Genomic DNA, 81477 nt, shown 5'->3' with positions numbered 1-81477 from the left:
GGGAGTTCTTCGTTGAGGACCTTGATCAGGGCCAGGACGGAGAGCGGTGTCATTTTGGAGGGTTTGACGACGGCGGTGTTGCCCATCCGCAGGGCGGGGGCGATCTGCCAGATGGTGATCATCATGGGCCAGTTCCAGGGGCCGATCGCGCCGACGACGCCGATGGGCTTGTAGTGGAGTTCGGCGTACGTGTCGCCGTCGTCGACGATGACTTCGGGGGTGAGTTCGGTGGTGGCGGTGGCGCGGAGCCAGGCGGCGCAGGCGCCGACTTCGAAGCGGGCGTTGGGTCCGTTCAGGGGTTTGCCCTGTTCGCGGGAGAGGAGCCGGGCGAGTTCCTCGGCGGAGCGTTCGATGGCGTCGGCGGCTTTGAGGAGCGCGGCGGAGCGGGCGTCGTGGCCGGCGGCGGCCCAGGCCGGCTGGGCGGCGGCCGCGGCCGCTACCGCCGTTTCGAGGTCGTCCACGGTGTGGACCGGTGCCTGCCCGACGACGGCGCCGGTGGCGGGGTCCAGGATGGTCCGGCTCTCCTGGCCGGGACCGGCCGTGACGGACGCGAGGAGGGCATCATAGGTTTCCAACAGGTACTCCACTTCGAGTAGGAAAGTGCGCTCAGCCGGGCGGCGAGGCGGGCATACCCAAGTGTTGTCCGGCCGCGCCGCCCCTGGCTTGTGTTTGGGTGCAGAACCCTTGACTTGGGGCGAACTGACGTCGGGCTAGACGCGGGCATCCGCCTGGCTGGCGTCGGCCGGGGCGGGCCGCCGGTCGAAGATGGTGGCGCCGGCCTCCTGTTCGGCCTGGTTGTTGATGCCCAGGTCGATGCCCTTGCGTTCCCGGATCACCAGCACCGCGGCCGTCGAAACCAGTGCCACGATGAGCAGGTAGACGGACACGGACGCCGTTGTTCCGGTGGCCTGGACCAGGGCGGTGGCGATCATGGGAGCGAAGGCGCCGCCGATGATGGCGCCCAGAGCGTAGGAGATCGCGACGCCGGAGAACCTGATGGAGGCGGGGAACAGTTCGCTGTAGAGGGCCGCCTGCGGGCCGTAGGTCAGGCCGAGTCCGACCGTGAACAGTGCGAGGCCGAGGAACAGTGCCCAGATGTTCCCGGTGTTTACCAGCCAGAACAGCGGGAACACCGTGACGATGAGGCAGCCGTACCCGATGAGGTAGGTCTTCTTGCGGCCAATGCTGTCAGCCAGGTAGCCGGAGATCAGCGTAAAGACGAACCACAGGGCAGCGGAGCCGGTGACTGCCAGGAGCACTTCCGTGCGGTCCATGGCCAGGCCGGCGGGATTGGCGGCATAGCTGAGGATGTAGCCGCCCGTGGTCATGTAGCCCGCGGCGTTGTTGCCTGCGAAAACCAGGGCGGCGATGATGACCAGCAGCCAGTGCTTTTTGAACAGTTCGACAACCGGGACGCGGGTCTGCTGCTTCTTTTGGGCGATCTCCTCGAAGACCGGGCTTTCCTCCACGCTGCGGCGGACCATGAAGCCCACTACGATCAGAACGAAGCTGAGCAGGAAGGGAATGCGCCAGCCCCACTGCACAAAGGCTGCACCGGGTGAGACCACGCCGGACATCAGGGCCAGCACACCGGAGGCCAGCAGCATGCCCAGGGGAACCCCCAGCTGCGGGAAGGCGCCGAACAGGCCCCGCTTGCCGTGGGGCGCGTGTTCCACGGCCATGAGGACCGCTCCGCCCCATTCGCCGCCGGCAGAAACGCCCTGCAGGATGCGCAGGAGCAGCAGCAGGATGGGCGCCACGACACCCGCCGTTTCGAAGGTCGGCAGCACGCCGATGAGGGTGGTGGCCGCCCCCATCATGATCAGCGTGATGACCAGCATGGCGCGGCGGCCCAGCCGGTCCCCGAAGTGTCCGGCCAGGAACGCCCCCAATGGACGGAACAGGAAGCTGAGCCCCACCGAGGCGAAGGAGATCAGGATGCCGATGTTGTCGCCGGCGGGTTCGAAGAACAGCTTCGCGAAGACCAGGCCCGCAGCGTTGGCGTAGATGAAGAAGTCGTACCACTCGATGGTGGTCCCGATGATGGTGGCGAACGCTACGCGGCGGTCCGTTGCCGGGCTGCGCCGCCCCTGCTGGACAGTACTCAATGTTTTTCCTTGCTGTGGGGACACGTCACTGTGTGGATATGGAGCTGTGTCAGTTAGCGTGGGGGCTGGCGATGCCGATGTATTGGGTGGTGGTGTATTCGGCGATGCCTTCGGTGCCGCCTTCGCGGCCGAGGCCTGATTGTTTGACGCCGCCGAAGGGTGCTGCGGCGTTGGAGATGACGCCGGCGTTGAAGCCGACCATGCCGAATTCGATCTGTTCGGCGACGCGGAGGAGCCGGTTGAAGTCTCGGCTGTAGAGGTAGGAGGCGAGTCCGTATTCGCTGGAGTTGGCCAGCCGGATGGCGTCCTCCTCAGTGGTGAAGGTGGTGACCGGGGCGACGGGCCCGAAGATCTCCTGCCCCAGGATCTCTGCACCGTGGGGAACGTGGGCCAGGACGGTGGGCTGGTAGAAGAACCCGGCACCCTCAACCGGTGCGCCGCCGGTGACAGCCACTGCTCCGGCATCGACGGCGGCACGCACCAGGGCGTGCACGTCGTCGCGGGCGCCGGCGTCGATCAGCGGGCCAACGTTTGTGGCGGGGTCGGTGCCGCGGCCGGTGGTGAGGGCGCCCATGGCGGCGGCGAACTTCGCGGTGAACTCGGCCGCGACGGTTTCGTGGACGAGGAAGCGGTTGGCGGCGGTGCAGGCTTCGCCCATGTTCCGCATCTTGGCGGCCATGGCTCCTTCGACAGCCTTGTCGAGGTCGGCGTCCTCGAACACGATGAACGGGGCGTTCCCGCCCAGTTCCATCGAGGTGCGCAGGACATTCTGCGCGGCGTCGGCCATGAGGCGCTTGCCCACCGGGGTGGAACCGGTGAAGGAGACCTTCCGCAGCCGCGGGTCGGCCAGCAGCGGCCCGGAGATCCCGGACGCCGATGAGGACGCCACGACGTTGAGGACCCCGGCGGGCAGGCCGGCGTCGAGCATGGTCTGCGCGAAGTACTGGGCAGTCAAAGGCGTCAGCTTCGCAGGCTTCAACACCATGGTGCAGCCTGCGGCGACGGCGGGGGCGACCTTGCGGGTGGCCATCGCCAGCGGGAAGTTCCAGGGGGTGATGAGCAGGCAGGGCCCGACGGGTTTGTGCTGGACGAGGATCTTGTTCTTGCCCTCAGGCGAAGTGAGGTAGCGGCCGTAGTCGCGGACGGTTTCTTCGGAGAACCAGCGCAGGAACTCGGCCCCGTAGGTGACTTCGCCGCGGGCCTCGGCCAGTGGTTTGCCCATTTCCAGGGTCATCAGCAGGGCGAAGTCCTCGGCGCGTTCCGTGACCAGGAAGAAGGCACGGCGCAGGATCTCGGCCCGCACGCGGGGCGCGGTGTGTGTCCAGGAGGCCTGGGCGGCGTCGGCCGCGTCGAGCGCGGCGATCGCGTCGTCGCTGGTGGCGGAGGCGAGGCTGGCGAGCACCTCCCCGGTAGCGGGGTCGTGCACCTCGAACGTGCCGCCGTCGGACGCGTCCCGCCACTGGCCATTGATGAGCAGTCCGGTCGGCACGGACGCGAGCAACGCGGCTTCACGTGCCGGCGAGATGGCAGGGGGCAGCGCAGAAGTAACTGTCATGGAAAGTCCTTAGGAAGGGAATCGTCAGTAGCTGGCGGGGGTGTCGCCGCCGGAGGGCCGGACGTATTCGGCGGCGAGGGCTTCGGAGCCGCGGGCCAGGAGGGCGACGTCGGCGCCGACCAGGATGAAGGCGGCACCGGCGTCGAGGTAGGCCCGGGCGGTGGCGGGGGCGAAGGCGTTCACGCCGGCGGGTTTGCCGGCTGCTTTGGCGGCGGCGAGGCAGTGTTCGACGGCGGCCCGCACCTCGGGATGTTCCTGCTGTCCCAGCAGGCCCATCGACGCGGCCAGGTCCGATGGTCCGACGAAGATGGCGTCCACGCCGTCGACCTTCAGGATGTCCTCCACCGCCTCGACCGCCGCCGTGGATTCAATCTGGACGGTGACGCTCACTGTCTCCGACGCCCGTGCCAGGTAGTCCGGAACGCGGTTCCAGCGCGCCGCCCGGGCGAGTGCCGAACCGACGCCGCGGACGCCGTGGGGCGGGTAGCGGGTGGCGGCCACGGCGGCTTCGGCCTCGGCGACGCAGTTGACCATTGGGACCAGCAGGTTCTGCACGCCGAGGTCCAGGTACTGCTTGATCAGCACGGTGTCGTTGACCGGCGGCCGGACCAGGGTGTGGACGGGGTAGCCGTGGATGGCCTGGAGCTGGGCGAGGATGGATTCGAGCCCGTTGGGGCTGTGTTCGGCGTCCACCAGGAGCCAGTCCAGGCCGGATCCGGCGCAGAGTTCGGCGATGAGCGGGCTGCCGGAGCAGACCCACATGCCGGCCAGCGGCCGGCCTGCCCCGGCCTTTTGATGGGCCAGGGCGGACCGGAAGGTGTTCTCTATTCGAAACGGCACGTCACGCTCCCGAGGGGGCCGTAGTCGGCGTGGACGGTATCGCCCTTGTACACCCACAGCGGGCGGGTGAAGGAGCCGGCGAGGATGATGTCGCCGGCCTTCATGGAATCCCCGTGCGCGGCGATCTTGTTGGCCAGCCAGTGCACACCGTTGGCGGGGTGGTCCAGGACGCCGGCGGCCACGCCGGTTTCCTCCACGGTCTGGTTTTTGTAGAGGATCGCGGAGACCCAGCGGAGGTCGACGGAGTCCGGCTTCACGGGGCGGCCGCCCACCACCATGGCGCCCATGGCGGCGTTGTCGGAGATGGTGTCCACGATGGTCCGGCCCTCCATCTCAATCCTGGAATCGAGGATCTCGAGGGCCGGAACCACGTAGTCGGTGGCGTTGAGGACTTCGAAGATGGTGCAGCCGGGTCCTTTGAGCCCGTCCTTCAGCACGAACGCCAGCTCCACCTCCACCCGCGGATGGGTGTAGCGGTCCCACTGCACGGTGCAGCCGGTTTCCAGAACCATGTCATCGAAGATGGCGCCGTAGTCCGGTTCGGTGATGCCGGTGGCGTCCTGCATGGCCTTGGACGTCAGGCCGATCTTGCGCCCCACCAGGGTCCGGCCGGCCTCCTCATTCCGCTGCCGCCACAGCTGCTGCACCGCGTAGGAGTCCTCCACCGTCATGTCCGGATAGCGGGCAGTCAGCCGCGGGACCGGGGTGCGGGTCCGGTTGGCCTCCACCAGCTCATCCGCGATGGCCTCGATCGTCTTCGCGTCCAACATGGCTTAGACCTGGGCTCCGAGCTTGAAGCCCACTGCGTCCTTGCCTGCTGCCGCGTCCTCAGGCTTGCGCGTGTAGGAGAAGCCGTCCGCACCAACGGTCACGGCCATTTCGGAGGCGTCGGTGCGTTCGATGACCGGCTGCGGGTTGCCGTCGAGGTCCAGGACGAGGGAGGCCTCGGTGTACCAGGACGGGACGACGGGGTTGCCCCACCAGTCGCGGCGCTGGTTGTCGTGGACGTCCCAGGTGATGGTGGGGTTGTCCGGGTCGCCGGTGTAGTAGTCCTGGGTGTAGATCTCGATGCGGTGGCCGTCCGGGTCCAGGATGTAGAGGTAGAAGGCGTTGGAGACGCCGTGCCGGCCGGGGCCGCGTTCGATCCGGTCGCTGATGCGCAGGGCGCCCATCTTGTCGCAGATCTGGATGATGTTGTGCTTCTCGTGGGTGGCGAACGCGACGTGGTGCATGCGGGGTCCGTTGCCGCCGGTGAGGGCGGTGTCGTGGACGGTTTGCTTGCGGTGCATCCAGGCGGCGTAGGTGACGCCGTCGGAGTCCTTGATGTCCTCGGAGACGCGGAAGCCGAGGTCTTCGAGGTACTTGCGGCCGCGGGGGACGTCCGGGGTGACCTGGTTGAAGTGGTCCAGGCGGACCAGTTCCCCGGCGGAGTAGAGGTCGTAGCGCTGGGTGAGGCGCTCGACGTGCTCGGTCTCGTAGAAGAACTCGTAGGGGAAGCCCAGCGGGTCCTCGACGCGGACAGAGTCGCCGATGCCCTTGGTGAAGCCTTCCTTGCGGCGCTCAACCCGGCAGCCGAGTTCGCGGTAGTAGGCCTCGGCGGCGTCCACCTCGGCGGGGGACTTCACCCGGTACGCGAAGGCGGCCACCGCGGCGATCGGTCCCTTGCGGAGCACCAGGTTGTGGTGGATGAACTCCTCCAGGGAGCGCAGGTAGATGGTGGTCTCGTCCTCCTCGGTGACGTGCAGGCCGAGGACGTTGACGTAGAACTCGCGCGACCTGGCGAGGTCGGTGACCACGATCTCCATGTAGGCGCAGCGGACGATGTCCGGTGCCGGGACGGTGGGGGTGGGAACGAAGTTGGTCATGATGTTCTCTCTTCTTTGAAAGGGGGTTTGCTGGCCGTGTTTGCCGGGGTGTTAGGCGCCGAATTTGGGGGTGTGGACGCTGCCGAGGGTGATGTGGACGGCCTGCTGGTCGGTGTAGAAGTCGATGGAGCGGTAGCCGCCCTCGTGGCCCAGTCCGGAGGCCTTGACGCCGCCGAACGGGGTGCGCAGGTCGCGGACGTTGTGGCTGTTCAGCCACACCATGCCGGCCTCGACGTTCTGCGAAAAGTTGTGGGCCCGGGTGAGGTTCTGGGTCCAGATGTAGGCGGCCAGGCCGTACTTGGTGTTGTTCGCCAGGGCCAGCGCCTCGTCGTCGTTCTCAAAGGGGGTGATGGCGACGACGGGGCCGAAGATCTCCTCCTGGAAGATCCGCGCGTCCGGGGAGACATCGGCGAAGACGGTGGGGGCGATGTAGTTGCCCTCGGGCAGGTGCTCGGGGCGTCCGCCGCCGGCGAGCAGCCGTCCCTCGGACTTGCCGATCTCCACGTAGGAGGCCACCTTTTCGTAGTGCTCCGGGTGGACCAGGGCGCCGACCTGCGTTTTGGGGTCGTGCGGGTCGCCGACCACGATGTTCCTGGCGCGGGCGGCGTACTTTTCGCAGAACTCGTCGTAGATCGCCCGTTCCACCAGGATGCGGGAGCCGGCGGTGCAGCGTTCGCCGTTGAGGGAGAAGACGCCGAACAGGGCGGAGTCGATGGCGGCATCCAGATCGGCGTCGGCGAAGACGACGCAGGGGGACTTGCCGCCGAGCTCCATGGAGAGGCCCTTGAGGTTGGCGGCGGCGTTACGGAAGATCGTCTGGCCGGTGGTGGTCTCGCCGGTGAAGGAGATCAGCGGGACGTCCGGGTGCTTGACCAATGCGTCGCCCGCTTCCTCGCCGAGGCCGTTGACGAGGTTGAAGACGCCGTCAGGCAGGCCGGCTTCCTTGAAGATGGTGGCCCAGAGCGAGGCGGAGAGCGGGGTGAACTCGGCCGGCTTGAGGACCACGGTGTTGCCGGTGGCCAGGGCCGGGGCGAGTTTCCAGGACTCGAGCATGAACGGGGTGTTCCATGGGGTGATAAGTCCGGCGACGCCGATCGGCTTGCGGTTGACGTAGTTGATCTGCGAACCGGGGACCTTCATGGCGTCGTCGAACTGGGCGACGATCAGGTCCGCGAAGAAGCGGAAGTTTTCCGCCGCGCGCAGGGCCTGGCCTTTGGCCTGGGTGATGGGCAGGCCGGTGTCGAAGGTTTCGAGTTCGGCGAGGCGGGATTCCTGGGCCTCGACGGCGTCGGCGATCCGGTTCAGGACGCGGGCGCGTTCGCGGGGCTTCATCTTGGGCCACGGGCCGTTGGTGAAGGCTTCGCGGGCGGCTGCGACGGCGAGGTCGATGTCTTCCTTCTGGCCGGCTGCGGCGGTGGCGTAGTTCCGGTTGGAGACCGGGTCCAGGACGTCGAAGGTCTTCCCGCCGACGGAATCGACAAACTTGCCGTTGATGTAGTGCTGGATGTGGGTGGGCAGGTCCTCGGGAACGTAGTGCTTTGCTGCTGTTTCTACAGGAGTCGTCATCGTTGAAGTCCTAACTAGTGCTTGGTTTGGGAGAGGTAGGCGTCGAGGGTGGCGCTGCGGTGGAGCCGGGCCGCTTTTTCGATGGTGTCTGCGTCCGCGTTGTTTTCAATGAGCTGCAGGAGCGCCTCGTGTTCCTCCACGGATTCCCGGGCGCGGCCGGGAACGAAGCGGAACGTCGAGGACCGCAGGGATGCGAGCCGGTTCCAGCCGCGGTGGACGAGGTCCAGGATGTGCGGGTTGGGGCAGTGTTCGAACAATACGCTGTGGAAGTCCTGGTTCAGCTGGGTGAACCGGACGGGATCGAAGTGCTGCAGGCACTCGCGCATGTCCTCGTTTACCGCGCGGGCCCGGGCGATGTCCGCCGCACCGATCAGCGGTGCGGACAGCGCCGTGGCCGCACCTTCCACGATGCTGAGTGTCTGCATCGTATAGAGGTACTCGGTGGGATCGATCCCGGAAACGGTGGCACCGACGTTTCGTTCGAACTTCACCAGGCCCTCGGCTTCAAGCCGGCGGATGGCTTCGCGGACGGGGACCACGCTGAAGCCGAGGTCCTTGGCGATGGCGGCCAGCACCAGCCTGTAGCCGGGGGTGTAGCTGCCTTCGACGATCCGTGCCTTGATGGCCTGGTAGGCCTGCTCCGACTTGCTGCCGGGGGTGGCGGCGGAGTCAGCAGTTGCTGCGGTGGCGGTGGCCGTTTCAGCCATTGGCTTTGCCTGCTTCCCACTCCTCGTACTTGGCGCGCCACTCACTGTTGAGCGGGTATAGCCCGTCCACGCTGTGGCCCTGCTCCACCATTTCGGCGATGAACACCTCTTCGCGTTCCTGGGCGATCGAGTCGTCAGCGACTTCCTCGGCGATGGCCGGCGGGATCACCAGGATGCCGTCGGCGTCGGCCACGATGATGTCGCCGGGCTGCACGGTGGTGCCGCCGCAGGCGATGGTGATGTCCGTATCCCACGGGATGTGGCGGCGGCCCAGCACGGCGGGGTGCGGGTTGGAGTAGTAGGTGGGCAGCTCCATGGCGGCCACGGCGGAGAAGTCGCGGACGCCACCGTCGGTGATGATGGCGGCGGCGCCGCGGACTTGGGCGCGGAGGGCCAGGATGTCGCCGATGGTTCCGGTGCCCTTCTCGCCGCGGGCTTCCATGACCAGGATTTCGCCCTCGTTGACGGAGTCGATGGCCTTTTTCTGCGCGTTGAACCCGCCGCCGTGGGTCTTGAACAGGTCTTCACGGTTGGGCACGTAGCGCAGGGTCCGGGCCAGGCCCACCACCTTGCGGTCCGGCCGGGTAGCTTGCAGACCGTCGATGCTGACGTTGTTCAGGCCGCGCTTGCGCAGCTGCGAGGACAGGGTGGCGGTGCAGACGCTCTCCAGCTTCGCCTTCAGCTCCGGCGTGAGGACATGCCCGACGGCGGCACTTGCGTCGGCGGCCGGAAGGCCGGCGGCCTCCCGCGAGCCGTACGCCTCTTCCCGCTGCAGGTCATCGGCCTTGGGCTGCGCACCAAAGTCCGCGAACGCCGTCGTGCCTTCCTTAACAGTGGTGGTGAGGCGGCCAGTGGTGAGGCCGCCGTCGGCGGTGCTGACCTCCACCTCCAGCACGTCGCCGGGAACGGCGACGGAGGCGCCGGCAGGGGTGCCGGTGAGGATGATGTCCCCCTCCTCGAGGGTGAGCAGCTGGGAGAGGTCCGCCACGAGCCGGGCGAACGGGAAGAGCAGGTCCACAGTGGTGTCGTCCTGGACCAGTTCTCCGTTGTGCCAGGTGCGGATCCGCAGGTTGGCGGGGTCGACAGCGTCTGCCGGGATCAGTGCCGGGCCCACCGGAGTGAAGCCGTCGCCGCCCTTGGAGCGGAGGTTGGAGCCCTTGTCCGCGTAGCGGAGATCGTACACACCCAGGTCATTGCTGGCCGTGACCGCGGCGACGTGGCTCCACGCGTCCTCGATCCCAACACGCCGGGCGGCTTTGCCGATGACGAGAGCGATCTCGCCCTCGTACCCGAGCAGTTCGCATCCGGCCGGGCGTTCGACCGCGGTACCGCTCAGGGAGAGCGAGGACGAGGGCTTCAGGAAGTAGGAGGGCTGCGCCGGTGTCCGGCCGCGCTGGGCTGCGCGGCTGGGGTAGTTAATGTGCACCGCGATCACCTTGCGCGCTGCTGCCAGGGTGTCGCCGTTGACCTGCTCCAAAACGTTCTCCTCATCAGGTACGAAATCGTATACGAAACATACTGGACCGTCCTGCCCGCTTCGTCAACCCCTCGTTCCGGGGAAGCGGCGGCTTCTTGTGGCCGGGGTCATGTGTGACGTACAGTACTGAATCATAACCACAGTTTCTATTATCGAACCATCTGTTCTGATATAGAACACATGACTTGGCGCAAGCCAGCCACACAGTGAAGTGAGGAAAACCCGTGCAGTTCCACCACCACGGTTACGTTTCCGGTGACCCGCGCATCCAGCCGGCCGCCGGTGTCGGCATCAACCGCCCCGAAGAGCTTCCCGACGAGGTTGACGTGCTGATCGTGGGTTCCGGCCCCGCCGGCATGCTCGCCGCCGCCCAGCTGTCCCAGTTCCCGGACATCACCACCCGCATCGTGGAGCGCCGTCCCGGCCGCCTGGCGATCGGCCAGGCGGACGGCATCCAGGCCCGCAGCGTCGAGACCTTCCAGGCCTTCGGCTTTGCCGAGGAAATCACCGCGGAGGCCTACCGGATCACCGAGATGGCGTTTTGGAAGCCCAACCCGGAGAACCCGAAGCACATCTACCGCGCAGCCCGTGCGGTCGACGACGAGATGGGCATCAGCGAATTCCCGCACCTCATCGTCAACCAGGCCCGTGTGCTCGATTACTTCGCCCGGGTCATGGCCTACTCGCCGACGCGCATGACCCCCGACTACGGGTATGAGTTCCGCAGCCTCGAGGTCGCCGATGAGGGGGAGTACCCCGTGACGGTGACCCTGGTCCACACCGCAGGCGGGCAAGAGGGCCAGGAGCGCGTGGTGCGCGCCAAGTACGTGGTGGGTGCCGACGGTGCGCGCAGCAAGGTCCGGGAATCCATCGGCTGCACGCTCGCCGGAGACCAGGCGAACCACGCCTGGGGCGTCATGGACGTGCTTGCGTCCACAGATTTCCCGGACATCCGGACCAAGTGCGCCATCCAGTCCCACGACGGCGGCAGCATCCTGCTGATCCCGCGCGAGGGTGGCCACCTGTTCCGCATGTACGTCGACCTGGGCGTCGTGCCGGAGAACGACAACGGCGCCATCCGCAAGACCACCATTGAGCAGATCATCGCCCACGCCAACCAGATCCTGCAGCCGTACACCCTGGACGTCCGCAACGTCGCCTGGCACAGCGTCTACGAGGTGGGCCACCGCCTGACCGACAGGTTCGACGACGTCCTGCCCGCCGAACGCGAAACCCGCACCCCGCGCGTGTTCATCACCGGCGACGCCTGCCACACCCACAGCGCCAAGGCCGGCCAGGGCATGAACGTGTCCATGCAGGACGGCTTCAACATCGGCTGGAAGCTCGGCCATGTGCTGGAGGGCCGCAGCCCGGAATCCCTGCTCGCCACGTACTCCGCGGAGCGCCAGGTGGTCGCGAAGAACCTGATCGACTTCGACAAGGAATGGTCAACCCTCATGGCCAAAAAGCCCGAGGAGTTCAACGACCCCTCGGAGCTCGAGGACTTCTACGTCCGCACCGCCGAATTCCCGGCCGGCTTCATGACCGAGTACGCGCCGTCAATGATCGTGGCCGAGGCAAAGCACCAGGAGCTGGCCGCAGGCTTCCCGGTGGGCAAGCGCTTCAAGTCCGCGCCCGTGCTGCGCGTCTGCGACACCAACCCCCTGCAGCTGGGGCACCAGGCAAAGGCCGACGGACGCTGGCGCATCTACGTTTTCTCAGACCCGGCCGAAGCCGGTGCCGCGTCGCCGACCACTGAGCTCGCCCACTGGCTGGAGAACTCGCCGGAGTCTCCGCTGGCCGCAACGCCGCAGGGTGCCGACGCCGATGCCTGGTTCGATGTGAAGGTCATCTACCAGCAGGACCACCGGGGCATCGACATCAACGCCGTCCCGGCCGTGTTCAAGCCGGAGGTCGGCCCGTTCAGGCTCACCAATCTTGAGAAGGTCTACGGCGCGGACCCGAAGGCCGACATCTTCGACCTGCGCGGCCTTGACCGCAGCGGCGTCGTGGTGGTGGTGCGCCCGGACCAGTACGTGGCGAACGTCCTGCCACTGACCGCGACGGCGGAACTAGGTGCCTTCTTCGCCCGGTTCCTGCCGGCCCGCCGCGGGCTGGTCGGCCACTCCGCGTGACCGTTTGAACGGCTGGGAAAATGAAACTGCCGGGGAGCGCGTACGCCTCCCCGGCAGTTTCATTTTTTCCGCCGGTCATGGGCAGTGCGCTCAGGCACAACAACTGGGCGCTGCCAGACAAGTCCGCGGCAGCCCGGGACTGCCAATCTGGAACCAGCGGTGCGAGGCCATTGCCGGCACCCTTCTCCAACGCTCATGACCGTTAAGAAGGATCCAATGAGTATTTCAAATTCCGAACCACGGACGGCCGAAACGGGTCCGCGCAGCGAGCAGTCCACCGCACTCCGCGCGGGCAGCATCGGCGTCCTGGGCATTCTCTTTTTCGTTCTTTCAGCCCAGGCTCCGCTGACCGGCATCGTCGGCGCGGCACCGCTGGCGGCTGCACTCGGCAATGGCGCCGGGGCTCCCGGCGCGTACCTCGTTGTGGGCATTGTGATTGTCATCTTCGCCGTCGGGTTCGTGGCCATGAGCCGGAAGGTGCAGGCCAACGGAGCCTTTTATGCCTACATCACCGCCGCATTCGGCAGGAAAACGGGCGCGGGCGCGGCCTGGCTGGCACTGCTGGCCTACAGCACTGTACAGGCGGCCATGTACGGGCTTTACGGTGCGGCCTTTTCCGGCTTGCTGGCTTCGGCGGGCCTGGCTGTTCCCTGGTGGCTCCTCGCCGTTGCCACGATGGCAGGCGTGCAGGTACTGGGGTCGAAGAACATCGAACTCGGCGCCCGCGTCCTGGCGTTCCTGGTGGGCCTGGAAGTGGCGATCCTGCTGCTGTTCGGCTTCACCGTCCTGCTGAAGGGCGGCGGCCCCGAAGGCCTCAACATGGCAGCCTCCTTTTCCCCCGAGGCGATAGCCACCGGAGCGCCCGGCGTTGCCATCATGTTCGCCGTTGCCTCCATGTTCGGCTTCGAGTCAACGGCCATCTACTCTGCCGAGGCCAAGGATCCGCACCGGACCGTGGCGCGGGCAACGTACCTCTCCGTCGGCATCATCGCCGTGTTCTTTGCCTTCATCACGTGGATGCTCGTGAGCTTCTACGGACCCTCACATGTCATCGGGGCCGCCGGAGCAGCCCTGGAATCAGGAGATGCCACGTCATTCGTGATCGGGCCACTGGTTGAGCTGTTCGGCCCCTGGGCCGGCGTTACGGCCGGGATCCTGCTGGTGACGTCCCTCCTCGCAGGCATTATTGCCTTCCACAACGGCATCAACCGCTACCTGCACTCGCTGGCCCTGCGCGGTTCCCTGCCCGCCGTCCTGGCCCGGACCAACAGGCACCGCGCACCGGCATCGGCGGCGTGGGTCCAGACAACCCTCGCCGCGCTGCTCGTGGCTCCTTTTGCGGTGCTGGGGATGGACCCGGTACTGACGCTGTTCTCGTGGTTCAGCGGACTGGCCGTTGCCGCGCTGCTGGTGCTCTACATGCTCTGCTCCCTGGCCGTCGTCGCATTTTTCCGCCGTGAACGGGTGCCAGGCCAGCTCTGGCAGACCCTGGTCGCCCCGGCCGTTGCTTCGCTGTTGCTGGGGTGGGTCCTCAGCCTGGTGGTCAGCAATTTCACGGCCCTGATCGGCGGAAGCGCCGAAACGGCTGCCGCGCTGCTGGTTGCCGTGCCCGTGATGTTCCTGGCCGGAGTGCTGGCGGAAATCGGAGTCGAGAAGCGCGTTGGGTCCTCCGGGCTCCTGCCCATGCCCTGATGATGCCGCCGGTGGCTAACTGCCCGTCGTCGTCTCCAGCGGTTTGTTAGGGACGACGGCGGGCCCCAGGTCCCGCGGGCGGTCGTGCTGGCCCCTTCGCCAGCCGTTTCGCCGGGCGTTCCGGCGGGCAAGGCCGGCCGCGAGCAGCAGAAGCAGAACGAGGCACGCGGCGGCCACGGCGACCGTTGCCGGGTCGCCGGGCCATTGCCCTGTCATGCCGAGCAGCGCCGGCACTGTTGCCGTCGTCTGGCTGGCCAGAACCAGGGACCAGCCGATCAGCGGGGACAGCCTGGTCTGGCCCAGCGCCAGCGAGAAGAAGAACAGCGCCCACAGGTACGACCAGCACAGCCACAGCACCGCCAGCAGCGCGTCCGTGTTGAACCAGGCCCCGGCGAGCACCAGGCCGCAGCCTGCCACCATTGCGCTGAACCAGCCGAGGCCCCTGGATCCGAGTCCCAGCAGGAAATCCAGGCCGACGTAAACATAAGTCAGGCCGAAGAGGAACATTCCCGACGCTGAGAGCAGCAGCTGCCCGACGCCGTCGGCATCCGGAGCCGTGACGCCTGGATGCGTGACCCCCAGGTAGGTGATGCCCAGCAGCACCTGGACCGTACCGATGACCAGGCTCAGCACGGCTGCATCCCGGCGCGGGAGGGCGCCCAGCGTTGCGAGGCCGTTGACCAGCAGCGCCGCGCCGGACAGAAGGAGGCAGACGTAGGCCATCAGTAGACCTTTGCCGCACAACGTTTTTTGCTGATAGATTCCATAATGCGAAAGCTTACTGTCACGATATGGATGTTATGCCATGATAGGCACCGTCGCCTAACCGTTCACGATCCAAATCGGTTAGGTTGAAAGCTCAACTATAGGGTGGCCGTCGACGCATTCCCGGCCGCCGCTCGGCGAAGTAAGGAAAGACGCATGGACGCACGGCTGGAGGCTGTCAGGGACACGGTTTTGGCGCGCAACCCCGGCGAGGCTGAGTTTCACCAGGCCGTCGCGGAGGTTTTCGAAAGCCTTGGCCCTGTTCATGACCGGCATCCCGAGTTCCTCGAGGCCGCTATTTTGGAGCGGCTGTGCGAGCCTGAGCGGCAGATCCTCTTCCGGGTTCCGTGGACGGACGACCAGGGCCGGGTGCAGATCAACCGCGGCTTCCGCGTGGAATTCAACTCAGCCTTGGGCCCGTACAAGGGCGGCCTCCGGTTCCACCCGTCCGTCTACCTCGGCATTGTGAAGTTCCTCGGCTTCGAGCAGATCTTCAAGAACGCGCTCACGGGCATGCCCATCGGCGGCGGCAAGGGCGGCTCCGACTTCGATCCCCGCGGCCGCAGCGACGCCGAAGTCATGCGATTCTGCCAGTCGTTCATGACCGAGCTGTACCGGCACATCGGTGAATACACGGACGTCCCGGCCGGTGATATCGGTGTGGGCGGCCGCGAAATCGGCTATCTCTTCGGCCAGTACAAACGCATCACCAACCGCTACGAATCGGGGGTCCTCACGGGCAAGGGTGTCTCCTGGGGAGGCTCGCTGGTCCGCCCCGAGGCCACCGGGTTCGGCACGGTGATCTTCACCGAGGAGATGCTCAAAACCCGTGGCTCATCCTTTGCCGGGCAGCGCGTGGTGGTTTCCGGCTCCGGCAACGTCGCCATCAATGCCATCGCCAAGGCCCAGGCGCTCGGCGCCACCGTGGTGGCCTGTTCCGACTCCTCCGGCTACATCGTGGACGAGGCGGGCATCGATGTCGGGCTGCTCCGCGAGGTCAAGGAGGTGGACCGCGGACGGCTGAAGGACTATGCGGAACGCCGTGACGGCGTGTCCTACGTGGACGGCGGCTCGGTCTGGGATGTCGACGCAACCGTCGCGTTGCCGTGCGCCACGCAAAACGAGCTCGACGGCGGTGCTGCCGCCCGCTTGGTCCGCAACGGACTGCTCGCGGTCGGGGAAGGCGCCAACATGCCCTCGACCCGGGACGCAGTGGCGGTGTTCCAGGAGGCGGGCGTGCTGTTCGGGCCGGGCAAGGCCGCCAACGCAGGCGGGGTGGCCACATCGGCGCTGGAGATGCAGCAGAACGCTAGCCGCGACTCGTGGTCCTTCGAACACACCGAAGAGCGGCTGACCGACATCATGGTGGGAATCCACCACCGCTGCGCCGCCACCGCAGACGAGTACGGCGAACCCGGAAACTATGTGCTCGGCGCAAACATCGGCGGCTTCGTTAAAGTGGCCGACGCCATGCTCGCGCAGGGTCTGATCTAGCTCGAGCAGGGCCTTATCTGGCCGCAGGCATTCATGCGCCGCGCCGCCAGTCGCTCGGCGACTCGCCGAAGGCGTCGCGGAAGGTGCGGCTGAAGTGTGCTGCATCCAGGAATCCCCAGCGCGCCGCCACAGCGCCCACGGAGGTGCCGGCATGCAGCGGATCCCTGAGGTCGCGGCGGATCCGTTCCAGCCTGCGGCTGCGGATCCAGCTGGCAACGGTGCTGCCGGACTCGTGGAAGACGTTGTGCAGGTGGCGGGTGGAGATGAAATGCGCCGCGGCAATGCCGGCGGGTGAAAGCTGGGGGTCGGCGAGGTTCGCCTCGATGTATTCACGGACCGACGTCGCCAGCAGCGCCTGGGGCTTGAGGCTGTCCGCTGCCAGGTCCAGTTCCGAATGGAGCATGGTGGAGACGAGATCCAGGGTGTTGGCGACGAGGCGGGACCCCGTGGGTCCGCTGAGTGTCTCCAGGTTGCCGGCGAGCTGCCTGATGAACGGTCCCACGATTCCCGCCAGGCCGGACTCTCCTGCCAGGCGGACCGCTGCCAGCTGCCCCACATAATCCGGCGGAAGCGACAGGGAGTCGTGCGGGAACATCACCACCATCACGCGCGCCTGCTCTTCGAATGCCAGCGTGTACGGGCGGTTAGTGTCGTAGATGGCAAGGTCGCCGGGCCGGAGCGCGGCCTCGCGGTTGTCCTGGATGAGGAGCCCGGTGCCCTCCAGCTGCAGGTTCAGCTTGAAATAGCGCTGGTCGGATTGCGCCAGAAGCGCCGGGGTGCGGTGGACGCTGTGGCCTGAGGCAGACACTTCCACGATGCACGTGCGGTCCAGGACCCTGGAGCGCATGCGGCCGCGGAACTGTTCGGGCCGTTCCGTTTCGGCCGCGAGCGGCACGAAGGACTGCGCCACAAGGTGCCTCCAGTGGTCAAACGAGCTGGCCTCGCTGGAGGTGAGGGTCTGGTCCGCGGAGCGGGCTGCGGTTGCTGGCATGAACATTCCTGACGCCGGTGGGCCATCTGAAAGCGGGTCCCCAACACTGTGTGCTGCGACACAGTCATTTCAGGTTAGCGTCGCAGCCACCGCCTGTCATCTTTTTTCAACAAGTGGCGAAAAAAAGATTCCTACTTGTTCTTTCCCCGGGCCGCCACGCTCCAGCGGTCCACGAGCGCGCCGCCGCTGACCACGGCGACGTCATCCACCAGATTGACGGCAAGGCAGACGTGGTTGGGGATGACGCGCAGCCGCTCGCCGATGGCGGGGAGGGTGCCGGGCTCCGGCCACTCGACCGTTGCGTGGTGCTCCGAAAGTGCGCTGATCCGGGCATCAGGGTAGTCCAGCAGGCGCCCGAGGCCGCTGGCCCACGCCGGCCTATCACTGCCGAGGATCTTGCTGCCGGCGTCGATGATGAAGCGGCCCGGTCCGTCCGCCGGGGTTGCGTGATGGCTGACCACGGTCGCCGCGACCGTCAGCGCGATGTCCTCGGCCGCGCATCGCCCCAGCTCCAGCTGCTGGGCGTCGCCAAAGACGTAGACGCCCGGGCGGACTTCGGTGGCGGCCGAGCCGCCGGTCAGCATCGCCGTGGGGGTGGAGCCGCCGCTGCGGCGGCTGGACTCGAATCCGGCGGCCGCAAGAACTTCGGACGCCTGGTTCAGGGCCTGCTGCTCCTGCCTGGCCGCCTCGGCCGGCATGCCCGGAGCGTAGCTGTGCCCCGGGAAGGTGAAGATTCCCGCTACTCCCAGCCCGGACTGTGCCGCTGCCCGGGCAACAGGGGCGACCGCCTCCGGGTGAACGCCGCTGCGGTGGTGGCCGCTGTCCACTTCCACCAGGACACTGACGCTCCCGGCAGCGCTTCCCAGTGCCGTCCCCAGTCTCGTTGCTCCCTCCGTGGAGTCCACGCCGACGGCGATACGCGCCCTTTGTGACAGGCGCCGGAGCCGTTGGGCTTTCTGTGGCGAAAGCCAGAGCGGGTAGGCGATGAAAAGGTCATCGACGCCTGCAGCAGCGAACACTTCAGCCTCGCCGATGGTCGCCACGGTCAGTCCGGCGGCTCCCGCCGCCATCTGCCGGGCGGCGATTTCCGGGATCTTGTGGGTTTTGGCATGCGGGCGCAGGGTGAGGCCCCGTGTCCGGACCGCTGAGGCCATCCGTTCGATGTTCCGGTCGAGTATGTCGACGTCGATCATGATGTCCGGCGTATCGATTTCCTGCGGGATGGTCACTGCTGGCGTCTCCTGCTCGCGGTCGGTTACTCGCGGCCCCGGTCGGGCAGCGAGTCGTCAGGTTCCAACGCTAGCGGTCAGCGGGCTGGCTGGTCAGTAGAGCCAGGAAGCCTTCGAGCTGGCCGTTCAGGCCGAGCTCCGTCTGGCCCTCCGGCAGCAGCGCGGCAGCGATCTGTGCCCCCAGCAGCATGTTGAGCAGCTGCCCGGCGAGGCTCTCATCGTCGACGGCGGTGCTCACCTCCCCGCCGGCCCGGGCCTCCGCGAGGTGGCGCCGGACGGTATCCAGCCACTGCTGCATCGACTCCCGGTGGATCTGTGCCTTGCCGGGGTCGTTGATCGCCTTCTGCCAGAAGGGGATGACGATCCGGGCTTCATTAATCCGTTCCTCATCCAGCGGAAGCACTTCAATGCAGAACGCGCGCAGCGCAGCCAGCCCGGAAAGCCCCGCGGTGACTTCGGCGATGCGCTTATTGGTCCGGTTGAACACGTGGCCGAACGCGAAGGTCAGCAGTGTGTCCTTGGTGGGGAAGTACGGCTTGAGGGCGCCGTTCGCGAAGCCCGCCTCCGTGGCAATCTCCCGCATGGTGGCACTTTCGATGCCCATCCTGGCGATGATCCGCCAGGTCGCATCCACCAGTTCCAGGCGGCGCTCGTCGTGGTCAACAATCTTTGGCACGCAGCCGCTCCCCAATAAATATTTTCGCCCAGGCTCTTGTGAGCCATCTTACGTTCGCTTATTCTCTACAACTATAGAAAATAAAAGTCCGACCCGCCAGGGTCCCTGATAAAGGCCGCCATGACGCTCTCCATCACAGAAACCGCCAGCCCCTTCCGCCTCGCAACAGCCGCGGAGATCAGCGGGGTGCAAGGCATTCTTCGCTCTGCCGGCCTCCTTGGCCCGGAGAAGCGCATTGCATATTTGGGCCTGCTGGACCCTGCCCGCCGTACAGACCCTGCCCGCCGGACAGACACTGCCCGTGAAGCCGGCAGCGAAGCGGAAGACCGGCGGTTCCGCGTCTTCATCCATGACCTTTCGGGCGCCCGGCCCCATGACGTCACCGTGTCGGTCAGCAGCGGCAAGGTGAGCTCCGCCGTCGAACTTGACACCGCGGCGACGGGTGAGCTGCCGGTCCTGGAAGAGGAGTTCGAGGTGGTGGAGCAGCTGCTGGCGGCCGACGAGCGGTGGCTGAAGGCGCTCGCCGCGCGGAACCTGGACGTCAGCAAGGTCCGGGTGGCCCCGCTGTCCGCGGGCGTGTTCGAGTACCCCGAGGAAAAGGGCCGCCGCATCCTCCGCGGGCTGGCCTTCGTGCAGGAGTTCCCCGAGGACAGCGCCTGGGCGCATCCCGTGGACGGGCTCGTGGCCTACGTGGACGTGGTCAGCAAGGAAGTCACCCAGGTGATCGACACGGGCGTCTTCCCCGTGCCGGCAGAGCACGGCAACTACACGGATCCCGAGCTCACCGGCCCGCTCCGCACCACGCAGAAGCCCATCAGCATCACCCAGCCCGACGGCCCCAGCTTCACCGTCACCGGCGGCAACCACATCGAGTGGGAGAAATGGAGCCTTGACGTCGGCTTCGATGTCCGCGAGGGCGTGGTGCTGCACAACATCGGCTTCCGCGACGGCGGCCGGCTGCGGCCCATCATCAACCGCGCGTCGATCGCCGAAATGGTGGTGCCGTACGGCGACCCGTCCCCGATCCGGTCCTGGCAGAACTACTTCGACACGGGGGAGTACCTGGTGGGACAGTACGCCAACTCCCTCGAGCTGGGCTGCGACTGCCTCGGCGACATCACCTACCTCAGCCCCGTGATCAGCGACGCGTTCGGCAATCCCCGCGAGATCCGGAACGGCATCTGCATGCACGAGGAGGACTGGGGCATCCTGGCCAAGCACAGCGACCTCTGGTCCGGCATCAACTACACCCGCCGGAACCGCCGCATGGTGATCTCCTTCTTCACCACGATCGGCAACTACGACTACGGCTTCTACTGGTACCTGTACCTTGACGGGACCATCGAATTCGAAGCCAAGGCCACCGGCGTCGTCTTCACGTCCGCTTTCCCGGAAGGCGGCTCGGACAACATCTCCCAGCTCGCGCCGGGCTTGGGTGCACCCTTCCACCAGCACATCTTCAGCGCCCGCCTGGACATGGCCATTGACGGCTTCACCAACAGGGTGGAGGAGGAGGATGTGGTCCGCCAGGCCATGGGCGAGGGCAATCCGCGCGGCAACGCCTTCTCCCGGAAGCGCACCGTGCTCACCCGGGAATCCGAGGGGGTCCGCGAGGCCGATGCCCGGACCGGCCGGACCTGGATCATCTCCAACCCTGAATCCCGCAACCGCCTGGGCGAACCGGCAGGCTACAGGCTGCACGCCCACAACCAGCCCACGCTGATGGCAGACCCTGAGTCTTCCATTGCCCGGCGGGCGGCGTTTGCCACCAAGGACCTATGGGTTACCCGCTACGCCGAGGATGAGCGCTACCCCACCGGCGACTTTGTCAACCAGCACTCCGGCGGCGCCGGCCTGCCCGCCTATGTCGCGCAGGACCGCGACATCGACGGCCAGGACATCGTTGTGTGGCACACCTTCGGCCTGACGCACTTCCCGCGCGTCGAGGACTGGCCCATCATGCCGGTGGACACCGTCGGGTTCAAGCTCCGCCCGGAAGGCTTCTTCGACCGCAGCCCGGTCCTCGACGTTCCGGCCAACCCGAACATGCAGGCCGGCTCGCACTGCCATGGCTAGGCCGACGCCGTGAGTGCCGTCCTGGCTTCGGCTCGCGTCCTGCACTCCCGCGCCGTGTCAGCGGTAACCGCCGCGTCCTGCGCAGTGCATCTGGGGCTCGTTGCAGGAAACCATCATGGCCCCTGGCTGGGCGCCGTGATGCTCGCGATGGTCGGCGTCTGCCTCCCCTGCGCCGTGCACCTGTGGCGCGGCGCAGGGGAGCGGCCCCTGCGCCAGGTGATGGGCTGCGCCCTGGCCATGACGGCGCTGCACGCCGTCCTCCTGCTGTATGTCCCCGCCTCCGGGGGCGGCCTGTCCGGCCACGCCCATGCCGGAGCGGCGGTACCCGGCGCCGCGGCCGTGGCCGCTACCGCTTCGGAGCCCGCCGGCCTGATGGCCATCGTTGCAGTGGAAATCACGACGGCGTTCCTCGCCGCGACGCTGCTCGCCCGCCTGCGTTCCGTTCCCCGGACGGCTGCCTCGCGCTAACGGGCCAGCTGCCCTTACGGCTCAGGCTGCGCTACGGGGCCAGCCGGCGGAACTCGGAACCGAAATGCACCAGCGGGTCGGGCGCCTCCGACGGTTCTGCCCCGCTGCCCATCGCCAGCACCTCGCCCACAACCAGCAGGTGGGTGGCGGCGCGGTGGACCGAAACAGTCCGCAGTTCAAAATAGGCGAGGCAGCCGTCGATGACTGCAGATCCGGTGGCCGGTCCGCGGCGGAACGGCACCTGTGCAAGCAGCCCGTGCAGCGGCGTTCCCGGACTGGCCAGCCAGGTGGCCGTGCCCTGGTGCTTGCCGGACAGCACACTCAGTGCCCAGGTGCCCGCCTCCTCCACCGCCTCGCCGATGCGGGATTCCGCGTACAGGCTGACCAGCATGGTCGGCGGGTCGTAGGACACGGAAAGGAAGGCGCTGACCGTGGCCGCGTAGTCCCTGTTCCGCAGCCGGGTGGAAACCACCGCCACACCGGCCGTGATGTCTGAGCTCAGCCTGCGGTACAGGTCGACGCCGGTGTCCCCCGGTTCCTTGCTCAACAGATGGGCGTCCAGCGGCCCCGAAGTTTCCATGACGCCATCGTGCCATGTGGTGCTGCTGTTGAGTCTGTTAACAGTGTGGTGCGAGCACTACGGCTGTGGCGCGGCTAACGCAATGGCAACCCAGTATCTGTAAGCCAATGGCCCGCCGTCGTTAACCCTGCGTTCACCTTTGACCCCAAAACTTGTTACCTGCGGCCCATAACTTCATTGAAGGTACAAAAAGTACGCAGCTCACGTTCGGACGTCTCCGGTCCGCACAGCATCGAAAAACCCTGGAAGGGGTACACCCAGTGAAGGCACTCCGCTTCGGCCGCCACGCGGCAATCGCTGTTATCGCCGCTGGCGCACTCGCGCTCACCGCCTGTGGTTCAGACAACGCCACGGGCACCGCCCCCGCAGGCAGCGCCTCTGCCGTCGGCACCAAGGTCACCGGCACCCTGACCGGCATTGGCTCCTCCGCGCAGGGCGCGGCCATGGACGTCTGGAAGACCAACTTCGCCTCCGCCAACCAGGGCGCCACCGTGCAGTACTCCCCGGACGGCTCCGGTGCGGGCCGCAAGGCCATCATTGACGGCTCGGCACAGTTCGCCGGTTCCGACGCTTACCTGAAGGACGAGGAACTGGCCGCGGCCAAGAAGGTCTGCGGGCCCGAGGGTGCCATCGAGATCCCCGTCTACATCTCGCCGATCGCCATTGCCTTCAACCTGCCGGACATCAGTGAGCTGAAGCTGGATGCCATCACCGCGGCCAAGATTTTCCGTGGCGAAATCGCCAAGTGGAACGACCCCGCCATCGCCGCCCTGAACCCGGACGCCAAGCTTCCGGACCTCGCCGTCACCCCGGTGAGCCGTTCTGACGACTCCGGCACCACCAAGAACTTCACCGAGTACCTCTCGGCCGCCGCTCCGGATGTCTGGAAGGACAAGGCCGAGGGCATCTGGCCTGCATCGCTCAAGGGTGAGAACGCAAAGGGCACCTCCGGCGTCGTCAAGACCGTCGCCGACACCCCGGGCGCCGTGACCTACGCCGATGACTCCGCCGTAGGCGGCAAGCTGGGCATCGCCCAGATCAAGGTCGGTTCCGAGTTCGTCAAGATCTCCCCGGAAGCTGCCTCCAAGGCAGTCGACGCCGGCAAGCCCGTTGAAGGCCGCGCCGACACCGACGGTGCCATCAAGCTTGACCGCACCACCACCGCGGCCGGCGTCTACCCGGTGGTCCTGGTTTCCTACCACATCGTCTGCTCCACCTACGACAAGCAGGAAACTGTTGACCTGGTCAAGGCCTTCGAGAACTACGTAGTTTCCGAAGAAGGCCAGAAGGCTGCTGCCGAGTCTGCCAAGTCGGCTCCGATCTCCGCCGCCCTGGCAGAGAAGGCCACCAAGGCCATCGAAGCCATCAAGGTCAAGTCGTAACGGCTTACCTGTCCGCCGAGGTTCCCCGCCCAGCCGCCAGGCAGGGCGGGGAACCTAGCCGTGTAAAGCGCGGTTTCCGCACGATCACATCTGATACATCATCAACACCGAAGGGCCGGGTATGACCACCACCTCCCTGACCAGTTCCCGAGGCGCCGGCCGCGCCGGGGATAAAGTCTTCTCCGGAGCGGCCCTTGCGGCAGGCTGCCTGATCCTCGCCGTCCTGTTCGGCGTGGCGCTCTTCCTCGTCATCCAGGCAATTCCCGCCTTCACGGCCCCGGCTGCGGACATCCAGGGCGGCGAGGGCTTCTTCGCTTACATCTGGCCCATCGTCGTCGGCACGCTCATCGCGGCCATCATCGCCCTGGCCATTGCCACGCCGGTGTCCATCGGCGTCGCGCTCTTCATCTCGCACTTCGCCCCGCGCGGCCTCGCGTCCGGCCTTGGCTACGTGATCGACCTGCTCGCCGCGATCCCCTCCGTCATCTACGGCGCGTGGGGCGCCGCCTTCCTGGCCCCCCAGATTTCGCCCGCCTACGGGTGGCTGGCCGCCAACATGGGCTGGCTGCCCATTTTCCAGGGCCCGGCCTCCGCCACGGGCAAGACCATTCTGACCGCCGGCGTCGTGCTGTCCGTCATGGTGATTCCCATCATCACCTCGCTGTCCCGCGAGATCTTCCTCCAGACCCCCAAGCTGCACGAGGAAGCCGCCCTCGCGCTGGGCGCCACCCGCTGGGAAATGATCAAGATGTCGGTGCTGCCGTTCGCCCGGCCCGGCATCATCAGCGCCGTCATGCTGGGCCTCGGCCGCGCCCTGGGCGAAACCATGGCCGTTGCGCTCGTGCTGTCCTCCGGTGCCCTCACCGCCAGCCTGATCCAGTCCGGCAACCAGACCATCGCCGCCGAGATCGCCCTGAACTTCCCGGAGGCCAGCGGCCTCAAGGTGAGCACGCTGATCGCCGCAGGCCTGGTCCTGTTCGTGATCACCCTCGCCGTCAACATGATCGCCCGGTGGATCATCAGCCGGCACAAAGAATTCTCGGGAGCCAACTAAATGACCTCCACCCTGACCCCGGTCCGCAAACGGTCCGCCCTGACCAAGGGCCAGCTGCCCAAGCACGCGCCCTACGTGGTCCTGGGCGTCGCGCTGGTCCTCGGCGCCGCCATCCTTGCCCTGATCGGATTCAACGCCTTCGGCTGGGGAGTCGTCTCCGCCATCCTGTTCGCGGCCGGACTTGTCGGCTGGAGCGCCGCCGTTGAGGGGGCGCGCAAGGCCAAGGACAAGCTGGCCACCTGCCTGGTTGTGGGAGCCTTCCTGATTGCGCTGCTCCCGCTGATTTCCGTGATCTGGACCGTCATGGTCAACGGCATCCCGGGACTCCTGAACCCCGGCTTCCTGACCACCTCGATGAACGGCGTCACCGGCGTGTACGACAACCGGGCGGCAGAAGGCACCGGTCCGATCGTCGGGGGCATCTACCACGCACTCCTTGGCACCGTGCAGATCACCCTGCTGGCCACCGTGATCTCCGTCCCGGTGGGCCTGCTGACGGCCATCTACCTCGTCGAGTACGGCAACGACCGCCCGCTGGCCCGCGCCATCACGTTCTTCGTGGACGTCATGACCGGCATCCCGTCGATCGTCGCCGGTCTCTTCGCCGCGGCCTTCTTCTTCGCGGTTGTGGGTCCCGGCACCAAGACCGGCTCCGTCGCCGCCGTAGCACTGTCCGTGCTGATGATCCCGGTGGTGGTCCGCTCCAGCGAGGAAATGCTGAAGATCGTCCCCAACGAACTCCGCGAAGCCTCCTACGCCCTCGGCGTCCGCAAGTGGCGGACCATCCTCAAGGTGGTCATTCCGACGGCGATCTCCGGCATCGCGTCCGGCGTTACCCTGGCGATCGCCCGCGTGATCGGCGAAACCGCGCCCATCCTGGTGACCGCAGGGTTCGCGACCAGCATCAACAACAATGTGTTCGGCGGGTGGATGGCGTCCCTGCCGACGTTCATCTACACCCAGATCCTGAACCCGACCTCCCCGTCCAACCCCGATCCGTCGTCACAGCGGGCGTGGGGCGCGGCCCTGGTCCTCATCATCCTGGTGATGCTGCTCAACCTCGGTGCCCGCCTGATTGCCCGTGTGTTCGCCCCGAAGACAGGCCGCTAGGCCGGGCGGCACCTGCCGGACGGTATTTCGGTGGAACCGCATTCCGGCTTGAGAAGCCGGGATCTAGACTTCATTTCATACCCAGCAAGTTAAGGAACATCATGTCCAAGCGCATCGACGTCAAAGACCTGAACGTGTACTACGGCAATTTCCTGGCCGTGGAAGACGTCAGCATCAACATCGAGGCCAAGTCCGTCACGGCGTTCATTGGCCCCTCGGGCTGCGGCAAGTCCACCTTCCTGCGCACGCTGAACCGCATGCACGAGGTGCTGCCGGGCGCACGCGTTGAGGGTGAGGTGCTTCTCGACGGCGACAACCTGTACGGTCCCGGCGTGGACCCGGTGACGGTGCGCTCCCAGATCGGCATGGTGTTCCAGCGGCCCAACCCGTTCCCCACGATGTCCATCCGCGACAACGTCCTGGCCGGCGTGAAACTGAACAACCAGAAGATTTCCAAGGGCGAGGCCGATGCGCTGGTGGAGCGCTCGCTCCGCGGCGCCAACCTCTGGAACGAGGTTAAGGACCGCCTGGAAAAGCCGGGCTCCGGACTGTCCGGCGGCCAGCAGCAGCGCCTCTGCATCGCGCGTGCCATCGCCGTGGAGCCCCAGGTGATCCTCATGGACGAGCCCTGCTCGGCCCTGGACCCGATCTCCACCCTGGCCGTTGAGGACCTGATCAACGAGCTCAAGGACCAGTACACGGTGGTGATCGTGACCCACAACATGCAGCAGGCCGCCCGCGTCTCGGACAAGACGGCGTTCTTCAACATTGCCGGCACCGGCAAGCCGGGCAAGCTCATCGAGTTCGCCGAGACCAGCACCATCTTCAACAACCCGGGCCAGAAGGCCACCGAGGACTACGTCTCCGGCCGCTTCGGGTAGTCCCCACCGGCTCCCAGCCTTCGCAAGCTCGGCCCGGGGCCCTCGCCGGCGTGGGCCCGGTCCACACATCGATTGCTCCGTAGCTGCCCTAATGGACCTTCAAAAAGGCAGGTACGGAGCAATCGTTGTTTCAGATGCCGATCAGCGGGGACAGCGCCAGTTCGAGGACGAAGGCCCCGGCGGCAGTGGTTACGGGCGTCAGGACCCACAGCGTCAGGATCCGGGTCACCAGCTTGCGGTGGCTGGTGGCGAACTGCTGGTTTTCCCCGGCGCCGAGCACGGCGGAGGTGACCGTGTGGGTGGTGGACACGGGCCAGTGCAGCCCGATGGCGCCAATGAACAGCAGCAGCGCGCTGAAGCCCTGGGCCACCACACCGCGCAGCGGATCGATCCGGGTGAGGCGGTAACCGATCGTGTGCGAGATGCGCCAGCCGCCAAACATCGTGCCCACCGTGATCGTGGCTGCGGACAGCAGCGCCACCCACATCGGCAGCGAACCGCCGTCGGAATAGCCTGCGGCCAGCAACGCAAGGATGAGAACGGCGCTGACCCGCTGGCCGTCCTGCAGGCCGTGGCCAAAGGCCACGGCGCCGGCGGCGATCGACTGGGCGGCCCGGAAGCGCTTGTTGACCACGCTGGGCTGGGTGTAGCGCGCAGCCCAGGTGACGGGAAACACCAGCAGGTAGGCGGCGATGAAGGCGATAGCAGGGGAGAGCGCCAGGGGGAGGACCACCTGGAACAGGAGCGACTGGTCCACCCCGCCCACTGAATTTCCGCCCACCAGCACGCTGGCGGTGCCGGCGCCGGCCAGTCCGCCCACCAGGGCATGCGTGGAGGAGGAGGGAACGCCCCGCCACCACAGGAAGATCCCCCAGGCGCACGCACTGGCGAGGCCGGCGGCGATGATCGTGAGGCCGGTGTTTCCCGGCGGAAGGGAAACCCAGTTCTGGCTGATGGCCACGGCCAGGCCGGCACTGAGCAGGGCGCCGATGAGGTTGAAAAGGGCGGCCAGCAGGACGGCCACGGTGGGGGTCAGGGCGCGTGTGCGCACGGCCAGGGCCACGGACGTGGACACATCGCGGAAGCCATTGAGGAAGGAAAAAGCCGAGGTGAGGAGCACCACCAGGGCGAAAATGGCCAGCGTCACTCAGGATTCCTTGACGATGATGCTGCCCACCTGGGTGGCAATCCGGCGCATGTCCTTGGTGACGTCCACCAGCTGGTTGGCGATGTCCCGGTTGCGGGCGTATTGGGCGGACTTCATGTCCTTGAGCATGTCCGCGACCCACACCCGGTGGGTCCGTTCGGCGCGCTTGGCCAGCCGCAGGACCTCGATCCAGTAGTCCTCGAGGTCGTCCAGGTTGTTCAGCCGGCGCATGGCGTCAGCGGTCAGCTCAGCCTGGCGGCTGATGATCTCCAGCTGGTCTGCCGCGCGCTTCGGCAGCCGGTCCAGGTTGTAGAGCGCCACCAGCTCGGCAGCGGCGTCCAGCTTCTCAATGGCTTCGTTCAGGCTCTGCGAGAGGGCGTACATGTCCTCGCGCGGGAGCGGGTTCACGAAGCTGGTGCGCATGTGGGTCAGCAGGGCAAAGTGCAGCTCGGCGGACTTCGCCTCGTGGTTGTGCATGTCCTCCACCAGCCGGTGGTGTTCGGTGGCCGGCGCGCCCAGGATTTCCGCCATGGTGGCGCTGGCAAAAACAATCTGCCGGGCCAGCTGCGACAGAAGGTTCAGGCCTGCTGGCTCCTGGGGAAAAAGGCGCAGCTTCATGAGTACCGGTCTCCGGAGGATCGTCAGGGCGGGACGCCGCGGGAGGTTTTTGACTTGACGTCGGAGCCGCAGCTAGTCAGTACTTTACCGGCACCTGCAGAAGGGCATGAAAATGGTGCCGAACCGGATACGCCTCTCGGCGGTAGGCCGCTCTAGGCGGCTAAATGTTGAAGCCCGGGGGTTTCGCGGTTCGGCACCAGTTTCAGTGTTCTACTTTGGTTGAGCCAAGTCAACATTGACAGATTGGGCCTGATGGGTCAGTCAAGCTCACCCAGCCGCCAGGCGTTGGCGGCGTGTTCCAGGTCCTCTGCTGTCTTGACGAGCAGATGCGAGTTGCGCGTCAGCTTGCGTGCATGGCTCTCGTTTGAGTGCTCCGCGCCGTCTGCGAGCGTGGCCTGGCCGAGGGCCACCACGCGGCAGAACGCGGCGGACCGCTCCAGCGCGACGTCGAAGTCGCCGTCGAAGGCGCCGGAAAGGATCGCGTCCGCCATACTCTTCATTTCATCCGCGCCCGGCGGTTCAGCCGCGCCGGCCACCACATGGGAGACCTGCGCAGTGTCCTTGCCGGCCTTGAAGTAAACGGAGATCCGCTCGGGATCCTGCACCGTTGCCGCGCGGAGGGCATACAGCCGCCACAGCGCACCGGGCAGCGAGCGTGCCGGGCTTTCCGCCCACATCTCCGCAATCGCATCAAGGCCCTGCTCGTCGGCCAGCTTGACCAGCCGTTTGGTGATGACGGGATCATCGCTGTCCCGCCCGTGGCGTACCAGGGCCTGGGCGGCCAGGTGCGCAGCTTCCGAGACCCGCGCCGGATCGGCGCCGCCTGCGAAAGGTTCGAAATCAATGGGCGCAAAAGGCTTCGGTTTGTGGTGCCGCTCCGCCCCGCCCGGGCCGCTGGTTCCTGCTTTCTGGCTCATGGTCCCACGCTACTCCTGCCGGGAAGCGGAATCGAGCGTCCGTATGCGGCGCCTGCCCTATTGGATAGCAACGGCTCTCCGCGTGCCGGTAACCTTGCCACCTTCCCGTAAAAGACACGTTCGACGGCGCCGGCGGGGCGCCGTGCTGAAGTCGCCACCGTCTGGGGTACAGTATTAAACGTCCAGAAATGGACTGGAACTGTTTCGCGTTTACGGGCTGGTGAAGCCCGCATTCCAGCAGGCAGTTTGGGCCTTTAGCTCAGTTGGTAGAGCATCGGACTTTTAATCCGTGGGTCGTGGGTTCGATCCCCACAGGGCCCACTCTTTTAGCGAAGAGTGGAAAGTCCCCGGGTTCCTGGCAACAGGATCCCGGGGACTTTTTATATGTCCTGCGGCCTGCTGCACTGCGGCAGGCTGTTTGCGGCGAACTCTGGATTGTGGCGTGCTAACTCGCCGCGGGCAACGTCTCGTCAGGGGCCCCAACTGCCCGGCGCTCCGGCACCGGGCACGCGCCCGTGTGCGTTTCCGCGTCTGCGGCCAGGCCAACCTCCACCGGTGCGGCCGTTACGTCCAGCCCGAACAGCGTTTCAAGCGCCGCGGTGTACTCGTCCTGCCGGCCGGCTGCGGCGAGCTCGCGTGCCCGCGTGGTGGGTACATGCAGGAGTTGGCGCACGACCCTCCGCAACGCGAATTCCACCGCTTCCGACGTGGCAGTGCAGCCGTGCTGGTTCTTCACGCGCGCCACTTCACCGGCCAGCACCGACTGCATGTGTTCCCGCAATGCCACGATCGCCGGATCCAGCAGCCGCGCCTGCCTGTCCTCCTCGAACCTCGCGGCGGCCTCCCGGACCAGCCCGCCGGCCTGCCGTACGACGTCGGTCTGTTCACGCGGCGAAGCCCGCAGCACATGCTCCAAAGTGATGAGGTCCAGGCCTGGCAGGTCGCCGGCTTCGGGGCGGAAGTCCCGGCTGAGGGCGAGGTCGACGACGACGAGCGGACGGGAAGTGCCCCGCCGGAAGACCCGGAAGTCCTCGGCACCGAGCCGGGGTCCGCGGCCGCTGCAGCCGATCACCACGTCCGCGCGGCGGATGGCATCCGGCAAGTCAGCGGAGGCGAGACCGGTGGCGCCCCGGGCTGACGCAAAGGCCTCGGCCCGGCCGGACCAGGAATATACGGACACCGCCGGACACGCCCTGGCCGCCAGGAGCGCCAGGGTGGAACCGGCGTAGGCGCCGGTGCCGATGACCACCACCGACAGGCCCGACAGGTCCTGGCGTCCCAGCCTGGACAGGGCCAGGTCCAGCGCAACGGACACCACGGAGCGCCCGGCCTCGCCCAGGGCAGTCAGAGAACCCACTTCACGGGCGGCCCGGGAAGCTGCCTGGAACAGCCGGACCAGTGCACCGCTGGCACTTTTGGCCTCCTGCGCGGAGGCAAGCGAGCGGCGCAGCTGCCCGGCAATTTCCCGTTCGCCCACCACAGCCGAGTCCAGGCCCGCGCCCACGGAGAAGAGGTGCTCCGCCATGGCTGTGCCCGTCAGGCAGTCCATTGCCCGGCCGAGTTCGGCTTCGGAAACGCCCGAGCAGGTGCTGATGACGGCCAGCACTCGCCTTTTGGCAATGTCCGGTTCGGTGCCCGGGGCGACGTCGCAGTACACCTCGAACCGGTTGCAGGTGGAGAGCACGACCGCTCCGGCCACGCCGTCCGTACCCCCGACAACCTCTGAGGTAATGCGGAGAGGTCCCGAACCGAGCCGCGCCAGGAACTCCAGCCCGGATCCCCGGCCTTCCTCGTCGCCAGCCGGTCCGGGAACCCCGTCACCCCACCGGGGAACGGACCCCCGCTGAGGTGTGCGGGCATGATGGGAGACCACAAGAGCAAACTGCCGTTCTGTCGGGGGTAAGACCGCAATGGACCCCCCTGCACCCTGCACCAATTCGGCCCCCTTCCGCCGCAACCTTCCCCACCCTGTCCTGCCGCGCCACTTGGTGGCCGTCCCGGTGGTGGCGCCGCAAAGCCACCAATTCCGGACCGGTACCGCCGGTGTCCGCCGCTTATGAGGGCACCGCGGTTGCCGCCGGGACCAGGCGCCGTTGCCTGGTCCCGGAACCAAGAGACCTTGCAGAAAGGGTGGGGGACCCACCTTGGAAAATTCTTGACCGGCGGGGCCGCCTGCGGTCTGCAACGATGTACCGAGAGATGTTTGCGAGAACGATGTCAGCCGCGAAAGGTGCCCTGCATGGCCGTGACAATGAACGACGTTGCCCGCGCGGCCGGAGTATCACTGAAAACCGTGTCGAATGTGCTCAACAACTACGAGTTCATCAGGCCTGCCACCCGGCAGAAGGTGCTGGACGCCATATCAGAGCTCGGGTACGAGGCCAATCTGACGGCGCGGAGCCTGCGTTCCGGGAAGTCCCGCATGCTGGGCCTTGTGGTGTCCGATCTTTCCGTGCCCTACTACGCGGAGCTCGCTTCCAGGCTTATGACTGCGGCAGCAGCCCGGGGCTACCGCGTTGTGGTGGAGCAGTCCTCGGCCACCCGGGCCAACGAGCTTACGGCCCTGCAAGGATCCCTGAGCCAGCTGACGGACGGGCTCCTGTTCACCCCTCTGGTGCTCGATGCGGATGCTGTGGCCGCGGCCCGGCGCGGAACCAAGCCCCTCGTGATGCTTGGCGAGCATATCGACGACCAGCGCTTCGACCTCGTCACCATGAAGAATGTCGCAGCAGCCAAGGCCATGACAGCCCACCTGCTGGCGGGAGGCCGCCGTCGTATTGCTGTGATTGGTGCGGCGGCCGCTGACCGTTCCGGTTCGCCCGGCCTTCGGCTGGCCGGTTACCGGGAGGCGCTGGCCGATGCGGGGGTCGGCTTCGATCCTGCCCTGATTGTGCCTGCCGAGTGGCGCCGGGACGGCGGCGCCTCGGCGGTGGGGCGCCTGCTCGAGGGCGGCCACCCGTTCGACGCCGTCTTCGGGCTGAACGACGCACTGGCTCTGGGTGCGATGCATGAGCTGCTGGTGCGCGGAATCAAGGTTCCGGAGGACGCAGCCGTGGCCGGGTTCGATGACATTGATGAGGCGCGGTTCTCGTCGCCGTCGCTGACCACTGTTGCTCCGGGCATGGCGGAGATCGCCGAGCGGTCCGTGGAGCTGCTGATCGGCCGCATCGAGGCGACCGAGAAGGCCGCCGGGGGAGTACACGCGGAAGCACAATTTGAACTGCGGATCCGGGCCTCGGCACCGTAGGCTTCCGGGCGCCGTTCCCAGTGCGGGTTTCGCAGCCTCCGGGGGCGGGTACGTCACCAGGCAGCGGAAGGAAAGGTGAACTCATGATAGCCCTGCTCGTCATCGACATGCAGAATGCGTTCTTCGAAGCGCCGGAGCTGGCAGCCCAGCAGGAGCGGGTGGTCAGCTCCTGCAACCGGCTCCTCGAAGGATTCACGGCCGCAGGACACAAGGCGCTGCTGGTCGGCACTGAGCACGAACGGGACAAGTCCACCTGGACGCTGAGCATGCTGGACGATGACCAGGGCTTCATCTTCCGCGGCAGCAAGCAGGCGGAGGCTGTGCCCGGCCTCGCCACCGACGGTTTGCCCCAGCTGACCAAGACGCGGGACAGCGCCTTTGTGGGGACCAACCTGCTCTCCCGGCTGCGGAACTGGGGCGCCGACGAGGTGGTGCTGGCCGGCGTCTCCACCCACAACTGCATCGCCCAAACCGCAGCAGACGCCTTCGCCCACAACATCCGGGTTACGTATGCCAAGGACGCCATGGCATCGGAGGACAGCCAGGACGCCGCGGACATGCTTCGCATCCTGTCCACCACCTACCGGCAGCCCGTCCAGTCGAGCGAAGAGATCCTGGCCCGGCTCGGCGACGCAAACAGCGGCGGCCGCTGAGGATCAGGACCCGCCAGCGGTCCCGCGCCTCCACCGGTGGTTCTGCACATATAAATTTCGCCGCCTACACAGGCGTCCTGCTCAGTGCCACAATGGACCGCACCACGGTGCCCTGAACCTGAGGACGTACTGATGACTGCATTGGCGCAGTTGACCGCCATGTACCGCGGGCGTGAGCAGCTGCCGCTCCGGACGCGCCTGCTGGCCAGCTTCGGTGCGGTGGGCTTCCTCCACCTTGCCGCCGTCGTGCTCCTGGTGGCCGGCACCGCGGCGTCCGGGCAGCCGCTGGCGTTCGGGCTGGTGCTCACGGCCTACCTCGCCGGGATCAAGCACAGCTTCGACTGGGACCACATCGCCGCGATCGACAACTCCACCCGCAAATTCGTGGCCCAGCGGCAGGATCCCACCAGCGTCGGACTCGCGTTCAGCCTGGGGCACAGTTCTGTGGTGATCCTGGCCGGTGCCCTGGTGGTGTCCGGAGTGTCGCTGGTGGGAAGGTTCATGGCCGAAGGCAGCAGCGGAAACGTGGTCCTGGGGCTGATCGGGAGCGGTGTTTCCGGCCTGTTCCTGCTGGCCATCGGGATCTTCAACGGCTCGGCGTTCCTCGGCGCCGCCAGGTCCTACCGCAGGGTCCGCGGCGGCGGAACGGTGCTGCCGGGGGAACTTGAAGCTAAAGGGTGGGTGGCCCGCCTCATGGCCCGGCCCCTGTCCAGGGTGCGCCGGCCCCGGAACGTCTACGTGATCGGATTCCTGTTCGGGCTCGGTTTTGATACCGCCACCACCATCGGGCTCCTGGTGATGACGACGGCGGCGTCCCTGGCAGGCGTCTCGCCTGCCGCGCTGCTGGCCCTGCCGTTCGCCTTCACGGCCGCGATGACCCTCTGCGACACGGCAAACGGCGTTGCCATGATGCGGATGTACAGGTCTGCCATCCATGATCCCTTGCGCAGGCTCGGGTTCAATGCCGCCGTCACCGGGCTCTCGGCCCTGTCCGCGCTGGTCGTGGCAGCGATAACCCTCGGCGGCTTTGTCACTACGGCCTTCGGGCTGCAGGACGCCCTAACGGGCTGGCTGGGCGGCGTGGACCTGGGCGATGCCGGGCTGCTGCTGGTGGCTGCCTTCCTGCTGCTGTGGGGTGCCGCGTCGTGGCGGGGGCGCCGCAGCACAGCAGCCAAGCGATAACCGGGAACTCAATGCCGCAATCGAAGGGTCCTAGGAATGGATGGGTTCAAGCCGCCTGCGCAGGAGGCAGAATTCGTTGCCTTCAGGGTCGGCCAGGACGTGCCAGTTCTCGTCTCCGGTCTGCCCGACGTCGGCGGGACGGGCGCCGAGCGCGAACAGCCGCTGCAGCTCGGCGTCCTGGTCCCGGTCGACGGGGTTGACGTCGATGTGCAGGGGGAGCTTTCCAGTCCGCGGGTCAGTGCCGGGGCTCAGGATAATGGTGGGCTGCAGCCCGCCGAACCCGGTGCCGGGAGGACCGATCTCGATCGCACCGTCCTCCCGGTCAAGCTCGACGTACCCGAGCACATCGCACCAAAACCGGGCGAGCAGTTCGGGATCGGTGCAGTTGAGGACAAGTTCGCTGATACGGCATGCCATGGGACTCAGTGTACGGAGAGGCCCGGTACAGCGGAGGCGCGAGGCGCAGCGGCGGCAAGGACGGCCGCGTGGTCTCCATCAGATGGGTCCTCAGGTAGGTTCGCCAGGAGTTCGGCCACCGTGGGTGGATTGGCTCCGGGGCGGCGCACGGTGATCGCGGCGGCCTTCGACGCGGTGCGGCCCAGCGTTTCCAGCACCGCCGGGGCCAGGCCGTCCGATCCGCGCGCCAGCAGTCCGTAGATCAGCGCCGCCATGTACGAATCGCCGGCGCCGATGGTGTCGGCCACCGCGGACCGGATGGCCGGCACCACCAGCTGCACCTCCGGTGTGGCCAGCAGCGACCCGGCAGAACCGCGGGTGACCACGGCGAGCCCGGCCCCCAGTTCCAGGATCCGGGTGGCAGCGTCCGCAACAGGCAGGTTCGGGTACAGCCAGTGCGCATCCTCGTCGCTCAGCTTGACGACGTCCGTAAGCGGAACGAGGTCCTCGAAGATTGTCCGCGCCTCTGCCTGGCTGCCAAGGAGTGCCGGGCGGACGTTCGGATCGTAGGTCACGAGGCAGTTGCGGTGCGCCTGCTCAAGGAGGGTCCTGACCGCAGCCGCTCCCGGGGCCAGGAAGGTGGCAATCGAGCCGGTGTGGAGCACCTTGGGCAGGGACGCCGGGGCCACCGGCGGCAGTTCCCACCGGATGTCGAAGTCGTAGGAGGCCGAGCCGTCGGCAGCCAGTGTCGCCGTGGCTGTGGCCGTCCTGCCCGGCGTGCGGGAGCCGGGCAGGAGTGCGACTCCGGCGCGCTGCAGGTGCGCCTCGATGGCCCGGCCGCGGCCGTCGTCGCCGATGGAGGTGAGGAGCGCCGTCCGGATGCCGAGCAGGCCCAGCCCGTAGGCAACGTTCGACGGCGACCCGCCGGGGTGCTCGACGGTTCCGCCGGGGGATGCAACGACGTCCATCAGCGCTTCACCGACGACGATGACCTCCGGCGCTGCCGCCGGGATGCCGGTGGCGGGGGTGCCTGCGCTGGATGTTCCGGGGTTGGGGCTCGGGATCAAAGGGGGGCCTTTCATGGAGCCGTCCGCGGGCCGGCTTCGGTCCGCGGACAGCGTTTGGTGCGGGATGGTGGAGTGGCGCGGGACTGGCGCCCAGCGTGATGCGCGCTAAGTGTTGGGCGGTCAGCCGGTGGCGGCGCCCGTCATGATCGCCACGGCGTCTGTCATGCTGTGCGACTGCGGCGTGATGGTGGCCGCGCACTTTCCCAGCCGCTGGATGTGGATCCGGTCCGCCACGTCAAACACGTGGGGCATGTTGTGGCTGATCAGGATCACCGGCAGGCCCCTGTCGCGCAGGTCGCGGACCAGCTGCAGGACCTGGTTCGACTCCCGGACGCCCAGGGCCGCGGTGGGTTCATCCAGGACCACCACCTTGGAGCCGAATGCAGCGGCACGGGCCACGGCCACCGCCTGGCGCTGGCCGCCGGACAGGTTCTCCACCGGCACGGTCACGTCCTGGAGCGTCGAGATGCCGAGCCGGGTCAGTTCCTCCTTCGCCTTGCGGCGCATGCCCTTGGTGTCCAGGATGCGGAAGAGCTTGCCCAGCGGGCCAGGCAGCCGTTCTTCGCGGCCCAGGAACAGGTTGGAGGCGACGTCGAGGGCAGGGGAGACCGCCAGGTTCTGGTAGACGGTTTCGATGCCGTGGGCGCGGGCGTCCTGCGGCCGCCTGAAATGCACGGCCTGCCCGGACACCCTCAGCTCGCCCGAGTCGGGCACCTCGGCGCCGGTAAGGCACTTGATGAGGGTGGATTTCCCGGCGCCGTTGTCGCCAATGACCGCCAGGACTTCACCCGGGTAGAGGTCCAGGCTGACGCCGTCCAGGCCGACGACGCGTCCGAAGGTTTTGACGAGGTTCCGGGCCTGCAGGATCGGCTGCCGGACCGCCGTGCCGGAGGGCTGGATTTCAGTGGCGGTCATGATTTCACCTTTCGGATCCACTGGTCGATGGACACAGCGAGGATGATGAGGACGCCCACGGCGAGGGTCTGGTAGAGCACGTCGAGCCCGGCCAGGGACAGGCCGTTGCGGAAGACGCCGACGATCAGCGCGCCGAGGAGGGACCCCCAGACGGAGCCGCGGCCGCCGAAGAGGCTGGTTCCGCCGATCACGACGGCGGTAATGGAGTCGAGGTTGAGGTCCACGCCGGCGTTGGGGCTGGCTGCGTTGGTGCGGCCGATCTGGAGCCAGGCGCCCATGGCGAGTACGGCGCCGGCGGCGAGGTAGACGCTCATGAGGACGCGGTTGACGGGAATGCCAGCGAGGCGGGCTGCTTCCTTGTCATCGCCGACGGCGTAGACGTGCCTGCCCCACGCCGTCTTGCCCAGGATGAAGGCCACCGCGACGTAGAGCAGGAGCATGAGGATCACCCCGGTGGAGACGCGGACCGGTCCCAGGGGGAACGTGCTCCCGGTCCAGGTGAGCAGGCCGGGCATGCTGGAGCCGCGGACGGTGGAACCGCCGGAGTACAGCAGCGTGACGGCGATGAAGATGTTCAGGGTTCCGAGGGTGACGATGAACGGCGGCAGCTTGAACCGGGTGACGAGGAAGCCGTTGAGGGCGCCGGCCCCCAGGCCCACCACCAGGCCGGTCAGCAGGGCCAGCGGGCCGGGAATGCCGCTGCCCACTGCCAGCTGCGCCACCACCATCGAGGAAAGGATCATGACGGCGCCCACGGAGAGGTCGATTCCCGCGGTGAGGATGATGAGCGTCTGCGCGATCGCCAAGGTTCCCACCACGGAGACCTGCTGGGTAATCAGGGAGAGGTTTTCGAACCGCAGGAACCGGTCGTTGAGGAGGCCGAAGACCACCACCGCCACGAGCAGTACGATGGCGGGGCTGAGCGCCGGGTACCGGTGCAGGACGTTGCGGATCCGGCTGAGCGGGGTCTGGCGGTCGAGGAATTCCTCGGCCAGGTCGGCGTGCCCGGCGGGCGGGCCGGCTGTCTGTTGCTGGGTCATGTTTGCTCCCGTCATGGCCGCCTACTTGCCCCAGCAGATCTGGGAGGCGTCCGACGTCGTGATGCTCTTGACGCCGTCGGCGGGCTTGTCCGTCACAAGCTCCACGCCGGTGTTGAAGAAGTCCAGGCCTTCGGAGTTGGCTGGCTTCTGCCCGGTCTTGGCAAGGTCGACGATGGCCTTGACGCCGAGCTCGGCCATCTTGACCGGGTACTGCTGGGCGGTGGCGCCAATAATGCCGGACTTGACGTTGTCCACGCCGGTGCAGCCGCCGTCCACCGAGACAACCAGGACGTCCTTTTCCTTGCCGGCGGACTTCAGGGCTTCGAAAGCACCGGCGGCTGCCGGTTCGTTGATGGTGTAGACGACGTTGATGTTCGGGTTCTTGGCGAGCAGGGTCTCCATGGCGGTACGCCCGCCGTCCTCGGCACCCTGGGAGGCCTGGCTGCCGACGATCTCGTAGTCGCCGCCCTTGCCGCCTGTGTACTTGCCGGTTTTGGCCTCGTCGCCGTTCTTCTTCTTGTCCGCGGTGTCGATGCCGAGCCCGGTGAGGAAGCCCTGGTCGCGGTTGTAGTCAACCGAAACCACCTTGTCGTCAAACAGGTCGACCAGGGCGATGGTGGCCTTTTTGCCGTTCAGCTGCGCAGCCGTCCACTTGCCGATCAGTTCACCGGCGGCAAAGTTGTCCGTGGCGAAGGTGATGTCCGCGGCATCCGCGGGGTCCGGGGGAGTATCCAGGGCAATGACGAACAAACCGGCGTCCTTGGCCTTCTTCAGCGCATCGACGACGGACGGCCCGTTGGGCGTGATCAGGATGCCCTTGTCGCCCTTGGAGATGGCGTTTTCGATGGCCTGGATCTGGGTGTCCTCATCCCCGTCCGCCTTGCCGGCTGCGAGTTTGAGATCGACACTGCCGGCCTCGGCAGCCTTCTTGGCACCGTCCTGCATGGAGACGAAGAACGGGTTGGACGTGGTTTTCACGATCAGGGACACGCCGACCTTCTCGGACGAGGAGCCTCCGGCGGAGGAGTTGGCGGTGGAACTTCCGCCGCAGGCGGTGAGGCTGAGCGTGCCGAGGGTCAGTACTGCGCCGAGGGCGAGCAGGCGGTGGGTAAGCGGCCGCGGGGCTTTGGAACTCAACATTGAATCTCCTGTATTGGGGCTTTTAGTCCGGTGCTATTCGGCACTCATTGCAGACTGACAACGTTGTCAGAAGTCATGTAACCAACGTCACAAGGTAGAGTCAAGGCAAAAGCGCTGAAGAAGGATGGATTGATGACAACGATGTCGAATCGTTACCAGCCCGAGGGGGCGAAGAGCAGACCCACCATGCGCCACGTGGCTGCATTGGCCGGCGTAGGCATCAAGACGGTCTCCCGCGTGATGAACGACGAGCCCGGCGTTTCCGAAGCCACCCGGCAGCGCGTGCTCGGCGCCTCGCAGCAGCTGAACTACCAGCTGGACATGGCGGCGGGCAGCCTGCGCCGCGCCGGCCGGCAGACGCTTTCCGTTGGGCTCCTGCTGCCGAGCGTCGCCAACCCGTTCAGCAGCGAGATCCACCGCGCCATGGAGGACGCCCTGGCTGCCCGCGGCATTGCGGTCTTCGCAGCCAGCCTGGATGACGACGCCGAGCGCGAGAAGGCGCTGGTGACCGCCTTCCTCGGCCGCCGGGTGGACGGGCTGGTGCTCACTCCCATCGCCAAGAGCCAGGCTTACGTCATTCCCGAGCACTCCCGCGACCTGCCCATCGTCTTCATCGACCGCGAGCCTGTGGGCATTGAGGCGGATGCGGTGGTGACGGACAATGCCGCCGGCGCCGCCAGGGCCGCCGCCCACCTGATGTTGCACGGCCACCGCCGTATCGCCTACATCGGCGACCGCGCCGACATCCAGACCGCCCGCGAACGGCGCCGCGGCTTCACCGAGGAACTCGGCCGCGCGGGCATGCCCACCTCCGGGGTTCCGGTGCGCGAAGGGCTCCATGACGAGGAGTCTGCGCGTCTGGCCACCCTGGAGCTGCTCAAGGGCGAAGAGCCGCCGACGGCCATCTTCTCGAGCCAGAATCTCGTGACGTTTGGCGCCATGCGGGCCCTGAAAGAGCTCGGCCTGAACAGGCGCGTGGCCCTCGTGGGCTTCGATGACTTCACCCTGGCGGACATGATGGAACCGGGTGTGACCGTGATTGCCCAGCACCCCGACCGGATCGGAAAACTGGCCGCAGAGCGTCTGCTGGCCCGGATCGACGGCGACCACAGCGCGGCCCAGACCTACGTCGTCCCCTCCGAGCTCATTGTCCGCGGGTCCGGCGAACTGCGTCCGCCCGAATGACCCGTCCACCCGTATGAACCGTCCGCCCGGATGAATCCGGACAGACCCCTGCCTGCCGATACCCACCAACAGGAGAACCATGACCAAGACGCTCTACGCCGAATTCACTGTCAAGCCCGGCAGCGAGGCCCGCGTTGCCGAGATGATGCGCGAACTCACCGGGCAGGTTCGCAATGAGCCGGGTAACCAGCTCTTTTTGCCGTACACCCGGGAAAGCAACCCCCGGGAGTATTTCGTGTTCGAGGTGTACCAGGACGCCGCAGCGTTCCAGGAGCACATCACCGCGGACTACGGCGCCAGGTTCAATGCTGAGCTCGCGGAGCATATAGAGGAGGACGGCTCGGTGCTGACCTGGCTGCAGCCGGTCCACTAGGCCGGCTGCAGCCTGCCCCTACTTCCTGCCCTGGCTCTTCGTGTCCCGTGCCTGCGTGGCCTGGAACATGGACTGGCTGAGCGGCGTCACAGACAGGGACTTCAGCCGGGCGGTGCCGCCTTCGGCAAAGAGTGCCACCTGGTTGGCGTCCTGTTGGAGCGGGGCCTGTTCCGGGAAGACCTGGTCCGTGATGGTCCGCAGGCCGTTCTGGGCAAAGACCTCCACGGAGGACCTGTCGAGGTAGATCCGCAGGGTCACGTTGCCGCCGGCGTCCACAGCCACGGGGGCGGAATCAACCGAGGCGAAGAGCGGATGGAAGTCCGTGCTGCCGGAGTTGCTCCGGTCCACATACAGTTCTCCGGTTGTCTTGTCGTACCCGATGACGGTCGACTTGCCGGCGTTCCCCAGCACGGTGATCCCGGCCTTCGACGCTGAGCCAGGGGAGAAGGTCACGTCGATCCGCTGCACATCGCCTGATGCGGCGGCCGGCAGCGGGTGGGTGCCGGCAGGAATGTTCCGGGCGCGCTTTTCCGCGTAGCTTTCCGCTGTGCCCAGGCTGTCGACCTGCCGCGCGGCTTTTTGCGTCAGGCGCGGGCCACTGGCCGTCTGCGTCAGGGCCACTTCGCGGGGGAGGGACATGGCGCTGCGCCACGGCGAGGTGGGGATGCTGTTGGCGTAGTCCCAGTTGTTCATCCAGCCGAGCATGACGCGCTTGCCCTGCGGCATGTTGTTGAAGGACACAGACGCGTAGTAGTCCCGGCCGTAATCCAGCCAGTCGTAGGTCTGCACCCTCGGCGTGGCAGGCCGGGCAGAGGCAATGAACTCATCTGCCAGGATGTGGCCCCAGCCGAACCGGTTGTTGTCCACCACCCGGATGCTCGCCTGCCGCCCCCGGAACTCGGAAACGTTCCAGGACGCCCAGTCCAGCACCTCACTGTTGGCGCCGGTGGCTGTCCGGACCACCTTGCCGTCCACCACGAGGTTGACGGTGGTCTCATCGGAGCGGGGCACGGCGGCCTGGTCTGTCAGCATCACGTGGTCCAGCGTGAGGTGCCCCCAGCCGCCCGTGGCCTGGTCCACGATCCGCAGCTGTGCCTGCTGTCCTGCGAATTCGGACACGTCCCAGCCCTTCCAGTTCAGTGCGCCGGCGTCGTCCCCGGCGAGGCTGCGCACCACATTGCCGTCCACCAGCAGCTGGACTTCCAGCGTCTGCCCCGAGCCCGCCGTGCGGTGCCCGCCGCCCACCAACATGCTCATGAAGTTCCGGCTTACCGTAAACGACGGCGACGTCAGGGTTCCCTGCCTGTCGTCTCCGGGTGCGCCTCCCGTCTCAAACGTGTTGATGCGCTTGGCGCCGATATAGAAGTCACCGCCGGCGGTGGCCGGCTGGAGCCGGGGTTCAAGGTCCCCGGTTCCTGTCCACCCGGCGTCGGCCAGTGTGGAGCCGTCCGGGACCTCAAAGCCGCTGAACAGAAGGTCACCTGGCGGCGGAGTGTTATCCAGCTTGTCGGAAACCCGCGGGTGCTGGCCGCCGCCCACCAGGAAGTTGAGGTAATCGCTGTCCACCGTGAACCCGGGGGAATCCATGGAACCGACCGGCCAGTCGCCGTCGTTGAAAGAATTGATCAGGCCCCCACCGGCAAAGCCGGTGACGGCGTTCTGCCCGGCGAGGGTGCCGGCTGCGGGTGCCGCGGCGAACGGCCCGTCCTTCGGGTTGCCGGGTTCATTGGTCACCCTCCAGCCGTTGTACGTGCCGTAGTTGAAGCCTGCCAGGGGAGTGCCCGCGGGCAGCGCGCCACTGGGCTTCGTGGTTTCCGATATGAACGTGGTGCCGTCGAAATCACCGACAAAGTACTGCCCGGCCGAACCGCCGGCCACACCGCCCGGATTGATGTTCACCACCAACACCCATTTGACGTTTGCAGGGTCGCCATCCACGGCAAGCGGAAACAGGTCCGGGCATTCCCACAGGCCGCCCGTGGCATTCGCGGGGCCGAACTCGCTGAGCTGCGTCCAGTCCTTGAGATTGCCGGACTTGTACAGCACCACCTTGTGCTCCGTGGCCTCGACGGCGGCCATCACCCAGTAGCCGCCTCCGTTGGGGGAGTCGTACCAGAACACCTTCGGGTCGCGGAAGTTCGCCGAGTTGCGGTTGAGGACCGGATTGCCGCTGTACTTGGTCCAGGTCCTGCCCTCATCCACGCTGTAGGCGAGGGACTGTGCCTGCAGCCCCCTGTAGGGTGAGGCGTCTTTGTATGCACTGGTGAAGATGGCCACCAGGGGAGGGTTCTCTGCCGTGCCGAGGCCTGAGGTGTTGTCCCTGTCCACCACCACACTGCCGGAAAAGATGTCCTGCTGGTCGTCTGTGGCGATGGCCAGCGGCTGCTCCTTCCAGTGCACAAGGTCTGTGGACGTGGCGTGGCCCCAGGACATGTTGCCCCACTGGTTGCCGTAGGGATTGTGCTGGTAATAGAGGTGATAGACGCCCTTGTAGAACACCATCCCGTTAGGATCGTTCATCCAGTTCTGCTGCGGCGTGTAGTGGTAGGCCGGCCGGAACTGCTCGTCGCCGGCGCTTCCTGCGGCTGCGGCTGTTCCGGTTCCGGCGAGGACCGCGGCCAGGCTGAGGCCGGTCACGGTCAGCGCCGTACAAAGTTGGAGTCTGCCGAATTTTTTCTGCTGCATTGTGCTGGTGTCGCCCTTCATCGCGCGTGCCTTCTGCCCTTGATCAAAAGCCAAGGACAGAATAGACAACGTTGTCAGTGACTGGCACGCTATGGGAAGTCCACAAGACAAGTCAACGGGTTTGCGCGCAGTGGCAGTCCTTCTTGCAAGCTTGGTGCGGACGCCTGCCGATCGAGACACCGTTGTCATTACTCGATGGCGAAGGTCCGGCGGAGGCCCTGTTCGCCGGCGCCGCCGGCGCCGTTGTTAGGGTGGAAGCATGAAACGCAGCCTCCTCGCCATGTCCGTGCTTTCCGCCGCCGTCCTGCTGGCGGGCTGCGCCGAGGCCGGGGAGGCAGCCAAGAGCGCAGCCAGCTCGGCGGTGTCCCAGGCCGCCAACGCGGCCGCCGGGCAGGTGAAGGGCCAGATCTGCCAGGTGATTGAGGACGGCCTGGTGAGCGCCTCGGACAAGGCTGCGCTCGCGGGCCTGGTGGCCGGCGCCGAAACGGCCGGTGTTCCGGCCGAAATCACCGGGCCCCTGAAAGCGATCGCGCAGGCCGGCGACCAGGTGCCCGCCGATTCCGTCCGTGAGCTGCAGCAGGCCTGCGCCGCCGCCTGAGCCACTCCGGCTTGAGTCGCCGCCGCTTGAGTCCTGGAACCGGCGCAGCCTGCAATAATCGGAACCAGCAGTTGCGGGGGCGCTGAAAGCGGCCGGCCGTGACGGGCAGCAGCGTTAGTTTCGGGCCGATTACAGCAGACGAGGCGGACATATGAAGGCTCCCAGCCAGCAGCACGCGATTTCCCCTGAGGCACGTTCCCCGGAAAGTTCCTCCGCCCCAACACCGCTGGGCAGTGAAGCGCCGGGAACCGCCGCCGCAGTCAATCCCGAGCTGCTGCGCTGGCTGGCTGAGGCCTACGGCGTTGGCACGACCTACCAGGGGTGGGACGGGAAGCCGTATGAGGTCGCGGCCGGAACCCTGATCCGCGTCCTGGCTGCGCTGGGAGTCAACGCAGCCACGGACCAGCTCATCGAGCATGAACTGGCCGAGGCGGAACTGGCGCCCTGGCGCCGGATGCTGCCGCCCGCCGTCGTGCTTCAGGAGGGGACACCGGGGCAGGTGTTCGTCCATGTCCCGCACAGTTCCGCTGTCCGGGTCTGGGCCGTCACTGAAGACGGGCGGCGGCTGGACGCGGTCCAGGAGGACGAATGGGTGGAGCCCCGGGAGGTGGACGGTGTCCTGACCGGCCGGGCCACGTTCGCCGTGCCCCAGAACACCGGCCTCGGGTGGCACACGCTGCATGCCGAGGCTGCGGGAGTTACGGCTGAGTCCACGCTGGTGGTCACTCCCGCCCGCCTGTCCACAGCTGCCGTCCTCGAACAGCGCCGGGGCTGGGGACTGGCCACACAGCTGTACTCCGTCCGTTCCAAACGGTCCTGGGGTGTGGGCGATTTTGCCGACCTCGCCGAGCTGGCAGCGGTGGCTGGCGCACACGGGGCCGACTACGTGCTGGTGAATCCCCTGCACGCGGCCGAGCCCGTGCCGCCCCTGGAGCCGTCACCCTATTCGCCGTCCACACGCCGGTTCTTCAACCCCCTGTACCTCCGGATCGAGGCCATTCCCGAACTGGCGTACCTGAAGCCGAAAAAGCAGACACTCGTCCACGGCCTCATGAAGCAGGCCCGGAAGCTGAACAAGGACGCCACGCGGCTGGACCGGGACAAGGTTTACTCGGCCAAGCTGGCAGCACTCGAGCTGATCTTCGGGGTCAGCCGTTCGCCGTCGCGGCAGCTGGCGTTCGAGGCGTACTGCCGGCGGGCAGGTGCGGGCCTTGACGACTTTGCCCTCTGGTGCGCCATCCGGGAGGACCTCGACGCCGATGATCCCTTTTGGAACGACCCGTCGGCCGCGCTCGGCTCGCCTCTCGCGGAGAAGCTGAGGGATGAGCTGGCGGAGCGGATCGAGTTCCACCGCTGGCTGCAGTGGCTCTGTGACGAGCAGCTCGAATCCGCACAGCAGGCGTCCCGCAAGGCCGGCATGCGCCTGGGCGTGGTCAACGACCTCGCGGTGGGCGTGGACCTGCAGAGCTCCGACGCCTGGACGCTGCGCGGCGTCCTCGCACCCGGAGTCAGCGTCGGCGCACCGCCGGACATGTACAACCAGCTGGGGCAGGACTGGCACCAGCCGCCGTGGCACCCCACCCGGCTGGCCGAGGCGGGCTACAAGCCGTTCCGGGAGATGCTCGCCACGGCGCTCCGGCATTCGGGCGGCATCCGGGTGGACCACATCCTCGGCTTCTTCCGGCTCTGGTGGGTTCCCCAAGGAAACTCACCGGCGGACGGAGCGTATGTCCGGTTCGACCACGACGCCATGATCGGCATCCTTGCACTGGAAGCGCAGCGTGCCGGTGCCGTGGTCATTGGCGAGGACCTGGGCACCTTTGAGCCGTGGGTCCGGGATTACCTTGCGGCGCGCGGCATCCTGGGCACCTCGATCCTCTGGTTCGAGAACGACGGCGACGCCCCGCTGCCGCCCGAAAAGTACCGGCTGCAGGCACTCTCCAGCGTGAACACGCACGACCTCCCGCCCACCGCCGGCTACCTGGCCGGGGACCACGTGACCCTCCGCAATGAGCTGGGGCTGCTGCAGCGCCCGGCCGAGGACGAGCGCCTGGAGCACAACGCCAAACTTGAGAAGATGCTGGACCTGCTCCGGCAGCGGGGCCTCCTTTCGTCCGGGGACGCAGGCAGCGAACAGGAGCGGATCGAGGCCCTGCACCGCCTCCTCGCCCAGACCCCGTCGGTACTTCTCGGAGTGGCCCTCGTGGACGCGGTCGGCGAACGCCGGGTCCAGAACCAGCCGGGAACCACCTCGGCCCAGTACCCCAACTGGCAGGTGCCGCTGGCCAATTCGGACGGGGACCCGGTGCTGATCGACAGCCTGGCGGAGGACGACAGGTTCAACTCCCTGCTCGCGGCCGTCGAGGAGGCCATGCGGCAGTGATGCCGGGGCTCCCGGCTGGAAGGAGCCCCGGACCGGCCTAACCGGCGGTCATCACATGCGTGGTGTGGTCGTAGCGGAAGGTGACAGGGCCGCCGTCGTGATCCAGCACGATATTGGAACCGTCCCGTCCGCCGTTCTGGCCGTAGTTCTCATCCCATGAGCCGTTGATGGCCGCCTTGAACTCATACTGGCCGGCGGGAAGGTCGGCCGTGAGTTTCCACTGTCGGTCAGCCGGATCGAAGGCCAGGAACGCCGCTTCGCACGCCGGCTGCCAGTCACCCGGGCAGCCCATCTCGCTGTTCAGGCTTCCCGCCACGGTGACGGACTCGGGCTGCGGCGCGGCGCCCACCACCACTGTCCGGATGTTGCTGACGACGTTTATACCATCGAGCGTCGCCCGGTACCGCACCTCGGTTCCGTCGGCGAGGCCCGCCAGGTCGTCAGTCACCGTGTAGGCCGGCGACGAATCATCAGCGGAGCCGACTGCGGTCCATGGCCCGCCCGCGACGCTGCGTTCAAAACGCACCACGTGGCTGGCCTTTTCGGGATCCGCCGTGGCCACCATGTCCACGGTCCCCTGGACGGTGCTGCCCTCGGCCGGCTGCTGGATGGTCAGGACCGGTGCCGGCACCACAGCCGGCCGCGAAGCGCTCACGGACGTGCGGCCGGCGTTGTTCAGGACCACAGCACGGTACTCCACTCCGGTGCCGGGGTTGAGCTGCGAAACGTCGTGGAACACCCGGTAGGGTGCCGTGTCGTCGGTGCCCACGCGCTTCCACTGGCCGCCCGGTGTCCTGGCCTCAAAGGTGACTTCATAGAACGAGCTGCCGCCGACGTCGGCCGTCACCCGGATGCGGCCATTGTCCCCGGCGGAGGTGGCCGTCGCTGCGGCGGAGACCGGCGCCTGCAGCGCCACGGCCGGCGCCGCCTTCTCACGGGGTATCCGGCCGGAGGACTGGTAGACGACGGCGGACAGCGGCGGCACTGTGACCGTCAGCTTGCCGGCCGCGGAGGTCCTGGAGTTTTCGGCGGCGTCACCGTAAATGAGGCTGTAATTGCGCTTGGCGATGTAGGTGGGAACAGCCGCGGTCCGTGGCTCCTCGCTGTTGTTCACTGCCACCACGTACTCACGCTGGTCCCGGGCGTCCGTGCGTGAAAAGGCGTAGATGCCGGGGCCGTCGGAAGCATACCGGTTCTGGTGGGCGCCGTCCCGGAGGGCGGGGTGCTCCCTGGCCAGCGATGCGAGTTCGCTGATCTTGGCGTAAAGGGCGTGCCCCGGATCGAAGTTGTCGTCGGCGTGGGTGGCGTCCGTGCCGAGCAGGTCGTCGTCGAGGTACTCGGGCACCCTGCTGGCGAACAGTGTCTGGCGGGCGTCCTGGTCCCCGCCGGGACCCGTGAAGCCCTGCTCGTCGCCGTAGTAGACCACCGGGTTTCCGCGGGAAAAGTACATCAGCTCATGGGCGAGCGCATCACGGGCCACGCGTTCGGCGTCGTCCGCGTCCGGGTTGTCAGTGCTGATGAAGCTGCCGATCCGGCCCATGTCATGGTTTCCGAGGAAGGTGGGCAGCTGGTAGACGTTGGAGTCCGCATCGGTGTACCAGTCGTCGTCGGCGAAGAAGCCTTCCAGCTGCTTCGCGTCTTGGCCTTTCGAAGCAAAATTCCGCGCCGCGTCCTGGAACGGGAAGTCGAGCACCGCCTGCATGCTGTTGCGGGTGGTGAACTGGCTCGTGAAGCTCTTGGACGTGTCGAAGACCTCGCCGAACATGAAGAACTCGTCCTTGCCCTGCTCCCTGGCGTAGGCGAGGACGTCCGGCCCGAACGTCTGCCAGAATTCGTCGTTGACGTGCTTCATGGTGTCGATGCGGAAACCGTCCACGCCGAAGTCCCGGATCCACGTCTCGTAGATGTCCGTCATGCCTGCCACTACGGCGGGGTGCTCGGTGAAGAGGTCGTCCAGGCCAAAGAAGTCGCCGTAGAAGGAATCCTCACCGGCGAAGGTGGTGTTGCCGCGGTTGTGATAGAGCGTCAGGTCGTTGAGCCAAGCCGGAACTTTGAGGTTCTGTTCCCCCGGACCGAGCACGGGCGTGTACGGGAAGGAGGTTGCGGCGTCGAGTTCGGGGAAGTCCGCACTGCCGGCGAAATCCCGGTCATCGAAGGGTTCGCCCGAGGCGGTGCGGTACGGCTCCTTGTCCTTGGAGATGTAGCCGGTGCGGGCGCCCTCCTGATAGCCGATGACGTCCGCGGTGTGGTTGGTGATGATGTCGAAGTACACCTTCATGCCGCGCGAATGGGCTTCATCGATCAGCGTTTTCAGCTCGGCGTTGGTGCCCAGGTGCGGATCGATCTGGGTGAAGTCCGTGACCCAGTAGCCGTGGTAGCCGGCCGAGTTGTCCTCCGGCTGGACCGCCTTGTTCTTGAAGCTCGGGGTCAGCCAGATCGCCGTGGTCCCGAGCCCCTGGATGTAGTCGATCTTGTCCAGGAGGCCGTTCAGGTCCCCGCCGTTGTAGAAGCCTTTGCGGGTGGGGTCGAAGCCGGAGACCATCGGGTCCGGTCCCAGCCCGCCGTCGTCGTTGCCCGTATCGCCATTGCTGAACCTGTCTGCCATGACGAAGTAAAAGTTTTCACCCGTGACAGGCGTGCGGAGCGAATGGGCGCCCTGGCCTTCCCTGCTCCGGACCGCTTTGGCACCCGAGGGGTTGGAGTCCGACGGCGGTGCCGGATTTTTGTGGGCCAGGGCACCGTGGGCAGGTGCCGCTGTTGGCGGCAAGGCCTGGGCGGGTGGGGCCGACGCGGCGAGCAGGAGGAGTGCGCCCGCCGCCGCGACGGTTGCAAGGGCCGGCTTCGCAGGCCCGCTGTGGCGGCGTGGCGTATTGAGGCGTGACTGATTGAGGCGAGGGACGGTGAACATGAGAGACCTTCCGCAAAGCAACGCTGCTTGTCCGGGCGTGGCAGCCCGTCGTTTGCCGACTCCGCCAAGGCAGGCCCGGACACCACCCCCTGTGATGACGCGGTCTTGAACAACCGGCGCTGGCTTTGTCGATTGCGGCTTAGCTTGCCACAATCAGGGCCGTGGGGGAACCCGCAACGAGCCGGTGAACGGGGCCCTGCGGAAGACCTGTCGAGGCATCCAAGCGGAAGGTTGTGATGTCGTGGGACCGCTCGTGGGCGACGTGCAGCCACTCGCCACGGACCAGGTGGTGGCGGGGCCAGTCACCGCCGCTGGGAAAATCGCGAACCGGGCTGAGCACGCTGCCCTCTCCCGACGGGGTCACCGCCAGCACACTGATCCGGTTGGATCCCCGCGTTCCGACGTATGCGAACCGCCCGTCCGCCGACAAGGCAATCTCGGCGGCTGAATCACCGTCCTTCGCCCCGTCGGCCGTCGCGGCGCCTTGGCCGAGCAGCTCAAATTTTCCAGACGCAGAAACGGCGCGGGCGGCAAAGACCTCGATGGAATACTCGGAAACCACAAACACCGTGCCGTCCGGGTGCTGCACCAGGTGCCGCGGCCCGCTGTCCTTCGGAAGCACCACCTCATGGTCCAGCACCAGGCCGGTCCCGGGGACGTGGTTCCACACGCGGAGAAGGTCGTGTCCGAGGTCCGTGGTCATGATGCGGCCGTCTGCGAGGACCAGGCTGGCGTGGGCCCTGCTGGGGCGGCCGTCCCGGTGGGGATCGCCCGATGGCGCCGCCGGAAGGCGGCGGGCGATGCCGCCGTCGTCCTTTAGTTCGTAGAGCAGTACCTGGCCGTCGCCCCAGCAGGCGACGATCAGGAACGTGCCCTGCGGATCGACGGTGACGTGGCAGGCAGCTTCGCCCGCCGGCCAAGCCTCCCCGACGGCTTCGAGGCCGAACTCTCCTCGCCGCCGGTAGGCCTGTACGGTCCTGGTGTTCTCCCCGACGGCGTAAACCACCGGCAGCGTGCGCTACCGCAACGAACGACGGCGAATCCGCCTTTGCGGCGGTGCCGAGCCAGGTGAGCGTCCCATCAGCCTTGGCGGAGACGGCGCCGATGCCGGCTCCGTGGCCGCCGCTGTCTGCGGTGTAGGAGCCGGTCCAGATGAGCGCGTGGTTCTCCCTGTGGGTCATCGTCCCATCCTGCCAAGAATTGCCGGATTCGGCGTCGGATAACATGAATTTTGCAGTGCCCGTTTTGAGGGCCGCACGATCAGGGAGGTGAGAACAGTTCACGCAATGCCAGCTTGGGTTCTTCCTGCCCGTCGCACTATGCAGCGCCAAGGCTAGCCGGACGAATGCACGGAGCGCCCATCATCCAACCGAAGGACGCGTCCATGCCTGTTCAGTCACCGATTTCCCGTTCCGCCGTCACCGGCGTCCTCCGCGCCGCCGGCTGTGTCTTTGCCGAGGAGGAGGCGGACCTCCTTCTTTCCGCCGGCTTTGCCCCCGATGAGCTGACGGATGCCGTACGGCGCCGGGTTGACGGGTTTCCGCTTGAGCACATTCTTGGCTGGGCGGAATTTTGCGGGTTGCGGATCAGGGTCGAGCCGGGCGTTTTCGTGCCGCGCCGCCGGACGGAACTGCTGGTCCACGAAGCTGCTGCACTCCTCGGCACTGAATTCCTCTGCACTGCGCCCGCGGATCCCGTGCCGTCCGTGGATTCCGTGCCGTCCGCCGTGCCGGTTGTTGTAGACCTGTGCTGCGGCTCCGGAGCCGTGGGCGCCGCGCTGGCAGAACTGCTGCCCGGCATTGAGGTCCATGCTTCCGACGTCGACCCCGCCGCCGTGCGTTGTGCCCGACGGAACCTCCTCCCCTTGGGCGGCGTGGTCCATGAAGGTGACCTGTACGCGGCGCTGCCTGCCCGGCTCAAAGGGAATGTTGACGTTCTGGCGGTCAATGCGCCGTATGTTCCCACGGCATCCATCGGCAGCATGCCCCGCGAGGCCCGCGTTCATGAACCACGGGTGTCGCTTGACGGAGGGCCGGACGGGCTCGACATCCAGCGCCGGGTGATTGCGGAAGCGACTGCCTGGCTCCGTCCGGGCGGGTACCTTCTCATCGAGACCAGCCGGCGACAGGCACCTCTTACTGCGGCGGCCATGGCCGATGGGGGACTGGACCCGCGAATCGCCTGCTCCGCTGAACTGGACGCAACAGTGGTGATCGGCAAGCTGTAATCCCTGTTCGGGCGGCACTGAGCGTCCGGCAGCCCGTGGCCGCTTTACCCCGGCCGGCTCTGCCCGCCGTTCAACGCGGCGTCATTCCGGTGTTCATGTTTTGTGGTGGTGGTTTTGTCGGGGTTGTTGGCGGGGGTCGATGTGGGGTGGCGGGATGAACCATGGGATGCCGTTTTTGACGTGGATTTTCCACTGACGCTTCTATGTCTGTCAAGCGGTTGGGAACGGTTGTGGGCGCGGACCCTGTTGTCGCCGGGGCGGCTTTGGTGACCGGCCAGCGTCCCCTCTCCCCCCTGTTGTTTTGGCTGCTGGCGAAGCTTGCGGAGCTGTGGCCGACGGAGGCCTGTCTACCCGCAAGGGCAAGGGGCGGGAAATTCCCGGAGGAAATAAGCGACGAAGGAGCGCCGCAGGGACATTTCCAGCCGCCGCAGGCCCCGACGAAGGAGGGGCTAGAACGGGCCGGAGCGGACACGTACAATCCGTCAGGACAGCAGCCAAAACGTCCTAGACAAACAGGGCCAGGCATCGCGGAGCTCTGCGACGTGGGGACTGGACCCAACAGCCGGCCGCGAAGCGGGCGCCCGAAGGGGTGCGAGCCCTACAGAGCATTGATCTTCCCTCCGACCCTCGTGAGATAAAAGGCGATAAGGTCAGTCAGACGAGACTCGGACAGAAGTCTCACTGACCTGGGGGGACCAGTAGTGAACATCAAGAAGAAGGTCGGGTTGCTCCTTGCGACCGCCATGGTTACAACGGGGTTCGGCATGGCTGCTGCCCCGGCGGCATCGGCAGCCTCGTGCTGGTCCGGTTCCGTCTGCTACCAGGAGGTTGGCGGCCCGTACCGGTACAGCCTGGAGAACTGCAAGAACGATCACTGGACCCGGTACCTTTGGGCCCAGCGCCAATGGCCCAACAAGCGGATCAGTGCCAGCGGCTGCTTCAGAACAAACGTGAACTGGGGCTGGAACTATGTCATCACGGTATGGAATTGACCTGGTCCGGCGTCCTAGTTATGGAGATCTCGTAGAGCATCTAACCCACGGACTGCGCCGCCCACGCGGCGGCCATCGAGGCACCAAGTCATTTGTCCCGGTGGTTAGGTAGGGCCAGATAAAACTCTGAACTTCCAGCAACGAAGATCCCCGCGCCGGGAACAGTGGGGGGTTCTTCGTTGCTACTGACGGCTAAACGGGAGTGCCTGCGATTGTCCACTCAAGACGATGCCCCTGCGGGTAGGTTGGGCGGCTTACTCGCTGCCACTCCAAACTTCCACCAGGCTTCCATCGGTTGCAAGGCTTGGGCGGGGCTTTGTCAGCGCGAGCCTCTCGATGAATGCCACGGTTTCTGCTGCGTGCGGCGCCTGCCGGCATCGATCCTGGGGCGCGGATCCAGCGCCGCGATGCCACCGTCTTGGAACGATCGGTGCCAGCGCTCAAGCGTGCGCAGGCTGACCTGCAATTCCCGGGCCAGCTCCACGAGTGGGATCTCGTCTTCGATGTGCAATCGAAGGATCCGCCACCGCTCCGCGCCTTTCATGACGGCAGCTACATCATGGTGCTCTCGCGGGCAGCGAGGGCTTGCTGGTGGCGGTAAAGCGTTGCCCGGCTCCACCCGACGAGGCGGGCGGCTTCCTCAGCGGTGCGGCCCTTGGCCCGCGCTTCGGTCACGATCCGCAGCTTGTCAGCTATCACGACGGGGTCCGAGAGTGGGCGGCCGAACCTGGTTCCTCCCTTTCGTGCAGCAGCGATCCCGGCGTTGACCCGTTCGACGATCAATTCCCGCTCGTACTCCGCCAGGGTGGCCAGCATGTTTAGCATCAGCCGGCCCGACGTTGTGGCAGGGTCGATGCCATCCGAGACTGACCTCAGCTGCACCCCACGCTCCCGAAGCAGGTTCACGGTGTTCAAGACATCTATCAGGGATCGGCCAAGCCGGTCTATGCGCCACACCACGACTGTGTCGCCCGGCTCCACATAGTCCAGCAGCTTCTTCATCCCCGGCCGCTCGATCGCAGTCCTGCTTCCGGAAGTGACATCGGCGAAGACATCACGCTTTTGGACTCCGGCGCCGACGAGTGCATCCAGCTGCAGCTTGGCGTCCTGGCCCGCGGTGCTTACCCGCGTATATCCGAGATGTCTCACCGGCTCATTCTGCCTCAGAAAACCCCTTCCGGCACCCGCCCAAGACAACACACGGCGAGACAACTTTCCAAGACAACGAGATGCCCGTCGTCACGCCGCTCCAGTTCGGCTTCTCCGCGAAAGAGGCAGTGTCTTGGAAAGCTGTTGGTTTCCAAGACAACCTCGTTGCCTGCGGGACAGCCTTGCACAGAGATCGATTGCTGGCTTGCCGGTCCGGAACCGGCAGGCCCAACATCGCTTAGTACGGAACCTGTTTCGAGCACCGAGAACCCCGATGCGAGGAAGAGCATCATTTACAGTCCGCTCCGAACTTGGGCCGCAGGTGGTCGCCGCAGCCTGCAGCAGCCTGTAGTCCTCGTCGTAGACGTAGGTCGCGGTGCGCTTAGGCATAGGGGTCATGTGCCGCGCCGTAACCAGGGGCTGGCGCTTGCGCACCAGCCCCTGGTTACGTAAAAAACGTTGCGATCTTGTGTTCGTGGCACTGCATGAGCCTGCATTGCTGGCGGGATATGCCCACAGGCACCGTGATACCGGCTACTACGTACTTAGCATCGGCAGTCCAAGGAGACCGAGGCATATAGCTGCTGCCACAAAGATACCTGCCAGCACCCAATTCTTTTGTGGTATGTGCTTCTGGTCAAAATCCCGTGCCCGAATCACAGGAACAAAAATCAAGGCCAGGGCGCCGAAAGCTAGCGCAATTAACAACAATATGGCAAGGGTAAGCAATGTAACTCCTTGGATGGTCTATTTCGGAAAAGCGTTGCCTAGCAATCCGCCGAGGCCGCCAGTGATTCCTCCAACGATCGCCTTCTTTACGCAGGCCTCTGCATAGTTGGCATCTGGCGCTTTAGCGATGGCCTCTTCAATTAGACCGCCTACACAACCGAGGGCGAAGCCCCCAACAATGCCTGCTGGCGTGGACTTCGTCACTAGGCCTAAGCCGAAGGCACCAAGAGTTCCCACCGCTGAACCTACCGTGTCCCCTAGGACATCCCGAAGAAAGTCCAAACCAGTTGAGTCCGTAAAATTCACCGGGTTGGCTCCGGCGTAAAGGTATAGGTTTGCCTCTTGGGCTGAGGGGTCGACCTGGTTGAAACGTCCGTTTCCGGGGCCGTAGTAACGGGCGCCGAATTTCGTGTATCCGGTGGCGTCGTCCTTGTAGCCGCCGGCGTACCGCCACGGGTTGACTGAGGCCAGCGCGCCGGTTTGGGTGGTGGTGTTCCCCCAGGAATCGTAGAGGTAGGTGGCTGCTTTCGCTTGGGCGCTATCGGTGAGCAGGATCGTGGAGCCGAGCGCGTCGGTGGTGTAGTAAAAGCTCGCCCCCGCAACGTTGCGCATGCTGATGAGGTTACCCTCGGGGTCGCGGATGAACGAGACGGCGCCTGTTGCGTTGCTCTGTTGCGTGATACCGAGGGATCCGTTCAGGAAGGCCATGGTCCCGGATGTGAGCCGTTCGGTGTTGCCTTGTCCGGCGTAGGTAAAGCTGGTCGTTGAACTGTTGGTGTGGCTGGCGAGCTGGTCGAAGGTGTTCCAGGTGCTGGTCGTTGTTCCGGCCTTGGTTTGGTTGCCGTTGGCATCGAACGTATACGTCGATGCGCCGATTGGCGGGGCCGCGCAGGTTCCCGTTCCAGTGGAGATCCAGCAGAGCTGGTCAGCAGCGTTGTATGCGAAGTTGACGGTAGTGGTCCCGGTCTTGGCAGAGGTGAGGCGGTTGCCGTTCAGATCATAGGTCCAGGATTCCGTCACAGCACCAGTCACAGCGGAAGTCAGGCGCTGTACGGCATCGTAACCGTAGGTGGTGACGGCGCCGGCGTCGGTCGTCATGGTCTTTCGCAGCCCACCATCCCGGAGCGTGGTGGCGTCCTTGGTGTAGGTGTAGGAACGTTTGGCCAGGACAGCTGCTGTGGAGTTGGTCGCGGTGATGGAGAGGATCTGTCCCGCATTGTCGAAGAGCGTCGCGTTCTTCACCCCGTTCGGGTATTGCGTGGCGATGCGCCGGTTGTTGTTGTCGTAGGTGAAGCCGGTGCATCCGGTGCTGTTCGGGAACACGAGGGTGGCCGGGCAGGAGCCGCCCGGTTCGGCCAGCGCGGTGAGCCGGTTAGCGTCGTCGTAGCGGTAATTCACGGTGCCGGTCGGATCCGTGAAGCTGGTGATATTGGAGTTGTGGTCGTAGCTCAGAGACGTGGTGACTCCGCCGATGGTCTTGGAGGTTGGGCGGTTTTGCTCATCGTAGACATGGCTGGTGGTCCCGGAACCATCGACCCGAGTGATGAGATTTCCGTTGTCGTCATAGGTGTACGTCACGCAAGTAGCGGGAACGCAGCTTGCACCGAAGCGCTTCTGCAGGAGCCGGTCGTTCTCGTCGTAGACGTAAGTTGCTGTCTGGTTCTTGCCGTCCTTGCTGGTTGCGATGCGGCCGGCTGCGTCGAAGGTATTGGTGATGACCCCGAGCGGGGCGGGGCGGGTGATGATGGCAGGGTTGTGCGAGGCGTCGTAGGTGATGGAGGTGGTGTTGCCCTTGCCGTCGATCGTCTTGCACAACTGGCCTCGGAGCGCCCCGCAGGCCGTGGCGGCGGCGTCGCCCTGGTATCGCTTGGTGCCACCGCTTCCTAGCGCACCTCCAGGAATGGTGGTCTGATAGGGGCGGCCGAGCACAGTGTCGTAGTTGTAGCTGGTCGTCTTGTTCTCGGCGTCCACAGAGGACGTTGGCTGGAACTCCAACCATGCCTCCCCCGCGGTGGCGGTCGGGTAGTTGAACGCGATCTGCTGGCCCGATCCGCTGGCCCCGCCAACCGGGGCCGTGATGTTCTTTAGAGTGTCGTTCGGGTTGTAGACCGAGGTAGTCGTTTTGCCCAGTGCGTTCACGTTGGTGAGCTGGTCATCATGAGTGTTGAACGTTGGTTGCGTGGCCGAGCGGGTCGGTGATCGAGGTGATCTGCCGGGAGGCGTTGAACTTGAACGTGGTCACCCGGTTGTCGGTGTCGGTCAGGGTGGCGGTGGTGGCGTCCACCGCGTCGAGGGTGTGGACGGTCGGGTCGTTGGTGTTGGTCGCGTACCGGATCCCGGCGGCCTTACCGTTGGCGTCGTAAGACAGCTCGGTCGTGTTGCCGCGGCCGTCGGTGATCTCATCCATCAGCCCGGAGGAGTAATCGAACCCGGTGTGCGCTCCGGTCGCGTCGGTCAGGTCCTGCATGCGGCCGTTGCTGTCGTAATCGATCGTGATGACCCGGTTCAGGCTCTGGTCGGTGATCGTGGACGGTTGCCCGGTGTTGTCCGCGTCGTCATATTCGAAGATGACCTGGCGGCCGTTGGCCAGGGTGATGTTTTCCAGCCGGCCATCCGTGTCGTAGGCGTAGGCCATCCGGTCCGCCGTCGCGCTGTACCGGTCGCTGGCAAACGCCAGCCGGTACACATCTCCTACCTTCTCGTAGAAGTTTGCGTAGCCGGTGTCATTGAACCGCAAAGTCACGGCGGTGGCACTCAGCGCGGTGATTGTGGCGTTCAACCCTGGCGGTCTGGTCCAGCCGCCACCGGTCTTGGGCACGAACTTGTAAGTCCCTCCATCCGGAGCCGTGTACGTGACGGAGTTGTCAGCCCCGACCGTCACGGCCGATTCGGACGTCCCTTCCGAGAGGGTGGGCCGGTCGTCGTTGATGCTGTTGTACCGCCACGACAGGTCAATGCCGCGGTCATTTCCGGCCAGGTGCAGGAGCTTGCCGGTGACCAGGATGTTCCCAGTCGTCGGGTTCCACGCAACCTTCATCCTGTCCGTCAGATTACGGCCCACCATCCCGGCAGCCTTTCTCGACCCCGACAGGATTCCGTCCGGCCCTATGGCGGGCGGATGGTCATCATCGAGCGGCAAGCTCTGCGCCACCGCAAGGTTCATCGGCTCTATCACTGCCGGTGCGAGTGTCAGCGGCAACACGGCCGCGGCTTGCGCCATGGTTGGTGTTTGGGCCTGGGCGGGGGCAGACAGCCCCGTCAGAACCACGGTGGTTAAAACTAGACATGACAAAAGAGACCGTGCAGCCATGCTGCGACCCCCAATATGAATGCTCCCCAGCGAGCGACTTCGTGCTCCCCCTTGAGCACAGGAGAATCATCGATGGCAGCGTTCACACAAAGCAATAACTAACAACCAGTTAATTTTCCTGAGGACAGCGTTTACGGAGGGCCTGTTCATCCGTTCGCATGAGTCGCATGACAAGAAAGTATGCTGATAATCGCACCGATGCAGGTAGGCCACGCACTCGAGTCGTCGCGTAGTCTTGAGCCGTATTAAAGGGACAAAGCAACGGGGCCGGGCCAAGCCGAGGCTAGCACGGAAAGCTCCCGGTCGAACGATGACGCAACCATCTGGGCCCGACGCGACAAGGACATGACTAACTCATCAAGTCTATGACAATTTCGTATGCTGGTCATTGCCGTCACAAATGGTCGGTCCAGCCCACCTCAATAACTAATGACCGGGCCGCTGGGTCCCGTCCCCGCTTCAGCTACATACCAAAGGACGTCCGACGTTCAGGCCAGGTCGCGACCCCTTTGGTCGCGGTAGGCCAGTCTTCTCGAATTGGCCCGCCCACCGCTGGCATCCGACGGAGCGGCGCCCGGGCGCTCCTATTCCCAGTTAGGGTCTGCCCCGGCCACGTGTGGGGACGGTTTCGCGGTGGCGTAAAGGGTGTTGAGTTGTCGGTAGAGGGTTCGGGCGATGTAGCGCTTGAGGGATCGGCGGATTTCGCGGTAGCTGCGGCCTTCTTGGGTGCGTTTGGTGACGTAGTCCCGTGTTCCAGGGTCGTGGACCATCCGGGTCATCGTGATGGTGTGCAAGGCCCGGTTTAGGCGCCTGTCACCGCCCCGGTTGAGCCTGTGCCGGACAGTATTACCGCTTGAGGCAGGCAAGGGATTTACCCCTGCCAATGAGGCGAAGGCTGCTTCGCTGCGAACCCTTCCCGGATGCGACCAAGCTGTCAGGACAGTGGCGACTGTGACAGCCCCGGCGCCCACCATCTCCAACAGTGGCGCCGCCGGGCTCTGCTGGATCAGCTCTGTCATGCGCTTCTGGTTCGCAGTCAGCTGAGTAGTTACTTCAAGAACGCGGCGCGCCAACCGAACTGCTTCCTCGCGCGCGATCGACAGTTCCATGGGCTCCTGTCTTTCCCGCCATCTGGTGATCGTGGTGATCTGAGCGGGAACCAAAGGCTTACGAGCGTCGATCCCAAGATCGTGTGCCCTGAGCAAGGCAAGGAGTGCATTGGCATTCAATGTTCGGTCACGGGTCAACTGATCCCGGGCTGCGCTCAGGATCCTAAGCCCAGCACGGGTTCCTTCATCCCGCCGCGGAATTCGAAGCTGGGACTCCTCTACGCCCAAGACAGCGGTTCCGATAGCGGCGGCGTCCAGCGGGTCGGATTTGCCGATCCCCCGGCGACCCCGGGCGTTCATCCGTGGAGCTTCGGCAACGTCGTAGCCGGCGTCGGTTACGACCCTGGCCAGACGTGCCCCATAAGAGCCGATGCCCTCAATTGCCCATAGGCACCCCATATCGCCATCTGTCCTTCGGCCTACCCAGGCCAGAGCGCGGGAGATCCCCGCAGGGGTGGTCGGGAATTGCTCGCACGCGACCTGTCGCCTGGTGCCGGCCTCGATGACGGCGTAAGTGTGTGTGCGGGCGTGACAGTCCACGCCAATGACGAACGGGCGGGTCTGCGCAACGATAGTCAACGCGGCCACCCTCCTTCCTTTCGAACTGACAAGACTGGTCGCAACACGACCGGCAGTGAACCTGGGAAGTGTCACTTCGAGGCAAAACTGTGATGAGCCACAACCTCCAGAGGCTGGGCAAGCTTCTAATCAAGCCACCGACGTGGGACAGGTCAACGCCGACCGCTCCACCCAGCGCGGACAAATCGGGGGAAACGCACCCGCAACGGGGCAATTGTTTTTTCGAGTCACGCACCAAGCAGAACGACCGGCATCCACACTGCCAGCTAGTCCCAGACCAACCACTGCAAGCCTCACAGTTCTTTATGGATGAGGTGATGGTGGTGAGCGCACAGGAGAACGCCGTTGTCGGTGCTGGTAGGTCCGCCTCTTGACCAGTAGGTGATGTGGTGGGCTTCGCACCAGGTTGCGGGGATGGTGCAGTTGGGGAAGGCGCAGCCTTGGTCGCGGGCGTTGAGGGCTTTGCGGATGTGGGGTGGGAAGATCCGGGTGGTGCGGCCGATGTCGAGGATGCGGCCTTGGCTGCTGAGGAGGACGGGGATGATGTCGGCGTCGCAGGCGATTTTGCGGATGGTGGAGGCGGTGACGGGGCCGGTGTAGGTGAAGGTCCCGCTGCCGGTGGGTGCGCCGGCGGGTGCGCCGAAGAACCCGGCGCTTGCCCAGGTGGTGCCCGGTGAATTGATGCCTGACTGGTTGATGCCGGAGAGCGTGTCGGCGGGGGCGGGCTGGTTTTCGCCGCCGGGCCACTTGTTCGGGCCGGTAGCCGAATCGGGCGAGGATCCGTGGTCGCCGGTTTGCCCGGTTTCCGTTGGCGATTGCGGACCGCTGGTTTGGCAGATGTCCGGGGTGGTGGCTGCGAGCGGTTCGGGAGGGCTGACCTGCCAGGTGCCCGGCAGGAGTGTTGGACCGGTAGCCGGCCATCCGGGGGTGCCTGTTGGCTGGTTCGTGGTGGTGTGCCCGGTGTCGTTTGTTGGTGCGGGGCTGTTTGTTGGCCGGGTGTTGGCGCGGTTTCTGTTGTAGCGGGGGCCGTTGGCTGCGGTGGTTTGGATGCTGTTGAGGAGGTCCTGGTAGGAGACGGTGACCATGACTTGGGGGCGGAGTCCTCCGGTGGCGGGCAGGGTTCCGGTGACGAGGGCCGCCTTGCTGGCGCCGACGAGGCCGTCGAGTCGTTGTTGGGCCAGGGTTCGCCGGTCGAGGTCCGGGAGCGGGGCAGGGGTGTTGAAGGCCTCGTCCAGGTCGACAGCGGTGGTGCTGTCAGTGTTTTCGGGGCTGTCAGTGCTGCCAGAACTGCTTCGATCACTGTCCGCGGCGCTGGTGGTGTCGGGTGTGGTGGTGCGGGGGTTGGTGGCGGTGTTCATGACGGTGGTGAGGACTTCGTATTGGTCTGTGGTGGCGTGGATTTCGAGGTGGTAGAGGCCGCCGCGTTTGGGGCGGATGAAGACGCCTTGGCGGTGGCGGAGGTTCTCTTCGGACGGTTCGGTGCCGTCCTGGTCGAGGGCGTCGATCCAGCGGTGGGCGATGCGGGTGAGGAAGTCGTGGTCGTTTTCGATCGCGGTTTGGGTGAGGTTGTGTTGCATGTGGGCGATCGTCGCGGGGTCGGGGATGTGGCGGACTTTGTCCAGGGCGGTGGTGATGATGGTTCCGGCGCGGGAGGAGATGATCCCGGCGGTGAGCGCGGCCGCGGTTTCCTCATGTATGGGCGGCATGGGCCGGCCGGCGAGTCCGGTGCGGGGGAGCAGGCCGCCGGCTAGGGCAAGCCTGCGGCGTGCTTCGGTGGTGCTGATGCGAAGCCGGGTGCGGAGGAAATCAACCGTGTTGCGGGACCCGTCGTCGGCCGGGGACCAGGCCACCGCGCGGGTAGGGACCGGCCGCGGGTCAGCGGAAGACGGGGCCTCAGCAGGGCCATCGACGGCGGCGGCCTCGGAGGGCTGAGCGTCTGGGGCTGCAGCGGCTTCGGGTTCATTGCCCCAGCCGGTGGTCCAGCCGGCCTCGCGGTTGGCTGCTTCGGCGGCGCTGATCGCCTCGGCCCGCGTCCGTTCCACCGCCGCGGCAGCCTGTACCTGAAGGTATTCGATGCGGCGGGAGAGCTGTTCTGTCAGATCTGCGGAGTCGGCTGCTTCAGGGAAACTGGCTGCGGCGAGCTCTTCCTCCGCCGCAGTGATCGCGGAATCCAGCAGCGCCAGGCTCGCCTTCAAGTCAGGGGTGGCGGCAGCACCGCCGCCGGACGAAGATGTGTCCGCAACGGCGGTGCCGGTTCCGGCTAAAGCCGGACGCCCGGAAGCGTGGACGCTGCGCATTGTGGCAGCGCTCAGGCCGGGCACTGCTGCCCGGCCTGAGATGCAGTCTGCGTTTCCCCTGATAGCTTCCATAGGAAAACATTGTCAGAGGGGGCTGACATTTTTGCTTGTTGCCCACACCGCTTTGGATGCAGGCTTCAGCAGCCGAAGCTACTGTTTATTCGCATTCACGTTGGTGGTGGCACCGGCCTGACCGGTCTCCGCGTCGGAGGTCCCCAGGTTCACCGTTTCCGGATGCGTGCTGTGGGCCGGCACGTGCGAGCTGTCCGCAGAAGTGCCGCCAGACGCAGAACCCGAGCCGGCAGCTGTGTCAGTGTGCGTATCGCGGTGCATCGCCGAGCCGAGCACGGTTCCTGCCCGGCGCGCGGCTTCCGCAAGTTGGTCGCCCACCTCGGGGGCCTTCTCCTTGACGGCTTCGGTTGCTGCCGTTACCTTGTCCTGGACCGGCTTGCTGTCCCAGATGCCTGCGGCCCGTGCTTTGAGCTTGTCGTACGCTGCCCGGCCGGACCTCGATCCGAGCACGTAGCCTGCAGCGATTCCGGCACCGAAGAGAAGTTTGGATTTCATGGTGATCTCCTGCTCTTGAGGGGGATCTGTACGATTTTGGTTCGGCCCGGTAGGGCCTGGTGGTGGGAAACCGGCCCCGGGAGGTTCCCCGGAGCCGGTTTCGGGCCTGCTCCGCCTAGCGTGCGGTGCGCTTGGTGATCATGCCGTAGACCAGCAGGACGATCAGCGCGCCGCCGATCGCCAGCAGCCATGTGGACAGCGAGAAGAACTCGTTGATCCCCACGTTGAAGAGTGCGCTGCCGATGAACCCGCCAAGAATCGCGCCCACCACGCCGAGCAGAAGCGTCATGAAAATGCCGCCGCCCTGCCGGCCGGGGAGGATGGCCTTAGCGATGGCTCCGGCAATGAGGCCAAGAATCAGAAATGCGAAAAAACCCATTTTATCGTTCCTTCTTCATCTAAAGGAGTTACCCGGGTTGCCGGGTACGCTTCGTCCTTCTGCTCAATACTAATCATGCTTACTATTTTTTTGCCAGTCGCCTTCCCGCCGCCGGGTGCGGGGGAGTGCTGCCAGGTGCCGTCCGTCAGTGGCCCTGGACATCCGAATTCACACCTGCCTCGGGGCCTTCATCAAGGGTGCTGATGGCCGCCAGGTCTTCGGCGTCCAGGGTGAAGTCGAAGACGCCGATGTTCTCTTTCATCCGCTGGGGATCAGCGGATTTGGGGATGGCCACCAGGCCCTGCTGGACATGCCAGCGCAGCACCACCTGGCTCACTGTGCGGCCGTGTTTGCCGGCGATTCTGGTCAGCACGGGCGCGGACAGCAGCCCGGAACCTGCCCCTAGCGGGCTATACGATTCCGTGGCGATCCCGTGCCGCTCGTTGTACGCGCAATCGGCGGAGCGGGTGACCGAGGGGTTGATCTGGATCTGGTTGACGGCCGGCACAACATCCGTTTCCCACATCAGCTGTTCCAGGTGGGCGGGCTTGAAGTTCGAGACGCCGATCGAGCGGACTTTCCCTTCGGCCTGCAGTCGCTCAAAGGTCTTCCAGGTGGAAATGAATTCCCCGCGCCGGGGGAGCGGCCAGTGGATCAGCAGCAGGTCCACGTAGTCCAGATGCATGCGTTTCAGGGAACCTTCGAGGCCGGCGACGGCCTGGTCCCCGCCCTGGAATTCCCCGTCCAGTTTGGTGGTGATGAAAAACTCGCTGCGGTCCAGGCCGCTGTCCCGTATCCCGGTTCCGACGCCGGCCTCGTTGCCGTAGCGCACGGCAGTATCGATGTGCCGGTACCCGGCCTCCGCAGCCCGTACGACGGCGGCGCTCACCTCCCGGTCATTCAACGGCCAGGTGCCCAGGCCGATCTGGGGAATCCTGTTGCCGTCGTTCAGTTCGATGAGTGGTGCCTGTGCCATGCGGAAGAGTCTTTCTTATTGGGGGCCGTTTGCCCAGACCCTTTTGCCCAGACCCGTTTGCTATCTTCCGAGGTCAGCCGGGGAATGCTTACAGGCTGCCGGTTGTTACGATGAGCGCAAGGAGGCGTATGCAGGTCTTGCTGGCTAGGCGTGCTGTGGTGGACGTGGGTGTTGCCATGGCTGGTTTCCTTGCGTCCGGCAACTGGATCCTGGCCGCTACACATGCTGACGGAGCTTATTTCCTGGCCTCAATAGGCATCGGCCTAGCCGTGCTGGGAAACGCAGCGGCCTCCATCTTCAACCGCAAGCCCCGGCTGACCACGGCAGCGGACCGGGTAACCCTGGTTCGGGCCGTCCTGGTGGCATGCTGCGCGGCGGCAACGGTTCCGGCGCTGTTTGCCGGAACTGTTCCCGGCATTCCGGTGGTGGCACTGGGCGGCGCCGCCTTCGTTCTTGACGCGGTGGACGGGGTCGTTGCGCGGCGGCTGGCGTGCGCGAGCCCTGCGGGAGGCCGGCTGGATGTCCAGACCGATGCCGCGCTGGTCCTCGTGCTCTCCTGCGCGGCGGTACCCCGCGTCGGTCCGTGGGTTCTGGCGATCGGGCTCATGTGGTACGCGTTCGTCGCCGCCGGATGGTTCCGGCCTGAACTCAAGCGGACGCTGCCCGTTAAGAGGCTGCGCAAGATCATCGGGGCCTTCCAGCCGTTCGCGCTGCTGCTGGCACTGGCACCCGGCATACCCGTTGGAATCGGCATGGCCGCCGCCGCCTTCGCGCTGGTGGCGCTGGCAGCCTCGTTTGGCCGGGACATCGTCGAACTGGAGCAATGGCACCGTCAGTGCACCGGCCGCCACTCCAGCACTGAGCTCGTGAACTGACGGGCTTCCGTTGACTCTGGACTAACCGCGGCTCCCGCTGGTAAAGCTTGGAGCGGGCCGGAACAAGGGCCCCGTCCCTCCTCCCAGCAGCTACTCCGAGACAGCAGAGGATCCAGACCATGAGTGAAACGCCCGCCGACCCGGAGAACAACCCAGCGGACCAGCCTGAGGACACTTCACCAAAGGGCTTCCCGTTTGACCCCAATGAGGATCCGCCCCAGGAGGAACCCGCAATTCCTCCCCAGGACAGTCCGGGACCGCCCGCCGGCCGGGAGGGAGAGCCGGACGAGCCCGCTTTGGAGGATCCCAAGCGGCCGCCGGCCAAATAGGCAGGCGGCCGCCCGGTCACCAGGCGTAGTCTTCGGGAGCGGTTCGGTGGCCCGGAAAAATGCCGTCCAGCCGCTTGAGCGCATCATCGTCCAGTGTCACGTCCACAGCCCGGAGGGCGGCGTCGAGCTGTTCCTGCGTGCGCGGCCCGACGATGGGGGCAGTCACCGCGGGCTGCCGAAGCAGCCACGCGAGCGCGATGTCCCCGGGTTCATGGCCGAGTTCCTCGGCGAAGTCCTCGTAAGCCATGATCTGATCGCGGTGTTTTTCCAGCGTCTCCGCCGCCCGCCCCGCCAGGCGGCGGACGCCGTCGTGCTCCTTTTTGAGCACACCGCCCAGAAGCCCTCCGTGCAGCGGGGACCAGGGAATGATCCCGATCCCGTACTGCCGGGCCGCGGGAATGACTTCCAGCTCGATGTTCCGTGTCAGCAGGTTGTAGATTGACTGCTCGCTGACGAGGCCCGTGTAGTGGCGGCGGGCGGCGGCCTCCTGCGCCTGGGCGAGGTGCCAGCCAGCGAAATTGCTGCTGCCTGAGTACAGGATCTTGCCCTGCTGGACGGCCACCTCGACGGCCTGCCAGATCTCGTCCCACGGCGTGTTCCGGTCCACGTGGTGGAACTGGTAGACGTCGATGTAATCGGTCTGGAGGCGTTTGAGGCTGGCGTCCAGGGCGCGCCGGATGTTCAGCGCGGACAGCTTGGACTCATTCGGGCGGTCCGTCATGGTGCCGTAGAGCTTGGTGGCCAGCACGGTGCGTTCCCGGCGCTCGCCTCCCTTCGCGAACCAGCGGCCAATGATTTCTTCCGTCCAGCCGCGGTGGTCAGTTCCGCCGTAGACATTGGCTGTGTCGAAGAAATTGATGCCGGAACCCTGGGCGGAGTCCATAATCGCGTGCGCGTCGGATTCCTCCGTCTGCGGGCCGAAGTTCATGGTGCCGAGGCAGAGCCGGGAAACCTTGAGGCCAGAACGGCCCAGATGCGTGTACTCCATGGGTGGTTCGTCCTTTCGCTGGAGCCGGGAAAGAGGTTGGCGAAGCCGGGAAGCGGCTAGAGCTGCGAGAAGGCGGCGACGGCGGGGTCAGCACCAATGCGCGATCCCGCCTCAAGCGCGTTGATCGATTCCACCTCCGCGGCAGTCAGCCGGATTGCCGCTGCCGCCAGGTTTTCCCGCATCCGCGCCGAGTCGGCCGATTTGGGAATGACGATGTTGCCGGTGGCGAGGTGCCAGGCGAGAACGATCTGCGCGGGTGTGGCTCCGTGGTCCCTGGCGAGGCCGGTGACCGCAGGTGCGTCCAGGTCTGCGCCCTGGCCCAGCGGGCTGTAGGCCTCGACGGCAATTCCGTGGGAGCGGCTCTTGGCCGCCAGCGGGGCCTGCTGGAAGGTCGGGTGGAGCTCGAACTGGTTCACTGCCGGGACGACGTCAGCCTCGGCCAGGACCGCATCGAGGTGCTCGTCCAGGAAGTTGGAGACGCCTATTGCCCGGGACTGGCCGCTGGCGTGGATCTCTTCCAGCGCTTTCCAGGCTTCCGTGTAGAGTCCCTGGGAGGGCACGGGCCAGTGGATCAGGTAGAGGTCCACGAAATCCAAACCCAGGGCTTTCCGGCTGTTCTCGAACGCCTCCAGGGCGTGGGCCTGGTCGCCGTTGCGCAGCTTCGTGGTGATGAAGAGTTCCTCACGCGGGATGCCGGATGCGGCAATGGCGGCTCCCACCCCGGCCTCGTTCCGGTAGGCCGCCGCGGTGTCGATATGGCGGTAGCCCGCTTCCAGGGCGTCCTCAACAATGCGCTGCGTCTCCTCCGGCGGTACCTGGAAAACGCCGAATCCCAGCTGCGGAACGGGAACGCCGTTGTTAAGGACGATCTGCGGGATCTCAAGGCCCTGGGGTGCCGAACCGGTTTCCGTGGCGTGAACGTTGGACTCTGAAGTCTGCGACATGTCTTCTCCTTGATGGTCCGGGTTGCTGACCCGTGCTGATTTGCTTCCGAGCTTATGCATCCCGGACCCGGGAGTCAGCAGCTGTGGCTCTCCCTGTTTTTCCTAGGATTGCCAGTCCTACCATCGTTGTAGAAACTGTGCCCTTGGGGCAGGCACAATGGAGCCCATGGGTCAGAGCGCCGAGTTCGGCAAGTTCCTCAAAGCAATGCGTTCCCGGCTAAAACCGGAGGACGTCGGCATCGCTGAGGGCGCCGGCGCCCGGCGCGTGCCCGGGCTGCGGCGGGAAGAGGCGGCCCGGCTGGCGGATATCAGCACGGACTACTACACACGGCTCGAGCAGGGCCGGAACATCCACGCGTCGCGGGCCGTTCTGGATTCCCTGGCGCGGGGCCTCAGGCTCGATGCCGGCGAGCAGGCCCACATGATGAACCTCCTGCGGCACTGTGCGGAGTCAACCCGGTCACCCGTGCCCGTCCAGACGATCCGGCCCGGGCTTCGGCAACTCCTGGATGCCGTGGGCGATGTGCCCGCGCTGGTCCTCGGACGCCGGATGGACGTCCTCGCCGGCAACCGGATGGCCTTCCTGCTGTTTGCGGACTTCCCGCAAATGTCGCCGGGGGAGCGGAACCTGACCCGGTGGCTGATCCTGGATCCCCGCGCAAGGGAGCTCTTCCGCGAATGGAACACCGTGGCGGCCGAGGCGGCGGGCGCCCTCCGGCTCGACGTCGGACGGCACCCCAATGATGCGCAGGCCAACCAGCTCGTCGGGGAACTTGCGGTCTGCAGCGAGCACTTCCGCCAATGGTGGGCCGGTCATCGGGTGGCCAGCCGTTCCGCGGGCACCGTGCGCCTCCACCACCCCGAGGTAGGTGATCTTGAACTGGACTTCGAAAACATGGTGCTTCCGGACGATGCCGATCAAACGGTGCGCATCTATTCGGCCAGGCCCGGCTCGCCGTCGGCGGATGCACTGGCGCTGCTGGGCAGCCTCAACGCGGACCCCGTGCGCCCGGGCGGCAGGAACGCGGAGGAAAACCCGACGGCGGAGGGCACTTCCAGCCCCGGCTCACCGGAGCAGGCCGGAAGCGGCATCCATCCATAGCGCCTGCTGTACCTGTGCCCAGCGCGGGGGCAGTATTTTATCCATTCGTCCATTGGGCCTGCCCGCCGCGTTTCCTAGCCTTAGGGGAGAACTTCTCCAGCCCACAAAACCAAGGATGACCTTCAACGATGAAACGCATCGCACTGCTTCGGGAACGCCAGACGCCGTCCGCTTCCACCGGAACCCACTGCCCGGCGTCGGGACTGTGGACCCCCGCCGACTCGCCGGACGAGGCACAGGCCTTCTTTGAAGGCCAGGTGTTTCCCGCATTCCGCGGGACCCCCACAGTGTGGCGCCGGAGTGCGGCGGGCCAGGCCTAATCCCAGGCCAAAATGTAAACCTTGGCAGGAATTAAACGTGTGATGCGGCGCCGGCTGGCGAACAGCCGGCGCCGCATCAGTGGTTTCCGTGGTGCTGTGCCCGTTTTACTCCCGTTCCAGGCGGAACCCGAGCTTGAGGGTGACCTGCCAGTCGGCCACCTGCCCGTTGTCGAGGTGGCCGCGGATCTCCTTGACTTCGAACCAGTCCAGGTTCCGCAGGGTCTTGGCGGCGTCGGCTATCCCGTTGCGGACGGCCGCGTCGACGCCTTCCGTTGAGGTTCCGACAATTTCAGAAATGCTGTAGGTGTTGTTAGACATCTCGCTCCTCATGGTCGCCATCGATACCCGGCTGCGGGCCGTTCCTGCAGAGTATCGGACGGGGCGCCCCGGGACTAGGCTTCCAGCACGTAGCTTCTGAGGTCGTCGAGCGTCTGCTGCATGTGGGCGTCCATGGCATTGCGGGCCCGCTGCGGGTCGCGGGCCGCCAGGGCGTCGTAAATGTTCTGGTGGTGTCCGATGGCGTGCTCCTGGATGTCCGGGACCTTCGAGGTCTCGGTCCGGCCCTTTTCGAGAACGCGGTGCAGCGGCTCGAAGAGGACAGACACGAACACGTTCTCGGACGCGTGCAGAATCTGGTCGTGGAAGGCAAGATCGGCGTCGACAAAACTCGCCACATCGTTGGCCTCGTGCGCCTTTCGCATGTCCGCAACGCACTGCCGCAGGCCATCCAGCTCGGCGTCGGTGATACGCTGGGCGGCCAGCTCGCAAGCTCCGGTTTCGAGCATCCGCCGCAGTTCAATGAGCTGGACCGCGGCGGCTGCGCCGTCCTGCCCCTCCGAAGCTGCCCGCAGCACTGCCTCGAGCGATGACCAGCGGTTCAGCGGATTCACGAACGTGCCGCGGCCGCGCTCCACGCTCAGGATGCGCTGTGCCTCGAGGGTTTTCATTGCTTCCCGCACAGTCATGCGGCTGACGTCATGCCGTGCGCTGAGTTCCAGTTCCCCAGGCACGCTGCTGCCGGGGGGAAATTCGCCGGAGATGATGCGGTCAAGGAGTTCGTCGGCGACGACGCCCACCAATGATTTGCGTGCCATTTCTTCCGTTCAGCGTGAGCGGCCTTTACAGCCGGTGGTGTCTCAAAAGTGTACTTGCGCACGGGCTGTGCGTTATGCCACACTAGCATCAAACGCCAGATGTCTGACATCTGACAAGCCCTGCCAATGATTGTTCCGACACAACGGAGTGCACAGTGCCCCTCGAATCCGACGTTCTGGCCGCCTTCCCCGCCGAACTCCAGATCCCTGCCCGGCAGGTCGCCGACGCCGTGGCGGCCACCGCAGCCACCTCACCGCGCGTCCTCGTGGTGCTCGACGACGACCCCACGGGAACGCAGTCCGTGGCCGACCTTCCGGTGCTCACCCGCTGGGAAATCGAGGACTTCCAGTGGGCTCTCCATCAGGGTAAGCCCGCTGTATACGTGCTGACCAACACCCGCAGCCTCGACCCGGAAGAGGCCGCCGCCCGCAACGAAGAAGTGGTCCGCAACGCCCTGGCCGCGGCCCGCGACGGGGAGGGGGAGGTGCGCCTGGGCTTCGTGAGCCGCAGCGATTCGACCCTGCGGGGACACTTCCCCCTGGAGCCCGACGTCATTGCCGCCACCGTGGCGGCCGAAAGCGGCGAGGCCACTGACGGCGTCGTGATGGTCCCCGCATTCCCCGACGCCGGCCGCGTCACCATCGGCGGCGTGCACTACACCCGCGGACCGGAGGCCGGCGGGCTGACCCCCGTGGCCGAGACGGAATTCGCCAAGGATGCCACCTTCGGCTTCGCCAACTCCGAGATGGCGAAGTACGTGGAAGAGAAGTCGCAGGGACGCTTCGCCGCTGACTCTGTCATTGTGCTGGACCTGAACATCATCCGCGCCGGTTCCGCCACGGGGCAGGCTGAGGTTTCGGCCAAGGCGATCGCCGACGCGATCGAACCGGCCACGGCGTCCACTCCCATCGTGGTGGACATCGTGACCGAAAACGACATGCGCGCCCTCGCCCTGGGACTGGAAGAGGCCGAGCGGCGCGGTAAGAAGCTGCTATACCGGGTTGGCCCGCCGTTCATGCGCGCCAGGATCGGCCAGGACATCAGGCCTGAGCTCAGCGGCGAGGAAGCCTACGCGGGCAACACTCCGTCCGAAGCCGGCGGCCTCATTGTCGTCGGCTCCCACGTGGGCGTCACCACCCGGCAGCTCAAGGTGCTCACGGACCGGCACAGCAGTGCGCGCATTGTGGAGATCGACGTCGAAAAGCTCCTCACCGAGGACGCACCCGCCTACCTCGACCAGACCGTGGGCACGGTCGTGGAAGCGCTGCGCAACGGCGACGTCATCGTCCACACGAGCCGCCTGCTCATCAAGACCGATGACCCGGCCGAAAGCCTGCGGATTGCCCGCACCGTGTCGGCCGCGGTCGTCGCCGTGGTGAACCGGACACTGAAGACCTTTCCGCCGCGGTTCGTCATCGCCAAGGGCGGCATCACGTCCTCCGATGTTGCGGCGCACGGGCTGGAGATCCGGCGCGCAATTGTCCGGGGACCAATGCTGCCCGGCATCGTGAGCCTGTGGGAGCCGGTTGACGGCCCGGCCAAGGGGATTCCGTACACCGTTTTCGCCGGCAACGTGGGCGATGACGAGTCGCTCGCCCAGGTCACCAGCAAACTCAGCACCACCTTCTAAGGAAGAAATAACATGACCTCGAATTACAAAGTCACCGTCCTCGGCCTGGGGGCCATGGGCCTGCCCATGGCCTCCCGCCTCGCCAGCCAGCTGACTGTCCACGGGTTCGACATTGCCGAGCCGCGCCTGCGCCTCGCCGAAGAAGCCGGGGTGAAGACCTTCGCCTCGGCGCGTGACGCCGCCCAGGACACCGACGCGCTGCTGCTCGCCGTGCGCAACAGCGAACAGCTCGACGACGTCCTGTTCGGCGGGAACGGCGTGGCCACGGTACTGAAGCCGGGCGCCGTCGTCATCCTGACCAGCACCGTGGGCACAGAGGCCATCCCGTCCACCGTGGCGCGTCTGGCCGAGTACGGCGTCGGGCTCGTCGACGCCCCGCTGTCGGGAGGCCCGAAGCGCGCCGGCGAAGGCGACCTGCTGATCGTCGTCGGAGCCGAGCCGGCAGCGCTCGAGTCGGCGCGGCCGGTACTCGAACTGCTCGCCTCCACGCTGACCGTCGTCGGTGACAAGCCCGGTGACGGGCAGGCGCTGAAGACCGTCAACCAGCTGCTGTGCGGCATCCACATCGCGGCGGCCGCCGAGGCCATGGCGCTGGCCGACGCCCTCGGCCTGGACCAGGCCAAGACCCTGGCCGCCCTCGAGGCCGGTGCCGCAGGCTCCTTCATGCTGTCCAACCGCGGCCCGCGCATCCTCGAAGCCTATTCCGAGGAGGGCGCCGAGGTCCTCAGCCGACTGGACATCTTCGTCAAGGACATGGGCATCGTCGGGAAGGCCACCCGCAGCGCGGGCCTGGCCACTCCGGTTGCCGCCGCAGCGGAGCAGCTGTACCTGCTGGGCCAGGCCCACGGGCTGGCCGCCGCTGACGATTCCGCCGTCATCAAGGTGGTTGCCCCCACCAAGCGCACCGGCGGGGAAGGCTGATGCGGGCGCAACTCGACGAGCTGGTAATCGGTGCCCTCAAGCAGGGCTCGGCCGTGCCGGCGTTCACGTGTTACGACTTCACCACGGCCCTGGCGGTGGTGGGCGCCGCGGAGGAAGCGCAGCGCGGCGTCATCCTGCTCGTGGCACCCAAGACCGCGGCCACGGCCAACGGACTGCGGCTCATCTCAGCTCTCAGGGGCCTGGCCGACGCCGCCTCGGTACCCGTCGCCGTGCAGCTCGACCATGCCTCCGATATTGACGTCATCACGGCCGCTGTGTCGGCCGGGGCAGACTCCGTCCTGGCGGACGGCTCGGCACTGCCCTACGAAGAGAACATCGCCCTGGTGTCTGCGGTGCGCTCCGCCCTTGAGGCCGAGGGGCACGGCGGCGTGGTTCTGGAGGCCGAGCTCGGCGGCCTGGCCGGCGACGAGGACAGGGCCTTTGGCGGAGAAGGGGATGCCGCCGGCAACGAGGTTGCAGGCCTCACCGACTCCGCCCAGGTGGAGGATTTCGTGGCGCGGACTGGCGCGCAGCTGCTCGCGGTGGCCGTGGGCAACGTGCACGGAAAGTACAAGGGTGAGCCCCGGCTCCGCTGGGACGTCCTGCAGGATATTGCCGTGCGGACCCACATTCCGCTGGTGCTTCACGGCGCGTCCGGCATTCCCGCGGAGGAGCTGGCCAAGGCCCCAGCCATGAACGTGGGCAAGGTCAACTTCAACACCGAACTGCGAACCGGTGTCCTGGCCACACTCGAGGAACAGCTTCCCGCGCACCGTGCCGACGGCGAAAACCTGCAGGGGCTCCTGGCCCGGTGGAACACGGCCGCGAAGGACTTCAGTGCGGGCACCCTGGCGATCCTCAGCCGCTGACCCGGCGGTGGTCCAAGGGTTCCCGCCGTCGGTCCGGAGTTTTTGTCCACGTATCGTGACTTCGGGGGCCCTTAGAGGCCAATAAGTGGACAAAAACTCCATGCCCCGCACGTGTTGTTGGCGCACAATGGAAAGCACAACGACGTAAGCGAGTTCCAGTGGTGGGGGCGCCATGAAGAATTCCACGGAGCCGGGGGCGGGAGCGGACGTGGCCGTGCCCGTCCGGGACCTGGCCATCGATCTCGCACGCTTTGTGTGCCTCGCCCTCGTGGTGGTGGGGCACTGCATGATGACCAGCCCCGTGCTGCACCCCGACGGCACCGTCACCACCGAAAACACGCTGGCCGAGCAGGACTGGTTCGAGCCCGTGATCTGGGTCTTCATGGTGATGCCGCTGTTCTTCGTGGCCGGCGGCATCACCGGTGCCCAGTCCTGGCGGCGCATGCAGGCGCGTGGCGGCAGCGGCTTCGAGTTCGTCCAGTCCCGGCTGCTGCGCCTGGTCCGTCCGGCGGCAGCCCTGCTGGCCGTAATGTTCGTCGGACTGTGGGGCGCGCTGCTGGCCGGGGTTGATCCGCAGGTGGTGCAGCTGCTGGCCAGCGGGGCCGGCATGCCGCTGTGGTTCCTCGCGGCCTACCTTGCGGCCCAGCTGAACATTCCGTTCCTGGTCCGGCTGCACCGGCGTGCCCCCTGGCTGACGCTCCTGGGGCTGGTGGCGCTGGTGGTGGCGGTGGACTGCTTCCGCGGCGCCTTCCCGACGTTCGCCTACATCAACATGGTGTTTGTGTGGTGCGCCGTGCAGCAGCTCGGGTTCTTTATGGCGGACGGCCTGTTTGACCGGTGGAGCAGGTCGCAGCTGCTGGGGCTGGTGGCGGCCAGCAACCTGCTGATGCTCGTCCTGGTGATGCTGGGCCTGTACCGGGACAACATGCTGGTGAACCTGAATCCGCCCAACCTCAGCCTCTTCCTGCTGGGCGTCTGGCAGGCGGCGGTGCTGCAGCTTTCCCGGCCCCTGCTGACGGCGGTCGCGGCCGTGCGCTGGATCCGGGCGGTGGTGGCCGTCGCCGGCCGCCGCGCCATGACGGTCTATCTCTGGCACTTGCCGCTGCTGGCAGCGATGACCGGGCTGCTGCTCCTGACAGACTTCCCCCAACCCGCCTCCGGCACAGCCGGGTGGTGGTGGTCGCGCCCGCTTGTTTTCCTCGGGGTGGCCATCCTCCTGCTGCCGGCAGTGCTTGTGTTCGGGCGGCTTGAGGAACGGCCGACGCCGGCCATGCACTCACGGGGCCGGGCACCGGGCGCTGTGGTGACCGCCGTCGTCGTCGTTTTTGTTCCGGTGGCGGACGCCGCCGTCAACGGCCTGACGCTGGGACTTCTCGGCGGCGGCGCCGCCTGTTTTGCCCTGGCCGTGCTGTTGCTGGGGCGTGTTCCCGCGCGCGGCAGCCGGCCATTGCCAGCACAGCCATTAAGTGCCAATGTCGAACCATGACGGAGAACACGGCAGCCACCGAGGACCATTTCACCCCGGACGTCACCACGTTCCGGAACGATGCGCTCCACCGCTACGAACTGCACGTGGGCGGGAAGCTGGCGGTGGAGGTCAAGTTCATGGACAAGCCCGGGCACGTGGATTTTATCCACACGGAGACGGCCGAGCAGTTCCAGGGCCACGGCCTGGCCAAAGTGCTCATCCACTTTGCCCTCGATGATGTTGTGGCCTCGGGGAAACGGATCATTCCGCATTGCCCGTTTACCGCCCGCTACCTGCGCAAACACGAGGTGTACACGCAGTGCATCGACTGGCCTGAGGCGGCCGCCCCCAAACTGATGGGCACTTGACGGCGCTTCCGGCACGGCGCGGCTGACCTGCGGAAACTTGTGGCCGCTGGGACAATTCCGTACGATCGGGCTGGGCTAAGCAGTTGGCCTTCGGACTCTCTTTTTTGTGGGGAACCCTTGAATCAGAAACTGCGTGCGCCGGTGCGGATGGAGTATCCCCGGCGCGTCACCACGGGCATCCTCGGAACAGCCTCTTTGCCCATATTGTTCAAGTTGCTCAAGGCAGGGACGGCGGGATGACCGACGAGGCCGTGACAGACAGCGCCGTGACTGTTGGCGCCATGACGGACGAGGAACTGTGCCGCCTCCTGGACGGGTCGCTGAACGTGGCCGTGAACCCGGCGGCAACCCTCGCGGCGATGCCGGATGGGCCGTTGGTGCGCCTGGCGGACGGGCTGTTCCGGCATCTGGACACGCCCAGCCCTGCGTTCGGCGCCCGCTTCTGGTTCCTTCAGGTCACCGACGAACTCCGGCGCCGCCGCCTGGATGATCCAGGACGGGCGGGACAGCCGGCGCAGGAAACGCAGCCCGGTGCCGACCCCCTGGCCACCGGGGTCACCGCCGGGTAAGCACGGCGGCTTGACTGGCCGTTCGCGTACCTGGCGATTTGCCTACTTGCCGTTCGTGCCGGGCGGGGGATTACGACGGCGGGGGCTGCTTTGCGCGGTTCCGTTGCCATTGCGCTGCATGCCAGAACAGCAGGCCGAGCAGTCCTGCGATCCCGGCGAAAAGGATTTGCGGCGCGAACGTGATCCACATGTAGCTCACGGGCATGATCTGTGGCTCGGTGCCCGCGTTCAGCGCTTCCTGCGCAAGCGTGAAGACCCCGAACGGCGACACCAGCAGGACCGCCACGATTACCCACAGCGCCGCGACGAAAGGGTTTACGGCCAGGCGGCTCCGCTGCCCGTAGTCGGCTTCCGCATAGGCCGCGGCACCTTGCTGCTCCGGCAGACCGCGCTGCTCCGGCGCGGCGCCCGGCTGCCCAAAGCCTGATTGCCCGGAACCCGCTTGCCCGTAACCCTTTTGCGCAAAACCACCTGGCGGCGCCACGCGGCCGTAGCCCGTGGTGTTTCCCTGCGAATCGACTTCCCGAAAATTCAACGGATCATGTTCATTGCCGGACATGTCCCCCTGCTTCCTGGTGCGGCCGACGCGCCATGCCTGAAGGCGTGCCGGGCCTGGACTGGCTGGGCCAGAAATGACTGTGCCAGAACTCTACCCCCGCTGCCTGCTGCTGTCGCGGGCGGACATTATGTGGTGTCCGGGGTCCTCAGGAAAGTCAATGACCAAGAGTGACATCGTAGAAACGCCTGAATTCCGCAGGCTTCCGGAATTAGGGCATAAAAGTTTGACTAAAAGGCGCACCTAAGTAAGGCTTGCCTTGCTTGGTGCCAGTGGCTGGTGCCGGTCTCACATCACGCCGACCAAAAGGACGACCCTATGACGCTGCTGCCCGACGTGGACGAACCACGCGTGGACTACGACGACGGACCTGGAACCTGCGCCGCCAACCCAGCCAGCCGGGATGCCTCCGGCCTGGACTTCGGGTCCGGCGTGGAACTGGCCCTCGCCGCCAGCAACCAGCTGTTCAACACCCGCAACGCCCCGCGCTATGTGGCCCAGGTGCTGCAGGGCGTCAACGCCGTGGCCACCAAGCTCGAGCGCACCTCGCAGCCGTTCACCGGGGTCAGCCCGGCCGAGATGAAGCGCCGCGTGGCGGCAGTGGACCTCGAACGCCCTCTGCCGGATACTGCTGCCGCGCTGGAGGAACTGCAGCACACCTACCTGCGCGACGCGGTGTACTTCCATGACGCCAAGTACGCCGCCCACCTGAACTGCCCGGTGGTCATTCCCGCGCTCGTGGGGGAAGCGGTGCTCTCGGCCGTCAATTCATCGATGGACACCTGGGACCAGAGTGCAGGCGCCACCATGATCGAGCGCCGCCTCATCGACTGGACCGGCGCCCGGCTTGGGCTGGGAAACCAGGCCGACGGCGTGTTCACGTCCGGCGGCAGCCAGTCCAACCTGCAGGCGCTGCTCGTCGCCCGCAACCACGCGGTGGCCCGCCTCCGGCAGGAGCCGGGGAACGAGGGGCTGCGCCTGCCGCTGCTGCTGGAGAAGCTGCGGATCTTCACCTCGGCGGACAGCCACTTCAGCATCCAAAAGTCGGCCTCGATGCTGGGGCTGGGCTTCGACGCCGTGGTGTCCGTTGCCTGCGCCGCGGACCACCGGATGGACCCGGCTGCCCTGGCGGGCGGGCTGGCCACGGCCGTCAGCGAGGGCCTGGTTCCCATGGCGGTGGTAGGCACGGCCGGGACTACGGACTTCGGCGCCGTGGATCCGCTGGCCGACCTGGCCGCCCTGGCCGGAGCATACGGTGCCTGGTTCCACGTCGATGCGGCTTACGGCGGCGGGCTCATGGTTTCCAACCGCCACCGCCACCTCCTGGACGGCATCCGGCTCGCGGACTCCGTCACCGTTGATTTCCACAAAACCTTCTTCCAGCCCGTCAGCTCCAGCGCGCTGCTGGTGCGCGAGGGCGCAATGCTGCGCCACGTCACCTACTACGCCGACTACCTGAACCCGGAAACCGCGGCGCTCGCCGAGATCCCCAACCAGGTGGACAAGAGCATCCAGACCACACGCCGGTTCGATGCCCTCAAGCTGTGGCTGACGCTCAGGATCATGGGCGCCGGCGCCGTGGGCGCGCTGCTCGATGAGGCGATCGACCTCGCAGCCCGGGTGGGCACCGTACTTGCCGCGGACAACGACTTCGAGCTCGCGGCCGAGCCCCAACTGAGCACACTAGTGTTCCGGTACCGGCCGGTTTTGGCCGATGGCGCACGGCTCTCCGAGGACGCGGCCGATGAGCTGAACCCGGCCATCCGCGCTGCCGTGTTCGCGTCCGGCCAGGCCGTCGTGGCGGGCACCAAGGTGTCCGGCCGGCACTACCTGAAGTTCACGCTGCTCAACGCAGAGGCAACGCTTGAAGACATCCTCGAGATTGTCAGCCTCCTTCGAACCTCCGGCGAAACCCTGCTCGCCGGTGCCGCTGCCGGTCACACAGCACGGACGGAAGCACACGCATGAGCACCACCAAAGCCAGCACCCCGAACTTGAGCACCTCATACAACGGCCGCGTGTACGACTTTGCCGGCATCGGCGTCGGGCCTTTCAACCTTGGCCTCGCCGCGCTGAGCGAACCGATCGAAGGGCTGGAGGGCGTGTTCCTGGAGCGCCGCGAGTCCTTCGACTGGCACCCCGGCATGATGCTGGAGCCCGCGCACCTGCAGGTCCCGTTCATGGCGGACCTCGTGACCCTGGCGGATCCGGCCTCGCCGTATTCATTCCTGAATTTCCTCAAGCAGACCGGGCGGCTCTACCGCTTCTACATCCGCGAAAACTTCTATCCGCTGCGGGCCGAATACAACCAGTACTGCCAGTGGGTCGCCGGCCAGCTGCCGTCGGTCCGGTTCGGCACGGACGTCACCGAAGTAACCTACGATGGCGGCGCATACACGCTTTCGGTGAACGGCCCGGCCGGGCCTGAGGTGCTCCGTGCGCGACGGCTGGTGCTCGGCACCGGCACGGCACCCTACCTTCCGGACGCCTGCCGCGGGATTCTGGCGGCCGGCGGGACAGTCCTCCACAACGCTGACTACCTGGCCCGGAAAAGCGAGCTCCAGCAGCGGCGCAGCATCACCATCGTGGGCAGCGGGCAAAGCGCGGCGGAGATCTACTACGAACTGCTGCAGGACATCGACACCTGCGGGTACCAGCTCAACTGGGTCACCCGCTCGGGCAGATTCTTCCCGCTGGAGTACACCAAGCTCACGCTGGAAATGACATCACCTGAATACGTCGACTATTTCCACGGCCTCCCGCAGGAGCGGCGCGAGTCGCTCATCAGGAGCCAGAAGAACCTTTACAAGGGAATCAACTCGGATCTCATCGACGCGATCTACGATCTGCTGTACACCAAGAGCCTCTCCGGCATCGTGGACACCCGGCTGCTCACGCATTCGGCGGTGACCGGTGCCGCCTGGGACGCCTCTGCCGGGTCCCACACGCTGGAACTGTCGCACGGGGAGCAGGGGGCGGACTACTCGCTGGAGACGGAAGCAGTGGTCCTCGCCACCGGCTACGCCTACCGTGAGCCGGCCTTCCTGGCCGGCGTGCAGGACCGCATTGCCCGGGACCCCGCCGGCAGGTTCGCGGTGCAGCGCAACTACAGCACCGGCGTCGAGCCCGGGGAGATCTTTGTGCAGAATGCCGAACTCCACACCCACGGCTTCGTCACGCCGGACCTCGGCATGGCCGCCTACCGGAATTCGTGCATTCTCCGGGAGATCCTGGGCCGCGAGGTGTATCCGGTGGAGCGCAGCATTGCTTTCCAGGAGTTCGGTGCTCCCAGTGGGGCGTCGGCTCCTGAAGCCATGGCATCCGCCGGGGCAGCCGCAGCGGAGGTGCCCGCATGAGTTTCATGTTCCGCTGCCTCGATCCGCAGCAGGACGCGCCGCTCCTGCACGGCTGGGTCACCCGTCCGTACGCCTCGTTTTGGGGGATGCTGAACGCCACAGTCGGGGACGTCGTGGAGGAGTATGCCAGGATCCAGTCCAGCGGCCACCACCACGCACTGCTGGGGATCGGCGACGACGGTGTTCCCGCCTTCCTGATGGAGGAGTACCTGCCGGCGTCCTCGCCGCTCAACGGCGTGTATGCCGTTCAGCCCGGCGACATCGGCATGCACCTGCTGGTTGCCCCGCCACAGGGCACACCGCGCAGCGGGTACACGGCCGACGTCATGGAAGCGGTCCTGGACCGGCTCTTACAAAAACCCGGCGTGGACCGTGTGGTGGTGGAGCCGGACGCCCGCAACACCAAGATCCACGTCCTCAACGCGCGGCTGGGCTTTGAGCCCGCCGGCGAGGTGGCCCTGCCGGACAAGCAGGCCCTCCTGAGCTTTTGCACGCGGGAGTCCTTCGAGTCCGCCCGTGCAATCCGTTCGTCAACACCCAAGCACCGATCAGTCCAGGAAGCAGCACTGTGACCACCGCCGAACTTGAATCCGTCCTGACCGCAGCCAACGCGGCACCCCACCTGACGCCCGAACGCTGGGCCGTGGCCAACCGGCACCTGGTCCGCAAGGCGCTCGCGGAGTTCTCGCACGAGCGGATCCTCGTCCCGGAACCGCTCGGCAGCAATGCGTACCGGGTCCGCAGCGACGACGGCGCGGCCGAGTACCGCTTCACCGCCGGGGTCCTGCAGCTGGACCACTGGTCCGTCGATGCCGCCTCCATCACCTGCAGCCGCGACGGGGAGACCGCGCCGGTGGATGCGCTGCGGTTCATCACCGAATTTTCCGGCACCCTCGGCATCCGCCAGGAGATGCTGCCGGTTTACCTCGAGGAGATCAGCAGCACGCTCTCCAGCCATGCTTTCAAGCAGTGGATGGGCCAGCCCTCGTCCGCCGAACTGGCTGCCGGCGTGACCCGGGGAGCGGACCCCGCCGCCGACTTCCAGGCGATTGAACGCAGCATGACCGAGGGGCATCCGTGCTTCGTGGCCAACAACGGCCGGCTGGGCTTCGGCCTCGGAGACTACCGTGCCTTCGCCCCCGAAGCAGGCGCCCCGGTGCAGCTGGAATGGATCGCGGTGCACCGGAGCAAGGCGGTTTTCACCTCCAGTGCGGGGCTGGGGTACGCCGCACACTTCGAAGCCGAACTCGGGGCCGCCGCCGTGGCCGTTTTCGACGCCGAACTCGGCGCCCTTGGCCTCGACCCCGCCAAGTACTTCCTGATGCCGGTGCACCCGTGGCAGTGGGAGAACAAGCTGACGGTCACGTTCGCGGCCGAGATTGCCCAGCGGCACATCGTCCACCTCGGAACCGGGGCCGGCAGCTACCAGGCGCAGCAGTCCATCCGCACGTTCTTCAACACCACGGAACCTGACAAGGCATACGTGAAGACGGCCATGTCCGTCCTGAACATGGGGTTCATGCGCGGGCTGTCGCCGCAGTACATGAAGGCAACACCGGCCATTAACGACTGGCTCCAGGACCTGATCGCCGGTGACGCGGCCCTGCAGGGACGGGGCCTGGCCATGATCCGTGAAGTGGCGGCGATTGGCTACCACAACGGCTACTACGAGGCAGCCGCGGCGAAGGGCTCACCGTACCGCAAGATGCTGTCTGCGCTGTGGCGGGAAAGCCCGCTGCCGCTCCTGAAGGAGGGGCAGCAGCTGGCCACCATGGCCTCGCTCCTGCACGTCGACGCCGCGGGCAAACCGATGGTGTCTGCCCTGATCGAGCGGTCCGGGCTGGAACCGGGAGCGTGGCTGCGGCAGTACTTCGAGGCGTACCTCGTGCCGCTGGTGCACTGCCTGTACCGCTACGAACTGGCGTTCATGCCCCACGGCGAGAACGTGATCCTGGTCCTCGAGGACGGCGTTCCGGTCCGTGCCGTCATGAAGGACATCGCCGAGGAGATCGTGGTGATGGGGGACAGGCTCGACCTTCCCGAGGCTGTTTCCCGGATCCGGGTGGACATTCCCGACGGCGACAAGGTCCTGTCCATCTTCACCGATGTGTTCGACTGCATCTTCCGCTTCCTCGCCGCGCTCCTGGAGGAAGACGGCGTGCTCAGCGGCGGGGAGTTCTGGCACACCGCAGCCGCAGCCATCCGCGACTACCAGGCCGGGCACCCGGAACTCGCAGACCAGTTCGCCCGCCACGACCTGTTCGCGCCGGATTTCGAGCTGTCCTGCCTGAACCGGCTGCAGCTGCGGAACAACCAGCAGATGCTCGACCTGGCTGACCCGTCCGGAGGCCTGCAGAAGGCAGGCAGGCTCACGAATCCGCTGGCCAGATTCGCCTGACGCCGGCGCCACTTCACCGGCCGGGGCAGCTAGGCTGTGGGCATGACGCCGAACACCGCCAGACCCACAGCCCTCGTCACCGGCGCCACCGCGGGACTGGGCGCCGAATTTGCCCGCCAGCTGGCCGAACAGGGCAACAACCTTGTGCTCGTTGCCCGCGACACGGCGCGGCTGCAGGCCACGGCGGAGGAACTGCAGCGGCGGTACGGAACCACTGCTGAGGTGCTGACCGCAGACCCGACCGACTGTCTCTTATACACATCTCCGAGC

72 protein-coding genes, 1 tRNA gene and 1 pseudogene are annotated in these 81477 nt (G+C 66.3%); 34 read left to right on the top strand and 40 right to left on the bottom strand.

What is annotated here, in order from left to right; genetic code table 11:
- From ACFUTU_RS10660 to ACFUTU_RS10620, 9 genes are all read right to left on the bottom strand, one after another.
- On the bottom strand, positions 1-575 hold a 575-nt coding region (locus ACFUTU_RS10660), incomplete at its 3' end, for an aldehyde dehydrogenase family protein (protein ID WP_377963963.1).
- Between the two features lie 135 nt (positions 576-710).
- On the bottom strand, positions 711-2108 hold the full coding sequence (locus tag ACFUTU_RS10655) for an MFS transporter (protein ID WP_377963961.1): 1398 nt from the start codon (positions 2106-2108) through the stop codon (positions 711-713).
- A gap of 49 nt (positions 2109-2157) precedes the next feature.
- A complete protein-coding gene (locus ACFUTU_RS10650; protein ID WP_377963959.1) occupies positions 2158-3663 on the bottom strand; it encodes an NAD-dependent succinate-semialdehyde dehydrogenase in 1506 nt (501 codons plus the stop codon).
- Between the two features lie 24 nt (positions 3664-3687).
- Entirely contained in the window at positions 3688-4503 is an 816-nt protein-coding gene (locus tag ACFUTU_RS10645; protein WP_377963957.1) for an HpcH/HpaI aldolase/citrate lyase family protein, read from the bottom strand.
- Entirely contained in the window at positions 4488-5273 is a 786-nt protein-coding gene (hpaH, locus tag ACFUTU_RS10640; protein ID WP_377963955.1) for a 2-oxo-hept-4-ene-1,7-dioate hydratase, read from the bottom strand. The genes ACFUTU_RS10645 and hpaH overlap by 16 nt, the downstream gene beginning before the upstream one ends.
- 3 nt (positions 5274-5276) lie before the next feature.
- Positions 5277-6368 (bottom strand): 3,4-dihydroxyphenylacetate 2,3-dioxygenase, encoded by a 1092-nt coding sequence (gene hpaD / locus ACFUTU_RS10635; protein ID WP_377963953.1) that lies wholly within the window; start codon positions 6366-6368, stop codon positions 5277-5279.
- 51 nt (positions 6369-6419) lie between these two features.
- Positions 6420-7934 carry a 5-carboxymethyl-2-hydroxymuconate semialdehyde dehydrogenase gene (hpaE, locus tag ACFUTU_RS10630; protein WP_377963951.1) on the bottom strand — a complete coding sequence of 505 codons (1515 nt, stop codon included), beginning with the start codon at positions 7932-7934 and terminating at the stop codon, positions 6420-6422.
- A gap of 14 nt (positions 7935-7948) precedes the next feature.
- Complete coding sequence (locus ACFUTU_RS10625) at positions 7949-8641, bottom strand: GntR family transcriptional regulator (RefSeq protein ID WP_377963949.1); 693 nt, start codon at positions 8639-8641, stop codon at positions 7949-7951.
- Positions 8634-10118 (bottom strand): fumarylacetoacetate hydrolase family protein, encoded by a 1485-nt coding sequence (locus ACFUTU_RS10620; RefSeq protein WP_377963947.1) that lies wholly within the window; start codon positions 10116-10118, stop codon positions 8634-8636. The genes ACFUTU_RS10625 and ACFUTU_RS10620 overlap by 8 nt, the downstream gene beginning before the upstream one ends.
- 224 nt (positions 10119-10342) lie before the next feature.
- Here ACFUTU_RS10620 and ACFUTU_RS10615 point away from each other — a divergent pair, with 224 nt between their 5' ends.
- Entirely contained in the window at positions 10343-12253 is a 1911-nt protein-coding gene (locus ACFUTU_RS10615) for an FAD-binding monooxygenase (protein WP_377963945.1), read from the top strand.
- Between the two features lie 216 nt (positions 12254-12469).
- A complete protein-coding gene (locus tag ACFUTU_RS10610) occupies positions 12470-13945 on the top strand; it encodes an APC family permease (protein ID WP_377963943.1) in 1476 nt (491 codons plus the stop codon).
- A gap of 15 nt (positions 13946-13960) precedes the next feature.
- On the opposite strand, the gene ACFUTU_RS10605 is transcribed toward ACFUTU_RS10610, so the two are convergent.
- Entirely contained in the window at positions 13961-14668 is a 708-nt protein-coding gene (locus ACFUTU_RS10605) for an AmiS/UreI family transporter (protein ID WP_377963941.1), read from the bottom strand.
- 198 nt (positions 14669-14866) lie between these two features.
- Between ACFUTU_RS10605 and gdhA the strand changes: the two genes are divergently transcribed.
- Positions 14867-16204 (top strand): NADP-specific glutamate dehydrogenase, encoded by a 1338-nt coding sequence (gene gdhA, locus ACFUTU_RS10600; RefSeq protein ID WP_377963939.1) that lies wholly within the window; start codon positions 14867-14869, stop codon positions 16202-16204.
- Positions 16205-16235: 31 nt separating this feature from the next.
- On the opposite strand, the gene ACFUTU_RS10595 is transcribed toward gdhA, so the two are convergent.
- The 3 genes from ACFUTU_RS10595 to ACFUTU_RS10585 all read right to left on the bottom strand — a co-directional run bounded on the left by ACFUTU_RS10595 (position 16236) and on the right by ACFUTU_RS10585 (position 19100).
- Complete coding sequence (locus ACFUTU_RS10595; protein ID WP_377963937.1) at positions 16236-17195, bottom strand: helix-turn-helix domain-containing protein; 960 nt, start codon at positions 17193-17195, stop codon at positions 16236-16238.
- Positions 17196-17326: 131 nt separating this feature from the next.
- On the bottom strand, positions 17327-18388 hold the full coding sequence (locus ACFUTU_RS10590; RefSeq protein ID WP_377963971.1) for a D-TA family PLP-dependent enzyme: 1062 nt from the start codon (positions 18386-18388) through the stop codon (positions 17327-17329).
- A gap of 106 nt (positions 18389-18494) precedes the next feature.
- Positions 18495-19100, bottom strand: a complete 606-nt coding sequence (locus ACFUTU_RS10585) for a TetR/AcrR family transcriptional regulator (RefSeq protein WP_377963935.1) — start codon at positions 19098-19100, stop codon at positions 18495-18497.
- Between the two features lie 120 nt (positions 19101-19220).
- On the opposite strand from ACFUTU_RS10585, the gene ACFUTU_RS10580 reads away from it, so the two are divergent.
- Both ACFUTU_RS10580 and ACFUTU_RS10575 read left to right on the top strand, forming a co-directional pair.
- Positions 19221-21176 carry a primary-amine oxidase gene (locus tag ACFUTU_RS10580; protein WP_377963933.1) on the top strand — a complete coding sequence of 652 codons (1956 nt, stop codon included), beginning with the start codon at positions 19221-19223 and terminating at the stop codon, positions 21174-21176.
- A gap of 9 nt (positions 21177-21185) precedes the next feature.
- A complete protein-coding gene (locus ACFUTU_RS10575; RefSeq protein WP_377963931.1) occupies positions 21186-21644 on the top strand; it encodes a hypothetical protein in 459 nt (152 codons plus the stop codon).
- Between the two features lie 31 nt (positions 21645-21675).
- Here the strand turns inward: ACFUTU_RS10575 and ACFUTU_RS10570 are convergent, their stop codons facing one another.
- Positions 21676-22224 (bottom strand): flavin reductase family protein, encoded by a 549-nt coding sequence (locus tag ACFUTU_RS10570; protein ID WP_377963929.1) that lies wholly within the window; start codon positions 22222-22224, stop codon positions 21676-21678.
- 260 nt (positions 22225-22484) lie between these two features.
- Between ACFUTU_RS10570 and pstS the strand changes: the two genes are divergently transcribed.
- The 4 genes from pstS to pstB all read left to right on the top strand — a co-directional run bounded on the left by pstS (position 22485) and on the right by pstB (position 26651).
- On the top strand, positions 22485-23606 hold the full coding sequence (pstS, locus tag ACFUTU_RS10565; RefSeq protein ID WP_377963927.1) for a phosphate ABC transporter substrate-binding protein PstS: 1122 nt from the start codon (positions 22485-22487) through the stop codon (positions 23604-23606).
- A 121-nt stretch (positions 23607-23727) separates the two neighbouring features.
- Entirely contained in the window at positions 23728-24660 is a 933-nt protein-coding gene (gene pstC / locus ACFUTU_RS10560) for a phosphate ABC transporter permease subunit PstC (protein WP_377963925.1), read from the top strand.
- Entirely contained in the window at positions 24661-25770 is a 1110-nt protein-coding gene (pstA, locus tag ACFUTU_RS10555; protein ID WP_377963923.1) for a phosphate ABC transporter permease PstA, read from the top strand.
- Between the two features lie 101 nt (positions 25771-25871).
- Positions 25872-26651: a phosphate ABC transporter ATP-binding protein PstB gene (pstB, locus tag ACFUTU_RS10550; protein ID WP_377963921.1), complete on the top strand. Its 780-nt coding sequence runs from the start codon at positions 25872-25874 to the stop codon at positions 26649-26651.
- Positions 26652-26781: 130 nt separating this feature from the next.
- Here the strand turns inward: pstB and ACFUTU_RS10545 are convergent, their stop codons facing one another.
- From ACFUTU_RS10545 to ACFUTU_RS10535, 3 genes are all read right to left on the bottom strand, one after another.
- Positions 26782-27798 carry an anion permease gene (locus ACFUTU_RS10545; RefSeq protein ID WP_377963919.1) on the bottom strand — a complete coding sequence of 339 codons (1017 nt, stop codon included), beginning with the start codon at positions 27796-27798 and terminating at the stop codon, positions 26782-26784.
- Positions 27799-28416 carry a DUF47 domain-containing protein gene (locus ACFUTU_RS10540; RefSeq protein ID WP_377963917.1) on the bottom strand — a complete coding sequence of 206 codons (618 nt, stop codon included), beginning with the start codon at positions 28414-28416 and terminating at the stop codon, positions 27799-27801.
- Between the two features lie 257 nt (positions 28417-28673).
- Positions 28674-29333 carry a hypothetical protein gene (locus ACFUTU_RS10535; protein ID WP_377963915.1) on the bottom strand — a complete coding sequence of 220 codons (660 nt, stop codon included), beginning with the start codon at positions 29331-29333 and terminating at the stop codon, positions 28674-28676.
- Between the two features lie 248 nt (positions 29334-29581).
- Between ACFUTU_RS10535 and ACFUTU_RS10530 the strand changes: the two genes are divergently transcribed.
- Positions 29582-29654: transfer RNA gene (locus tag ACFUTU_RS10530), tRNA-Lys, on the top strand.
- Between the two features lie 124 nt (positions 29655-29778).
- Here the strand turns inward: ACFUTU_RS10530 and ACFUTU_RS10525 are convergent.
- Complete coding sequence (locus ACFUTU_RS10525) at positions 29779-31206, bottom strand: glutamyl-tRNA reductase (protein ID WP_377963913.1); 1428 nt, start codon at positions 31204-31206, stop codon at positions 29779-29781.
- 366 nt (positions 31207-31572) lie between these two features.
- On the opposite strand from ACFUTU_RS10525, the gene ACFUTU_RS10520 reads away from it, so the two are divergent.
- The 3 genes from ACFUTU_RS10520 to ACFUTU_RS10510 all read left to right on the top strand — a co-directional run bounded on the left by ACFUTU_RS10520 (position 31573) and on the right by ACFUTU_RS10510 (position 34415).
- Entirely contained in the window at positions 31573-32580 is a 1008-nt protein-coding gene (locus tag ACFUTU_RS10520) for a LacI family DNA-binding transcriptional regulator (RefSeq protein ID WP_377963911.1), read from the top strand.
- Positions 32581-32663: 83 nt separating this feature from the next.
- Positions 32664-33233, top strand: a complete 570-nt coding sequence (locus ACFUTU_RS10515) for a cysteine hydrolase family protein (RefSeq protein WP_377963909.1) — start codon at positions 32664-32666, stop codon at positions 33231-33233.
- 132 nt (positions 33234-33365) lie between these two features.
- Entirely contained in the window at positions 33366-34415 is a 1050-nt protein-coding gene (locus ACFUTU_RS10510) for a HoxN/HupN/NixA family nickel/cobalt transporter (RefSeq protein ID WP_377963907.1), read from the top strand.
- A gap of 30 nt (positions 34416-34445) precedes the next feature.
- On the opposite strand, the gene ACFUTU_RS10505 is transcribed toward ACFUTU_RS10510, so the two are convergent.
- From ACFUTU_RS10505 to ACFUTU_RS10485, 5 genes are all read right to left on the bottom strand, one after another.
- Positions 34446-34832: a VOC family protein gene (locus ACFUTU_RS10505; protein WP_377963905.1), complete on the bottom strand. Its 387-nt coding sequence runs from the start codon at positions 34830-34832 to the stop codon at positions 34446-34448.
- Positions 34833-34837: 5 nt separating this feature from the next.
- Complete coding sequence (locus ACFUTU_RS10500) at positions 34838-35893, bottom strand: carbohydrate kinase (RefSeq protein WP_377963903.1); 1056 nt, start codon at positions 35891-35893, stop codon at positions 34838-34840.
- 105 nt (positions 35894-35998) lie between these two features.
- Positions 35999-36793 carry an ATP-binding cassette domain-containing protein gene (locus ACFUTU_RS10495; RefSeq protein WP_377963901.1) on the bottom strand — a complete coding sequence of 265 codons (795 nt, stop codon included), beginning with the start codon at positions 36791-36793 and terminating at the stop codon, positions 35999-36001.
- On the bottom strand, positions 36790-37833 hold the full coding sequence (locus ACFUTU_RS10490; RefSeq protein ID WP_377963899.1) for an ABC transporter permease: 1044 nt from the start codon (positions 37831-37833) through the stop codon (positions 36790-36792). The genes ACFUTU_RS10495 and ACFUTU_RS10490 overlap by 4 nt, the downstream gene beginning before the upstream one ends.
- 21 nt (positions 37834-37854) lie before the next feature.
- The gene (locus ACFUTU_RS10485; protein ID WP_377963897.1) at positions 37855-38973 is read right to left on the bottom strand and encodes a substrate-binding domain-containing protein; all 1119 of its coding nucleotides are present in this window, start codon (positions 38971-38973) and stop codon (positions 37855-37857) included.
- A 186-nt stretch (positions 38974-39159) separates the two neighbouring features.
- Here ACFUTU_RS10485 and ACFUTU_RS10480 point away from each other — a divergent pair, with 186 nt between their 5' ends.
- Together ACFUTU_RS10480 and ACFUTU_RS10475 are read left to right on the top strand one after the other, a co-directional pair.
- Positions 39160-40158: a LacI family DNA-binding transcriptional regulator gene (locus ACFUTU_RS10480; protein ID WP_377963969.1), complete on the top strand. Its 999-nt coding sequence runs from the start codon at positions 39160-39162 to the stop codon at positions 40156-40158.
- Between the two features lie 79 nt (positions 40159-40237).
- Positions 40238-40531, top strand: a complete 294-nt coding sequence (locus ACFUTU_RS10475; protein WP_377963896.1) for a putative quinol monooxygenase — start codon at positions 40238-40240, stop codon at positions 40529-40531.
- An 18-nt stretch (positions 40532-40549) separates the two neighbouring features.
- Here the strand turns inward: ACFUTU_RS10475 and ACFUTU_RS10470 are convergent, their stop codons facing one another.
- Positions 40550-43237, bottom strand: coding sequence for a GH32 C-terminal domain-containing protein (locus ACFUTU_RS10470; protein ID WP_377963894.1), 2688 nt, complete (start codon positions 43235-43237; stop codon positions 40550-40552).
- 238 nt (positions 43238-43475) lie between these two features.
- On the opposite strand from ACFUTU_RS10470, the gene ACFUTU_RS10465 reads away from it, so the two are divergent.
- Entirely contained in the window at positions 43476-43814 is a 339-nt protein-coding gene (locus tag ACFUTU_RS10465) for a hypothetical protein (RefSeq protein WP_377963892.1), read from the top strand.
- 151 nt (positions 43815-43965) lie between these two features.
- The gene (malQ, locus tag ACFUTU_RS10460) at positions 43966-46197 is read left to right on the top strand and encodes a 4-alpha-glucanotransferase (RefSeq protein WP_377963890.1); all 2232 of its coding nucleotides are present in this window, start codon (positions 43966-43968) and stop codon (positions 46195-46197) included.
- A 37-nt stretch (positions 46198-46234) separates the two neighbouring features.
- Here malQ and ACFUTU_RS10455 read toward each other — a convergent pair whose 3' ends face one another.
- Both ACFUTU_RS10455 and ACFUTU_RS10450 read right to left on the bottom strand, forming a co-directional pair.
- On the bottom strand, positions 46235-49105 hold the full coding sequence (locus ACFUTU_RS10455; protein WP_377963888.1) for an alpha-amylase family glycosyl hydrolase: 2871 nt from the start codon (positions 49103-49105) through the stop codon (positions 46235-46237).
- Between the two features lie 139 nt (positions 49106-49244).
- Positions 49245-50286, bottom strand: a pseudogene (locus ACFUTU_RS10450) (lactonase family protein).
- Positions 50287-50489: 203 nt separating this feature from the next.
- Between ACFUTU_RS10450 and ACFUTU_RS10445 the strand changes: the two are divergent.
- Together ACFUTU_RS10445 and ACFUTU_RS10440 are read left to right on the top strand one after the other, a co-directional pair.
- Complete coding sequence (locus ACFUTU_RS10445; protein WP_377963886.1) at positions 50490-51332, top strand: putative protein N(5)-glutamine methyltransferase; 843 nt, start codon at positions 50490-50492, stop codon at positions 51330-51332.
- Between the two features lie 701 nt (positions 51333-52033).
- Positions 52034-52324, top strand: coding sequence for a hypothetical protein (locus ACFUTU_RS10440; protein WP_377963884.1), 291 nt, complete (start codon positions 52034-52036; stop codon positions 52322-52324).
- Between the two features lie 319 nt (positions 52325-52643).
- Here the strand turns inward: ACFUTU_RS10440 and ACFUTU_RS10435 are convergent, their stop codons facing one another.
- The 9 genes from ACFUTU_RS10435 to ACFUTU_RS10395 all read right to left on the bottom strand — a co-directional run bounded on the left by ACFUTU_RS10435 (position 52644) and on the right by ACFUTU_RS10395 (position 63419).
- A complete protein-coding gene (locus tag ACFUTU_RS10435) occupies positions 52644-52868 on the bottom strand; it encodes a helix-turn-helix domain-containing protein (protein ID WP_377963882.1) in 225 nt (74 codons plus the stop codon).
- An 8-nt stretch (positions 52869-52876) separates the two neighbouring features.
- Entirely contained in the window at positions 52877-53473 is a 597-nt protein-coding gene (locus tag ACFUTU_RS10430) for a recombinase family protein (RefSeq protein ID WP_377963880.1), read from the bottom strand.
- 747 nt (positions 53474-54220) lie between these two features.
- The gene (locus ACFUTU_RS10425) at positions 54221-56341 is read right to left on the bottom strand and encodes an RHS repeat-associated core domain-containing protein (RefSeq protein WP_377963878.1); all 2121 of its coding nucleotides are present in this window, start codon (positions 56339-56341) and stop codon (positions 54221-54223) included.
- Positions 56342-56357: 16 nt separating this feature from the next.
- Complete coding sequence (locus tag ACFUTU_RS10420) at positions 56358-57266, bottom strand: hypothetical protein (RefSeq protein WP_377963876.1); 909 nt, start codon at positions 57264-57266, stop codon at positions 56358-56360.
- Between the two features lie 830 nt (positions 57267-58096).
- Complete coding sequence (locus tag ACFUTU_RS10415; protein ID WP_377963874.1) at positions 58097-59200, bottom strand: IS110 family transposase; 1104 nt, start codon at positions 59198-59200, stop codon at positions 58097-58099.
- A 293-nt stretch (positions 59201-59493) separates the two neighbouring features.
- Complete coding sequence (locus ACFUTU_RS10410) at positions 59494-61569, bottom strand: DUF222 domain-containing protein (protein WP_377963872.1); 2076 nt, start codon at positions 61567-61569, stop codon at positions 59494-59496.
- Between the two features lie 78 nt (positions 61570-61647).
- Entirely contained in the window at positions 61648-62064 is a 417-nt protein-coding gene (locus ACFUTU_RS10405) for a hypothetical protein (RefSeq protein ID WP_377963870.1), read from the bottom strand.
- A gap of 115 nt (positions 62065-62179) precedes the next feature.
- Positions 62180-62443 carry a GlsB/YeaQ/YmgE family stress response membrane protein gene (locus ACFUTU_RS10400; protein WP_377963868.1) on the bottom strand — a complete coding sequence of 88 codons (264 nt, stop codon included), beginning with the start codon at positions 62441-62443 and terminating at the stop codon, positions 62180-62182.
- A 145-nt stretch (positions 62444-62588) separates the two neighbouring features.
- Positions 62589-63419 carry an aldo/keto reductase gene (locus ACFUTU_RS10395; RefSeq protein ID WP_377963866.1) on the bottom strand — a complete coding sequence of 277 codons (831 nt, stop codon included), beginning with the start codon at positions 63417-63419 and terminating at the stop codon, positions 62589-62591.
- A gap of 128 nt (positions 63420-63547) precedes the next feature.
- Here ACFUTU_RS10395 and ACFUTU_RS10390 point away from each other — a divergent pair, with 128 nt between their 5' ends.
- The gene (locus ACFUTU_RS10390; RefSeq protein ID WP_377963864.1) at positions 63548-64294 is read left to right on the top strand and encodes a CDP-alcohol phosphatidyltransferase family protein; all 747 of its coding nucleotides are present in this window, start codon (positions 63548-63550) and stop codon (positions 64292-64294) included.
- A gap of 119 nt (positions 64295-64413) precedes the next feature.
- On the top strand, positions 64414-64623 hold the full coding sequence (locus tag ACFUTU_RS10385; RefSeq protein WP_377963862.1) for a hypothetical protein: 210 nt from the start codon (positions 64414-64416) through the stop codon (positions 64621-64623).
- A gap of 16 nt (positions 64624-64639) precedes the next feature.
- Here the strand turns inward: ACFUTU_RS10385 and ACFUTU_RS10380 are convergent, their stop codons facing one another.
- The gene (locus ACFUTU_RS10380) at positions 64640-65611 is read right to left on the bottom strand and encodes an aldo/keto reductase (RefSeq protein ID WP_377963860.1); all 972 of its coding nucleotides are present in this window, start codon (positions 65609-65611) and stop codon (positions 64640-64642) included.
- Positions 65612-65667: 56 nt separating this feature from the next.
- Positions 65668-66489, bottom strand: a complete 822-nt coding sequence (locus tag ACFUTU_RS10375) for an aldo/keto reductase (protein WP_377963967.1) — start codon at positions 66487-66489, stop codon at positions 65668-65670.
- A 232-nt stretch (positions 66490-66721) separates the two neighbouring features.
- On the opposite strand from ACFUTU_RS10375, the gene ACFUTU_RS10370 reads away from it, so the two are divergent.
- Entirely contained in the window at positions 66722-67657 is a 936-nt protein-coding gene (locus tag ACFUTU_RS10370) for a helix-turn-helix transcriptional regulator (protein ID WP_377963858.1), read from the top strand.
- Between the two features lie 128 nt (positions 67658-67785).
- The gene (locus tag ACFUTU_RS10365; RefSeq protein WP_377963856.1) at positions 67786-67977 is read left to right on the top strand and encodes a hypothetical protein; all 192 of its coding nucleotides are present in this window, start codon (positions 67786-67788) and stop codon (positions 67975-67977) included.
- A 105-nt stretch (positions 67978-68082) separates the two neighbouring features.
- On the opposite strand, the gene ACFUTU_RS10360 is transcribed toward ACFUTU_RS10365, so the two are convergent.
- Together ACFUTU_RS10360 and ACFUTU_RS10355 are read right to left on the bottom strand one after the other, a co-directional pair.
- A complete protein-coding gene (locus tag ACFUTU_RS10360) occupies positions 68083-68295 on the bottom strand; it encodes a dodecin (RefSeq protein WP_377963854.1) in 213 nt (70 codons plus the stop codon).
- A gap of 74 nt (positions 68296-68369) precedes the next feature.
- Positions 68370-69071, bottom strand: a complete 702-nt coding sequence (locus tag ACFUTU_RS10355) for a FadR/GntR family transcriptional regulator (RefSeq protein WP_377963852.1) — start codon at positions 69069-69071, stop codon at positions 68370-68372.
- 155 nt (positions 69072-69226) lie between these two features.
- Between ACFUTU_RS10355 and ACFUTU_RS10350 the strand changes: the two genes are divergently transcribed.
- From ACFUTU_RS10350 to ACFUTU_RS10325, 6 genes are all read left to right on the top strand, one after another.
- A complete protein-coding gene (locus tag ACFUTU_RS10350; RefSeq protein WP_377963850.1) occupies positions 69227-70702 on the top strand; it encodes a four-carbon acid sugar kinase family protein in 1476 nt (491 codons plus the stop codon).
- A 12-nt stretch (positions 70703-70714) separates the two neighbouring features.
- On the top strand, positions 70715-71623 hold the full coding sequence (locus ACFUTU_RS10345; RefSeq protein WP_377963848.1) for an NAD(P)-dependent oxidoreductase: 909 nt from the start codon (positions 70715-70717) through the stop codon (positions 71621-71623).
- Positions 71623-72492, top strand: a complete 870-nt coding sequence (locus ACFUTU_RS10340) for a class II fructose-bisphosphate aldolase (RefSeq protein WP_377963846.1) — start codon at positions 71623-71625, stop codon at positions 72490-72492. The genes ACFUTU_RS10345 and ACFUTU_RS10340 overlap by 1 nt, the downstream gene beginning before the upstream one ends.
- A 172-nt stretch (positions 72493-72664) precedes the next feature.
- The gene (locus ACFUTU_RS10335; RefSeq protein ID WP_377963844.1) at positions 72665-73978 is read left to right on the top strand and encodes an acyltransferase; all 1314 of its coding nucleotides are present in this window, start codon (positions 72665-72667) and stop codon (positions 73976-73978) included.
- Positions 73975-74328 (top strand): GNAT family N-acetyltransferase, encoded by a 354-nt coding sequence (locus ACFUTU_RS10330; protein WP_377963842.1) that lies wholly within the window; start codon positions 73975-73977, stop codon positions 74326-74328. The genes ACFUTU_RS10335 and ACFUTU_RS10330 overlap by 4 nt, the downstream gene beginning before the upstream one ends.
- Positions 74329-74564: 236 nt before the next feature.
- A complete protein-coding gene (locus ACFUTU_RS10325; protein ID WP_377963840.1) occupies positions 74565-74897 on the top strand; it encodes a hypothetical protein in 333 nt (110 codons plus the stop codon).
- A gap of 70 nt (positions 74898-74967) precedes the next feature.
- Here ACFUTU_RS10325 and ACFUTU_RS10320 read toward each other — a convergent pair whose 3' ends face one another.
- On the bottom strand, positions 74968-75456 hold the full coding sequence (locus ACFUTU_RS10320; protein WP_377963838.1) for a hypothetical protein: 489 nt from the start codon (positions 75454-75456) through the stop codon (positions 74968-74970).
- A gap of 315 nt (positions 75457-75771) precedes the next feature.
- Between ACFUTU_RS10320 and ACFUTU_RS10315 the strand changes: the two genes are divergently transcribed.
- The 5 genes from ACFUTU_RS10315 to ACFUTU_RS10295 form a co-directional block, all read left to right on the top strand.
- Entirely contained in the window at positions 75772-77421 is a 1650-nt protein-coding gene (locus ACFUTU_RS10315; protein ID WP_377963836.1) for a pyridoxal phosphate-dependent decarboxylase family protein, read from the top strand.
- Between the two features lie 26 nt (positions 77422-77447).
- Positions 77448-78809 (top strand): lysine N(6)-hydroxylase/L-ornithine N(5)-oxygenase family protein, encoded by a 1362-nt coding sequence (locus ACFUTU_RS10310; protein ID WP_377963965.1) that lies wholly within the window; start codon positions 77448-77450, stop codon positions 78807-78809.
- Positions 78806-79381, top strand: coding sequence for a GNAT family N-acetyltransferase (locus ACFUTU_RS10305; protein WP_377963834.1), 576 nt, complete (start codon positions 78806-78808; stop codon positions 79379-79381). The genes ACFUTU_RS10310 and ACFUTU_RS10305 overlap by 4 nt, the downstream gene beginning before the upstream one ends.
- On the top strand, positions 79378-81207 hold the full coding sequence (locus tag ACFUTU_RS10300) for an IucA/IucC family protein (RefSeq protein ID WP_377963832.1): 1830 nt from the start codon (positions 79378-79380) through the stop codon (positions 81205-81207). The genes ACFUTU_RS10305 and ACFUTU_RS10300 overlap by 4 nt, the downstream gene beginning before the upstream one ends.
- A 42-nt stretch (positions 81208-81249) precedes the next feature.
- On the top strand, positions 81250-81477 hold a 228-nt coding region (locus tag ACFUTU_RS10295), incomplete at its 3' end, for an SDR family NAD(P)-dependent oxidoreductase (protein ID WP_377963830.1).

This window comes from Arthrobacter sp. NPDC057388, from assembly GCF_042668165.1.
GTDB lineage: Bacteria > Actinomycetota > Actinomycetes > Actinomycetales > Micrococcaceae > Arthrobacter.
This window is presented reverse-complemented; position numbering and strand designations above follow the sequence as displayed.

Bases quoted from the DNA above. Each gene is read 5' to 3' on its own strand.
- ACFUTU_RS10520 (WP_377963911.1), top strand. From the start codon at position 31,573: ATGGCCGTGACAATGAACGACGTTGCCCGCGCGGCCGGAGTATCACTG.
- ACFUTU_RS10390 (WP_377963864.1), top strand. From the start codon at position 63,548: ATGCAGGTCTTGCTGGCTAGGCGTGCTGTGGTGGACGTGGGTGTTGCC.
- ACFUTU_RS10595 (WP_377963937.1), bottom strand. From the start codon at position 17,195: ATGCCAGCAACCGCAGCCCGCTCCGCGGACCAGACCCTCACCTCCAGC.
- ACFUTU_RS10380 (WP_377963860.1), bottom strand. From the start codon at position 65,611: ATGGAGTACACGCATCTGGGCCGTTCTGGCCTCAAGGTTTCCCGGCTC.
- ACFUTU_RS10395 (WP_377963866.1), bottom strand. From the start codon at position 63,419: ATGGCACAGGCACCACTCATCGAACTGAACGACGGCAACAGGATTCCC.
- ACFUTU_RS10405 (WP_377963870.1), bottom strand. From the start codon at position 62,064: ATGAAATCCAAACTTCTCTTCGGTGCCGGAATCGCTGCAGGCTACGTG.
- ACFUTU_RS10325 (WP_377963840.1), top strand. From the start codon at position 74,565: ATGACCGACGAGGCCGTGACAGACAGCGCCGTGACTGTTGGCGCCATG.
- ACFUTU_RS10515 (WP_377963909.1), top strand. From the start codon at position 32,664: ATGATAGCCCTGCTCGTCATCGACATGCAGAATGCGTTCTTCGAAGCG.
- ACFUTU_RS10315 (WP_377963836.1), top strand. From the start codon at position 75,772: ATGACGCTGCTGCCCGACGTGGACGAACCACGCGTGGACTACGACGAC.
- ACFUTU_RS10435 (WP_377963882.1), bottom strand. From the start codon at position 52,868: ATGAAAGGCGCGGAGCGGTGGCGGATCCTTCGATTGCACATCGAAGAC.
- ACFUTU_RS10470 (WP_377963894.1), bottom strand. From the start codon at position 43,237: ATGAAGGGCGACACCAGCACAATGCAGCAGAAAAAATTCGGCAGACTC.
- ACFUTU_RS10570 (WP_377963929.1), bottom strand. From the start codon at position 22,224: ATGGAAACTTCGGGGCCGCTGGACGCCCATCTGTTGAGCAAGGAACCG.
- ACFUTU_RS10480 (WP_377963969.1), top strand. From the start codon at position 39,160: ATGCGCCACGTGGCTGCATTGGCCGGCGTAGGCATCAAGACGGTCTCC.
- ACFUTU_RS10420 (WP_377963876.1), bottom strand. From the start codon at position 57,266: ATGGTGGGCCGTAATCTGACGGACAGGATGAAGGTTGCGTGGAACCCG.
- ACFUTU_RS10385 (WP_377963862.1), top strand. From the start codon at position 64,414: ATGAGTGAAACGCCCGCCGACCCGGAGAACAACCCAGCGGACCAGCCT.
- ACFUTU_RS10540 (WP_377963917.1), bottom strand. From the start codon at position 28,416: ATGAAGCTGCGCCTTTTTCCCCAGGAGCCAGCAGGCCTGAACCTTCTG.
- gdhA (WP_377963939.1), top strand. From the start codon at position 14,867: ATGGACGCACGGCTGGAGGCTGTCAGGGACACGGTTTTGGCGCGCAAC.
- ACFUTU_RS10485 (WP_377963897.1), bottom strand. From the start codon at position 38,973: ATGTTGAGTTCCAAAGCCCCGCGGCCGCTTACCCACCGCCTGCTCGCC.
- pstC (WP_377963925.1), top strand. From the start codon at position 23,728: ATGACCACCACCTCCCTGACCAGTTCCCGAGGCGCCGGCCGCGCCGGG.
- ACFUTU_RS10500 (WP_377963903.1), bottom strand. From the start codon at position 35,893: ATGAAAGGCCCCCCTTTGATCCCGAGCCCCAACCCCGGAACATCCAGC.
- ACFUTU_RS10365 (WP_377963856.1), top strand. From the start codon at position 67,786: ATGAAACGCATCGCACTGCTTCGGGAACGCCAGACGCCGTCCGCTTCC.
- ACFUTU_RS10355 (WP_377963852.1), bottom strand. From the start codon at position 69,071: ATGGCACGCAAATCATTGGTGGGCGTCGTCGCCGACGAACTCCTTGAC.
- ACFUTU_RS10475 (WP_377963896.1), top strand. From the start codon at position 40,238: ATGACCAAGACGCTCTACGCCGAATTCACTGTCAAGCCCGGCAGCGAG.
- ACFUTU_RS10400 (WP_377963868.1), bottom strand. From the start codon at position 62,443: ATGGGTTTTTTCGCATTTCTGATTCTTGGCCTCATTGCCGGAGCCATC.
- ACFUTU_RS10610 (WP_377963943.1), top strand. From the start codon at position 12,470: ATGAGTATTTCAAATTCCGAACCACGGACGGCCGAAACGGGTCCGCGC.
- ACFUTU_RS10360 (WP_377963854.1), bottom strand. From the start codon at position 68,295: ATGTCTAACAACACCTACAGCATTTCTGAAATTGTCGGAACCTCAACG.
- ACFUTU_RS10305 (WP_377963834.1), top strand. From the start codon at position 78,806: ATGAGTTTCATGTTCCGCTGCCTCGATCCGCAGCAGGACGCGCCGCTC.
- pstB (WP_377963921.1), top strand. From the start codon at position 25,872: ATGTCCAAGCGCATCGACGTCAAAGACCTGAACGTGTACTACGGCAAT.
- ACFUTU_RS10580 (WP_377963933.1), top strand. From the start codon at position 19,221: ATGACGCTCTCCATCACAGAAACCGCCAGCCCCTTCCGCCTCGCAACA.
- ACFUTU_RS10490 (WP_377963899.1), bottom strand. From the start codon at position 37,833: ATGACCCAGCAACAGACAGCCGGCCCGCCCGCCGGGCACGCCGACCTG.
- ACFUTU_RS10625 (WP_377963949.1), bottom strand. From the start codon at position 8,641: ATGGCTGAAACGGCCACCGCCACCGCAGCAACTGCTGACTCCGCCGCC.
- ACFUTU_RS10335 (WP_377963844.1), top strand. From the start codon at position 72,665: ATGAAGAATTCCACGGAGCCGGGGGCGGGAGCGGACGTGGCCGTGCCC.
- ACFUTU_RS10330 (WP_377963842.1), top strand. From the start codon at position 73,975: ATGACGGAGAACACGGCAGCCACCGAGGACCATTTCACCCCGGACGTC.
- ACFUTU_RS10340 (WP_377963846.1), top strand. From the start codon at position 71,623: ATGCGGGCGCAACTCGACGAGCTGGTAATCGGTGCCCTCAAGCAGGGC.
- ACFUTU_RS10455 (WP_377963888.1), bottom strand. From the start codon at position 49,105: ATGTTCACCGTCCCTCGCCTCAATCAGTCACGCCTCAATACGCCACGC.
- ACFUTU_RS10410 (WP_377963872.1), bottom strand. From the start codon at position 61,569: ATGGAAGCTATCAGGGGAAACGCAGACTGCATCTCAGGCCGGGCAGCA.
- hpaD (WP_377963953.1), bottom strand. From the start codon at position 6,368: ATGACCAACTTCGTTCCCACCCCCACCGTCCCGGCACCGGACATCGTC.
- ACFUTU_RS10605 (WP_377963941.1), bottom strand. From the start codon at position 14,668: ATGGCCTACGTCTGCCTCCTTCTGTCCGGCGCGGCGCTGCTGGTCAAC.
- malQ (WP_377963890.1), top strand. From the start codon at position 43,966: ATGAAGGCTCCCAGCCAGCAGCACGCGATTTCCCCTGAGGCACGTTCC.
- ACFUTU_RS10535 (WP_377963915.1), bottom strand. From the start codon at position 29,333: ATGAGCCAGAAAGCAGGAACCAGCGGCCCGGGCGGGGCGGAGCGGCAC.
- ACFUTU_RS10465 (WP_377963892.1), top strand. From the start codon at position 43,476: ATGAAACGCAGCCTCCTCGCCATGTCCGTGCTTTCCGCCGCCGTCCTG.
- ACFUTU_RS10495 (WP_377963901.1), bottom strand. From the start codon at position 36,793: ATGACCGCCACTGAAATCCAGCCCTCCGGCACGGCGGTCCGGCAGCCG.
- ACFUTU_RS10345 (WP_377963848.1), top strand. From the start codon at position 70,715: ATGACCTCGAATTACAAAGTCACCGTCCTCGGCCTGGGGGCCATGGGC.
- ACFUTU_RS10505 (WP_377963905.1), bottom strand. From the start codon at position 34,832: ATGGCATGCCGTATCAGCGAACTTGTCCTCAACTGCACCGATCCCGAA.
- hpaE (WP_377963951.1), bottom strand. From the start codon at position 7,934: ATGACGACTCCTGTAGAAACAGCAGCAAAGCACTACGTTCCCGAGGAC.
- ACFUTU_RS10370 (WP_377963858.1), top strand. From the start codon at position 66,722: ATGGGTCAGAGCGCCGAGTTCGGCAAGTTCCTCAAAGCAATGCGTTCC.
- ACFUTU_RS10445 (WP_377963886.1), top strand. From the start codon at position 50,490: ATGCCTGTTCAGTCACCGATTTCCCGTTCCGCCGTCACCGGCGTCCTC.
- ACFUTU_RS10510 (WP_377963907.1), top strand. From the start codon at position 33,366: ATGACTGCATTGGCGCAGTTGACCGCCATGTACCGCGGGCGTGAGCAG.
- hpaH (WP_377963955.1), bottom strand. From the start codon at position 5,273: ATGTTGGACGCGAAGACGATCGAGGCCATCGCGGATGAGCTGGTGGAG.
- ACFUTU_RS10590 (WP_377963971.1), bottom strand. From the start codon at position 18,388: ATGATCGACGTCGACATACTCGACCGGAACATCGAACGGATGGCCTCA.
- ACFUTU_RS10650 (WP_377963959.1), bottom strand. From the start codon at position 3,663: ATGACAGTTACTTCTGCGCTGCCCCCTGCCATCTCGCCGGCACGTGAA.
- pstA (WP_377963923.1), top strand. From the start codon at position 24,661: ATGACCTCCACCCTGACCCCGGTCCGCAAACGGTCCGCCCTGACCAAG.
- ACFUTU_RS10320 (WP_377963838.1), bottom strand. From the start codon at position 75,456: ATGTCCGGCAATGAACATGATCCGTTGAATTTTCGGGAAGTCGATTCG.